Source organism: Streptomyces sp. NPDC052052, from assembly GCF_040680455.1.
GTDB lineage: Bacteria > Actinomycetota > Actinomycetes > Streptomycetales > Streptomycetaceae > Streptomyces.
On the sequence record NZ_JBFAWU010000008.1, the window covers coordinates 57,672 to 170,989 of the forward strand.

The following is a 113,318-nucleotide window of genomic DNA, read 5'->3' on the forward strand; positions in this document are numbered from 1 at the left end:
CACAGGCCCGGACGGCACAGGAGTGCGTCCGGAGAGTCGTGACGGAGTTCGGTGGCTCCGAGCGTCTGAACGACGCGTGTGTACTGATCGCCCGCATCGGGGCGTAGCACCACGACGACACCCAGCGCGGAGACCCCGAGACTGCACGGTACGCGGAAACTCGAGCTGACTACGGGTGCAGCTCTCGGACGGCCGGGGGCAGGAGTGCGTCAAGCCGGGCAGATGAAGGCAGGGCGCCCTCATCACAGCGCCTGCGGGTCAGATCTCCGACGAACGCCTTGACTGCTTGACGATCGGGCTCTGCGGCAAGGAGAGCTGGATCTCCTCGCGCAGGTCCTTGATCTTCGCGTAGCCGGCGAACTGTCCTGTGAGCCGGTACATCTCACGCAACCGGTCCCATGTGCGGTGGGAGGAGGTCTCCCTCATCGTCACCAGGGCGAGCCGCGCGTAGCGGTCCGCCTGCTCGGGATCATCGGCGATGAAGCATGCCGAGGCGAGTGAGATGTAGTCGAAGATCTTGGACCGCTGGCGCCCGTTGGCCCGGAGTTCCAGCGCCCGTTTGGCGTGGCGCTGGGCCACGACCGCCACCGAGGGATCGTGCTCGGCGAGCGTGCGGAACGCCAGGGCCTGCATGCCGTGCAGATCCGCTTCGTCGAACAGCTGCATCCAACTGGGCGGTGGCACATCGCTCTTGTCCGAGACGAAGACCTCCTCGGCCCTGCCGAGTGTGCGTCGCATGGCCTGACCTCGCCCCATCGAGGCCTGCGCCCAGGCCTCGATGGTGTACAGCATGGCCTGCGTTCGCGGCAGCACCGTGTCGCCCGAGCCGGATTTGGCGAGCTTCATCAGGTCCAGGGCGTCGTCGGGACGGCCCAGGTGGATCATCTGGCGGGCCGCCCTGGAGAGCGCCTCGCCCGCGCGAGGGCGGTCACCGCCCTCGCGCGCAGCATGCGCGGCAATGACGAAGTACTTCTGGGCAGTTGGTTCGAGACCGATGTCGTGGGACATCCATCCGGCCAGTACGGCGAGATTGGCGGCCACGCCCCAGAGGCGGCGCTGCAGATGTTCCGGGTGGCGGAAGGCGAGCATCCCGCCCACCTCGTTGAGCTGGCCCACCACGGCCTTGCGTTGGAGTCCGCCACCCCGGGACGCGTCCCAGGCGCGGAACACCTCGACGGACCGTTCGAGCGCGTCGATCTCCTCCGACCCGATGGGTGCGGCCTCGTACCGGTCGAAGCCGGCCTGATCCACAGAAAGGGGGTGGTGGGTCCTTGGGGCATCGGCCGCCAGCACTGGGTCGGAGTGCAGCCAGTCGTGCATGGGGCGGGTGATGGTCGATCCTGCGGCGAGCGCGGCGCCCGCGCTCACCAAGCCGCGTCGGTTGAGCATGAGGTCCATTCCCGTGAATTCGGTGAGGACCGCTGCCGTCCGCTCGGGCGCCCACGGAAGTCCGTCGGGATTGTGCTGCTCCCCGGCCTCTTTCCGTTTCCCCGCACGCCCGCGCCGGCCGAACCCGAGGTCCTCGATGGTCACGACACGACCGAGCCGCTCGGTGAACAGGACAGCCAGCACGTGGGGCACTGGATCGCGGGGGGACTCCCCCATGTCGATCCAACGCCTCACCCGCGAGGTGTCGGTGGCCAGCTGCGAGTGGCCCATGGCCGCCGCTCTCCGGTTCACCATTCTCGCGAGTTCGCCCTTGGACCAGCCGGCAAGGCCGAACAGGTCGGACAGGCGGGTGTTGGGTTCTCCGGTCACGTCAAGCCCCCAGGTTCTCGGCTGCGTTGACAGTAGTCCCCCGGCAGATGCGTCGCGACTATTCGCCACGGTTCGCCAGGGTGCGCCAGATGGTCTGCCACCCGCGGCCCGGTGTCAGGTAGGAAAGCGCCACCCCGCCCGGCAGCCCTCGGTTCTCCCCAGGGTGCCGACGGGCCGCCGGACGGGGTGGTGCATGCAACTTGTCGGCGCGCGAAGGGATCTGTTCGCCCATGTACACAGTGTCATCCTCCGTGACCGCCCCGCCCCGTCCGCTTCGTCCGCTGGGGGTGGGCGACGGACCGTACCTCTCCCCGCACACTGCCGCGTCGGTGCCCGGCGCGGTCCGGCCGCGGCGGCCGGCGGGGTCCGGTGGCCCCCAGCTCAGTGGGCGACTGGACCTTTCCGGCCCCCAGGGTGCTCAGCTGAGGATGGCGATCGCCTCGGTGCACCGGATCTGCCCGGAGTTCAACCCGGTGCAGGTGCTGCGCCGCAGTGGTCGTTCGCTTCTCCTGGTCGGCTCGACCGGTCGTACCACCGCAGTCGCCAAGTGTTTAGTGGACCACTCCCCTGCCTGGTCGGAGCGGTTCCGTCACGAAATAGCGTCATATCGTGCTTTCGTCCGGCACCGCCCGCCGGTGCGGGTTCCGCGGCTCATCGCGGCCGACCCGGAGAACTGCACCCTGGTGATCGAGCGGATGCCCGGCCGCGTGGCAGCACTGACCCGGCACCCCTCGGATGCCCCGCCCCGTGCCGATGTGCGGGCCGTACTCGGTGCGATCACCCGGATCAATTCCTGGCGGCCTGCCCCTGGCCTCTTCGGGAAGCCTCTGGACTACGCCTCGCGGATCGCCCGCTATCACGAGCTGGGGCTCTTCACCGACCGCGATCTGGGGGACATACAGAAGCTGCTGCACGGTCTGGCGTATGCGGCAGGCCGTCATGACATGCGCCAGTTCTGCCACGGCGATGCACTGCTCTCCAACATCCTGCTGTCGCCCACCGGTCCGGTGCTGCTGGACTGGGAACACGCGGGCTGGTATCTCCCGGGCTACGACCTGGCGACGCTCTGGGCGGTCCTGGGTGACGCACCGGCGGCGCGGCGTCAGGTCAGCCAACTGGCCCAGGCGGCGGGACCCGTGGCACGGGATGCGTTCCTGGTGAACCTGATGCTGGTGCTGACGCGGGAGATCCGTACGTATGAAACGGCGGTCCAGCGGGCCATGCGGGAGCCGCTGCCTCCGGGCGCCGGACAGGAGCGACCGGGAGTGCTCTCGTCGGCCGAGGAACAGCGGCTGCTGTTACGTCGGCTGCACGACGACTGCGGACTGGCCCGACGGGCCGTGCGTGCTGCGGTCGGCACTCGCTGACCTTCCTGAGGGGGCAGACGCGCTGTGGGGCCGGTGCCGACACACCGGTCCCACAGCGTGCTGTTGTGTTCTTCGGTCTCCCCACCCGTGTCGTGGACCGGGTGGGAGCATGGAGCGTCAAGGCCTCCGCACGCAGGACGCCGTTGCTTCGGCGCCTCCGCGTTCTCAGCGTGTGCGCACGATGTCCACGTCGGACGCCTTCACGAAGGCGATCCGGTGCCCGATCTGCACCGTCACGTACTTCTCCGTGCCGCGGAAGTACACATGGTCGAGCGGGAACGAGGAGTCGATGGTCGGGGCGTAGAAGAAGCCCGTGGGAGCCTCACCGCCGCCAGGGTAGGACTGGCCGGCCTTGATCGTGTACTTCAGCGGCGAGCCCACCCGCTTGTCGCCGAAGTCCTCGGGGTAGTCGGACTTCTCCGGGTAGGCCACGCCGTACACCGGCACCTCCGTGAGGCCTTCCTTCGGCCTGACCACGTAGCCGGAGGTGGGCGTCGTGGTCCGGGTGCCCGCCGGGGTCTGGAACCATGCCTTCTGGCCGTACCACCAGATCGCCGTCCAGCCGGGAGCGTGGTCCGCGACCACAGCCTGCTGCGTGGCGCTGATCTTGCTGCCCCAGTCGGCGGCGCAGTTCGTGCCGGGCGAGCCGTCGGTGTGCAGGCCGGGGTCGGAGAAGAGCGGCGCATCGGTGGACGGTTCGGTGTGGAGCGGGACGGCGCTGGAGCCCTGGACGGGCAGGTCGACACCCTTCTCGCAGTCCCGGAACGCTTGCTGGTTCTTCTTGAAGTCCGGGCTGATGGTGACGAGTTCGCTGCTCTTGGGGGCGCTCGGTACGGTCGGCTTGCCGAGCAGCGCCATGAAGTAGTTCCAGTCCCAGTAGGTGCCCGGGTCCCAGTGCATGTTCTTGGTTCCGGCCGCGCTGGTGGGCGGCACACCGTCGTGACCGATGATGTGCTGACGGTCGAGCGGGATGTCGTACTTGGCGGCGAGGTAACGCACCAGCCTGGCGGTCGAGCGGTACATCTCGGGGGTGTACCAGGTGGCCCCCTCGACGGCGACACCCTCCTGCTCGATACCTATGGAGTGGCTGTTGATGTACCAGTTGCCCGCCTGCCAGGCGACGTCCTTGCCCTTGACCATCTGTGTGACATGGCCGTCGGCCGACCGCACCACATAGTGGGCGGAGGTCTGCTTCAGGGGGTTCCGGAAGATCTTCAGAGTGGTGTCGAAGTCCTCCTCGGTGTCATGCAGAACGATGAACTTGATCTTGTTGGTGTTCGGCCGGTCCGAGGTGTCGTAGTTCCCGTACGTCTCCTTGTCGGCCGGATCACCCGTCTGTTGATAGGCCGCCGGAACCCAGTCGCATTCGAGGCTGCGCGGGCACTCCGGCCGCACCTCGTCCGCACCGGCCTGCGCCGCGGGGCTGAGCAGCGCCATGCTCAGGGCGCCGACCGTGGTCAGCGCGAGTGCAAGTCCGGTCCTCTGCTTGGACGTCATGGCAACCCTTCTTGGAGCCGTACGTAATGGAGCCGTGCGTGATCCGATTTCGCTGTTCCGGTGTGCGCGCACACTCTCTGACCTGAGGTGATGGCACGTCAAGAGCTGTGTGACGACCACGGATCGAGCCAGTGGACCAGACCACTGGCATGTTGTCTGACCTGCGGCCGGAAAGAATCAACTCCTTCTTGACGGAACCGGGTTACCTCGGTTTTACGGAGGCGTCGGCCGAGCGGCACCCCGTGGTCGACCACCACGAACGAGCGCACTTTTCGTGTGATTAATTCCTGATGCGCGTGCTCCGGACGGCCCAGGGGTAGTGCTCGCGCCGACACGACCGGTCCGTGCGAAACCCGCACGGAGATCCAGGAGAGGCCGGACGCACATGGCTCAGCCCTTCACTCTGCCGGACTTCTACGTTCCGTATCCGGCGCGGCTCAACGCCCATGTCGAGGAGGCGCGGCAGCACACGAAGAAGTGGGCACGCAGCATAGGGATGCTGGAGGGTTCGGGCATCTGGGAGGAGAAGGACCTCGACTCCCATGACTACGCACTGCTGTGCGCGTACACCCACCCCGACTGCTCCTCCGAGGCGCTTTCGCTGGTCACCGACTGGTACGTGTGGGTCTTCTTCTTCGACGACCATTTCCTGGAACTCTTCAAGCGCACCCCCGACCGTGCGGGCGGCAAACGGTATCTGGACCGATTGCCCGCGTTCATGCCGATGGACCGCGGGGCCCCCACGCCCGAACCGACGAATCCGGTCGAGGCGGGGCTCGCGGATCTGTGGGCGCGGACGGTACCGCACATGTCCGACGCCTGGCGGGCCCGTTTTGCCGAGGCGACGAAGAACCTGCTCAACGAGTCGTTGTGGGAACTCGCCAACATCAACGAGGGGCGCATCGCGAACCCGGTCGAGTACATCGAGATGCGCCGCAAGGTGGGCGGCGCTCCGTGGTCGGCGGGTCTCGTGGAGTACGCGGCAGGGGCGGAGGTTCCCGAGCAACTGGCCGCCGAACGCGCCCTCCAGGTGCTGCGGGACGCCTTCTCGGACGGCGTGCATCTGCGCAACGACCTGTTCTCGTACCAGCGGGAGGTCGAGGACGAGGGTGAGAACAGCAACGGTGTGCTGGTCCTCGAGCACTTCCTCGGCTGCTCCACGCAGGAGGCCGCGGACGCGGTGAACGACCTGCTGACGTCGCGGCTGCAGCAGTTCGAGAACACCGCCCTCACCGAAGTCGTTCCGCTCTGCACGGAGAAGGGGCTGGACCCGGCACGGACGGCGGCGGTACTGGCGTATGTCAAGGGACTCCAGGACTGGCAGTCCGGCGGTCACGAGTGGCACATGCGCTCCAGCCGTTACATGAACGACGGGGCCCGTGAAACCGCGTTTGCCTTCGGGATGTCCTCGGCGCCGATCCGGCTCACCTCCCGCTCGGAGTCGGCCCGGCTGCGCAGCCACACCCATGTGCCCTACCAGCGTGTCGGCCCGTCTCTGCTGCCCGCCTTCGAGCTGCCGTTCGACACCACACTCAGCCCGCATCTGGAGGGCGCGCGGGTACGGATCGTCGACTGGGCGAACCGCATGGGGATCCTGGAGGCGCAACCGGGGGTGCCGGGTTCGCACATCTGGGACGAGGAGCGGCTCGTCGCGACGGATCTGCCGCTGTGTGCGGCGGGGCTGCACCCGGATGCGACTCCCCAGGAGCTGGACCTGTCCTCCCAGTGGCTGACCTGGGGGACGTACGGAGACGACTGGTTCCCGGTGGTGCACGGGCGCGCCCGCGACCTGGCCGGGGCCAAGCTGGCCAACGAGCGGCTGTCGCTGTTCATGCCTCTGGACGGGTCCGCGACGCCCGCGCCGGTCAACGCCCTGGAGCGCGGTCTGGCCGATCTCTGGGTGAAGACCTCGGCGCCGATGGACGCGAGCGGACGCCGGACCTTCCGGACCGCGGTGGAGGTGATGACCGCGAGCTGGGTGTGGGAGCTGGCGAACCAGGTGCAGAACCGCATTCCCGACCCGGTGGACTACATCGAGATGCGGCGCAGGACCTTCGGCTCGGATCTCACGATGAGTCTGTGCCGACTGGGCCACGGACGGAAGGTGCCCGAGGAGATCTATCGCAGCGGTCCGCTGCGCTCACTGGAGAACGCGGCATCGGACTACGCCACGCTGCTCAACGACCTTTTCTCGTACCAGAAGGAGATCGAGTACGAGGGTGAGGTCCACAACGGCGTCCTGGTGGTGCAGAACTTCTTCGGGGTGGACTATCCGACCGCGGTGGAGATCGTGCACGATCTGATGAAATCGCGACTGCGGCAGTTCCTGCATGTCGCGGAGCACGAACTCCCGGTGCTGTACGACGACTTCGGGCTGGACGCGGAGGCCCGGCGAACTCTGGCCGGGTACGTGCAGGAGCTCAAGCACTGGCTCGCGGGAATCCTGATCTGGCACCGGGGCTGCCGGCGCTACCGCGAGCAGGATCTACGGCGGGGCACCGGCACCCCGTGGCACCTCAGCGGTCCCACGGGAATCGGTGTCTCGGCAGCGAGGGTGACCGCCCTGTTCGCCCGGCCCTCGGCCACCAGGGCGTGACCGCACCCCGCGGGGCCGGGTCACGGCGGGAACAGAGACGGCCGACGCGGTGGGCAACGACAGCAAGGACGGACCAGGGGTCGTGAGGCCGGTGACCGTGCCGTCCGTGTCGGCAGGGACGGCGGTCGGTGCCGGGCGGGGTGTCGAGCGGTACGCAGCACACCCCGCCCGTGCGCCCCGTACCCAGGGCCCCGCCGGTCGGTGTCCGGGCCCAGGATGAAGGGAGGTTCAGCCCTGCTGGAACAGTTCGGCCGGCAGTGGCTTCAGCAGCGTGTACAGATCGTCGGTGATCGGCCGGTCCCAGCTCGCGATGGTGACGAGAACCCCGTCACTGCGGTCGAACTGGACGCAGGAGATCCGGCTCTCGGAGAGCTTGATGCGGCGGACGATCAGCAGGTTGTCGCCCTGCATCACGGGCATGTCCTCGGATCCGGTGACCTCGACCGGCTCGTCGTTCTCCAGCGCGAGCAGCAGCTGGGCGACCTCGAACGGGACCTGGCCCTCCTCCGTCTCACGGGCGGGCGAGCCCTCGGGGAGGTTGCCGATGATCATCGCGGGGCCGCGGCCACCGAACAGGTCGTAGCGCAGAAAGACGCCCTGGCAGCTTCCGTCGGGCGCGGGCAGCAGGCCGGCCCCGAGGTTCCCGGGCCAGTCCCCCGGGTCCATGGCCAGGACATCGAAGTCGGGGCCCGCGGGAGTGGCGGCGCTGCGGCGGCGGAGGAAGGACATGCAGCCATGTTACGTGTCCGGGCTCACGTTGCGGAGCCGGGTCCTCGTCCTCCGGACGCCTCCGGGAGCCCGCGTGATGTCCGGGCGCCTTCGAACACGGCCTATCCGGATTCCGTGGCCAGCGCCCTCAGCACGTCGACGGCCTCGGCCGCCCGGTCGTACGGGACGAAGAGGTGGTCGTGGTGGAAGCCGGCCACCACGTTGCAGCTCAGCCCGACATCGGTGAGCGCCAGGGACACGGCGGCGGTGAACCCCACCGCGTCCAGCGCGGAGTGGACACGGAGGGTGATCCAGCCCGCCACGTAGTCGTACCGCAGTCCGGCCCGGACGGCCTCTGCCTCCGGAAGAACCAGGGTGAGACCTTCGGACTCGGTCACCGCGACGACCGGGTGGGCGCCGTCGGGCACCACACCGTCGGGCACCGTGGTGAAGACATAGCGGCCCGGGTTCCACACGGGCCGCATGCCGCTCAGCAGGGTTCGCAGATCACGCTCGGCAGTCATGGACACCACGCTACGTGGCGAGGGTCAGCGGGCCGGCGGCTCCGCCCCGACCAGCCACATGGAGAAGAACTGCGCCCCTCCGCCATACGCATGCCCGAGCGCCTTTCGCGCCCCCGCGACCTGGTGTTCACCCGCCTGCCCCCGGACCTGCAGCGCGGCTTCGGCGAAGCGGATCATTCCGGAGGCGCCGATGGGGTTGGTGGAGAGCACCCCGCCCGAGGGATTCACCGGAAGATCTCCGTCGAGCGCGGTGACGCCGGACTCGGTGAGCTTCCAGCCCTCGCCCTCGTCGGCGAAGCCGAGATTCTCCAGCCACATCGGTTCGTACCAGGAGAACGGCACGTACATCTCGACCGTGTCGATCTCCCGTCGTGGATCACTGATCCCCGCCTGCCGGTACACGTCGGCCGCGCAGTCCTTGCCCGCCCGCGGCGACACGAAGTCCTTCCCGGCGAAGAGGGTCGGTTCGCTGCGCATCGCGCCGCCGTGCACCCAGGCGGGCGGATGCGGCGAACGCCCCGCTCCGGCTCGGTCGGTGAGGATCATCGCGCAGGCCCCGTCGGAGGAGGGGCAGGTCTCGGAGTAGCGGATCGGGTCCCAGAGCATCGGGGCGGACTGGACCTTCTCCAGGGTGAGGTCCGGGTCGTGGATGTGCGCGTACGGGTTCTTGAGCGCGTTGCGACGGTCCTTGTACGCGACCAGGGAGCCGATCGTGTCCGGCGCACCGGTGCGCCGCATGTAGGCCCGCACGTGCGGCGCGAAGAAACCGCCCGCCCCGGCCAGCAGCGGTTGCTGGAACGGGATGGGCAGCGAGAGGCCCCACATGGCGTTGGACTCGGACTGCTTCTCGAAGGCGAGCGTGAGTACGGTGCGGTGCACCCGCGCGGAGACGAGGTTGGCGGCGACCAGGGCGGTGGAGCCGCCGACCGAACCCGCGGTGTGCACCCGGAGCATCGGTTTGCCGACCGCGCCGAGGGCGTCGGCGAGATAGAGCTCCGGCATCATCAGGCCCTCGAAGAAGTCGGGCGCCTTGCCGATGACGACGGCGTCGATGTCCGCCCAGGTCAGAGCCGCATCCTCGAGCGCGCGGACGGCGGCCTCCCGGACGAGCCCCGCGATGGAGACGTCGCGGCGGGCGGAGACGTGCTTGGTCTGGCCGATGCCGACGACGGCCACGGGCTCCTTAGGCATGGGCACTCTCCCCTTCGAGGACGGCGACCAGATTCTGTTGCAGGCAGGGTCCGGATGTGGCGTGCGCGAGCGCCCGGTCCGACTCGCCGCGGTGGATGCGGGCCGCGGCCTCTCCCAGCCGGATGAGTCCGGCGGCCATCACGGGATTGGCCGCGAGCGCACCGCCGGACGGGTTGACCTCGACGCTGTCGTCGAGTCCGAGCGCCTTGCGCAGCACCACCTCCTGGGAGGTGAACGGCGCGTGCAACTCGGCGGTGTCCACCGGCCGTTCGAAGACACCGGCGTGCTCCGCGGCGAGCCTGGTGGACGGGGAGTCGGTCAGGATCCGCACGCCGAGACCGTGGGCCTCGATGCGGTGGTCGATCCCGCGGATCCAGGCCGGCCGGGGGCACAGGGCGCGTGCGGTGTCGTCGGCGGCGAGGATCACCGCGGCCGCGCCGTCGCCGACGGGTGGGCAGTCCCCCGCCCGCAGCGGTCGTACGACGTAGTCGCCGGCCGGGACCGGGCCGCTCAGCTGGGCATGCGGGTTGTCCGCGGCGGCGGCGCGGCTGCGGGTGGCGATCGCGGCCAGGGCTGCCTCGTCGGTGTCTCCCGCGTCGATCAGCGCCTGCGCCTGGAGTGCGGCGAGCGCCACGGAGTCGGGCCAGAGCGGGCCGACGTAGTACGGGTCGAGCTGGCGGGTGAGGACGTCGCGCAGCCGGCCGGGCGAGGACTTCCCGTAGGAGTAGACGAGCGCCGTGTCGGCCTCGCCCGTCCGGATCTTCACCCAGGCCTCGTACAGCGCCCAGGCGCCGTCCATCTCCACATGGGACTCGGAGATCGGCGGGTACGCGCCGACGCCGTCGAGCGCCATGGTGAACGAGAAGGCGCGGCCCGCCAGGTAGTCGCTGGAACCGGAGCAGGTGAAGCCGATGTCGCCGGCCCTGAGCCCGGTCGCGTCGAGCACCTGGTGGAGGACGGGCATCAGCATCTCGACTTCGGACAGTTCGTCGGTGCGCCTGAGGTGATCCGTCTGCGCGAAGGCGACGATCGCTACGTCTCGCATCTACAGCAGCTCCTTGTACGCGTCGTAGTCGGCGTCCGGCTCCCCCGTCGGCCGGTAGTGGTCCGGGTGGCGTCCCCCCTCGGTCCACACGGGTTCCACCCGCAGCCCCATGCGCACCTGGTCGTACGGGATACCGCCGATCCGTGCGTGCAGTGCGAGGTCCGCGCCGTCGAGCGCGACGTGCGCGTACACGTAGGGGACCTCGATGTCGAGGTTCTTCGCCTTGATGTTGACGACGCAGAACGTGGTGACCGTGCCGCGCGGGCCGACCTCGACCTGTTCCGCGGTGGCGACACCGCAGGTGGGACAGGCGCCGCGGGGTGGTACGTAGACCTTGCCGCAGGACGGGCAGCGCTCGCCGACGATGCGCCGGTCGGACAGTGCGTTGATGTACGCGCTCTGGGCGCGGCCGGGACTGTACCGGTAGTCGAGGCGGGCAGGGGTGACGATGCCCTTGACGGGGTCTTTGAACTCGCCGCTGTGCGGCGTCGGTTGGCCGGCCGGCCCGTCGTACGGTTCGAAACAGGCGATGTCCGTGATGGCACCGCTCCGTTCGGGGGCCCAGCGGATCCGCACCCGCATGCCGGTGCGGACCGCTTCCGGGCCGGGTACGGCGAGTGCGTGCAGCAAAGCGGTGTCGGCGCCGTCGAGCCGGACGAGGACCCAGGCGAAGGGGGTGTCCAGGGGTTGGCCGGGGCGTGGGTGGGGGTTCCAGGCCCAGGTGGTGACGGTGCCGGTGGCGGCGACCTCGACCAGGTCCCGGATCTCCTGCGCGGTGACGGGGTCGTACTCGACGGGTGGGACCAGGACCTTTCCCTCGACGGTGCGGACGCCGAGCACGGTCCGTTCGCGCAGACCGGTGAGGAAGGCGCTCTGGACCGGTCCGAGGGAGCGGGTGAAGGGGAATTCGAGGACCAGCGGTGCACTGAGGATCTCGGACACGTGTCGGTCTCCTTGGCTCAGGCGCGCCGGTAGACGGGCGGGCGCTTCTCGGCGAAGGCGCGCGCGCCTTCCTTGGCGTCGTCGGTGGAGAAGATCGGCCAGCCGCGTTTCAGTTCCGCGGCAAGGCCTTCGGTCTCGGTCATTTCGGCGCTCTCGTACACGGATGCCTTGACGGCCTCGACGGCCAGTGGCCCGCAGGCGTTGATCCGGTCGGCGACGACGAGGGCCTGCTCCAGTGCGGTTCCGTCGGGGACGACTCTGCCGATCAGCCCGATACCGGCCGCCTCCTCGGCGCTGTACGGACGTCCGGTCAGGAGCATTTCGAGCGCGTGGGTCCGGGCGATCTGGCGCGGCAGCCGTACCGTCGACCCTCCGATGGGGAAGAGTCCGCGCTTGACCTCGAACAGCCCGAAGGTGGCGCCGGCTCCCGCGATACGGATGTCGGTGCCCTGAAGGATCTCGGTGCCGCCCGCCACGCAGTACCCCTCGACGGCGGCGATGACCGGTTTGCGGGGGCGGTGGTGGCGCAGCATCGCCTTCCAGTGCAGGTCGGGGTCGGCCGTCATCCGGTCGCGGTACTGCTCGCCCTCCATCCCCTTGCCCGCCAGGGCCTTGAGATCCATGCCCGCGCAGAAGGAACCGCCCGCGCCGGTGAGGACGACCGTACGGATGGTGTCGTCCTCGTCCGCCGTCTGCCAGCCGTCGTACAGCCCGACCAGCATCGACAGCGAGAGCGCGTTCCTCGCCTCCGGCCTGTTCAGGGTGAGCACCAGCGTGGCGCCCTCGCGCCGCACGGTGAGGTGTTCCGTACCGCCCATTGCCTGCCTCCCGTCGAAAGACCTGGTGCCGTGGCAGGCAACGTTCGCCCCGTCGCGACGCCCGGCACGCCCTCCCGCCGCACCGGACGGAAGCCCGAGTACGTCCAGTACGAGGACTTCCGGCCGGCACACCGAGAGCACGCACCGGACGCCGCTCCTTCGCGGGCAAACGTTGCCTGCCACGGCACTAGAACAGGTTGCAGTAGGGGCGGGTCCAGTTCAATAGTTTTCTGACAGTCAGTCAGTTTTCTTCGACGGCACCCCTTCCCACTTGCGTCCACCGGCGCTCTAATGACCGCCGGGCCAGTCCGCATCCGGGGTCAGGAGGAACGGTGGAGTACAACCTTGCCGACCTGTTCGAATCAGTCGTCGACGCGGTCCCGGAACGCGAGGCACTCGTCTACGTCGACCACCCCGGCACGGGTGAGGAACGCCGGTTGACGTACGCGCAGCTGGACGCGGCCGCGAATCGCCTCGCCCACCATCTGATCGAGGCGGGGATCGCACCCGGCGAGCACCTGGGGCTGCACCTCTACAACGGGGTCGAGTACCTCCAGACCGCCCTGGCCTGCCTGAAGGCGCGAATCGTCCCGGTCAACGTCAACTACCGTTATGTAGAGGAGGAGTTGGCGTACCTCTACCGTGACGCCGATCTGGCGGCACTGGTCTTCGAAGCCGAGTTCGACGCACGGGTCGCGGGCGCGGCACCAAAGGCCCCGACCCTCCGGCACCTGATCCGGGTCGGCGCACCGGCGGCGGACGCCGACGGCCCGGACGCCGTGGCATTCACCGACGCCGAGGCCTCGGGAAGCCCGGAGCGCGACTTCCCGCCGCGCTCGGCCGACGACCAGTTCATCATCTACACCGGCGGCACCACCGGCATGCCCAAGGGCGTGATGTGGCGCCAGGAGGACCTCTTCTTCTCGGGGCTCGGCGGCGGTGCGCCGACCGGCGAGCCGGTGAAGTCCCCGCAGGAGCTGTCCGAGCGGGTGGCCGCGGGCGGGGAGGGAATCACCTTCTTCCCCACTCCACCGCTGATGCACGGCACATCGACACTGACGGCGTTCATCGGATTCAACTTCGGACAGCGGGTCGTGATCCACCGCAAGTTCGTCCCGCACGAGGTGCTCCGCACGATCGAGAAGGAGAAGGTCACCAGCATGTCCCTGGTGGGCGACGCCATGCTGCGGCCTTTGATCGACGCGCTGAAGGGTCCGCTCGAGGGAACGGACTGTTCGTCGATGTTCTCCGTCTCCAGCTCCGGAGCGATCATGTCCGACTCGGTGCGCGCGGAATTCCAGGCACTGGTGCCCACGGTGATGCTGCTGAACAACTTCGGCTCGTCGGAGTCCGGTTTCAACGGCACCGCGACCGCCGATGCGGGCCCGGACAAGGGCTTCCGCCTCCAGGTCAACTCCCGTACGACGGTGGTCGATCCGGCGACCTTCGAGCCGGTCCCCCCGGGCGTGCCGGGACGGATCGCCCAGCGCGGCCACGTCCCGCTCGGCTACTACAACGACCCGCAGAAGACGGCGGAGACCTTCTTCCAGCGGGACGGAGTGCGCTGGGTCCTGCTCGGCGACATGGCAACGGTCGACGCGGACGGCATCGTCACGGTCCTGGGCCGGGGATCGCAGTGCATCAACACCGGGGGCGAGAAGGTGTACCCCGAGGAGGTCGAGCAGGCACTGAAGGCTCATCCGGACGTGTACGACGCCCTGGTCGCCGGGGTGCCCGACGAACGGTGGGGCAACCATGTCGCAGCGGTGGTGCAACTGCGCGAGGGGGCGGCCGAGCCCTCGCTCGACGACGTACAGGCACACTGCAGGACCCGATTGGCCGGCTACAAGATTCCCCGCCGGCTGGTGATCGCCCCGCGAATCCAGCGCTCCCCGAGCGGCAAGGCCGACTACAGGTGGGCCCGCTCGGTCGTCGCACCCCCGCGCGGAGCCGAGGGCTGAGACCGGAGCCCGGCCGGGGCCGCGGGCAGGACGGCCACCCGGCCGACGCCCCGGCCCGCGTTCACCCGAACACCCCCACCCGCGACGGCTCTGCGCACCGGGCGATGCTCCCCGGCTGAGCCATTCAGGCACGCTCCGTGCGCAACCACTCACTTTATGTGGCAATAGAGCTAAATCGCCCATAGCGTCGGCTCATGAGGAAACGACACATCATGAGCCTTGTCTCTGTCGCGGTCGTCTCGGCGGCGGGACTCGTCGTCTCGGCCGTGGGACTCGGCGCGGCCGATCCGTCTGCCTCCGTAGCGAGCCCGCGTGTGGTGCGCCCCACCCAGTCGATCCAGAACGCGGTCGATGCCGCGAAGCCGGGTGACACGATCGTCGTCCTGCCCGGCACGTACCGGGAGAACGTCCTGATCGACAAGGCGAACCTGACCCTGCGCGGCTTCGGTGAGCGGACCGTCATCAAGCCCCCGAAGGAGAAGGCCACAGACGCCTGTGCGAAGGCGGACAGCGGAATCTGCGTCCTGGGCAGATCGGGCCGGACGGTCGACGGCGTGAGCATCGACTCGCTCGCCGTCTCAGGCTTCAAGAAGAACGGCGTCTGGGCCTCCTGGACGGACCGGCTGACCGTCCGGCACGTGATCTCCGAGCGCAACGGGGTCTGGGGCATCGGTCAGGAGCGCTCCACCCGCGGACAGTTCACGGGCAACACCGCCCGTGCCAACGGCGACGCGGGCCTCTTCGTGGCGAACACCGTCGACGAGGAGGGCGGCGCCACCGACACCCGTGGCACGGAGGTCCAGGACAACACGCTGAAGAACAACCGGATCGGGTTCACCGCCAGGCGGGTGAGAAACCTGTCGATCCACGACAACACCGTCACCGGCAACTGCAGCGGCGTCTTCATCGTGGGCGACGAGGGCAAACCGCAGGCCGGAGCCATGACCATCAAGTCCAACCAGATCAACGAGAACAACAAGTACTGCGCCAAGACCGAACGGCTGCCCGCCATCCAGGGCGCCGGCATCGTGCTCACCGGCGCCGCGGACACCCAGGTCCGCTCGAACACGATCAGCAACAACGTGGGCGCCACGCCGATGTCCGGTGGCGTCGTGCTGTTCAAGAGCTTCGTCGGCACGAAGAACACCGGTCACACCATCAGCGGCAATGTCGCGGTCGGCAACAAGCCGGCCGACCTGGCCGACGGGGACACCGGCAAGAACAACACCTTCGTCGCCAACGTCTGCACGAAGTCCACACCGGCCGGGAAGTGCTGACCGGTGCACCCCCGCACGAGGAGAAGCGAGATCGCATGACGACCGTGAGCCCCACCTCCGCACCGACCCCCGCCCTCCCGCACCCCGTCACACCTCCTCAGCCGGCCATGCAGCTGCGCGAGATCGCCTTCGGGGCGGCCCGCGCGGCGGCCGTGCGGGCCGCGGCCCGGCTGCGTGTCGCCGACGCACTGGATGACACGCCCGCCACCGCGCGGGAACTCGCGAAGCGGGTGAAGACCGAGCCGGCGCCCCTGCGCCGCCTGCTGCGCGCCCTGTCCTGCTACGGGATCTTCGCCGAGACCCCGGACGGGGAGTTCACCCACACCGAGATGTCCCGCCTGCTGCGCGAGGACGACCCGAACAGCCTGCGCTCCATCTGCCTGTGGTGCACCGAACCGTGGACCTGGGACGTCTGGCCGCACCTCGACGACGCGGTGCGCACCGGCCGGAGCGTCTTCGAGGAGGTGCACGGCAAGGGGTTCTTCGACTACCTCCACCAGGACGCAGGAGAGTCGGCCCATGTCTTCAACCAGGCCATGACCACCTCCAGCATCCAGTCCGCACTGGATGTCGCCGAACTCCTCGACCTCACCGGAGTGTCCGCGGTCGCCGACATCGGCGGCGGCCAGGGGCACGTACTGGCGAGTCTCCTGGAGAAGCACCCGTCGGTCCGCGGCACCCTGATGGACCTGCCGGGTGTGGTGGCACGGGCCGACGCCCGGCTGCGCGACGAGGGGGCACTCGTCGACCGGACCCGCATCGTGGCCGGGGACTGCCGCGAGGCCATCCCCGTCGAGGCCGACCTCTACATCATCAAGAACATCCTGGAGTGGGACGACGACAGCACCCGCAGGACGCTGCGCAACGTCGTCGCGGCGGCCCGCCCCAAGGCCAGGGTCGTCGTCATCGAGAACCTCGTCGACGACACCCCGTCGATGCGTTTCACCACCGCGATGGACCTGCTGCTGCTCCTCAACGTCGGTGGTGCCAAGCACACCAGGGAGAGCATGGTGAGCCGGATCTCCGACGCCGGACTGCACATCGACAGGGTCGTCCCGGTCAACACCTACCTCCACGCCTTCGAATGCGTGATCCCGGACTGATCCCGCACTCCCCGGGAACGACGGACGGCGCCCCGGGTCCGGTCGGCCGGACCCGGGGCGCCGTCCTGTTCCTCACACGGTGGCGCCGCGCTCCCACCGGTAGAACTCATGGGCCATGGCGTCCTTGGGACTGCGCCAGGTCTGCGGGTCGTACGCGCTCACATAGGCGGTGAGCTTGTCACTGAGGTCCTTGAACTCCGGGTGCCCGGTCACCTTGGCGATCTCCGGGCCCGGCGGGCGTTCCGATTCGATCATGTGCAGATAGACGTCGCCGAACTGGAACAGTTTGCGCCTGGTGACGCCGACAAGGTGCGGCAGTTCGCCGCTGTCGGAGGCGGCGAACAGCTCGGCGATGTCCGGCGCCGACCCCGGTGCCATCCTGGCGACAATCAGAGCGTGGTGCATCGTGGGATGCCTTTCTGGTTCCCGGCCCGGCACCCGCACGGGTGCCGGGCCGTGACGGACGCCGGATCAGCCGGCCGTGACCGACGCCGTACGGTGCTCGCGGGCGCGCTGCTCGACCTTGTCGCGGATGAGCTCCATCTGGACCTTGGAGTTCCGATTGATGTTGTCGGTCATCCACGCGTCGTCGACGGGCGCGTCGGGCCGCATCGCGAAGTCCTGGATCCAGCGCATCTTCGTACCGCCGGGAACCTCGGAGTACTCCCACCGGATGTCCATGCGCTGGAACGGGCCGGGCTCGACACGACGGGCGCGGACCGTGCGGCCGGCGCGGTCGACGGTCCGCTCGGAGACCCAGCTCCAGACCTTGTCGTTCTCGTCGGGGTGCATCGTCAGGCGGAACGTCGTGCTGTCACCGTTCCGTTCGATCACTTCTACCGAGGCGTACTCGCTGAACAGCCTCGGCCAGTTCTCCAGGTCGTTCGTCACGTCCCAGACGAGGTCCAGCGGGGCGGCGATGGTGATTTCGTTCTCGGTGTGTCCGGACACTTCAGGCTCCAGTCATGAGGCTGTTGTTGACGAGGTCGAGGAACTCCCGGGGGGTCTTGCAGCGGTCGGCCTCGGCGGGCAGGGCCCTGCCGTGCCGGTTCTCCAGCACACCCACGATGCCGAGGAGGCCGAGCGAGTCGAGGCCGAACTCGTCGAACGCGGAGCCGGGACGCTGCTCCATGTCCAGCGGGTCGACGGTGAGTCCGGCCCCCTTCTTCATCAGGACGGCGAGTTCCGTGTAGGTCAGTCGGTCGGTCATGAGGACTTCTCCTTACTCACGCTTGGATGTCATTGGGCCGCCGCAGCACCAGTGCCGCGTTCGAGCCCATGAGCCCGCGGCTGAGCACGAGCGCCGTCCGCAGCTCCGCGGTGCGCGCGCTGCTGGTGACCAGGTCGAGGTCGTGGCAGACGTCGAAGACGTTCGGGGTCGGCGGTATCAGCGCGTTCTCCATGGAGAGGACGGCGGCGGCCGCGTCCAGCACCGGAGCACCGCAGTAGGCGCGCCCGATGCCGGTCTTCGGAGCCGTGACCGGAACCCGCCTGCCATGGGCACCGAGCGCGTCCGCGATGGCGAGCGCCTCGGCGCGGTCGGCGGCCGGTACGCCCAGGGCGTCGGCGAAGACGACATCGATCTCGTCCGGCGCGCAGTCGGCCTCCCGCAGGGCGCCTCTGATCGCCTGGGCGAGCCCCTCCCGGGACTCCTCCCACCGCCCCGCCCCGGTGAACGTGGCCGCGTGTCCGGCGACTTCGGCCCGGACCCGGGCCCCACGCCGACGGGCCGACTGCTCCTCCTCGACCACCAGCATCGCGCCGCCCTCGGCCGGCACGAAGCCGCAGGCGTCCGAGGTGAACGGCCGGTACGCGCGAGCCGGATCCTCGCTGGTGCTCAGGTCCTGGTACCCGAGCTGGCAGACGACCGAGTAGGGCGCCAGCGGCGCCTCGGCCGCCCCGACCACCACGGCTCCGGCGCCCTCACGGATCGAACGGGCGGCATGCGCCAGGGCGTCCAGACCACCGGCCTCGTCACTGGCCACGACCGCGCACGGCCCCTTGAAGCCGCCGCGGATCGAGATCTGGCCGGTGCTGGCCGCGTAGAACCAGGCGATGGACTGGTACGGACCCACGTACGTGGACCCCTGCCCCCACAGCCGTTGGAGTTCCCGCTGGCCGAACTCGCCGCCTCCGGAGCCGGCCGCGGTCACCACGCCGACGTCGTAGGGCGAGTTCTCGTAATCGGCGCGGCCCAGCCGTGCGTCGTCGAGCGCTCGGTCGGCCGCGGCCATCGCGAAATGCGTGAACCGGTCGGTCTGGACGAGGAAGCGCTCCTCGATCAGTTCGGCCGCGTCGAACCCGCGTACCTCGCCGGCCACCCGCAGCGGCAGCTGCTCGCAGCCCTCGCGGGTGACCCGGCCGAGGACGCTGATCCCTTCGAGCGTCCTCTTCCAGAAGGATTCCGTGTCGGTGCCGTTGGGGGCGACGACACCGATGCCGGTGACGACGGTGTGCCGCGCTGTGCGGGTCTTCATGGTGTCCTCCCAGCTGTTCGCGTCAGGGCCACCGCCGACTGGAATCCGCCGAAACCGCTGCCGACCGAGAGGACGCTGCGCAGTTTCGCCGGACGTGCGGTGCGCGGCACGTAATCGAGGTCGCACTCCGGGTCGGGCTTCTCGTAGTTCGCCGTCGGCGGCACCGTCTGGTGGACCAGGGCGAGTACGCAGGCAGCGATCTCGATGGCCCCGATCGCCCCCAGTGAGTGGCCGACCATGGACTTGATCGAGCTCATCGGTACGTCATAGGCGTGCGCACCCAGGGCCCGCTTCACGGCGGCCGTCTCGTGCCGGTCGTTCTGTTTGGTGCCCGAGCCGTGCGCATTGACGTAGTCGATCTGCGAGCCATCTATGCGGGCATGGCCGAGCGCCCGGTTGATCGCCTCGGCCATCTCCAGTCCTTCGGGGGTCAGGCCGGTCATGTGGTAGGCGTTGCCGAAGGTGGCGTACCCCGCGATCTCGCAGTACACGGTCGCACCGCGGGCCCGGGCGTGCTCCAGCTCCTCCAGCACGAGCACCGCTCCGCCCTCGCCCATGACGAAGCCGTCGCGGCGTGCGTCGAACGGCCGGGAGGCGTGCTCGGGGTCGTCGTTGTTCGCCGATGTGGCCTTGATCGCGTCGAAGCACGCCACCGTGATCGGGGTGATCGGTGAGTCGGACGCCCCGGCGATGCAGACGTCGACGCGGCCCTCCTCGATGGACTGGAAGGCGTACCCGATGGCGTCGAGACCGGAGGTGCAGCCCGTGGACACGGTCTGCACCGGACCGTGGGCGCCGATCTGTTCGGCAACCGCGGAGGCGAGGGAGCTCGGCGAGAAGGCCCGCTCCAGGTACGGACCGGCCGGCTGGTGGTCGACATCCCACCGGGCGCCGCTGCCGCTGACGGCGACGTAGTCGTGCTCCAGTCGGGTGGTGCCGCCGACCGCGGTACCCAGCGACACCCCCATCCGCCAGGGGTCCGCCTTCTCCGGGTCGAGACCCGCGTCCGCGAGGGCCTCCCGGGCCGCCACCATCGCGAACTGGATGTACCGGTCCGACCGGGCGATCTGGTCCGCGTCCAGCCCGTGTGCCGCCGGGTCGAAGTCGCACTCGGCGGCGATGCGGGAGCGGAAGCCGGCCGGGTCGAAGAGCGTGATGCCCCGGGTCGCGGTACGGCCGTTCGCGAGGAGGTCCCAGAAGGCCGGTGTCCCGACGCCGCCGGGCGCCACGACACCGACGCCGGTGACCGCCACCCGGCGGGTCACGAGGCCGCCTCCGTTCGTTCCGGCGGCGCGACGCGCTCGGCGGATTCCGTGTGTTCGGTGTCGACGTGGCCGAGTTCCGGGCGGGGGGCGAGGGGGCCGAGGTGGAAGACCATGCGTGCCTCGACATCGCCCACGTTGCGGAACCGGTGGCGTACATGGGGAGGGATCAGCAGGCCCTGGTCGGGCCGCATCCGGTGCGGTTCGCCGTCCAGATCCACCTCCAGCAGTCCGTTCACGACGTACACGAACTCCTCGGAGTACGGGTGGTAGTGCTCGCCGATGCGGTCACCGGGCTGAACGATGGCCAGCCCCATGAAGCCGCTGGTCGCTCCCACCGCGGTCGGTGTGAGCATGGCGCGGAGATCGCCTCCGCGCCTGCGGTTGGGCTGCGTCTCGCTGAGGTCCACGATGCGTGGCCGGTGCATGGTCATGACTGAATTCCTCCTGGCGCATTGCGCGTTGTGTTGACGGGTCGAGCGAGAACCCCCCAGGGTGCGGATGCGCGGTTCAGGACTCCGAGGCGCGCCGATCCGTGATCAGCGTCATCTCGGACTCCGTGAGGAAGTGCGCGATGTCCTGCTCCGTCGTGGGCACGGCGGTCACGCCGCCGTCGAGGAGACGTCCGAGCCGGGTGACCTTTCCGGGGCCGTCGATGCCAACCGCCTGGGCCGGCTGTGCGTCGATCGGTCCGACCGCTTCGAGCAGGCGGATGACGACGTCGTCACGCTGGAAGATGGTGCTGCTGTCGATGACGCTCACCGGGTTGTCGGCCGCCTCCTCGTCGTGGGCGGCGAGCAGCCGGGCGAGTGCCATGCCACAGCCTTCCTTCGCCTGGTAGAAGAGTGCGTGCCGGTTGATGTCCTCGGCCTTGTGCCGGCCCGCACTCACGTGGTGGACGGTCGGGAGCGCCGCCCGGGTGAAGAACATCCGGGCGGAGTCCGAGTCACTGAGGTCCCGGTCCTGTTCCAGGTAGGGGTTGATGGCCTCCTCGACGGCCCTGACCTCGGGCTGCCGGGCGACGTGCCGTAGGGCGGCGAGGAGGTCACCCTCGACCTCGATCGCCCGCACGACGCGGTTTCCGTGCATGAAGAGCGAAGTGCGGCGCAGTCGGGTCACTTGGTCGACACGAGCGCTCGGGGACTCGTAATCGGCCAGGATCTTCGCCACGATGTCCTCCGTGCCCGGCTTGACGGTGAACGTGAGCGCGTGGCGCACGACTCCATCACCCAGCCGGGGAGACGCCTGCAGTCGGCCCCTGGCCGTCTCGGACGCCGCCTCCGGCGCCTGCTCGAATGCCTTCCCGGTCTCGCGCAGGACGCTGAAGCGCAGCGAACGGGTGTCACGTACGCAGCTGTGGAGCGGCTGAACGGTCTCGACGTGCTCCTCGCTGTTGACCCAGGCGAGGAACGGAGGTGCGCTCTCCCATTCGCTGGTGATCAGCCATTGGGAGGGGTTCTCGATGGACTGGCACAACTGGTCGCTGATGTGACCGGGGATGGATGCCACCTGGTTGCGCAGATGCTCATACGCCTCCAGGAACTGCTTCTGCGCCCCGTCGTAGAGGTCCAACAACAGAACGACACGGAGCCTGGAACCGTCGAAGGCGGACTGGGAGATCCGTTCCGAGAGGGTGGCGGTCATCTTTCGATCTCCTTCGAGACGGTGTCGTGGTCAGGCCGGATGGCATGCCCTCAACCGTCGATTGGCGAGTGGTTTCGGAGCGGGGACTCTCCCGCGGATGTGATCGGTCCGCCCCCGTGACTGCGGGCAATGTCTCCGTGACCGATCGTGAATCGCTGGTCCGGGTGGCGCGAGATTTATGAACCGTTCAGGTGAGCGGCCGTACGAACCGCTCCGACCAGGGCATGGAACAAGGCAACCGAACGGCGTCCGAGCTGGAGCAACTGATGAACGAGAACGTCGACATTCGCGTACCGGTCCTCATCGTGGGCGGCTCCCTGGTGGGCCTGTCCACCTCACTCTTCCTCGGCCGGCTCGGCATCGAGCATCTGCTGGTCGAGAAGCACCGTTCCACCTCGACGCATCCTCGCGGACGCGGGAACAACGTGCGCACGATGGAGGTCTTCCGCACGGCCGGAGCCGAGCAGGGCATCCGGCAGGCGGCCGCGGTGCTCGCCGACAACCACGGCATCCTGCAGGCCGGATCACTCACCGGGGACGACCAGGAGTGGCTCTTCAAGGAGATCGACCCGGGTGGCGGACTCTCCCGTTTCAGTCCGAGCGGGTGGTGCCTGTGCAGCCAGAACGATCTGGAACCGGTCCTGGTCGAACTGGCCCGGGAACAGGGCGGTGATCTTCGGTTCTCCACCGAGTTGCAGAGCTTCGACCAGGACGGGTCGGGGGTGGACGCGGCGCTCAAGAACCGCGAGACCGGGGAGCACATCAGTGTCCGCGCGGACTATCTCGTCGCGGCCGACGGACCGCGCAGTCCCATCCGTGAGCAGCTGCGCATCGACCGGACGGGTCCCGGCGACCTGTTCCACAACGTGAGCATCACCTTCCGCTCGCGGCAGCTCGCCGATGTGGTGGGCGACCGGCGGTTCATCGTCTGCTATCTGACCAACCCCGCTGCCGACGGCGCCCTGTTGCCCGTGGACAACGAGAAGGAATGGGTGTTCCACGCACCGTGGCAGCCACAACTGGGTGAAACACTCGAGGACTTCAGTGACGAGCGGTGCGCCGAACACATCCGCACGGCGGTCGGCGCTCCGGACATCGACGTCGAGATCACCGGAAAGGCGCCGTGGCACGCGGCGGAGCGGGTCGCGGAGCGGTACTCGTCCGGCAGGGTCTTCCTCGCCGGGGACTCGGCCCATGAGATGTCCCCCACCGGGGCGTTCGGCTCGAACACCGGCATCCAGGACGCACACAACCTGGCCTGGAAACTCGACTCGGTCCTGCGGGGCGAGGCGGGGCCGGGCCTGCTGGACACCTACGAGGCGGAGCGCCTGCCGGTGGCGCGGGCGACGAGCGCACGGGCCTCGGCGCGCTCCAGCGAGCACAGTCACCCCGGGTACGTTCCCGCGCCGGGCGCGGGTGGCGGGAGGCAGGGCGGCATGCTCACCGTGGCGCTGGGCTACCGCTACGCCCGCGGTGCCGTGCTGGGTGCCGACCCGCAGCAGCCGGTGGTGCCGCCGGGGATGCGGCTGGACGGCCAACCGGGCAGCCGTGCACCACATCTGTGGGTCCGTCAGGCGGGTGACCGCAAGTCCACTCTGGATCTCTACGAGCGCACCCTCGTGCTGCTCACCGACGGTACGGACACGGTGTGGCGGCAGGCGGCGAAGCACGTGTCCGACCGCCTCTCGGTACGGCTCCCGGTGTACGGCATCGGTCCGGGTGCCGATCTGGAGCCGGAGAACGGGGCCGACTGGGCCGAGCTCCACGGCACGACGCCCGAAGGTGCGGTGCTGGTACGTCCCGACGGCTTCGTGGCGTGGCGGTCGACGGGTCCTGCGGCCGACGCCGAGGCCACCCTCCAGGAGGTCCTCACCGCCCTGCTGCACCGCTCCTGACGCCGCCGTCCACGCCAGGGTCCTGCTCAGGCCAGGCCGAACGACTTGAGTTCCGCGAGGAATTCGTCCGGCCGCCCGGTATGGACGAGGTGTCCGGCGTCGATGGTGACGAAACGGCCACAGGGTATCCGTCCCGCCATCCGGACCAGTTCGTCCTGGGCTATCGGGCTGGCGGGGCCACCGCCGATGACGAGCGTCGGCGCGGTGATCTCCCCGAGACGTTCGCGCCAGGCCGGGTCCGGCCGGTTCAGCTGGACGTCGGTCGACGGCACCAGGATCCAGTCGAAGTCCAGTTTCTCGTCGGGCCGTTCGGCGGGGCCGCGCGGCGGGTCCAGCGGGATCGGGGGCGGGACCTCCTCCAGGACGAGACGGCCGATCAGCGCGGGTTCCCGCTCGGCGAGCAGATAGGCGGCGGCCGCGCCCATGGAGTGTCCGACCACGGTGGCGCCCGCCAGGTCGCAGGCCTCCAGGAAGGCGTGCAGATCGTCCCGGAACAGCTCCAAGGAGTAGTGGCCCGGCCAGTCGCTGAGGCCGTGGCCGCGGAAGTCGAAGGCGTAGACCCGGTGTTCGGCGGCCAGGCGTCCGGCGACCTCGGTCCAGGTCCTGCTGTTCTCGCACCGGCCGTGGACGAGCACGACGGGCGGGGCCGACGGATCTCCCCACACCCGGTAGGCGAGCCGGATGCCGTCGGCCTGCACGCCGAGGATCTCCGGGTCGGGGAAGGCCTCGAGCGGGCGGGCGAAGGGTTCGGTTCCGTCATACGCCTGGGACATCGGCATGCACGTCATACAACCGGGTCCGGCCCAGTGGTGCAGCCGTGTTCGGTACGAGCGTATCCGCGGACGGTGGCGCCGGGCGCCGCCGCCCGCGGCACGACGGCCACTACAACTCGGCGAACCGGTCGCGCAGCTCCCGTTTGAGGATCTTGCCGCTGGCGTTGCGCGGCAGTTCGTCCACGAACAGGACCCGCTTCGGGGCCTTGAAGTGGGCGAGTCGTTCGCGCGCGTGGTCGATGAGTTCGGCCGCTGTCGCCTCGTCGCGCAGGACGACCACGGCGGTGACGGCCTCGATCCAGCGCTCGTCGGGCAGTCCGACGACCGCGGCCTCGGCGACGGCGGGGTGAGTGTAGAGGGCGTCCTCGACCTGGCGGGAGGCAACGAGGACACCACCGGAGTTGATGACGTCCTTGACCCGGTCGACGACGGTGAAGAACCCCTCCGTGTCGCGCACGGCGAGGTCGCCGGAGTGGAACCAGCCGTCGCGGAAGGCCTCCGCGGTCTCCTCGGGCTTGTCCCAGTACCCCTCGCACAACTGGGGCGAACGGAAGACGACTTCACCGGCCGTGCCGTCGGGGACCTCGTTGCCGTCCTCGTCGACGATCCTGGCCTCGACGAAGAGGACGGGCCTGCCGCAGGAGTCCATCCGGCCCTCGTGCTCGTCCGGTCCGAGGACCGTGGCGAGCGGACCTATCTCGCTCTGCCCGAAGCAGTTGTAGAAGGCGAGCCCGGGCAGCCGGTCGCGGAGGCGTTCCAGTACGGGCACGGGCATGATCGACGCGCCGTAGTACGCCTTGCGCAGCCCGCCGAGGTCGCGGGTGGTGAAGCCGGGGTGCTGGGAGACGCCGATCCAGACGGTCGGCGGGGCGAAGACGCTGTCGGCCTGCCCCGTCTCGACGAGATCGAAGATCCGGTCCACCTCGGGTGCGTCGAGGATGATGTTTCGCGCGCCGACCGCGAGGTAGGGCAGCAGGAACACATGCATCTGTGCGGAGTGGTAGAGCGGCAGCGCGTGGACCGGGCGGTCGGTGGCGCGCAGATCGAGTGCGGTGATCGCGCTGACGTACTCGTGGACCAGCGCGCCGTGGGTCATCATCGCGCCCTTGGGGAGCGCGGTGGTGCCCGAGGTGTAGAGCAGCTGGACGAGGTCTCCCGCCTGCACCTCCCGCTCGGGGACGAACGGGCGTGGGTCGGCGGTGGCGGCGAGGAGGGAGTCCGGCGCGTCGCGCAGCGCACGTACCGGGTGGGCGTCCGGGACCCGGTCGGCGAGGTCCGGGTCGGTGAGCACGAGGGCGCTGCCGGACTGTTCGAGGATGTAGGTGAGGTCGTCGCCGGTGAGGTTCTGGTTGACCGGCACATGGACCAGGCCCGCACGGGCACAGGCGAGGTAACCGATCAGATAGGCGTCGGAGTTGTGCGCGTAGGAGGCGACCCTGTCCCCCGGACGCAGCCCGTGCTCGCCGGTGAGGACCGCTGCGGCGGTACTGACGGCGGTGTCGAGTTCCGCGTAGGTCCAGGACCGGTCCGCGTACCGCAGCGCGGTGTTCGCGGGGGCGCGCCGGGCACTGCGGGCCAGGACGCCGTCGACTGTACTGCTCCGTACACCTGTCATGGCGTGATCCTGTGCGTCCGGCCCCCGGTGGTCAAGGGGTCGGCCCCCGGTCGGGTGGCCGGCCGGGGTGCGGGAGTACCGACGGGTGGGCGAGCCGGCACGCACCCGCAGGGGCCGTGCCGGCTCGGCCGGTCCGGAGGCGGTGCGCCCGCGGGCGCGCCGGGTCGTCGGGCGGCGGTTCACAGGGGCCGTTGGTGCCCCTCCCAGTACGGGTCGCGCAGCCGCCGCTTGTACAGCTTGCCGTTGGGGTCGCGGGGCATCTCCTCGATGAAGTCGATACTCCTGGGGCGCTTGTACCCGGCCAGGTGATCTGCGCAGTGACGGAGGATCTCGGCGGCCAGTGTGTCCCCCGCCTCGTGTCCTGGTGCCGGTTCGACGACCGCCTTGACCTCCTCGCCCCAGTCGGGGTGCGGGATACCGAAGACGGCCACGTCGGCGACCGCGGGGTGGCTGAGGAGTGCGCCCTCGATCTCGGCGGGGTAGATGTTGACGCCGCCCGAGATGATCATGTCGATCTTGCGGTCGCGGAGGAAGAGATAGCCGTCCTCGTCGAGGACGCCGAGGTCGCCGACGGTGAAGAAGTCACCGATGCGGTTCTTCTTCGTCTTGGTCTCGTCCTTGTGGTAGCTGAAGCCGCCGGTGTTCATCTTGAGGTAGACGGTGCCGAGTTCACCGGCCGGCAGACGGTTGCCGTCGTCGTCGAACACGGCGATCTCACTGATCGGCCAGGCCCTGCCGACCGTGCCCGGTTTCTTCAGCCAGTCCTCGGCGGTGGCGAAGGCGCCGCCGCCCTCGCTGGCCGCGTAGTACTCCTCGACGCACTGCCCCCACCAGTCGATCATGGCGCGTTTGACGTGGTCGGGGCAGGGGGCCGCGCCGTGGATGGCGTGACGCATGGCGGTCACGTCGTACTCCCGCTTCACCTCGTCGGGGAGGGCGAGCAGGCGGTGGAACTGGGTCGGGACCATGTGCGTGTGGGTGCAGCGGTGGGTGTCGATGAGCCGCAGCATCTCCTCGGGCGTCCACTTGTCCATCAGGACCAGCGGGTGGCCGATGTGCAGGGAGGCGCCGGCGAACTGGAGGACAGCGGTGTGGTAGAGCGGCGAGCAGACCAGGTGGACGTTGTCGTCGAAGGGTCTGATGCCGAAGATGCCGAGGAATCCACCGAGATGGCTCTCCTCGGGGAGCCTGCCGGGGAGCGGACGGCGGATGCCGCGCGGGCGGCCGGTCGTGCCCGAGGTGTAGTTCATGACCCAGCCGAGGGTGCGTTCCTCGGGAGGTGTGTCCGGCTGCCCTTCGAGCAGTTCGGCGTAGGGACGGAAGCCGTCGACGTCGCCCACGGCGTAGCGGTGGCTCGCGGGGAGATGCGCCTCGTCCGCGGCCGCGACGGCCGCCGGTGCGAACCGCTCGTGCGCGATGAGCACCTTGGCCCCGGAGTCGGAGACGATCCAGGCGATCTCGGGCCCGACGAAGTGGTGGTTGACGGGAACCATGTACAGGCCCGCCTGGGTGGCCGCGAGATAGGCGGTGAAGAACTCGACGCCGTTGGGCAGGACCACGGCGAAGGCGTCGCCCCGCCGGAGCCCGGCCGCGCGCAGTCCGTGGACCAGGCGGTTGGCCGCGGCGTGCAGCCGGCCGGCGCTCCAGCGCTCGCCGTCGGGTGCGGTCAGCACCGTGCGGTCGGGGTCGGCGGCGGCCTGGGCCCAGAAGCCGTTGGGCGGCGGGGTCATGAGGCGCTCCGTCCGGCGATGCGGTTGATTCGGTCGATGGCGCGTTCGAAGCCGCTGGTCAGGTCGTCGAAGACGGCCTGCACACTGCGTTCGCTGTTCATCCGGCCGACGATCTGGCCGACGGGGGTGCCGAGCAGTGCCTCGGTCTCGTACTTCTGGATGCGGGAGACGGCTTCGGCCACCAGCAGCCCCTGGAGCGGCATGGGCAGGGTTCCGGGCCCGGACGGGTCGTCCCAGGCGTCGGTCCATTCGGTACGGAGCTGGCGTGCGGGTTTTCCGGTGAGGGCGCGGGACCGGACGGTGTCGCCGGAGCCTGCGGCAAGGAGTTTCCGGGTCAGCGCGCGGGAGTGGAGGTCGGCCTCCTCCGTGGTCAGCCAGAGGGAGCCGAGCCACACGCCCTGGGCACCGAGGGCGAGTCCGGCGGCGATCTGCTCCCCGCTGCCGATTCCGCCGGCGGCAAGAACGGGGAGCGGTCCGACGGCGTCGACGATGTCGGGGACCAGGACCATGGAGGCGATCTCACCGGTGTGGCCGCCCGCCTCGTATCCCTGGGCGACGACGATGTCGATGCCCGCGTCCGCGTGGTGGCGGGCGTGTCGGGCGCTTCCGGCGAGTGCGGCGACGAGCACGTCCTGGTCGTGGGCGCGTCGGACGACGTCGGCCGGCGGTGAACCGAGGGCGTTGGCCAGGAGTTTGATGGGGTAGTCGAAGGCGACGTCCAGTTGGTTGCGCGCGACTTCCTCCATCCACCCGGTGATGCGCCAGCCGGACGCCTCCCCCTCGGCGAGCTCCGGCACACCGTGTTTGGCCAGGGTGTCCTGGACGAACTGGCGGTGCCCCGCCGGGATCATCGCCTCGACGTCGGCCTCGGTCACCCCCTCCACCTTCTTCGCGGGCATGACGACGTCGAGCCCGTAGGGCTTGCCGTCGGTGTGCTCCTGCATCCAGTCGAGGTCGCGGGCCAGGTCGTCGGGGGCGGTGTAGCGGACCGCGCCGAGTACGCCGAAGCCTCCGGCCCGGGTGATGGCCGCGGCCACCGCGGGGAACGGCGTGAAGCCGAAGATGGCGTGCTCGACTCCCAGTTTCTTGCTCAGCTCCGTCTCCATGGGGCGCAGGATGCCCCAGTCCGACCACCGAAGGAAGAGATTTTCTGATGCAGTGTCAGATTCTTTGTGATGCCAGGGGCCTCCGTGACGGCTGCGGTGACAGTAATCTCTGCGCGGCAGGAAGTTTCACGTTCGAGCGAAATTTCGAAAGTTACTTTCGGGCAGTGGGAAGGGGTTCCGGATGACCGAGGACGCGACCGGCAGAGGGATCAGCCGACGCAGGCTGGGAGGTGGGATGCTGGCCCTGGGCGGAGCACTCGCCCTGGCGCCGATTCCGTTTGCGGGGCAGGCGTCGGCCGTGGAGCCGGGAACGGGGTCGTCGGATATGCAGACAGGGACGGGGACGAGCGCCACGTCCGGCCAGGCGCGGCCGACGTTGCGACGCGGATCCGCCGCCCGCGCGGGCCTGTTGCAGGGGCCGCTGGACCAATTGGTCACGGATGCGGAGGCGTTCCTCTCCAACTCCCCCAAACACCCCTGGTACGCGGGCGCGGTACTGCTCGCCGGGCGAGGCGGCACGGTGGCCCTGCACCGCCCGATCGGCAAGGCCGTGCGCTACGCGGCGTACGACGAGAAGACCGACACCGGGGTGGAGTTCCCCGTCGACCAGCAGATCGACATGGCCGAGGACACGGTCTTCGACCTGGCTTCGGTGTCCAAGCTGTTCACCTCGATCCTGGCCGTGCAGCAGATCGAGCGCGGTGCGCTGGAGCTGGAGGAGAAGGTCAGCTCCTATCTCCCCGATTTCGCCGGAGGCGGCAAGCAGGACATAACCATCCGTCAGCTGCTCACGCACACATCGGGCTTCCGCGCCTGGATTCCGCTGTACAAGGCGCCGACACGGGAGGGGAAGCTGGAGCTCCTGTGGAACGAAGTACCCGCCAACCCGCCCGGCACGGTCTATCTCTACTCCGACCTCAATCTGATCTCACTGCAACTGGTCCTGGAGAAGATCACCGGACGCACGCAGGATGTCCTGCTCCGTGAGGAGATCACTGCTCCGCTCGGGATGCACCGCACCCGGTACAACCCCCCGGCCTCCTGGAAGCCGAAGATCGCCGCGACCGAGGATGCCCGGCTCCCCTGGTCCGGCCTCGACCGGGGACTGGTCTGGGGCGAGGTGCACGACGAGAACGCCTACAGCCTGGACGGGGTGGCGGGCCACGCCGGGGTCTTCTCCTGCGCCTGGGACCTCGCGATCCTGGCCCGCACGCTGCTCAACGGCGGCGTCTACGGCCGCGCGCGGATCCTCTCCGAGGAATCGGTCGACCTGCTGTTCACGGACTTCAACACCGCGTTCCCCGGTGACAACCACGGTCTGGGCTTCGAGCTCTACCAGCACTGGTACATGGGCGCGATGGCCACCCCCCGCACCGCGGGCCACACCGGCTTCACCGGTACCTGCCTGGTCCTGGATCCGACGACCGACTCGTTCCTGATCGTCCTCGGCAACTCGGTGCATCCGGTGCGCACCTGGCGCTCCGGCAGCGCCCCTCGCGTCGCCACCGCCAACCAGATGGCACGCGCCGTCGCGGTCCGTCCCGTCCGGGGACGAACGGCGTGGTTCTCGGGGCTGGCGAGCGCCACCAGCGCGACGCTCACCCTGCCCGCCCTGCGCCTGTCGTCGACGCAGGCCCGGATGCGCTCGGCGCTCTGGTGGGACACCGAGCCCGGTTCCGACTTCGTGTTCCTGGAGGCGTCGGCGGATGCCGGGGCGACCTGGGAGCGGGTGCCGTTCACCACCGCGCCGTGGGCGGATCACCCCCGGGCCGAGCCCGAACCGCATCCGACGGGCTCGGTCTCCGGCTGGTCCGGCCGGGTCTGGCACCGCCTCGACGCCGACCTTGCCGCCTGGAGCGGCAAGGAAGTCCGGCTCCGATGGCGCTACACCACGGACCGGCTGTACGTCGGACGCGGGGTGTATGTGAATGCCGTGCGGGTCGAGGACGGCAACCAGACGGTCTTCGACGACAGCCGCTCCGCCGACCACGCGGGCATCGAGGCGCTGGGCTGGACGGCTTCGGCGGACTGATGGGGGTGTGGACCGGGCCGTGCCGGGGAAGGCCTTCCCCTCCTCCCCCGGCACGACCGTCGTCGCCCGCACCCCTGGCTGTCGGGTGGGGCGTGTCCCTTCCCGGCGTGGGCCGGTCACCCCTGGTGGGAGATGGGCCCCGGCCGGTCCGACGAGACCTGCCGGCCACGGCGCAGTTCCGCCACCCGGCGACAGAGCTCGACGGCCTCCGGTCCGCGGCCGAGCCGTTCCAGGCAGTGGGCCTCGTCGTCGCGGGCGGCGAGCGTGTCGGGGTGGTCGGCGCCGAGGACGCGTTCGCGGGCCTCGGCGACCTGACGGTAGGCGGTGAGGGCGTCCGCCCAGCGCCCCAGCCAGCCGAGGCCGACGGCGACCTCGCGACGGCTGACGAGGGTGTCCGGGTGGTCGGGTCCCAGAACCCGCTCGCGGATCGCGCACACGTCCCGTGCCTCGGCGAGCGCCTCGTCCCAGCGGGCGAGACGCCCCAGGTTGACGCCGAGACCGTGGCGGGCCCGGAGGGTCTCGGGGTCGGCGGGGCCGCCGACCCTGGTCCGGTCGTCGACGAGGGCGCGGTACACCTCCAGGGCCTCGGCGCTGCGGCCCAGCCGGCCGAGACCGATACCGACCTCGTAGCGGGCGGCGAGCGTGTCGGGGTGGTCGGCGCCCAGCGACCGGGACCGGGCCTCGGCGACGTCCTGGTAGGTGTGCAGAGCCTCCGCCCAACGTCCCAGCCTGCCGAGCGTGTACGCCACTTCGTAGAGCGTGGCCAGGGTGTCGGGGTGGTCGGCACCGAGCAGACGGGTCCGGGCCGAGGCCACGTCCTTCGCCATCCGGTACGAGTCCTCCAGACGGCCGAGCCGGCCGAGGGTGAAGGCGAGGTTGTGGCGGCAGCGCAGGGTGTCGGGGTGGTCGGGGCCCATCGTCCGTTCCCGGGAGGATAGAACCGCCGCGTACACCTGATGGGCTTCGAAGTGCCGATCGAGCCGCCCCAGGACGTACGCCGTCTTCTGGCGGGCGGCGAGGGTCTCCGGATGATCCGGGCCCAGAGTGCGTTCGCGGGCCTGCGCGACGTCGCCGAATTCCCGCAGTGCGTCGGACACCCGACCGGTACGGCTGAGGGTGAAGGCGACCTCGTACCGGCTGGAGAGGGTGTCGGGATGATCGGGACCGAGGGCCTGTTCGCGTTCGGCGGCGACCGCGCGGTGTACTTCGCAGGCTTCCTCCCAGTGGCCGGCCCGGCCCAGGTCGAGCCCCGCGCGGTGCCGGTCGGCAAGAGCGGGCAGAAGGTCCGGCGACGGGGTCGGCCGCCCGGCCCCGGCCGGTGGCAGCCGACCCGTCAGGTGCCGTATCTCGGCGCCGGTGGTCCACTCGCCGGTGAGGCCCTCCACGTGGTCGGGCAGCGCGAGCCCGGGGTGGGCGCCGGTCGCCTTGTGCCCGGTGGTCATGCCGCGGGTCCAGGCCGGCAGTTCCTGCTCCGGGCCGACGACGGGAACGGGTGGCGCCGGCCGTTCCCCGTCCTTCGGCCCCAGCTGCGGCTGCTCGCCGGAGCGGCCGACAGTGATCCGCCGACGCAGGTCACCGGCGTCGACGGGCCGTTCCTCAGGGGTCTTGGCCAGCAGCTCCAGGACGACGCGCTCGAAGAACCGCGGGAGTTCGGCCCGGTGGGTGCGCAGTGGCTCGGGCGGGGTGTCGCGATGCCCGACGAGCACGGCCCAGGCGTCGTCGAGGTCGAACGGTGGTGCTCCGGTGGCGATCTCGTACAGGACGCAGCCCAGTGAGTAGAGGTCGCTGCGGTGGTCGACCTGGCCACCGCTGATCTGCTCGGGCGACATGTAGTGCGGGGTGCCCATGGCGATGCCCGTACCGGTGAGACGGGAGGTGAAGCCGATGTCGTGACCGAGCCGGGCGATGCCGAAGTCGCAGATCTTCACCGTGCCGTCGGCAAGCCGCATGATGTTGGCCGGCTTGAGGTCGCGGTGGACGACGCCCTGCTGATGGGTGTAACCGAGGGCGTCGGCGACCTGTTCGGCGATGTCGACGACATCCGGTACCGGCAACGGATGCTGCTTGTTGTCCTCCAGGAGCTGGCTGAGGTTGCGGCCGTCGAGGAGTTCCATGACCAGGTAGAGGACGCCTTCGTCCTCACCGAAGTCGTGCACGACGGTGATGCCGCGGTGCTGGAGCGCGGCGGCGACCCGGGCCTCGCGGCGGAAGCGCTCGCGCAGGACACGGGTGAAGGACCGGTCCTGCTGGGGGCCCATCGGCTTGAGGCATTTGACGGCGACCTGGCGTCCGAGCGACTCGTCGCGGGCGCGCCAGACCTCGCCCATGCCTCCGCGCCCGATCCGATCGAGCAGTCGGTACCGGCTCTGGATCAGCCTGGTGTCCGCCATCGTCTGCTGTCGCCCCCGTCGCGTCGCCTACTCCTGCGCCCTCCCCAGCCCGTCCAGTATGGCGGCCTCGCTGCGCAGTTTGTACGGGGTGGGGCGGCTGCCGGCCCCGAGGCGGGCCATCGCGTCGCGGATGTGACCGGGCGGGATGCGCCGGCGCAGTCCTGGGGGAATGCACCGCAGCATGGTTCCCGCGGTGCGCAGGCGCCGGTCGACGGTGCGCACCGGCCCCACGGGTCTGCCGTAGAGCTCATGGGCGTACGGGGGCAGTGACTGGTAGGCGAGTGCTGCCACGCGCCGCCACAGGAGTGCGCGCATCGGCAGGAGGAGCGGGTGGACGGGAGGCCGGCGCAGGAAGTCGTCGACGTCCAGGGCCTCGGCGGAAGCGGCAAGCTGTGGACGCACCCGTTCGACATAGGCGGCGAGCTGGGCGGTGGTGGTCGGCACGTCCGCGGGATCGAGGCCGACGAGGCGGGCGCTGTGGCGGCTCTCGTACAGGTAGCGGTCGGCCTGGGCATCGGTGAGCGGGAAGCCTGAGCGGCGTTCGACCTGGAGGTAGGAGTCCACCTCCGCGCAGTGCACCCACAGCAGCAGTTCGGGTTCGTCGACGCCGTACGTCTCCCCGGTCGCCGGGTCGGTGGCCTTGAGGAGCCGGTGGATCCCGCGGATCCGCGCGCCCGCCTTCTCGGCCGCTTCGGTGGTGCCGTAGGTGATCGTCCCGACGAAACCGGCCGTGCGCATCAGCCGCCCCCAGGCGTCCTTGCGGAAGTCGGAGTTCTGCATGACTCCGCGTACGGCGCGCGGGTGCAGCGCCTGCAGGTAGAGCGCCCGCACTCCGGCGACCCACATCATCGGGTCGGCGTGCATCTGCCAGGTGACGGAATCGGGCCCGAAGAGCCCCGGATCGGCGTCCCTCATGAATGCCCGTACCTCCCGCTCGGTGGCGTACCCACGGATGTCGTGCGCACTCCAGCATGCGCGTGAACGGGGCGCGGCTCCAGGGCGGTCCGGCGCATCGGCCGGATGTCCCCTGTGCCGGTGCGGACTGGCCCCTGTGGCCGTGAGTCGCGCAGCGCGGAGGCCGGACTCGTTCACGGCCCGGTACCGGTCGACCCGGCCACGCGGCGATCACGGCAGCCGCCCATCCCGATGCGGCGACCCGCCACGCGTGGCACGTTGGAAACAACGACATGACGAGGAATCGGCGGCGATCATGCGAGCTCACCTCGGCGATCAACTTGTTGTCGAAAGTCCGGCCACCGGCACCGGCAGGCGCGACGGCGAGATTGTCGGACTCCACCACGAGGACGGAACCCCTCCCTACGACGTGCACTGGTCGGACACCGGCGAGGTGACGCTCGTGTTCCCCGGGCCGGACGCCCATGTCCGCCACCTCGACCGGCCGGGCAGAGACGGCGAGCCGACCCGGTCGGCCTCGGCCGAGGCCGGGACCGAGTCCGAGTCCGACGGGGACCGCCTCGGAGCAGCACCCGGCCCCGGCGACATCGGCCGGCGCGTGGCCATGGAGCGCGAGCGACAGGGGCTCAGCCGGGCAGAAACGGCCCGTCGCGCCAGAATGGCACCGGGATACCTGGCCTACATCGAACAACATCCGGCCGACCCGAGTCCGGCGAGTCTCATCAGCCTGGCCGACGCACTCGGCACCACGGTCGCAGCCCTGCGCGGAGGCGGCATCGACCTGCCACCCGGCCAGGGCCAGGCGCTCCTGCACCCCCGACTGCAGGACCTCACTCCCGACGAGTGCCGTGCCCGGCTCTCCACGCACGGCATCGGACGCATCGCGGTGTCGACCCCCGACGGACCGGCGGTGCTGCCGGTGAACTACGAGGTCATCGACGACACGATCGCGTTCCGGACCGCACCCGGCTCGGTACCCGCGATGGCCGGGGGCACCGACGTCGCGTTCGAGGTCGACCACGTGGACGAGGCCATGAGCCTGGGCTGGAGCGTGCTCGCCGTGGGCCCCGCGCGGATCGTCACGGAGCCCGGGACACTGCGACAGCTCGCCGATCGCGCCCACAGCACCCCCTGGGCAGGCGGCGAACGCGAGACATGGGTGTCGATCCGGCCCACCCGCCTCACCGGGCGGCGCATCATTCCGGCCGATCAGTGAGCCCGTGATACACCTTCCGTTACCTACAGTGATCACCCATGCCGCTCCCGGGACGCCTCAGCGCCTCTTTGACACCGCGCTGACGCTGCATCACATCTCTTTGACGGGGCCCTGATGACCTGGGGCGGAGCTTCGTAAGAGGCCCGTCAAAGCATGCGCTCACCCGCCTTGCACGGGGTGGCGAGCGTCTAGATTCGCTCTTGGTCGCTCACCGGCCCGGGTACGTCAGTGGTCTGACCGTCCCGGACCGCGGGGGCGCGGACCGCCCCTCCCATCCTTGCGTCCGCGCCTCTGCGTCGCGACCGTGCTGTCCGTCCACAGCCGCGCCGCGGGTGCCGGGGCACCACGTCCACGGCACCCGGGTGCCGTGGGCGGTCGGCCCGCCCGCCGTTCCTCCTCCCCCGGCCTCCGCCGCCCACGGCCGAGCGGAAAGGACGCGTCCTGGCCGTCGCGTGCACACGGTTCACGGGGAGTCGGTACGAGGACGTGGTGGGCGCCGGCGCCTCCGGAGACCCAGCGGCAGCACCTCGCCCTCGCCTGCGTCGAGGGCCTCGCCGCCGACGTCGCCGCCCGCGGTCGCACCGCCACCTGGAGCCGCTCCCGGGGCAATCGCGCGAGCCTCCTGCTCGCCTGGACGGCCGGCTTCCGGCTCGTCCGCGAGTACGTCCACGCCACAACCGGGTCCGTCACCGTCAGCAGCACGTCAAATCTGTCCGCCACCCCGTAAACACCGCGTAGCCCCCGCTGGAGCCGCCCGTCCGGGGCCCTAGCGTCAGCGCCATGCCCCCCTCTCCCCGCATCCCCGCTCCCCTCCCCGGTGCCGCCGACGACGACGTACTGCACGACACGCGGTGGCGGGAGGAGGCCCGCTTCGCCCTCGTCTGCGCGGGCCTCCTGCTCGGCACGGCGCTGGTCGTCGACGCGGGCGTGTACGGGCTGGCCTTGTCCCATGCTCTCGGGTGGACCGTGCTGGCGGCCCTCCTGCTGGTGGTCCTGCTGCCCGCCCGGGTCAGCGTCGCACCGGGCCTGCTGACGGTTCAGGGCCTGTGGGTCACCAGGACGGTACGCTCCGACCGGCTCGCAGCGGTCACCTGGCCGGTCGGCACCGGGCGGAGACTGCTCCTCCGGGACGAGGACGGGGCACGGGCCGAGATCGACCTCCGGGTCCTCCTGGACAACCCGGCCCTGTGGCTGCGGCTCGAGGCCGAGGCCCGGGCCGCCCTGAGGCGCGGCGCCCTGCACCACGGCGCGGCCGACCTCGCGCGGCTCTCGCTGCGCGTCCACGCCGAAACGGCGCGTTCCGTCCTCAAGGTCTCCGGCCTGGGGTAGGCCTTCCGGTTCGCCGAGCCCCTACGCCACCAGGCCCGCCAGGTCGTCCGCGACCAGCCGGGCCTCCGGCGACGCCGGCACGGCTCCGGGCAGGGCGACGGCAGCAACCAACCCGAGACCGGTGCCGTGGGCTCCTACAGGCCGACGTCGCGGGTCTGGAGGTCCTCCAGGGTCTCCCGGCGTACCAGGAGCCGGGCCCGGCCGTCGAGCACGGCGACCACCGGCGGGCGACCGACGAGGTTGTACGAGGAGGCCATCGACAGGTGGTAGGCGCCCGCCGCCGGCACCGCGAGCAGGTCGCCCGGGTGGGTGTCGGCGGGCAAGGGCACGTCCTCGGCGAGGATGTCCCCGGCCTCGCAGTGGCGGCCCACGACCGTCACGCGCTCGGCTTCGGCCGACGAGTGACGGCCGATCAGGCGGGGCGCGTACCGCACCCCGTACAGGGCGGGCCGTGGGTTGTCGCTCATTCCTCCGTCCACCGCCACGTAGGTCCGCACGGACGTGCGCTTCACCGCCAGGACCCGGTAGACGGCGACTCCGGCGGGGCCCGTGACGGCACGGCCCGGCTCGATGATCAGGCGCGGGACCGGAAGCCCGGCCGCCGCGCAGCTGTCGGCGAGTTCGGCACGAACCCTGCGGGCCAGGACGCTCAGGTCGAGCGTCGGCTCGCCGGGGCGGTGGGCGATCCCGTGGCCGCCACCGAGGTCGAGCTCCGGCAGCGCGATCCCGTGGGTGTCGCGGACCCGGGCCATGAGGCCGACGAGCCGGCGCACGGCCACCAGGTACGGCTTGACGTCCGTGATCTGCGAGCCCAGGTGGCAGTGGATTCCAGTGAGTTCGAGCTGCGGCTGGTCGAGGATACGGGCGATGGCGTGCTGGGCATGGCCGTCGCGGAGGGACAGGCCGAACTTCTGGTCGTCGGAGCCGGTACGTATCTTGTGGTGGCCGCCCGCGCTGATGCCCGGCGTCACCCGGACCATGACCTTCTGATGGCCTCCGGTACCGACCGCGGCGGCGATGCGGGCGATCTCGGCGGGAGTGTCGATGACGATCCGGCCCACGCCGAGGCGCAGGGCGGTCGCCATGTCCTGCGGTGACTTGGCGTTGCCGTGGAGCAGGATCCGGTCGGCCGGGAATCCGGCGGTGACCGCGAGTTCCAGCTCGCCGGCCGAGCACACGTCCAGGCCGAGTCCCTCCTCCTCGACCCAGTGGGCGAGGGCGCGGCACAGGAACGCCTTGGCCGCGTAGTGGACTTCGGCTTCGGGGAAGGCGCTGCGATAGGCCCGGCAACGCTCACGGACCTCGGCCTCGTCGAGGACATAGACGGGTGTGCCATGGCTCTCGGCGATCCCGGTGAGGGGCACACCGCCCACCCGGAGGTCACCGTGGGGTTGTTCGGTGGTGGTAGCGGGCCAGACGGAGAGGAAGTCGACGGGATCCGCTCCCGCCGGGGCGGCGGGGGCGGTCACGTCGGCCGGGACGGTGGGCAGGGGAAGGGTGGTCACCTCTGCGGCTCCCTTCAGTTCGCGAGCGCGGTGAGCGGCCGCGGCTGCGGCTCGGCCACTGACGTGTCGGCGGCCATGCCGGCGATCGGGGCAGCGGGGGCCGGTGCGGTGAGGACGGGGTCGATCCGCAGCTGGCGGACGCCCAGCGGCTCGGTGAGCGCACGCAACGCCGGTTCGGCGAGTGCGATCCACGGCTGTCCCTCCCCCAGAACGGCCCTCAACCGCGCCGGGTCGGTGAACGCGACGGCGGTCCGGCCACCGACCGGCGTACGGAAGAGACGGACCGTGCATACGACGGAGCCCGTCCGGGCGGGCACACAGAGCCGTCCGGACGGGATCTGTTCTCGGGGTTCGGGATCGTCTCCGTACAAGGCGTCTTCCATGGGTTCCTCCGAGGATCGGAACGAGGCCCCGGACGCGGTCGCGACGGGGTGTCTCCGACGCTATGCCCGGTGCTCACCCGTCCCGGCAGCCTCCTGACACCCCTCTGACGGAATCGGCCGGAAGGCATACGCCGCGTATACGCCGTTACCGGCGCCCGGCCCCGGCTCCTCGGTCCGGCCGGCGGCCTCCATGGACGAGGGAGGCGGGAAGGCCCTGCGGGTGCCCCTTGATGGCTTCCTCACGCACCCCGCGTCGCACACACGCACGCTGTCGCCGGTATCACCAAGGCGGCCGCACTCGAAGGAGCCGCTCACGGAATCCGGGTCAATGCGGTCGCACCCGGCTTCACCCGGACCGCCATGTACGAACGGTTCACCGGTGACGACTCGGTACGTGACGCGGTCGATTCAGTGCTGCCCATGCACCGGGCCGGCGGCCCGGAGGAGATTGCCGAGGCCGTCCAGTACCTGGGTTCCGACAAGGCGGGATACGTCAGCGGCCATGTCCTGACCGTCGACGGTGGCCTCACGGCGGGCGGGCCCGTGGTCCCGAGCTCGTGAACCGCGAGGCCGTGCACCAGCCGCTCGAGACGACACCGACGCCCCTTCAGGGCGGCTCTCTGCCGCTTCCCGTGCGGCCGGACCCCCGATGGTCTCGCAGGTCATCCGCACCGACGGGCTCCAGCCCTGTTTCCTGACCGAACACCTGGTGGATACCCCGCTGCTCCGCGCCTGAGCAGCGCGGGGCTCGCTGAGGGCGGAGCAGGGGCACCGGTCGGCCAGGGCCCGGTCGGCACAAGGCTGATCGAACCGACTTCGTCGGACCATCGGCGCGCCGTGATGCCGGGCGTGCCGTCCGGGACGTTTGACTACCGTTGGGCCGACCGATGACGCCTTGTCACCTGCATGCGAGGAAAGGAGCCTTCGATGACCGATAAGCCGATCTTGGTGCTTGCCGCAACCGGCGGACAGGGCAGGGTCGTGAGTGCCGCGCTGCTGGGCCGTGGGGCCCGGGTCCGGGCGCTGGTACGTGACCCCGGCCGAAGCGCCGCGCAGGAACTGGCCGACCAGGGTGTCGAGGTGGTGGCGGGATCTCTGAGTGATCGTGAGTCACTCGCCGCGGCGATGGACGGGGTGGCGGGCGTCTTCGCGTTCACCACTCCCTTCGAAGCCGGTGTCGAGGCGGAGGTGAACCAGGGACGGGAGATCCTGTCTGCCGCGACCGAGGAGGGCGTTCCGCATCTCGTGTTCAGCTCTGTGGCCGGAGCCGACCAGGAGAGCGGGGTACCGCATTTCGACAGCAAGGCCCGTATCGAAGCGGAGCTGGCCGACGGCGATGTGCCGTACACGATTCTGGGGCCGACGTACTTCTTCGACAACGCGCTGGGCGGAGCGCAGCGCATCCTCGGCGGCGTACTCGACCTGCCGCTGCCGCCCGATCGACCGTTGCAGCAGCTTGCCCGCACCGACCTCGGTGCGTTCGCGGCGGAAGTGCTGCTCAACCCGGCTTCCTATGTTGGGCAGCGCATTGAACTGGCCAGTGACGCCCCCACCCCGACCGAGATGGCGGCCGCGCTCGGCGCGACCCTGGGGCGGGAGGTCCGCCATGAGCAAGTGCCGCTGACGGCGATCGGCAATCCTGACATGCATGCAATGTGGACGTTCCTGAACGGCCCTGGCTATCGCGTCGACATTCCCGCCCTTCATGCTGCTCACCCGGAAGTCCGCTGGACTCGCTTCGCCGACTGGGCACACCACACGTGGGCGACCGCCTGACCATCGCCTTTGGCAGCAAGGGGGCGGCACTCCTTGCGCAACCACCACGCAGCCGCATGGCTCCGCTCGGCAGGCTGGTGCCGAGCGGAGCCATACTCTTTCCCCTCTGCGCACAACAGTTGTTCTCAAGGTGCACAGCAAGGCCGCTGGCTCTGTCCGGGACGCGGGTCCGGTCAGCGTCGGCGTCCGTCGTCAGGAGCTTGGTGGCTCTGTCAGCGCGTCGGCCACCAGCACCGCTCCGCCTGACCGCCCAGTCACTTCCGGCACCGTGGCCCGACCCGGCGTCCCTTGACGTGAAGTCGGTTCCACCTGGTGTCAACTGGCTCCAGTATGTGACAACCAAAATCTGCGGTCGCACACACTCACCGCCGCACGCGCGGCATCCCCAGCCCGACCCACGAGATGATCTCCCGCTGGATCTCGTTGTTCCCGCCACCGAAGGTGAAGATGACCGCCGACCGGTACCCGCGTTCGAGTTCGCCGTGCAGTACGGCGCCTGCCGACCCCTCCTTCAGCGGTCCTGCCGAGCCGACCACTTCCATCAGCCAGGCGTAGGCGTCGCGGCGCGCCTCGGAGCCGTAGACCTTGACGGCGGAGGCGTCCTGCGGGGTGAGGGTTCCGTTCTGGACCGCGGACACCATCTGCCAGTTGAGGAGTTTCATGGCGTCGAGCCTGGTGTGGGTGCGGGCCAGACGGGAGCGGACCCAGCCGAGGTCGATGACGCGGCGGCCGTCGGTGAGCCGAGTGGCCGCCGCCCAGCGCTGCACGTCGTGGAGGGCGCGGATGGCCATGGTGCCGTGGGCGGCGAGCGTGACGCGCTCGTGGTTGAGCTGGTTGGTGATGAGCCGCCAGCCCTTGTTCTCGTCGCCTACGCGACGGGAGACGGGTACCCGGATGTTCTCGTAGTAACTGGCCGTGGTGTCGTGCGAGGCGAGGGTGTTGATGACGGTGCAGGAGTACCCGGGGTCGTCCGTCGGGACGAGGAGCATGGTGATGCCCTTGTGGGGCGGGGCGTCCGGGTCGGTGCGGACGGCGAGCCAGACCCAGTCTGCGGTGTCGCCGTTGGTCGTCCAGATCTTCTGTCCGTTGACGACGTACTCGTCTCCCTCGCGCACCGCCCGGGTCCTGAGCGCGGCAAGGTCGGTGCCCGCGCCGGGTTCGCTGTAGCCGATCGCGAAGTCGATCTCGCCGGAGAGGATCTTCGGCAGGAAGTGGGCCTTCTGTTCCTCGGTGCCGAACCGCATGATCGTGGGGCCGACGGTGTTGAGGGCCATCAGCGGCAGCGGCACTCCCGCCTGGGCGGCCTCGTCGAAGAAGATGAACTGTTCCATCGGGGACAGGCCACGTCCCCCGTACTCCGTCGGCCAGCCGACACCGAGCCAGCCGTCGGAGCCGAGGCGTCGGATCGTCTCGCGGTAGAAGCGTTTCTGTACGAGGGGGTCGGCATGGCGTGCGTAGGCGTTGTCGGGGACCAGACCGGTGAAGTACGTACGCAACTCGGCGCGCAACTGCTGCTGTTCAGGCGTGTATTCGAGGTGCACGGCCCCTCCAGGAGTCTCGCGTTCGCGGCGCCCGTGTGCGACGGCGCACACAGTAGAACGCGTTGCAGGAATCCGGAAGGGCCGTGACCCCGACACCCGCCGGGCTGTCTCGACGGGTTGCTGCCGGGATGTTCCGGCGGACGTCAGCGCCTGACGGCGCGCAGCACGACGAACTTCGGGTCGCCCGCGACCGTGGTGCAGTTGCCGAAGATCCGGCGCAACTGGACGTGGTACCCCAGGTGCCGGTTGCCGACGACCCACAGCTCGCCGCCGGGGCGCAGCGCGTCACGTGCTCCGTGGAACATCCGGCGGGCCGTTGCGTCGGTGGTCGCCTGGTGGGAGTGGAAGGGCGGGTTGTTGAGTACCAGGTCCGCGCCGCCCGGCGGCAGTTGGGCGGGCCCGTCGCCGACCACGAACTCGGCCTTGGCATCCGGTCCGGTGTTGGCCCGGAAGGTCGCCTCGGCGGAGGCGACCGCCTGATAGGACTCGTCGACGAAGGTGACCGCGGCCCCGGGGTTGGCAAGGGCGGCGGACAGTCCGACGACGCCGTTGCCGCAGCCGAGGTCGACGACCCGGTCGGTGCCGGTGCGCGCCGGGAGATGGCCGAGGAAGAAGCGGGTACCGATGTCGAGGCGCTCGGCGCAGAAGATGCCTGCGTGGTTGGTGACCGTCCGACCGGAGACCGGGCCGATGCCTTCGGGCAGCTGGTAACGGTACGGCCAGGGGCTCGGCGTACGAGGCAGGGCCGGGTCCGGCGTACAGAGGATCAGGCGGGCCTTCTTGACCGCGAGGGACGTGCTGGTCGGTCCGATGATCCGCTCGAAGAGTCTGAGCGTGGAGGTGTGGATCTCCTTGACCATGCCGGTGCCGATGACGACGGTGCCCGCGTGGACGGCCGGCGCGAGACGGTGGAGCTGGTCCTCCAGGAGCGCGAGGCTCTTCGGGACGCGCACCAGCAGGACGTCGATACGGTCCGGCGGCGTGTCCCTGGCCGACAGGAGGCGTACGGCGTCCGCGGCCACACCGTTGCGTTCCAGATTCGCCAGGGTCGCGCGCTGCGCCAGGAAGGAATCGGTGATCTGTACGGGGTGGTGCCCGGCCAGCACGGTGGTCAGGGCGCCCCAGCGGTCGCCCAGCACGGCCACGGTGCCCGAGAGGTCGACCGGGTCCGACTCGTCGGTCCCCTCAAGCCGCCGCAGCAGATACTCATCGGCGGCATCCCAGGCCCGGAACGGGTCACGCGGGTCCTCGGGGAAGCGGGCGAGGTCGTACCCGGCCCCTGACGCAGTCAAACGGTTCATTGTGCACCCAGGCTAGCCGAGGCGCGGGGAGCGTCCACACGCTCCCCGCGCCCCACCGCCGGGCCACGCACCTACGGCAGCGCCTTGTCCACTGCCGCACGGCCCTCACGGGCGAGTCTGCGCTCCGCCCACTGGAGATTCTTCGGGGTCAGGTCCCGCCCGGAGGCGAGTACCAAATCCTCTGCCGACGGATTCTCGCTCCCGCCGGTGTGCAAGAGGCTGTCGGGAGTCACTCCCCGACCTGCGGATACGGATTCGGGCTCGTCGCTCATGCCGCCTCCTCGTCCCTTTCGGTCATTCTCGCCCCGTACCCGGTCCGCCGCATCCGATGCCTCCCACCCCGTTCCCGGCACTCAGAAAAAAGCCCCCACTTGACTTGCACATGATAATTACACTGCGTCCACACCCTGGTCACGGTGTGTATGGAAGGCTCCCGCTGACCACACCACACGACCACCGCGGCAGCGCCCCGCCTCAGGGGACTTCGCTGTGCCCGCTTTTCGGAGAGGACACCCCACATGTCCCGTCGCCACCTTCGCCACTGGCGCCCCCTGTCGGCGGCCCTGGCCGCCTTCGCGGTACTCGGCGGCACCGCGGCCGCCGCCCCGGCCACCACACCCCAGACCCCGGCGGCAGCCGCGACGTCGCTCGTCACACTCGACGACACGTACTACCAGGACGCGCTCGGCAAGTCCGGATCCGCCCTCAAGAGCGCTCTGCACACCATCATCAGCTCGCAGACCAAGATCTCCTACAGCAAGGTCTGGGAGGCTCTCAAGGACACGGACGAGGACCCCGACAACTCCTCCAACGTGATCCTCCTCTACTCCGGACTCTCCGAATCCAAGAGCAACAACGGCGGCTCGGTCGGCCAGTGGAACCGCGAACACGTCTGGGCCAAGTCCCACGGCGACTTCGGCACCGCCACCGGCCCCGGCACGGACCTCCACCACCTGCGCGCGGAGGACGTCCAGGTCAACTCCATCCGCGGCAACAAGGACTTCGACAACGGCGGCAGCGCGGTCAGTGGCGCACCGGGCAACTACACCGACAGCGACTCCTTCGAACCGCGCGACGCGGTCAAGGGCGACGTGGCCCGCATGATCCTCTACATGGCCGTCCGCTACGAGGGCGACGACGGCTTCGCCGACCTCGAACCCAACGACAAGGTGTCCAACGGCTCCGCACCGAACATCGGCCGTCTCTCGGTACTGAAGACGTGGAGCCAGGAGGACCCGCCGGACAGCTTCGAGAAGAACCGCAACGACGTCATATACGACCAGTACCAGCACAACCGGAACCCGTTCATAGACCACCCGGAGTGGGTCGAGTCCATCTGGTAGACGAACGGTCCCGAACCGTTCCCCTCCCCCCCCCGTCGCGACCGGCCGGGCCGTGCGCTCACCGACCCTGAGGCGGCCACCGGAGGGACAGGAACGAAAACGGAAGGGGTGGCTCGGTGAACCGGGCCACCCCTTCCGCTCAGTCCTCTCCTCGCCGAGGATTCAGTCCGCCTCCTCGCCGAAGATCTCGCGCAGGCGCGCCTCGCTCTGCGTGTCCAGGTTGCTGTGGAGCAGTTCGGCACCGCCGTCGGGCAGCGCTTCGACGATCCGGTCCGGCACCTCGTCCGTCGTCAGCAGGAACAGGGCCGAAGTCCCGGGCGTCACCTTCTCCTTGACCTCGGCGATGAAGTCGTCGTCGATGCCGACATCGGCCAGCTTTCCCCCCAGCGCCCCGGCCGCCGCGCCGATCGCCGCACCCAGCAGCGGCATCAGGAAGATCAGCCCGAAGAGCATTCCCCAGAACGTGCCGCTCAGCGCCCCGGCACCGACCAGGTTGATCAACTGCTTGGTCCTGGGCTTCGCCCGGTCGGCGGGCCAGCTGACCACGGCCGCGTCGATGATCTTGATCAACCCCTCCTTCTGGAGGGACTTGAGCGAAGTCTCCATGTCCTCCGCCCCCTCGGCCGACTGGAACTTCCACACGGTGAGCGTGGACATCGCGCATACCTCCTGAGACCGACAGTCAAGAACTCGCTCATATTAGGATCAAAAGGTATGAATTGACTCGTTGAAAGCGCCCGCTTCACTCGGGAGCGGATGCCCGCCGAAGCCCCTGGGAGACAACGATGGATACGGACGCCCTGACCGCCGGTCTGTTGCAGGAACTGCGGGCGGTCAAGCCCTATCCGGCCCTGTCCCTGACCATGCCGACCCATCGCCGTACACCGGACCACGCCCAGGACACCGTTCGGCTGCGCAATCTGGTGGCCGAGGCCGTCGGGCGGCTGGAGGCGGACCCCGCAGTCACCCGTGAGGCGCGGATCGCGGTCAAGGAGCAGTTGGACCGGGCGGTCGCCGAGGTGGACCCCCGCCGCTCCCTGGACGCCCTGGTCCTCCTCGTCAGCGCCGACGAGCACCAGCTCTGGCAGCTCCCCCGCACCGTCCCCGAACGGGTGGTGCTCAGCGACACCTATCTGACCCGCAACCTGGTCGCCGCGAAGGCCCAGGCCCAGCCGTTCTGGGCGCTCACCGTCTCGGCCGAGCGCGCCGCCCTGTGGAGCGGTACGACGGACGTCCTGCACCCGGCGGAGAGCAACGGCTTCCCGCTGACGGCACCGCGGGAAGCTCCCAACCCGCAGCGCAAGGAGCAGATCGGCGACACCCCGAGCACCTTCAGCGACGAGGAGACCCGCAATTTCCTGCGCACGGTCGACGAGAAGCTGCGCACGGTGCTGGCCGCGGATCCGCGCCCGCTGTACCTGGTCGGACTCCCGCCGGCACTCGCCCTGCTGGACGAGGTCGGGGAGACCGCCGCGTCCGCCGTCGGCCGGGTCACGAAGGGGGCACCCGCCGACATGACGCCGAGCGACCTGCGCAAGGAGCTGAAACCGGCGCTCGACGAACGGCAGCAGCGGTTCGCGGCGGAGATCGACGGCAAACTGGACGAGGCGCGCGGCCGTCGCGCCTTCGCCGGCGGCCTCGACGAGGTCTGGGCCGCGGTACGGGAGGGCCGTGCCGGCCTGGTCGCGGTGGAGGAGAACTTCCAGCAGACGGTACGGGTGGCGGACGCTCACCTGGAACCGGTGGGCGACGACGCCGACCTCTCGGACAGCTCGATCCGCGAGGACATCGTCGACGAGCTCGTCGAATCGGCCCTGGACAGCGGCACCGACGTGGTCTTCCTCGCGGACGGCTCCTTGACGGAACACGGCCGGATCGCGGCGGCCCTGCGCTACTGAACGGGCCGGCACCGCACCCCACACCCCTCCGGGGCCCGCACGCCTGCCGCGTGCGGGCCCCGAGGTGCGCTGGGACACTGAGGAGGGGCTCTGTGTGCCCCGGGACAGGACCAGGGAGAGGAGTGAACACACCATGCCACGCGGATCCAACGCCAAACGGGAACGACAGTACGAACACATCAAGGAGAGCGTGCAGGAGCGCGGGGTCGGCGAGGACCGGGCCGAGGAGATCGCGGCCCGTACGGTCAACAAGGAACGCGCCCGCGCCGGTGAGTCGAAGACCGCCAGCCGCACCTCCCTCACGGACATGTCGTCCTCCCGGCGCGGCGGCCTGCGCTCCCACAGCGGGGCCGCGGGGCCGACCCGCGACCAGCTCTACGAAGAGGCGAAGAAGAAGAACGTCCATGGCCGGTCGCACATGACGAAGGACCAGCTGGCCAAGGCTGTCGGCCGCTGAACCCTCGTCACACGGGCCGGGAGAGGAGGGGGATCAGCCGCTCCAGGTCCAGTCGGCCACCTCGGGCAGGTCCGTGCCGTGTTCACGGATCCAGTCGTGGTGACGGGTGCGGACATCCGCCATCGCCTGGCGCACCGCCACGGCGCGGACACCGAGGCCGGGCACCCGGTCGATGACGTCCATGACCAGCCGGTAGCGGTCCAGGTCGTTGCGGACGACCATGTCGAAGGGCGTGGTGGTGGTGCCCTCCTCCTTGTAGCCCCGCACATGCAGGTGGGAGTGGCCCGCCCGCCGGTAGGCCAGCCGGTGGATCAGCCACGGATAACCGTGGTACGCGAAGATCACCGGCGTGGTCCGGGTGAACACCGCGTCGTACTCGGAGTCCGGCATTCCGTGCGGGTGGTCCCGCTGGGGCATCAGCCGGGCCATGTCGACCACGTTGACCACCCGCACCGCCAGTTCCGGCAGATACCGGCGGAGCAGATCGGCGGCCGCCAGGGTCTCCAGCGTGGGTACGTCACCGGCGCAGGCGAGCACCACGTCGGGTTCGCGGCTGCCGTCCTCCGTACCGGCCCATTCCCACACACCGGCTCCTCGGGCGCAGTGCGCGCGGGCCTGGTCCATGGTGAGCCAGTCGAAGGTGGGCTGTTTGCCCGCCACGATCACATTGACGTAGTCCCGGCTGCGCAGCGCGTGGTCGGCGACGGAGAGCAGGGTGTTGGCGTCCGGAGGCAGGTAGACGCGGACGACCTCGGGGCTCTTGTTGAGGATGTGGTCGACGAAGCCGGGGTCCTGGTGGGAGAACCCGTTGTGGTCCTGGCGCCAGACGTGCGAGGTGAGCAGGTAGTTGAGCGAGGCGATGGGGCTGCGCCAGGTCAGCCGGCGGGACGTGCGCAGCCACTTGATGTGCTGGTTGACCATCGAGTCGACGATATGGGCGAACGCCTCGTAGCAGGAGAAGAGGCCGTGCCGACCGGTGAGGAGGTACCCCTCCAGCCAGCCCTGGCACAGGTGCTCGGAGAGCACCTCCATGACGCGTCCGTCGCGGGAGAGGTGCTCGTCGGTCGGCAGGAGCCGCTCCTGCCACGCTTTCGCCGTGGCTCCGTAGAGGGCGTCGAGCCGGTTGGACGCGGTTTCATCGGGACCCACGACCCGGAAGTCGCGGCGTTCGGCGGTGGCGGCCATGACGGCCTCCAGCAGTCCGCCGAGCACACGGGTCGGCTCGTGCAGCACGGTGCCGGGCTTGTCGACCCGGACGGCGTGGTCGTCCAGTGGCGGGATGGGCAGTTCGCGCAGGAGAAGACCGCCGTTGGCATACGGGCTCGCACCGAGCCGGGCGGCGCCTTCGGGCACACAGTCGAGCACCTGGGCGGTGGGGCGCCCGAAGGTGTCGAAGAGTTCCTCCGGGCGGTAGGAGCGCATCCACTGCTCCAGCGTGCGCAGGTGCTCCGGGTTGTCCCGGACGCCGGGCAGCGGGACCTGGTGGGCACGCCAGGTGCCCTCGACGGGCACGCCGTCGACCTCGCGGGGGCCGGTCCAGCCCTTGGGGGTGCGCAGCACGATCACCGGCCAGCAGGGGCGCCCGGTGTCGCCGCCGGTGCGGGCGGCCGCCTGGATCTCCCGGATGCGGTCGAAGGCCCGGTCCATCGCGGCGGCCATCGCGCGGTGGACGGTGAGGGGGTCGTCACCGCCGACGTACAGGGGGTCGTGTCCGTAACCGCGCAGCAGGGCGTCGAGTTCGGTCTCGGGGATGCGGGCGAGCACCGTCGGGTTGGCGATCTTGTATCCATTGAGGTGGAGGACCGGGAGAACGGCCCCGTCGTGCACCGGGTCGAGGAACTTGTTGGAGTGCCAGGACGCGGCGAGCGGTCCGGTCTCGGCCTCGCCGTCGCCGACGACGCAGGTGACGACGAGGTCCGGGTGGTCGAGGGCGGCACCGTAGGCATGGGTGAGGCCGTAGCCGAGTTCGCCGCCCTCGTGGATGGAGCCGGGGGTCTCGGGTGCCACATGACTGGGCACTCCGCCGGGGAACGAGAACTGTCTGAACAGCCGCCCCATCCCCTGACCGTCACGGCCGATGTCGGGGTAGGTCTCCGAGTAGCTTCCCTCCAGCCAGGAGTTGGCGAGGACGGCGGGTCCGCCGTGGCCGGGACCCCAGACGCACAGGGCCTGGACATCGCGGGACTTGATGATCCGGTTGAGATGGGTGTGGACCAGGTTCAGTCCGGGTGACGTACCCCAGTGGCCGAGCAGGCGCGGCTTGATGTGCTCCGCGGCGAGCGGCTCGGTCAGCAGCGGGTTGCCCATCAGGTAGATCTGGCCGACGGTCAGGTAGTTGGCGGCCCGCCAGTGAGCGTCGAGCGCGGCGATCTCGTCGTCGGAGGGGACGGGCTCCGCTGCCGGGTGGGCGGCGTTGCTCATGGGTGTCTCCTGGCTTCCCTAGGAGGAGGCTGCTGCGGGCTCGGAGCCGTACCAGACCGTGGTCGCGTTGCAGAATGCGCGGATGCCCTGCCCGGCGAGCTCGCGACCGTAGCCGGAGCGCTTCACACCGCCGAAGGGCAGCGCGGGATGGGAGGCCGTCATTCCGTTGAAGAAGACACCACCGGCCTCCAGGTCGCGCACACAGCGACGGACCTCATCGGCGTCGCGGGTCCACACGTTGGAACTGAGGCCGAAGGGGCTGTCGTTGGCGAGCTCCACGGCTTGCTCCAGCCCCTCGACCCGGTACAGCGTGGCCACGGGACCGAAGGTCTCCTCGCGGTGGATGCGCATGCCGGTCGTGATTCCGGTGAGAACGGTCGGGGCGTAGAACCAGCCGCGCTCCAGTTCCGGGCCCAGGCCTTCGGGCCGGCCGCCTCCGCACAGCACGTCCGCCCCCTTCCCGACCGCGTCGGCCACCAGCTCCTCCAGGTCGGCGCGGCCCTGTTCGCTGGCGAGCGGTCCGACGTCGGTGGATTCCTGCATCGGGTCACCGACCGTCAGGTCTCGCATGCCCACGATGAACCGCTCGGCGAACTCGTCGTAGACGTCGGCGTGCACGATGAACCGTTTGGCGGCGATGCACGACTGACCGTTGTTCTGCACCCTCGCGGTCACGGCGGTACGGGCGGCCCGTGCCACGTCGGCCGACGGCATGACCAGAAACGGGTCGCTGCCGCCCAGTTCCAGCACGGTGTGCTTCACCTCGTCCCCGGCGACCGAGGCGACCGAGCGACCGGCCGGCTCACTGCCGGTGAGCGTGGCGGCGGCGACCCGGGGGTCGCGCAGGATCGCCTCGACCGCTCCGGATCCCACCAGCAGGGTCTGGAAGCAACCCGCGGGAAATCCGGCCCGGCGGAACAGTCCCTCCAGATACATCGCCGTCTGCGGGACGTTCGACGCGTGCTTGAGCAGGCCGACGTTCCCGGCCATGAGGGCGGGGGCGGCGAAGCGTACGACCTGCCAGAGCGGGAAGTTCCACGGCATCACCGCGAGGACGGCGCCCAGCGGCCGGTAGCGGACGTAGGCCCTGGTGGCGCCTGCGTCCTTCACGTCCTCCGGCCGGGGACGCTCGTCGGCCAGGAGCTCCTGGGCGTGGGTCGCGTACCAGCGCATCGCCTTCACGCACTTGGCGGCCTCCGCCCGGGCGGCCTTGACGGGCTTGCCCATCTCGGTGGTCATGGTGCGCGCGATGTCCTGGATGTCCTCCTCCAGGAGCCCCGCGGCCGCGTTCAGGAGACCGGCCCGCTCGGCGAATCCCGAGGTGCGGTACTTACGGAACGCGGTACGGGCGGCATCGAGCTTCTGCTCGATCTCCGCCTCGCCCAGTGCGTCGAACGTTCTGAGGGTCTCGCCGTTCGCGGGGTTGACCGTCGCGATGGGCATGACTGTGGCCTCCTTGCCTCGGTACTTCGACCGTGCAGTGCCGCGCGCCGTGCCGCAACGCGGGCCGGCCCCTCCTCCGGGCACATCCGGCCGGCGCGGACCCTGCGTGCGGTGTGCACGCCGTCCACGCCGGCCGGCGGTCCGTTCACGGGCACGGATGCCGGCAGTACCGGCCCCGGTGGCCCGCTTCAGGCCGGTGCGGCGGCGAAGTCACCCGCACCAGCGGGTTCCGGAGCGGCGACGGGGGCGCGACGGAAATCCCCCACACCGGGCAGCGGCGCCGACGGCACCAGGTCGACGGTGCGCGGCTCCTTCGCGTACCGCGTGAACCAGACGACCTTGCCCTCGGCCGTACGGCAGGTGCCCCAGCTGTCACTCAGGGCCATGACGCGGCTGAGACCACCTCCGCCGGTGCTGAGCAGCCGCGGCATCTCGGAGCCGTCGTCGGCGACGGAGACCGTGAGATGCCGCCCTGACCAGCGGAGTTCGACGACGCAATGGTTGTCGTCGCCGACATGCCGGTGGACGTTGGTGAGCAGCTCTTCCACTCCCCGGCACACCGGCTGGATATGGAGTTCAAGACCCCAATGGCGCAGGTGTGCGGCAATGATCCGCCGCATCTGCGCAACACGCTCTGCAGAAACCTGGAGTTCGACCAGATAGTGCCGGTCGAATGGAACGGTCATCGTCGAGGCTCCTCATATCGAGGCCCACTTGCTTCGCCCCGCTGAACCAACGACCCCCGAATACGAAGAGTGAGCAGATGTCACTTCTGGGTCACTCAACAGGGTGACCCCACCGTGCCGGTTGCGCAACACAGGAGCCGGACTCCCTGGTATCGCAGAGCATTCCGCCCAGGTCGGCCCAGGTCACAGGAGGTAGGGGAGCAGGGTGTCCGGAGTGAGGGGAAGGCTGCGCAGCCGGACTCCGGTGGCATGCCGGACGGCGTTGCCGACGGCTGCCGCGGCGCCCACGATGCCGATCTCCCCGATGCCCTTGCTGCCCATCGGGTTGAGGTGCGGGTCGTCCTCGTCGATCCAGTACGCCTCGATCTCCTGGACGTCGGCGCAGGCCGGAACGTGGTAGGAGGCGAGATCGCTCTCGGTGAAGTCGCCGAAGGCGGGATCCATGGTGCTGCCCTCGGTGAGCGCCATGCCGATTCCCATGGTCATCCCGCCGATGAACTGGGAGCGCGCGGTGCGCGGGTTGAGGATGTGCCCGGCGGCGAAGACGCCGAGCATCCGGCGTACCCGCACCTCACCGGTCCGGGAGTCGACGGCGACCTCGGCGAAGTGCGCGCCGAACGCGTGGCGGGCGTACGGGGACGTTTCGGAGGTCTCCTGTCCGGTGTCGGCGAAGGCCGTGAGCCCCTCGGCCGGAAGAGGCCCGGTGTGCTCGCGCAACTGCTCCAGGAGGGCGGTGGACGCCTTGTGCACGGACCATCCCCAGGAGCCCGTGCCCATGGAGCCGCCGGCCAGCGGTGCGTCGGGCAGGTCGCTGCTGCCGATGTCGATCCGGACGTCCTCCACCGGGACGCCCAGGACCGAGGCCGCGATCTGCGCGAGCACGGTGCGGGCGCCGGTGCCGATGTCGGTGGCGTTGACCCGGATGCGGTACGAGCCGTCGGGCGCCACGTGGGCCGAGGCACTGGAGCCGGCGAGGTAGACGGGGTACGTGGCGGACGCGACGCCGGTACCGAGCAGCAGCGGGCCCTCCTCGCGGACCGCGGGGCGCGGATCGCGGTCGTACCAGCCGAAGCGGCCGGCGCCCTCCTCCAGACAGGCGGCGAGGCCCCGGCTGCTGAACGGGCGCCCGGAGTCGGGTTCGTGGGCCGGATCGTTGCGCAGGCGCAGTTCGACGGGGTCCATGCCGAGGGCCGCGGCGAGTTCGTCCATGGCGGATTCCAGCGCGTACATGCCCGGTGCCTCACCCGGTGCCCGCATCCAGGAGGGGCTCGGCACGTCCAGGGCAGTCACGTGGTGGGCGGTACGGCTGTGCGGGGACCCGTACATGACGCGGGTCGGCACGGCGGCCTGCTCCACGAACTCCTCGACCGTGGAGGTGTGGGTGATGACCTCGTGGGAGACCGAGGTGAGGGTGCCGTCGAGTTCCGCACCGAGCCGAAGGCGCTGCACGGTGGGCGGGCGGTGGCCGACCACGGCGGCCATCTGCCGACGGGGCAGGGCGACCTTGACCGGGTGCCCGGTGTGGAGCGCGGCCATGGCGGCCAGGATCACCTGCGGGCGCGGGGTGCCCTTGCAGCCGAAACCACCGCCGACGTGTTCGGCCACCACGGTGACCTGGTCGGGCCGCAGCCCGAAGGCGGCGCAGAGGCTCTCGCGGGCCCTGGTGGAGCCCTGGCTGCTGTCGTGGACGTGCAGGTGCCCCTCCTGGGTCCACTGCGCGGTGGAGGCATGCGGCTCCATGGGGTGGTTGTGCAGCGCCCCGATGGTGTAGGTCGCGTCGACCTGTACGGGGGCCATGGCGAAGGCCCGGTCGGCGTCGCCGCGTTCACGGACGGCCGGGTACTCGCCGTTGACCTTCTCGGGGGTGTACAGGCCGGGATGGTCCTCGGACAGCAGGACATCGTGCTCGGCGGTCCGGTACGTGATCCGCAGTGCCCCGGCCCCGGCGCGGGCGTGTTCGAGCGTGTCGCCGACCACGAGCGCGACGTGCCGGCCCCGGTGCGGGACCCGGTCGTCCTGGAGGACCGCGAGGATCGGGGCGTCGGGCTGCTTCAGGCGCGGGGCGTTCTCGTGGCTGAGCACGGCGTGCACCCCCGGCAGGGCCAGTGCCTCGTCGGCGTGGACGGCGGCGACGCGGCCCCGGGCGATGGCGGCCGGGACGGGCCAGCCGTAGAGACAGCCCGGTGGGGTGTGCTCGGCGGCGTAGCGGGCGGTGCCCGTGACCTTGTCCCGGCCTTCGCGGCGTGGGACGGGGGCGCCCAGGGGGGTGTGGGGCTGGCTCATGACGGATCCTCGCGGGTGCGGGTCGGCGGCGGTGCGTGGGCTCAGCTGTCGGCGGCGAGTTCGGCCAGCACGGCGACGCCCAGGCTGCGGGCGAGCCCCACCTTGAACACGTTGTCGCGCAGGGGCCGGGCGGCGGCGAGTTCGGCGTCCACGGCCCGTTCGAAGGTCTCGTCGTCGGCCGGTGCGCCACGGAGCACTTCCTCGGCGAGCCGTGCGCGCCAGGGCCGGTGGGCCAGCCCTCCGAAGGCCAGCGCGGCATGCTCGATCCGCCCGTCGCGCAGGCCCAGTACCGCGGCGACGGAGGCGAGGGCGAACGCGAACGAGGCACGGTCGCGGGCCTTGCGGTAGAGGGAGCCGACCCCGTCCGGGCGTGGCGGCAGGACCACTTCGGTGATGAGCTCGCCCGCCCGGATCTCCGTGTCCCGGTGGGGGGTGTCCTCCGGCAGCCTGTGGAATGCGGCGGCGGGTACGGTCCGTTCTCCGTCCGGCCCGTACAACCGGACGGTGGCATCGAGGGCGGACAGGGCCACGGCCAAGTCGGACGGGTGCGTGGCGACGCAGTGCTCGGAGTGGCCGAGCACGGCGAGATCGCGGTGGGTCCCTTCGACGGCGGGGCAGCCGGTGCCGGGTTCCCGCTTGTTGCAGGGCTTCGAGATGTCCTGGAAGTAGGGACACCGGGTGCGCTGCAGCAGGTTCCCCCCGGTCGTCGCGGTGTTGCGGAGCTGGCCGGACGCGCCGGACAGCAGCGCCTGGGACAGGACGGGATAGCGGGTGCGTACCGCGGGATGGGCGGCCAGGTCGCTGTTGCGCACGGTCGCGCCGATGCGCAGGCCGCCGTCCTCGGTGTCCGCCACCTGGTCCAGGGGCAGCCGGCTGATGTCGATGAGCAGGTCGGGCGTTTCCACACCGAGCTTCATCAGGTCGACGAGGTTGGTGCCGCCGGCGAGGAATCCGGCGCCGGGATGGGCGAGGCTCTCACGGACCGCTTCGTCGACGGACCCGGCGCGGACGTAGGCGAAGGGTTTCACGGCGCCACGTCCTCGATCGCCTCGACGATGCGTGGATACGCGCCGCAGCGGCAGAGGTTGCCGCTCATCCGTTCGCGGATCTCCGGGGCGTCGAGCGGCGCCTGGGTGGTTACGGGTGCGGTGGGTACGGTGACGTGGGACGGGAAGCCGTCCGCCGCCTCGCCGAGCATCCCGACGGCCGAGCAGATCTGGCCGGGTGTGCAGTAACCACACTGCAGGGCGTCGTGGTCCAGGAAGGCTTCCTGCAAAGGGTGCAGCCGGTCGCCGTCGGCGAGGCCCTCGACGGTGGTGATGCGGGCTCCGTCGTGGGCGACGGCGAGCAGCAGGCAGCTGTTGGCGCGCCGCCCGTCGACGAGGACGGTGCATGCTCCGCACTGTCCGTGGTCGCAGCCCTTCTTCGCCCCGGTGAGGTCCAGGTGTTCACGCAGGGCGTCCAGGACCGTGGTGCGATGGTCGAGCGTCAGGGTCCGCTCGACTCCGTTGACGTGCAGTGTCAGGCCGGAACGGTCACCGGTCGCTCCCGGCTGTCGCGCACCGGCGTCCTGCCTGCGAGAGGGGTCCACTCACTCGCGCCTTTCCGGGGTGGCGTTTTGTCGCTTTCTACCAGACATGTACCGCCTTCCCGCTTCATTGCTCCGCCGCCGGGCCGCGACCTGTAGACCTATCGGCCCTCCGAGCTCTCCTTGTTCCTCAGGCGGAGGCGCACCTCCTCCTCCTGGTCCCCGGAGACCGTCCCGACGACCCGTACGTCGAAGGCGTGCGCCAGGCTCCGCCGGATCCGTTCGACCGCCCAGTAGCCGCCCTGCACATCGACCGACACGGGCGCCCCGATCGCGAGCGGCCCGGTGACCACCCTCTCCTCGGTGACATCCACGGTCGCCACCCATGCGGTGGGACGCTTCTCCGCGAGTTTCCTAGGTACGTCGACCGAGGCCCGGTCGGTGGTGAAGGCGGCCCGCAGCGCGTCGAAGACCATCCGTGCGTCACCCATGTCGCACCCGCTGATGACGACCGAGACCTCCTGGCCGTGCAGGCTCTCCTGCGACTGCTGCTCCTTGGTGCTGTTCACCGCGGCTCCTTCCACTCGGTCCGGCTCGGTGGATCCGGCTCTCCCCTCGCCCTCCTCCGGCGATTCGAGGATCCTCTCCAGGCTCTCCCCGCGACCGGCCGACGGCGACACGGAGTCGCGGGCGGGATGGCCGACCCGCCCGCCGGGCCCTCCCGGTGGCCCCGTCGAGACCGAAACACTTTTTGATTCATATCCACTTAAAATATGAATTCTTTGCCTTTGCCGAGTGGCGCCTCTGCCCCGGGGTATTCGGGAGGCATGGACGTATCGAACGGAGACCTCAGCGCACTGGCTGCCACCCTCGCCGACGGGCGGGGCGCAACCGGGGTGGTGCTGGGCATTGTCGGAGTCGTGCTGGTGGCCATGCTGATCGGTGCGGTGTGGCTGGGCAGGAGGCGTCGGCTCCAGGAGCTGCCTCCACCCCGGCCCGAGGAACAACCGCCGCGGCCCGACCACCGCAGCCATGTCGAGCAGCGCGATGTCCACGGCGACGACAGCTTCCCGCCCGACGGGCGCGGCCTCTCCCCCTACGAGCTCGGTGATCACGGAAACGAGACCCTCTACGGCGACAAGGACGAGCGGCGCGACTGAGCCCCGGCGATTCCGGGGGCGGGCCCGCCCGGGGCTCCCCCCGGGCGGGCGGCGCGGCGCTGCCCGCGGCGGCCCTTGCGTGTTGCGGGAGCAACCGACCGCGGTGAGGCTGGTGAGGCCCGACGGCCGCCGGCATGGCGCAGGCCGCAGACCCGATGAAGGCAGTAGGACCATGACCGGAAGCCATCCCGCGACGTCGTCGATGCCGGCGCCGCTGACCGGATCCGCGGCACCGTGCTGGGTCAACCTCATGACCAGGAACCTGGAGGCGGCGCAGGCCTTCTACGCCGCCGTGCTGGGCTGGGCCTTCCGGCCGGGCAAGCTGGGGCAGGGGTTCTCCGTCGCCCGCCGGGGCGACGTGCCGGTGGCCGGGATCGGTGCGGTGGCTGCGGCCCACCAGGTGGCCGTGGCCTGGACGCCGTACTTCGCGGTGCCGGACGCCGACGCGGCGGCTTCACGTATCCGTGAGCGCAGCGGAACGGTCGCGGTGGGGCCGATCGCCTTCGGCAAGGGACGCGGGGCACTGGCCGCGGACCGTGACGGCGCGGTGTTCGGCATCTGGGAACGGACCGAGCCTGCGACCTCACCCCCCGCACCGCCCGGCCATGCGCACGCCTGGCTGCGCCTGCACACCAGGAACGCCTTCGATGCGGCGATCTTCTACGGCGGAGTGCTCGACTGGGCGAGCGGACGTCCCGGCGCCTGCGAGGTGTCGTACGAGGCCGACGAGGTCCTCGTCGTCTGTGAAGGCCGTCAGCTCGCCCGGATCAGCTCCGGCGCGGTGGAGGCGGCCCCCGATCCACTGGTCCGCCCGCACTGGGAGGTCCACTTCCCCGTCGCCGATGTGGCGGCCACGGTCGAGGCCGCACGACAGAACGGCGGAAGCCTCGTCGAGCAGCACCGGGTGGGGCAGGGCAGCGAGGCGACCCTGCTGGACCCGGAGGGCGGGCTCTTCACGGTCACGGACGCCGCCGAGCCCACCGTGCTCCGGTCCGGCTGACGGGCCGCCGTTGCGGCACCCGTCGTGCGCGCTCGGCGTCCGCTGTCGCTCCCCCACGGGCCTCGAGACGTCCGGACACGATCCGTATCCGGACGGTCCTCCCCCGTGCCCCGTATCGCATCCGACGCCGCCGCCGAACCACCAGAGGCCGCCGAAAGCCCTTAGGCTTTTCAGTAGGGCATCGCGCGTCGGTCACCGGCCGGGTGAGGCGTGGAGGTTCCCGTGAGATGCCCGTTGGAGGCATTCCACCGTGTCAGTCGAGTTGAATCACACCATCGTTCACGCCAGCAACAACCGGGAGTCCGCCGAGTTCTTGGCAGCCATACTGGGACTCGAAGTCGGCGCGGAATGGGGCCCGTTCGTCCCGGTCGCCACCGCGAACGGCGTCACCCTGGACTTCGCGACCACTCCTGAAGCCTCGATCGCCGGGCAGCACTACGCCTTCCTCGTCTCGGAGGCCGAGTTCGACACGGCGTACGCCCGCATCAAGGAGCAGGGGATCACGTACTACGCGGATCCCCATCACCAGCATCCGGGCGAGATCAACCACAACCACGGCGGCCGGGGCATCTACTTCCCGGACCCCGACGGGCACGCCATGGAGATCATCACGCGCCCCTATGTGACCTGACGGTCCGTAACACGCCGCAGGGGAAGGAAAGTTCGCCCGGACCTCGGGGCGCGCCGACTCCATCCGCACCCGATCAGGCGATCGGCAGCAGCAGTTCGGGCCGGTCCCACATCACCACCGGAGGGTCGGCCACGAGGGTCCCGGTCCGGCACGCACCGACGCTGCGGTAGAAACCCTCGGCGGGCGGATGCGCGACGATGCGGACACCGGTCAGCCCGGCACCCTGCGCCTGCTCGCGCAGATGCCCCATGAGCAGCCGCCCTATGCCGAGCCCCTGCACCTCGTCGGCGACGAACATGAGGTCGAGTTCGGCCGCGTCGAGGATCAGCGAGTAGAAGCCGAGGGGGCGGTCGGTGCCGGGTTCGACCGCCGTGAAGACCTGATGGGTCTCGATGTAGTCGGGGCCCACCCGGTATCCGGCGACCATGGCGGCATACCGCCCCTCGTAGGCGCGTGACGTCCTGACCAGCCGGGTGAGCCGCTTCGCGTCCCGGGCGGCCGCCCGTCTGATCCGTACGTCCCCGCCGCGTGCCCCGCCACCAGGTCGCGTCATGCTCGGCTTCATGAGGCGAGTATTACGTACCGTGTCGCGGGCGCATCGACCCCATCCCTGCCGGGGCACCAGAGGCGGTGTCCCGTGGATCGGGCCGGAGCCCGGCAGGATCCACGGAACGCCCCTCAGGACGGCCGGTGCGCCGCGCGCCACTCCTCGACCATGGCATCGACGTCGAACGGTTCGAGGTTCAGCAGAGGACCGGGCGGGGGCCGGTCGATGGCCGCCCGGATCTTCTCGTTGACCTCGGTCAGCATGCGCCGCACCTCGGCCTCGGTCCGCGCTCCGGGCACGCCCTCGCGGACATCCTCCGCCTCCTTGCGCAGCGCCAGTACCGGCGGGAGCACCGACACCCCCTCACGCTGCATCTTCTGCTTGATCCACCAGGACTCGTCGTAAGGAGCGTCGAGGGAGTCGAGCGGCTTGCCGAAACCCGGAAGCCGGGAGATGTCGCCACGCTGCTCGGAATCGCGGATCTGCTTGTCGACCCACGATTCGAAACTGACGCCCGCAGGCTTGCGCTCGGTCACGTACGCCCCTCTCGGAGGAATCGCGATCCGCCCCTTCCACCTTACCGAGGAGGCTCCGGATCACCTGCCGGTCCCACGTGCCGCCTCGCAACAGGGTTCTGTGCAGCGGCCTTTCGAGGCACGCGCGACGTGCGGGCGACGCGGTTCCCGGGACCGCCGGATCCGCGCCCGATGCGAGGCCCTCGACTCCCTCGCCGACGGGGGTGGCGCCTGCGAGCGCCCGCTCAGGCGGGCGCCACGAGCCCGAAGCGCAGCCGTTCCAGCGCGGCCTCCGGGATCCGCAGACCGTCGCGCACATATCCGTCGAGCCCGCCCCACCTCTCCTCCATGGCGTCCAGCGCCGTGTCGAGATAGCGGGGGCGGACCTCGATGACCGCGGACGCGATGTCCGGGTCACCGCCCGCGTCGAGGAACCCCTGCACGTGCGGGGCATAGGCGCCCCGCACGGCCGGGTTCACCGCGAGGAACTCGGCCCGCACCACGTCCCGGGGCGCACCGACGAGCATCAGAAGCAGCGCGGTGGCCCAGCCGGTGCGGTCCTTGCCGGCCGTGCAGTGGAAAAGCACCGGGCGGGCCCGGTCGTCGGCCGCCGTCTCGATGAAGGCCCGGTACGCGGCAGCGGCCCCCGGGGAGAGCACCATCTGCCGGTAGGTATCGGCGAACAGTTCCTCGGCCTTGCCGCTGCCGAGCAGTTGCTCCGCAGCGACCGGGTCGGCGAGCAACGCACGCAGCCGGGCGGGCGCCACACCCGGGTTGTCGCCGAGCACATCGGCGACGAAGAGCCGCGCGCCGGGCGGCAGCCGGTCGGGAGCCGCCGCACGCTCGTCGGCGGTTCGCAGATCGACGACGGTGCGGATGCCGAACGCCGCCACGGCGGCGTCCCGCGCAAGGTCCAGCCCGTCGAGCTGGCCGGATCGCAGCACGGCCCCGGGCCGGATCCGGCGCCCGGGCCCCAGGGCAATGCCGCCCAGGTCGCGCAGATTGATGACGGTGGATGCCGGGACGGCCCTGGCGGTTCGCACGATCGACTACCCCTTTTCCCGGCATCCATCCGAATTGGCCCGATGTGATCAGACCCAACGTCGCACGCAGGCGAGGCATCGACAAAGCAAAACGCTGGACGGCCGTCGGCGAGGGTGACCACGGGGGCGCCGAATCCTGCTCGGGGTCGACGCCCGCCCAGGACGCGAGGAGCGGTCAGACGAGATCGATGTGCACATTGGTGGACTTCACACGAGCGGTGGCCCGCATGCCGACCTCCAGGCCGAGTTCCTCGACGGCCTCCCGGGTGAGCAGCGAAACCAGCCGGTGCGGACCTGCCTGGATCTCGACCTGGGCCGCGACGTCACCGAGCTTCACTCCGGTGACGATGCCCGGGAAGGCATTGCGGACGGACGTGTACGAAGTCCCGTCCTCCCCTCCCCCGCCCTGGCCGACCTCGATGGAGAGAGCGGCCAGATCACGACCGTCGATGAGCCGGCGACCACCTTCGTCACGGTGGGTCGCCACCCTTCCCGCGTCCGCCCAGCGACGTGCCGTGTCGGGGCTGACTCCCAGCAGGCTCGCCGCCTGCCCGATTGTATATGACTGCATATGCGGCACTATATGTGCATGAGCCTTGCATATACAAGGCTTTCTGGCTAATCGGCACAGCAAATGCAATAGGCCGTTCCGGCACGACCCGTCCCTCACCAGTACAGGGAGCGCAGGACATGGAATTCTGCCGACTCGGCCGCAGCGGCCTGACCATCAGTGAGATCGCCTACGGAAACTGGCTCACCCACGGCTCCCAGGTGGAGGAGAAAGCGGCCGTCGCCTGTATCCGGGCTGCCCTCGACGCCGGGATCACGACCTTCGACACGGCGGACGTCTATGCCGAGACACGGGCCGAGGCGGTCCTGGGCCGGGCCCTCAGGAACGAACGCCGTGAGGGACTCGAGGTGTTCACCAAGGTCTACTTCCCGACCGGGCCCGGACACAACGACCGGGGGCTTGGCCGCAAACACATCCTGGAGTCCATCGACAACTCACTGCGCCGGCTGCCGACCGATTACGTTGGACCTGTACCAGGCGCATCGCTATGACCACTCGACCCCGCTGGAAGAGACCGTGACTCCTCCCCCTCGTGAACAAGGGGGCTTCTTGCTAAGCGCGTTGAGCTTCGCGACGGACCAGCCCGGCCCGTAGAACATTCACAGCGCCCACCGTGTCGGCGTGCGCGGTATGGCCGCACGAGACGCAGTGGAACTTTTCCTGTGTGGGCCGGTTCTCCTTGGCGGTGCGCCCACAGCTGGGGCACAGCCGGGACGTGTTGCGGGGGTCCACAGCGACCACTTCCCGTCCGGCGCTTTCAGCCTTGGCGTGCAGGATCGTCAGGAACACCCCCCACCCGGCATCCGAGATCGAACGATTCAGACCGGCCTTCGCAGCCGCACCGTTGGGCAGAAACACGCCCGGCCGGTCCGGATCAGGCTTCGGTGCCGGAGCCTTGCCCATGGTGCGGATCGTCAGGTTCTCGTGCGCGATGAAATCATGCTCACGGACCAACGCAAGGGCGGTCTTGTGGGCGTGGTCCAGGCGCTGACGGCGAACCTTCCCATGCAGCCTCGCGACCTTCTCCACAGCCTTGCGACGGCGCTTCGAACCACGCTTGCACCGGGACAGAGCCCGCTGCGCCGCTTCAAGTTTCGCGGCAGCGCGACGACCATGCCGGGGGTTCGCGACGAACCCACCGTTGGAGTCCGCGGAGAAGTTCGCGAGAGCGATGTCGTGCCCGCGTCCGAGGAGCTGGGCATCGGTCAGATCGTCTGGTCGCCGATCGCCCAGGGCGTTCTGACGGGCAAGTACAAGCCGGGTGCACCTCTCCCGGCCGGTTCCCGGGCGACGGATGACAAGGGCGGCGCCGACATGGTCGCCGGCTGGCTGCGCGACGAGGTCCTGGAGCGTGTCCAGCAGCTGCGGCCGCTCGCCGACCAGGCCGGTCTGAGCCTTGCCCGGCTGGCGGTCGCCTGGGTGCTCCAGAACCCCCATGTCTCCGCCGCGATCATCGGCGCCTCCCGGCCCGATCAGGTGACGGAGAACGCCGGGGCGGCGGGGGTGAGGCTCGATGCGGACCTGCTGAAGGCGATCGACGACATCCTGGACCCGGTGGTGGAGCGGGATCCCGGGCTCACGGCCGGGCACGGGAGCGACAGCTGATCCGGCAGTCGGCGCCGGGCGGGGCCGATGTTTCCGGCACCCGCCCTGACCTCCGGGCCACCGGCTCGCGCCGGTGGCCCGGAGGTCAGGTGCCGGTGTGCAGCGAGGCGGTGTGCTCCCGGACCTGCGCGGGTGTGAGGTAGACGTCGGTGTGCTCGAAGTCGCGCAGGGTGCCCGGCTTGCGGGCCTGGAATCCGGTGCGCACGAAATCGTCACCCGCGACGGCGTTGAGCATCCAGTTCGTCATGACCCGCGTCTTGGCCACATTGGTCCGCAGCGCCGACCAGTGGTAGCCGCGCGCCACGACCTGCGCGGCGACTCCGTGCATCTCGACGCCGAGCGGCTTGGAGACCGCGTCCTTGCCGCCGAGATCCACGACGAGACCAAGATCCTTGTGGACGTACGGTTTCAACGGCTGGTTACGCAACGTGGCGATGAGGTTGTGGGCGAGCCTGCGTCCCTGGCGCGTGGCGTGCTGCGCGGTGGGCGGACAGACCGCTCCGCCCCCCTTGCTGAGATCCGGTACGGCCGCCGCGTCACCGAGCGCGAAGACGCCGTCGAAGCCGGGCAGACTCATCTCGGGCGTCACCGCCAACCGGCCGCGTACGGTCTCCGCGTCGAAGGTGGCGACCAGCGGACTCGCGGTGACTCCTGCCGTCCAGATCAGCGTGCGGCAGGGCAGCACCCGGCCGTCGGTGAAGGTGACCTGGTCCGGCCCGGCCTCGGCGATCGAGACCCCGAGCGACACCTCGATGCCGCGTGCACGCAGCAACTCCAGGGCGCTCTTCCCGAGCTTGTCGCCCAGTTCGGGCATCAGCTTCGGGGCGATGTCGATGAGATGCCACTTGAGCAGTCTCGGATCGAGCCGCGGGTAGTGCTTGAGCGCGTTGGCGGTGAGGCGCTGGAGGCAGGCGGCCGTCTCGGTACCGGCGTATCCCCCGCCGACCACCACGAACTGCAGGCGCGAGGCGCGCTCGTGCTCGTCGTGGCTGGCGTCCGCGAGATCGAGCTGGGCGATCACGTGGTCACGTACGTACGCCGCCTCGGCCAGCGTCTTCATGCCTCGGGCATGGTCGGGCAGACCGGGGATGTCGAAGGTACGGGTGACGCTCCCGGGGCTGAGCACGATGTAGTCGTAGGGCTCGTAGACCACCTCGTCGGTGATCTTGCGAATGACGCAGACCTTCGCCTTGGGGTCCACCCCGATGGCACCGCCGGGCACGATCCTGGTGCGGTGCCTGCGACTGCGGCGCAGCGACACCGCGACCGACTGCGGGGTGAGCACCCCGGCCGCCACCTGGGGCAGCAGAGGCAGATAGAGCTGGTAGGACAACGGGGCGACGAGCGCGATATCCGCCTCGCCCGGCTTCAGCCCTCGCTCCAGACGGCGTACGCACTCCACCCCGGCGAATCCGCCGCCGACAACGAGAATCCTGGGTCGTGCCACAGTGTTCGTCCCTTCCCGGGCCTGCACGGCCGTCCGTGCGCCTGCCCTGTCGCACGCGCCCGTCCTCTCACATCTTGACGAGCCCGATCCGACTTCGCCTGCTGGGGACGGCGGAAGGACGACACCACCGGATCAGCGGAACAGGAAGGTGACCGCCGTGCAGGTACCGCCGAGCGCCGCCACCAGTACGGCGCAGACGGCAACGCCGCGGGCCCGCAGACTGCGGTAGCGCGCGTCGTACTCCGTGCGCAGTTCGGCGGCACGGGCGCAGATGCGCCGGAGCACCGCGCGCGAGACTGCGACACGGTCCGCGGTGTAGACCCGCTCCACGTCCTCGCGCTGGGCCGTGGTGAGCCAGGGCAGTGCGTCGGTGAAGCAGCGGGCCTCCCGACGCGCCTCCTCGACCTCGGCGTTCCACAGCAGATGGCCCTCCAGTCGTGCCAGGCCGCGGGCGATGTCCTTCTCGGGGTCCACTCGCTCCTCCTCTCCGAAGGCCGCCGTGCTCATGCCTCCCTGTCCCCCGGGGCCGATGTACCGGTGCCGGGTCGGCTGAGGGCTTCTTCGAGGGCACGCACCGAGGGGTGGTGCAGGTCGAACGCCGGGGATTCGGAGCGGATCCGCGGCAGGGTGAGGAAGTTGTGCCGCGGCGGCGGGCAGGAGGTCGCCCACTCCAGCGAGCGGCCGTAACCCCACGGGTCGTCGACCTCGACGTTCTTGCCGTACCTGGCGGTCTTCCACACGTTGTAGAAGAACGGCAGAAGTGACAGGCCGAGCAGGAACGAGGAGATCGTCGAGACCATGTTCAGCGTGGTGAAGCCGTCCGCGGCGAGGTAGTCCGCGTAACGACGCGGCATGCCCTCGGCGCCCAGCCAGTGCTGCACCAGGAACGTGCCGTGGAAGCCCACGAACAGCGTCCAGAACGTGATCTTGCCGAGGCGCTCGTCCAGCATCTTGCCGGTGAACTTCGGCCACCAGAAGTGGAATCCCGCGAACATCGCGAAGACCACGGTGCCGAAGACGACGTAGTGGAAGTGCGCGACGACGAAGTACGAGTCCGAGACGTGGAAGTCCATCGGGGGCGACGCCAGGATCACACCGGTCAGACCACCGAAGAGGAAGGTGACCAGGAAGCCGATCGACCAGAGCATCGGTGTCTCGAAGGACAACGACCCCTGCCACATCGTGCCGATCCAGTTGAAGAACTTCACACCGGTCGGCACCGCGATGAGGAAGGTCATGAACGAGAAGAACGGCAGCAGCACGGCACCGGTGACGAACATGTGATGGGCCCACACGGTCACCGAGAGGCCCGCGATGGCGATCGTCGCGCTGATCAGACCGACGTAGCCGAAGATCGGCTTCCGGCTGAAGACCGGAATGATCTCACTGACGATCCCGAAGAACGGCAGCGCGATGATGTACACCTCTGGATGGCCGAAGAACCAGAAGAGGTGCTGCCAGAGCACGGCACCCCCATTGGCTGCTTCGAACACGTGCGCGCCGAACTTGCGGTCCGCCTCCAGTACGAGCAGAGCCGCCGCGAGGACCGGGAAGGCCATCAGGACCAGAACGGCGGTGAGCAGGACGTTCCAGGTGAAGATCGGCATGCGGAACATCGTCATACCGGGGGCCCGCATGCCGACGATCGTGGTGATGAAGTTGACCGAGCCGAGGATCGTGCCGAAGCCGGAGAAGGCCAGACCCATGATCCACAGGTCGCCGCCGATGCTGGGCGAGCGCACGGCGTCCGAGAGCGGGGAGTAGGCGAACCAGCCGAAGTCGGCCGCGCCCGCCGGAGTGAGGAAGCCGGCCAGCACGATGAGGGAGCCGAAGAGGTACAGCCAGTACGCGAGCATGTTCAGTCGCGGGAACGCCACATCCGGCGCACCGATCTGCAGCGGCATGATCCAGTTCGTGAACCCGGCGAACAGCGGTGTCGCGAACATCAGCAGCATGATCGTGCCGTGGATGGTGAACGCCTGGTTGTACTGCTCGGGCGAGACGATCTGGATCCCGGGGCGGGCCAGTTCGGCGCGCATGACCAGCGCCAGGACGCCGCCGATGACGAAGAAGGCGAACGAGGTGATCAGGTAGAGCGTGCCGATCGTCTTGTGGTCGGTGGTGGTCAGCCACTTGACGACGACGTTTCCCGGCTGCTTGCGCCGGACCGGAAGCTCGTCCTCGTACCCCTCTTCTTCCTCGGCTGCCCCTGCTGTGCCCGTCGTCGTCACTGGGACGCTCCTTCGGTCGTCATGCGCGGATGGAGACCGGGCACCCGGCAGGGGCGCCGCCTCCACCGGGCCGGCAGGCCGGTCCCGCGCGTCGCGCCAGATTCCAGGTGCAGCAAATCAGCCGCGGGGCCACCATGTGCGGCCCTGCGCCCGCAGTCGCGTGACTTTCACTCGTCAGGAGGTCCTCGGGCTCATGCCTCGACCGGCTCGCCCCCCGGCAGCGGCCGGTGCGGAGCCGTGTCGTGACGGAGGCCCGGGGGGACAGCCCGAACTCCTTTACGGTCCAGGGACGTTACCGAAGGAGCCGGCGCACGCCGGATCAGTGCCCACCAGGGGCGACCAGGCGTGCGCTTCAGGCCGGCCCGCCCGTCGCGCGAACATTCTGGCCGGTGATCCACCGGCCGTCGTGGCCGGCGGGAAGGCAACCAGATCGTTGCCGCACGGCGAAGCGCGGCCGGGCCGATCCCCGGAGGGAACACCGAACCGCCCCGGCCGGGCAGGATGCCGACCGGGGCGGGAGAGGCGGGAGGGGCTGGCCAGGGCCGGCCCCTCCGTGGCTGACGGGTCAGCCGATGGCGGCGATGGCCTGGTTGAACGTCGCCGACGGGCGCATGACGGCCGAGGCCTTGGCCGGGTCGGGCTGGTAGTAGCCGCCGATCTCGGCGGGCGATCCCTGCACCGCGATCAGCTCGTCGACGATGGTCCGCTCCTGCTCCTCCAGCGTCTTCGCGAGTCCGGCGAACGCCTGCGCGAGCTGCGCGTCGTCGGTCTGCTGGGCCAGCTCCTGGGCCCAGTAGAGGGACAGGTAGAAGTGGCTGCCACGGTTGTCGATGCCGCCCAGCTTGCGGCTCGGCGACTTGTCCTCGTTGAGGAAGGTGCCGGTCGCGCGGTCGAGGGTGTCCGCGAGGACCTGGGCGCGGGCGTTGCCCGTGGTCGTGGCGAGGTGCTCGAAGCTGGCCGCGAGAGCGAAGAACTCGCCCAGGCTGTCCCAGCGGAGGTAGTTCTCCTTGACGAGCTGCTGGACGTGCTTGGGAGCGGAACCGCCGGCACCGGTCTCGAAGAGTCCGCCGCCGTTCATGAGCGGGACGACGGAGAGCATCTTCGCGCTCGTGCCCAGCTCCAGGATCGGGAACAGGTCCGTCAGGTAGTCACGCAGCACGTTGCCGGTCACCGAGATGGTGTCCTCGCCGCGGCGGATGCGCTCCAGCGAGAAGGCGGTGGCCTTCTCCGGCGACATGATCTCGATCTGCAGGCCGTCGGTGTCGTGGTCGGCGAGGTACGTCCTGACCTTGGCGATCAGCTGCGCGTCGTGGGCGCGGTCCTCGTCGAGCCAGAACACGGCCGGGGCGCCGGTGGCACGGGCGCGGGTGACGGCGAGCTTGACCCAGTCCTGGATCGGGAGGTCCTTGGTCTGGCACATGCGGAAGATGTCGCCCGCGCCCACGACCTGCTCCAGCACGACGTTGCCGTTGCCGTCGAGGACCCGCACCGTACCCGTGGTGGGGATCTCGAAGGTCTTGTCGTGGCTGCCGTACTCCTCGGCCTTCTGGGCCATCAGACCGACGTTCGGCACCGAGCCCATGGTCGACGGGTCGAGGGCGCCGTTGGCCTTGCAGTCGTCGATCACGACCTGGTAGACGCCCGCGTAGCTGCTGTCCGGCAGGACGGCGATGGTGTCGGCCTCCTTGCCGTCCGGGCCCCACATGTGACCGGAGGTGCGGATCATGGCCGGCATGGAGGCGTCGACGATGACGTCGCTCGGTACGTGGAGGTTGGTGATGCCCTTGTCGGAGTCGACCATGGCCAGCGCGGGGCCCTCGGCCAGCTCGGCCTCGAAGGACGCCTTGATCTCGGCGCCACCCTGCACGGAGTCCAGGCCCTTGAGGATGCCTCCGAGGCCGTCGTTCGGGGAGAGACCGGCCGCGGCGAGCGCCTCGCCGTACGTGGCGAAGGTGTTCGGGAAGAAGGCGCGGACCACGTGGCCGAAGATGATCGGGTCGGAGACCTTCATCATGGTGGCCTTGAGGTGGACGGAGAACAGCACGCCCTCGGCCTTGGCCCGGGCGACCTGCGCGGTGAAGAACTCACGCAGGGCCGCGACGCGCATGACCGCCGCGTCGACGACCTCGCCCGCGAGGACCGGGACCGACTCGCGCAGAACGGTGGTGCTGCCGTCGTCACCGGCCAGCTCGATGCGCAGCGAACCGGCATCGGCGATGACCGCGGACTTCTCGGTGGAGCGGAAGTCGTCGACGCCCATGGTGGCGACGTTCGTCTTCGAGTCGGCCGTCCAGGCGCCCATGCGGTGCGGGTGGGTCTTGGCGTAGTTCTTGACCGAGGCGGGGGCGCGGCGGTCGGAGTTGCCCTCGCGCAGCACCGGGTTCACCGCGCTGCCCTTGACCTTGTCGTAGCGGGCGCGGACGTCGCGGTCCTCGTCGGTCTGCGGGTCGTCCGGGTAGTCCGGGAGCGCGTAGCCCTGGGCCTGGAGCTCGGCGACGGCGGCCTTCAGCTGCGGGATCGAGGCCGAGATGTTCGGCAGCTTGATGATGTTGGCCTCGGGCCGCTGCGCCAGCGCACCGAGCTCGGCGAGCGCGTCGTCGATGCGCTGGCCCTCCTGGAGGTACTCGGGGAAGACCGCGATGATGCGCCCGGCCAGCGAGATGTCCCGGCTCTCGACCTTGACCCCCGCCGTCGAGGCATAGGCCTGGACCACGGGCAAGAACGAATACGTCGCCAGGGCCGGGGCCTCGTCGGTGTGTGTATAGATGATGGTCGACTCAGTCACCCTGTGCTCCGCTCCACGTCTACAACATTGCTTGACATCAAGATATCTCGTGATCGGTGGCGACTCGACAGGGCCCTGCCCCCTTGCCCGACGGGAGCCGTCACGGGTGCCGGCTGCCGGGACGTCCCGACGGCGGGACCTCCTCCCCGGCCGGTACCGGACCCGGCGGAGTGCCGTCGCCGAACGGGCGTCCGCCCAGTTCCTCCCGGTGGTGCGGGGTCAGCCACCCCGACAGGTCGGGGCCGACGGGCACGATGCCGGTGGGGTTGATGCCCGTGTGGACCCGGTAGTAGTGCTGTTTGATGTGGTGGAAGTCGACCGTGTCGCCGAATCCGGGGGTCTGGTAGAGGTCCCTGGCGTAGGCCCACAGCACGCGGTCCTCGGCCAGCTTCGAGCGGTTGCACTTGAAGTGGCCGTGGTAGACCGGGTCGAACCGCACCAGGGTCGTGAACAGACGGATGTCGGCCTCGGTGATCGCGTCACCGACCAGGTAGCGCCGGTCCGCGAGACGCGCGGACACCAGATCCAGCCGGCGGAAGACGTCGTGGTGGGCACCCTCGTACACGGACTGCTGGTCCGCGAAGCCCGCGCGGTACACGCCGTTGTTGAGGTCGTGGTAGATGCCCTGCATGACGTCGTCGATCTCGTCGCGCAGGGCCTCGGGATACAGGTCGGGGGCGCCCGGCCGGTGCAGCGCGGTCCACTCGGTCGCGAAGTCCAGCGTGATCTGCTGGAAGTCGTTGGTGACGAGCCTGCCGCTGGGTACGTCGACGATCGCGGGGACGCTGACCCCACCGGGGTACCCCTGCTCCCGTGCGTCGTACGCCTCGCTCAGGTACGCGATCCCGAGCACCGGGTCCCTGCCGCCCTCGTCCAGCGTGAAGCGCCAGCTGCGGTCGTCCTGGATGGGGTCGGCGACGGCCAGCGAGATGGCTCCCTCCAGCCCGAGCAGCCGTCGGGACACCAGGGAGCGGCTCGCCCACGGGCAGGCGCGGCTGACGACGAGCCGGTAGCGCCCGGCCTCGACCGGCCAGCCGTCCCGGCCGTCGTGGGTGATGCGGTCGGCGAAATGGCTCCTGGACCGTTTGAAGGCCTTGTGCCCGTACGAGGCGTTGCCGTCGGTGCCCGCACCGGTGGTGGCGCCGGCCTCGTTCTCCTTCATCGTGTTCTCCCTACGATGTCGATCCCTCTGCGGACGGTCTGTGGACCGGCCGGCGCGTACGCGTCCTGCCGCGGTGTTCGCCGCGCATGTCCGCCAGGCCGAGGAGCAGAGCGACCACGACGAAGGCGACCGCGACGACGAGCCCGTGGTCGTACGCGAGGGCCCATCCGTCGGTTTCCAGTTGGGCGAAGAACATCGAGCCGACCGCGGCGATCCCGATCGCCGAACCGACGCGCTGGGCGGTCTGGAGGGTCCCGCCCGCGCTCCCCGCGCCCGCCACCGGCACCTCGGACAGGGTCAGGGTCTGGTTCGGTGCGATGACGAGGCCGCTGCCGAGGCCGGCCAGCAGCAGGGGGGCCGCCATCGCCCATCCCGCGCCCCGTCCGGGCACCAGATGCGCGGCAAGCACGGTGCCCGCCAGCCCGAGGGCCACCGTGGCCAGCCCGGTCACCACGAGAGGGCGCCCGAACCGGCCGACCATCCGGCCGCCGGGGGTCGCCGCGACGGCCGCGCCCACGGCGAAGGGGGTGATGGCGAGTCCCGCCTCGAGCGCGGTGTAGTGCAGGCCGCTCTGGAGGTAGAGCGTCGTGATGAAGAAGATCGAGGTGAATCCGGCGAAGTACAGCAGGATCAGCAGACAGCCCAGCCAGTAGGAGCGGACCCGGAAGAGCGACAGGGCGACGACCGGGTGGGTACCGCGCCTCCCGCACCGGGACTCCCAGCCGACGAAGACGGCGAGCAGCACCGCGGCCAGCACGAGCAGCAGCCACTTCCGGTCGCCGGGCCACTGCTGCGACTGGACGAAGGGCAGCAGCAGGGCCAGCACTCCCGCGCCGAGCAGGAGTACGCCGAGCGGGTCGAGGTCGCGCAGGCGCACCCGGCCGGCCGACGGGGTGTCCGGGAGCAGGCGCCGGGCGAGCAGGAGGCAGACGGCACCGAGCGGCAGGTTGACGTAGAAGACCCAGCGCCACCCCTCCTCCGCGCCGGCGGCCTGGATGATCAGGCCTCCCGACAGCGGGCCGACGGCGGTGGAGATGCCGACCACCGTGCCGAACATGCCGAAGGCCCGGCCTCGTTCCCCGCCGGAGAACATCTGCTGGATCAGTGCCGAGATCTGGGGCGAGATCATGCCTCCGGCGAGCCCCTGGAGGAGCCGGGCAATCACCAGCCACTGGCTGGACTGCGCGGCTCCGCAGGCCGCCGACGCCAGGGTGAAAAGGGCCAGTCCGATCATGAACACCTCACGGCGCCCCCGCGCGTCACCGAGCCGTCCCGCGGGGATGAGAAACAGGCCGAAGGCGAGGGAGTAGCCGGAGATGATCCATTGCAGGTCGGACTCGGGGGTGTGGAGTCCTTCGCGGATGGACGGCAGCGCGACGTTGACGATGGACACGTCCAGCAGGGTCATGAACCCCGCGATCAGACACACCGCGAGCGCCTGCCAGCGGCGCGGGTCCGGAGTGCCGGAGCCGGGGGCGGTGCGGACGCCCCACCCCGCGGCACGCCGGTGACGTGCGCTCTCTGCCATGGCTCGCACCCTAGGACCAAGCGTCCCGATACTCACCCCGGCAGGGCCGCGACGGCGGCATTTGCGGCATCCGTTCCAGCGGACGGGCGGCACGGGGACGGCCGTGCCCCGGGGAGGGGGCACGGCCTTCGACACCCCGGGGCTGTCCGCGCACGGGCCGACGGGGGACGCGCGGGTCACCGCCGGGCCGCGGTCACACCCCGGGCAGGCGGCGCGGGGACCGTCGCAGGTAGCAGACCCAGGTCAGCACCAGGCACACGCCGTAGTAGGCGAGGAAGACCACGTATGCGGCCTGGCCGTTCTGCGTCTCCAGGAAGGACTGCCGGAAGGCCAGGTTGACCAGGACCCCGCCGAAGGCGCCGATCGCGCCCGCCACCCCGATCAGTGCCGTGGTCAGGCGGCGCGAGCGCTGCTCGGCCTCGGCCGGCACCGCGCCGGCCGCGATCGCGGCCCGGGCCTCGGCCCGGAAGATGGCCGGGATCATCTTGTACGTCGACCCGTTTCCGGCCCCGCTGAGCACGAACAGCGCGACGAACCCGCACAGGAACAGCGCCAGCGAGTGCTGCCGGGACGCCTCCAGTACCACTCCCGCGCCCAGCGCCATCGCCGCGAAGGTCCAGAAGGTCACCCGGGCGCCGCCGAACCGGTCCGCCAGCAGTCCGCCCAGCGGGCGCGAGAGCGAGCCGAGCAGCGGACCGAGGAAGGTGAGGGAGGCCGCCTTCACCGGGGTGTCGAACTGCTCGTGGAACTGCACCTGGAGGACCTGCCCGAAGGCGAAGCCGAAGCCGATGAACGAACCGAAGGTGCCGATGTAGAGCAGCGACATCACCCAGCTGTGCGCCTCGCCCAGCACCTCACGCATCGCCCCGCGTTCGTTGCGCACGCCCGCGAGGTTGTCCATCCGCAGCGCCGCGCCGAGCGCCGCCAGCACGATCAGCGGCAGATAGACCAGGACCAGCACCCGCGGGTGGCCGGCGCCGGCGGTGGCCAGCACCAGCAGGCCGAGCAGTTGCACCACGGGTACCCCGAGGTTGCCGCCGCCGGCGTTCACTCCCAGGGCCCAGCCCTTGAGACGTTGCGGGTAGAAGGCGTTGATGTTGGCCATCGAGGAGGCGAAGTTGCCGCCGCCCACCCCGGCCACGGCGGCCACCGCGAGCAGCGTGCCGTAGGAGACACCGGGCCGCAGCACGATTCCGGCGAGCACGGTCGGTACGAGCAGCAGCAACGCGCTGAAAACGGTCCAGTTGCGCCCGCCGAACCGTGCCACGGCGAAGGTGTACGGGATGCGCAGGACGGAGCCGAGTGCGGTGGGCACGGCGGTGAGCATGAACTTCCCGGCCGCGTCGATGTGGTACTCCGGGCCGAGGAAGAGCACCAGCACCGACCACAGGCTCCAGATGGAGAAGCCGATGTGTTCGCTGAGCACGGAGTGGACCAGGTTGCGCCGGGCGATCCTGGCGCCCGCCCGTGACCAGAAGTCGGTGTTCTCGGGGTCCCAGTCCTCGATCCGGCGGGTGCCGGTACCGGAGGGCGTGGGGGTCGGGGTGGTGGTCACGGTGCTCATCGGCACACCTCCGCGGGCGTCGCCGCGACCACCCGTACCGGCCAGACCCTGAGGTCGGCGGTGGAGCCGTCGGGGGCGTGGTCCTCGTCCAGGCAGTGCCCGGTGCGCAGGTCGAAGGCCTGCTTGAGCATCGGCGAGATCACCACCGGAACGCTCCCCCGGCTGCCGGTCAGGCCGCGCGAGATGACGTGGGCGCCGCTGAACGGGTCGCGGTTCGCCACCGCGTGCACCGCGCCACCGCGTTCGCGGAAGACCGCCACCTGCTCGTCGTCGGGGCCGACGAGAACCGCGACGCCGCGCCCCGGCACCAGGTCCTGAAACCGGCAGACCGGTGTCCAGGCCAGACCGTCGTCGATCTCCACCAGGTGCTCGCCGGCCGGGGACAGGGTGACCTCGCTCATCGTGTACGTACCTCCAGGGCGGGGCCGGCGATCAGGGCCGGCTCGAGGGTGAACCCGTCCTCCTCGGGACGGGCCGGGCGGATCTGGTCGCGCTCATGGACGAAGCGCACGGTGGGGTCGGGGGTTCCCGGGGCGTTGACGAAGGAGACGAAGCGGCGCAGCCGCTCGGGGTCGGCGAGCGTGGCCGCCCACTCGTCCTCGTAGGTCTCCACATGGCGCGCCATCAGTTCGTCCAGGTCCTCGCAGATGCCCAGGGAGTCGTCCATGACGACCGCGCGCAGGTGGTCGAGGCCGCCCTCCACGCGGTCCAGCCAGGGGGCGGTGCGCTCCAGGCGGTCGGCGGTGCGGATGTAGAACATCAGGAACCGGTCGATGGTGCGGATCAGGGTGTCGTGGTCCAGGTCCGCGGCCAGCAGGTCGGCGTGCCGGGGCGTCATTCCCCCGTTGCCGCCGACGTAGAGGTTCCAGCCCTCGGACGTGGCGATGACCCCGAAGTCCTTGCTCTGCGCCTCCGCGCACTCCCGGGCGCAGCCGGAGACGGCGGACTTGAGCTTGTGCGGCGCCCGCAGGCCCCGATAGCGCAGTTCCAGTTCGATCGCGAGGGCCACCGAGTCCTGTACGCCGTAGCGGCACCAGGTCTGCCCGACGCAGGACTTGACCGTGCGCAGCGCCTTGCCGTACGCGTGGCCGGACTCGAAACCGGCGTCCACCAGACGGCGCCAGATCCCCGGCAACTGGTCGACGGTGGCGCCGAACAGGTCGATCCGCTGCCCGCCGGTGATCTTGGTGTAGAGGCCGTGGTCCCGTGCGATCTCGCCGATGGTGATCAGGCCCTCAGCGGTGATCTCCCCGCCCGGGATGCGGGGCACCACCGAGTAGGAGCCGTTGCGTTGCAGGTTGGCCAGGAAGTGGTCGTTGGTGTCCTGCAGGGTGGCCTGCTCCCCGTCCAGGACGTGGCCGTTGCCGAGGGCGGCCAGGATCGAGGCCACGGTGGGCTTGCAGACGTCGCAGCCCTCGCCGGTGCCGTGCTCGTCGATCAGGCGCGAGAAGGCGGTGATGCCCTTGACCCGCACGATCTCGTAGAGCTCGGCTCGGGTGTGGGTGAAGTGCTCGCAGAGGCCCCGGGCCACCTCGATCCCGCCCGCCTCCAGTTCCTCGGTCACGAGGGTACCCAGCAGCTTCACGCAGCTTCCGCAGCCGGTGCCGGCCTTGGTGCACTTCTTGACCTCGGGAACGGTGCGCAGGCCCTGCCCGGAGACGGCCGCCCGGATCGCGCCCTTGCTGACGTTGTGACAGGAGCAGACGACCGCTTCGTCCGGCAGCACCAGCGGGCCCTGCCCACCGTCACCGGCCGGCAGCAGCAGCTGTTCCGCCGGGGCCGGCAGCTCGGCCCTTCTGACGGCGAGAGGGCGGAGCATGGCATAGGAGTCGGCGTCACCGACCAGGACCCCGCCGAGCAGCCGGCCGTCCGCGCCGACCACCAGCTTCTTGTAGATCCCGGCGCGGCTGTTGGCGTACAGCACCTCAAGGGCGCCCTCGGTGGTTCCCAGTGCGTCGCCGAAGCTGGCCACGTCCACGCCGAGCAGCTTGAGCTTGGTGGAGGTGTCGGCACCGGTGAACTCCGCTTCGGTGCCCGTGAGTTCGCGCGCCACCGTGTCGGCCATCGCGTAGCCGGGGGCGACCAGGCCGTAGACCCGGCCGTCGACGGCGAGCGCGCACTCGCCGATCGCCCAGATGCGCGGGTCCTCGGTGCGACAGTGCTCGTCCACGGCAATACCGCCGCGCTCGCCGACCGGCAGGCCGCAGTCGCGGGCGAGCTGGTCCCGGGGGCGCACGCCCGCGGAGAACACCACCAGGTCGACGGCGAGTTCGGTGCCGTCGGAGAGTTCCATGCCCCGGGCACGGCCGTCCTCGTCCGCGTCGATGCGCCGGGTGCCGGCACCGGTGTGCACCTGGACGCCGAGGTCCTCGATCTTGCCTCGGAGCACCGCTCCGCCGCCGTCGTCGACCTGGAGGGCCATCAGCCGGGGCGCGAACTCGACCACGTGTGTCTCCAGCCCCATGGCCCGCAGCGCGCCCGCCGCCTCCAGGCCGAGGAGGCCGCCGCCGACCACCGCGCCCACCGTGGCGCGCTCGGCGCTCGCGGTGATCGCCTCCAGGTCCTCGATGGTCCGGTAGACATGGCAGCCCTCGGCGTCGTGACCGGGCACCGGCGGCACGAACGGGTAGGAGCCGGTCGCCAGCACCAGGGCGTCGTAGGGCAGTTCGGCGCCGCTGCGGGTGGTGACGGTCCGAGTGATGCGGTCGATCGCGGTCGCCGGGTCGCCGAGGCGCAGGTCGATGCCGTGCTGTTCGACGAACCCCGGCGAGCACAGGGTCAGTTCCTCCACCGTCGTGCCGGAGAACCAACTCGTCAGGTGGACCCGGTCGTAGGCGGGACGGGGCTCCTCGGCCAGCACGGTCACGCGCCAGCGGTGCGGTGTTCCGGCGGCCGGCTGTTCGAACAGGGCTTCCAGGAAGCGCTGTCCGACCATGCCGTGGCCGACCAGGACCAGGGACTTCTCCATCACGGGCGGGCTCCTCGGGTGGTGGTGCGGACAGTCATGGGGTGGCGGTGAGCAGGTCGAGGGGGTCCGGCGGCAGCGGGTCATCGCGCTCATAGGCCCTGGTCAGGGCACCGACGGCGGCCAGGTCGCCCAGCAGGATGCCGCCGACGAGCCGGTCGCCGCGCAGCACGAGCTTCTTGTACGAGCCGCGGGTCGGGTCGACCAGGCGCAGGACGTCGGTGCCGGGGAGGTGCTCGCCGACCTCCCCGAAGGACGCGTACTCCACGGGTCCCGCGCTGAGCCGGGCCAGCGGGCGTGAGCCGGTGTACCGGGCGTCCGGCTCGGCGCCCGACAGCCGGGCCGCCAGCAGATCCGCCTGGTCCCAGGCGGGACCGGCCAGCCCGTGGACGACCCCCTGGTGCTCCGCGCAGTCACCGATCGCGTACACCCCGGGTGCGGAGGCCGCCAGGTGGTCGTCCACGACGACACCCGAGCGCACCGTGAGTCCGGCCGCGCCCGCCAGCCCGGTACGCGGACGTACGCCGCAGGCCAGCACCACCAGGTCCGCCTCCAGCACATGGCCGCCGGCCAGTTCGACCCCGGTGACGCGTGCCGCACCGTGCAGGGCGCGTGCGCGGTTCTCCACATAGGTCTCCACTCCCAGCGCACCCAGGGAGGTGCGCAGCGCGTGCCCGGCCTGCTCGTCGAGGTGACGGTCGATCAGATGGGGTGCCTGGTGGACGATCTCCACCGGGAGTCCGAGCGCAGCCAGGGCCCGGGCGGCACTCACCCCGAGCACCCCGCCGCCGATCACCACGGCGCGCTCGGCAGCGGCGGCGTCCTCGGCGAGCCGGGCGGAGTCGGCGAGGGTACGCAGTGCGTGCACCCCGCCCATCAGCCCGTCCGGGGCGTAGAGCCCGCGCAGCGGCGGGAGTACGGGGTTGGCTCCGGTGGCCAGGACCAGCTCGTCGTACGGAACCGACTCGCCGCCGGCCAGCCGCAGTTGGCGGCGTTCCGGGTCCAGAGCGACCACTTCGCAGCCGCTGCGCACCCGCGTCCCGGCTCCGCAGGGCAGCGCGACGGCCTCCGGGTCGTAACGTCCGGCCAGCACGTCGGCCAGCAGCACCCGGTTGTAGGGGCCACGCGGCTCGGCGCCGTACAGCACCACCTCTCCGTCCCCGCCGAGCGCCCCGTACTGCTGTGCGAACCGGGCTCCCGCCATGCCCGCGCCGACCACCGCGATCCGCCGGCTCATCGGACCCGCTCCACACGCACGGCGCACACCTTGAACTCAGGCATTTTGGAGGTCGGGTCGAGGGCCGGGTTGGTGAGTGTGTTGGCCCGTCCGGCGCCCGCCCAGTGGAAGGGCATGAAAACCGTGTCGGGCCGGATGGTGTCGGTGATCCGGGCCGGGGCCACCGCACGGCCGCGCCGGCTGGTGACGGCCAGCGCCTCGCCGTCGGATGCGCCGAGCCGTGCGGCCAGCCGCGGGTGGAGCTCCACGAACGGTCCGGGGGCGGCCCGGTTCAGCTCGGGGACCCGCCGGGTCTGCGCCCCGCTCTGGTACTGCGCAAGGACCCGCCCGGTCGTCAGGTACAGCGGGTACTCGGCGTCCGGCTCCTCGGCCGCCGGACGGTGCGTGACCGGGACGAAGCGGGCCCGGCCGTCCGGGGTGGCGAAGCGTTCCAGGAACAGCCGGGGCGTGCCGGGGTGCTCCTCGTCGGGGCAGGGCCAGAACACCCCGTCCTCGGCCCGGATCCGCCGGTAGCTGATTCCGGCGTAGTCGGCGGGGCCACCGGCCGAAGCGCGGCGGAGCTCCTCGAACGCCTCCTCCGGGTCCTCCGGGAAGCCCCGGTCCACACCGAGCCGCGTGGCCAGTTCGCGCAGCACCCGCAGGTCCGTGCGGACGCCCTCCGGGGCGGTGAGCGCTGCGCGGCGCAGGATGACCCTGCCCTCCAGGTTGGTCAGGGTGCCGGTCTCCTCCGCCCACTGCGTGGTGGGCAGCACCACGTCCGCGAGCTGCGCGGTCTCGGAGAGCACCAGGTCGCTGACGGCCAGGAAGTCCAGGGCCCTCAGCCGCTCGGTGATGTGACCGGCGTGCGGCGCGGAGACGACCGGGTTGGAGCCCATGACCAGCAGCGCCCGAGCCCCGCCGTCGGTGCCCAGGGAGTCGAGGAGTTCGTAGGCCGAGCGGCCCGGGCCCGGAAGGTCGTCGGCCTCGATCTCCCAGACGCGCGCGATGTGCGCGCGGGCGGCCGGGTCCTCGATCGAGCGGTAGCCGGGCAGTTGGTCGGCCTTCTGGCCGTGCTCGCGTCCGCCCTGCCCGTTGCCCTGGCCGGTCAGGCAGCCGTAGCCGGAGCCCGGCCGGCCGGCCTTGCCCAGCGCCAGGCACAGGTTGATCCAGGCGCCGACGGTGTCGGTCCCCTTGCTCTGCTGTTCGGGGCCGCGCGCGGTGAGCACGATGCCGGTGGCGGCGTCCGCGAAGAGACCCAGGGCCTGGCGGAGTTGGTGCACCGGGACACCGGTCAGCCGCTCCACGCGCTCCGGCCAGTGCGCCATGGCCGCGGTGCGGGCGGCATCGAATCCGGTGGTGCGTTCGGCGACGAACGCCTGGTCCACCCGCTCGTCGGCGATCGCCAGGTGCAGCAGCCCCAGCGCCAGCGCCAGGTCGGTGCCGGGAACCGGTTGCAGATGCAGGTCGGCCTGTTCGGCGGTGCGGGTGCGCCGCGGATCCACCACGATCAATGTGCCGCCGTTCGCCCGGAGTTCACGGAAGTAGCGCAGGGCCGGCGGCATCGTCTCGGCCGGGTTGCCGCCGACCAGGATCACGCAGCCGGCCTGCGCGATGTCCGCGATCGGGAACGGAAGACCGCGGTCCAGTCCGAAGGCGAGACGGTGCGCGGCCGCCGCGGAGGACATGCAGAACCGGCCGTTGTAGTCGATGGCCGGGGTGCGCAGCACGACCCGGGCGAACTTGCCGAGCAGATACGCCTTCTCGTTCGTCAGCCCTCCCCCGCCGAAGACCGCGACGGACCCCCGGCCGTGGCGCCGCCCGGCGGCCGCCAGGCCGGCGGCCACCCGGTCGAGCGCCTCGGCCCAGGTGGCCTCGCGCAGCGGCCCGCCCCGCCCGTCGCGTACCAGCGGCGCGGTCAGCCGGGCGCCCGCGCCGAGTACGGCGGTGGCCGACTGGCCCTTCCCGCACAGCGCACCGCGGTTGACCGGGAAGTCGGGGCGCGGCAGCACCTCGGCCTCCAGGCCGTCGTGCGGCGCCCGCAGGCGCATGCCGCACTGCAGTGAGCAGTACGGGCAGTGGGTGTCGGTCGTCGTCATGCCACTGAGCTTCGGGCCGCGCGATTACATGACCGGGTCGCATACGTTGCGCCCGGGGTACGGCTCCTTCACCGCCCTCCGGGCCGGGGGTGACGCTGCGGAAACCTGGCGTAACACCGGGGCCACCTGCGCTTACCTCGGGGTGATGGACACGCAACGAGCACGAAACAGTGCTGGCCGAGCCTGCCGACATGGACAGCACGCCGCCTTCGGGCCCTCTGGTCGGCTTCACCGTCGGAGTCACCGCCGCGCGCCGCCGCGAGGAGCTCGTCGCGCTGCTGCGCCGACGAGGCGCCAGGGTGGTCGAGGCACCGGCGCTCCGCATCCTCCCCCTGGAGGACGACGAGGCACTGCGCCGGGCCACGGCGCGCTGCCTGGCCGCCCCGCTCGACTATGTGGTGGCGACCACCGGGGTCGGCTGGCGCGGGTGGTTGAGCGCGGCCGACGGCTGGGGGTACGGCGGGCGGCTGGCGGAGGTGTGCCGGGACGCGGTGGTGCTCACGCGCGGCCCGAAGGCGACCGGCGCCGTGCGCGCCGGAGGGCTGAGCGAGACCTTCTCCCCGGCCACCGAGACCACCGACGGACTGCTGACCTGGCTGCTCGCACGGGACCTGCCCGGCAAACGGATCGCCGTGCAGGAGCACGGTGTGCCGCTGGACGGTTTCACCGCCGCGCTGAGCGAACGCGGAGCCGAGGTCATCCCGGTTCCGGTCTACCGGTGGGGACCTCCCGGGGATCCGTCGGCGCTGAGCCGGCTGGTCGAGCAGACCGTGCGTCGCGAACTGCACGCGCTCACCTTCACCAGCGCGCCCGCGATCACCGCCTTTCTCGCCGCCTCGACGGAACTCGGCCTGGGCGACGAGGTACTGGCGCGGCTCCGGGAGGACGTGCTGTCGGTCTGTGTCGGGCCGGTCTGCGCCCGGCCGTTGGAGGAGGCGGGCGTCGCCGTGCTCTGCCCCGAGCGGGGCCGGCTCGGGGCCATGGTGCGGACCCTGGAGGACGCCCTGCCCGCCCGTGGCAGGCGCGAAGTCCTCTCCGGTGCCGGGGTGCTGGTGCTCCAGGGGAACGCCGTGCTGGTCGACGGCGGCCCTGCCGTACAACTGCCCCCGCTGCTCGCGGCCGTGCTGCGCACCCTGGCCGAGCAGCCCGGGCGGGTACTGAGCCGGGCCGAACTGCTGCGCCGCGTCTGGGGCACCGGCCGGGCCGACGAGCACGCGGTGGAGGCGGCCGTCGCCCGGCTGCGCGCATCGCTGGGCGGGCACGCGCGGCTGATCCGTACCGTGCCCAAGCGCGGCTACAGCCTGGTGGCGGCACCATGACGGCCCCGTCCGCGGCTCCCGCCCTGCTCGCCGTCGCCCATGGCACCCGTGACCAAGCAGGCATCGCCACCTACCACGCGCTCCTCGACGAGATCCGCTCCCAGCGCCCGGGCCTGACGGCCGGTCTCGCCTTCCTCGACCTCGCCGCACCCACCCCGGCCCAGGTGCTGGCCCGGGCGAGTGGCCCGGTGGTGCTGGTCCCCCTGCTGCTGAACACCGGGTACCACGTCCGGATCGACCTCCCCGTCGTACGGGCCACCGCACCGCATCTGGACGTCCGGACCGCCGGGGTCCTCGGCACCGATCCGCTGCTCGCCACCGCTCTCGGCGAGCGGCTCGCCGAAGCGGGCTGGTCCGCGGCCCGGACCGGAGCCGATGCCGTCGTACTCACCGCCGCCGGATCCACCGATCCGGCGGCGGCCGCGGACACCGAAATCATGGCCGGCCTGCTGCAACAGCGGCTCGGGCAGCCGGTCGTTCCGGCCTACCTCTGTGCCCGTACACCGACCCCGGCCGACGCGGTGGCGGCCCTGCGCGCCACGGGCCACCGCCGGGTGGCGGTGGCCCGCTATCTGATGGCTCCCGGCCACTTCTCCGCACGGGCGCAGCGAGCCGGCGGCTGTCTGACCTCCGCCCCGCTGGGTGCGCACCCGGATGTCGCGCGGCTGGTGCTGAAGCGCTTCGACGAGGCGTCCCCCCGGACGGCGTAGCAGCGGGCGTCCGCCCAGTCGTCCTCCGGGCGGGCCGTGTCGCAGCCAGTGTCGCGACCGGCAATGTTTGCCGACGGGGCGGACGTTGCCTGTTGCGGCACTGGTCACCGGTCCCGGTCGAGCGGGACGACGGCGACGGGGCAGCGCGCGTGATGGATGGCCGCCTGGGCCACGGAACCCGGGGGCGACGCCAGGGCGGGGCGATGTCCATGGCGGCCGACGACCAACAGGCCGGCGCCTTCGGCAGCCCGCACGACGACCTTGGCGGGGCTTTCGAGGGCAACGCTGTCGGCCACCTCCACCTGCGGGAACTTGTCACGCCAGGGGCGCAGGGCCCGGCTGAGGTGCTGCTGCGCCTCCTTCGCGACATCTTCCGCCACGTCGTGATCCACACCCCAGGGCACGTACGCGTCGAGGGGCAGGCGCCGGGCGTGGACGGCCCGCAGCGGTACCCCTCGCGCCGCGGCGGTGGTGAACGCGAAGGCGAGCAGGTCGTCGCAGGGGCCGCACAGTTTCAGCGCCACCACCACGCCGCCCTCCGGGGCCGCAGTGGCCGCTTCCCCCGCCTCGCCCGCCTCGCTGCGCACCAGGACCACCGGGCACTCGGCCCGGGCCACGACGGGCAGGCTGATGTCTCCGAGGAAATAGCTTTGGACGGGCATCAGTCCTCGCGAGCCGAGCACGATCATCTCGGAGTCCGCCGCCGCTCGAAGCAGCGCCTGCTCGGCGTCGTCGGCCACCAGGCTGCCGACGACGGGAAGACCCGGATGGCGTGCCTGGAGCTCCGAGCGCGTGGCATGAACGATCCGCTTCACCCAGTAGTTCTGGTCCGCTTCCACGGGCGCACCGGCCGGTTCGGGAACCAGCAGGGGCCACGCGTGCAGCAGGCGCAACGTCAGCCTGCGCCGCTCGGCTTCGACGGCGGCCCAGCGAGCAGCGGCATGGCTCTCGGGTGAGCCGTCGAGCCCGACGGTGACAACTGGCTCCATGAAAACTGCCTCCGTCTCCTTCGCGAGCATCCGAGCCGGTGCGCCGAGCCCGGCTCCTTCTCCTTCGAGGAGTACCCCAGATCTCCGGACGCCGCATACGGACCCCGGAGCGGCAGGGCCCGGAACGGCACGGGTCGGGGACGGGGCCCCGGACCGGGGCCCCGGACCCCGCGGTGCGGGTCCCGGACGCCTGGTCGGGTGCCTGGCGCGTCGGGATCAGCGGTCCGGATCCCCGGAGCCCGGCTGGCCCGTGGGGTGCGGGAGGCAGATAGTGGAGGAAAGAGGGCAGCGGGACCGGTGTGCCCCGGACCGGCAGCGGCCCCGTGGTGCGTACGGAGTCTCCTGTACGGGGGTTCCCGGCCGGCCGCCCCGTCGTCGTGGCCACACAGGTCCGCGAACCGGCCGTCCGGCCCTGCCGATGTCGGAGGCCACGAAGGAGGCCGACGATGACCGCTCCGGCAACCCGTATCAACACGGCCCTGCCCGTCCGGTACCGCAACCGTCTGATGGAACGGGCACAGGAGGTCAACTTCCCGGAGGGATCCCGCCTCTTCCAGGAAGGCGACCACGCTGACCGCTTCTGGATCCTGCGCTCGGGCACCATCACCCTGGACATCCGCGTACCGGGCAGTTTCCCGGCAGTGATCGACCGACTCGGTCCCGGCGAACTGGTGGGCTGGGCCTGGCTGTTCGAGCCGTACGTCTGGCACCTCGGCGCGGAGGCGATGACGCCGGTCCGTACCCATGAGTTCGACGCCGCGACCGTACGCATCATGATGGATGCGGATCCCGCCTTCGGCTCGGCCGTCGGCCACTGGGTCGGGCAGGTCCTGGCCCACCGCCTGCAGGCCACTCGGATCCGCCTGCTCGACCTCTACGCCCCCCACGGCAGCGGCAGCTAGCGTTGGGAGCGGCACCAGGGGCGTCCGGACCGGTCTGCCGGCCTGATCCGGACAGGAGGCCCGGGCCATGCCTGTGCGCCGGTGGTGACCGGGCGCCCGCATGAGGGGACGGAAAGAGCCCAATCCACTTCTCGCGGATCCTGATTGTGCGGTGCGCGGACCTTGGTCGCTTCTCCGCACCTGATGAAGACCCTTTCCGCCCCTTTCATGAAACCACCGTTCGGGCCAGGACGACAGGCCGTCCCGGCTCCCGGGGGCGGAGCCCGGGGAAGGCTCTCCCGGTACGGACCGGGTCAGTCGGTCCGCAGGGCGTGGAGCAGCATCGGGAGCGAGGAGTGCAACTCCCGCTGCCAGTAGGCCCAGCCATGGGTTCCGGGACCGTAGAAGTTGGTGACCAGGTGCTTCGCGCCCAGGCGTTCGAGCTCGCCGGCCAGGGCCTGGTTCTGTCGGTGGAAGTCCGCTTCGAGGGCGCTCGTGGTTCCCGCCGCATCGAAGGGGCCGGCGGTGCCGTCGCCGCACGACAGGTAGACGGGGACCGAGGTGAGGCGCTTGGCGAGGTGGAACGGGTCGTGGGCCTCCCAGACATCACGTTGTGCGACCGGGTCGCCCCAGACCCTCAGCGGGTCGTTGCCCTGGCCGGCGAAGTACCCCATGATGCGGTTCGCGGACGCTTCGTCGAACAGCGGGTGCACGGAGCCGGAGTAGGCCGCGGCGGCCTTGAACATCCCGGGGTGCCGGGCGGCGTACAGCAGGGCGCCCTGTCCGCCCATCGAGAGGCCCGCCACGACGCGGTTGGTGCTCGCCCCCCAGCCGTGCTCGAGGAGCAGACGCAGTTCCTTGGTGTGGAAGGTCTCCCATGCGGGGTCACTGCCCTGCCCGTAGTTCCACCAGTCGCTGTACCAGCCGTTCCAGCCCGCCTCCGGCATGACCACGAGGACGTCGCGCAGACTGTCGGTCCGGGCGACGTCGGTCCGGGCGGTCCATGACGTGTAGTCCCCGCAGCAGCCGTGCAGCAGCCAGAGGGTCGGCCAGTGCTGGCTGCGGTCACTGGGATCCCAGCCGTCGGGCGTGAGCAGACGTACCTTCACCGTCCGGCCGCCGAGCGCGGCCGACCGTACCGACAGGTCGACCTGCCGGTCGGCGACCTGGGTGACCGCGACGACCTCGGCACCCCGGTCCGGGCTGTCCGCCGCGTCCGCCTGGTCGGCGGCCGGCACGGGCGACGCGGCGGCGAACGCCGACGGGGCCGACGTGAGGGTGAACAGCAGCGCGGCTAGGACGAACAGCAAGCGGGATCTGCGGAGTGGAACAGCGGTCATGGCGGCTCTCTCGTTCGGTGGTCGCTGGCTCGGACGTTTCTCGGACCCGTCTGGGTCGGCCCCGGTCGGGCAGGTTCAGCAGTGCGTCCCCGACGGGGCGTTCCAGGGGGTTCGACGCGCTGCGGCCGGCGGCCTGCCCCGTCCAGGTGAGCCGGGCGACCGCACCGCGTCGACGGGAGGCACGCAGCACCGGAGCGTGGCGCCCGTTCACCGACTCCCTCAGGAGCAACTTGCTGTTCACGCACCCCCCTGGAAACAACGGCTCAGCAACGGTGCGTGCCGAAGCGGCCACCAGTCAAGACGTGTGCACGTCAACATCGTCTCGAGCGCGCCCCCTCCGCACCCAGTGGTGGAAATGTCGCCCCGACAGCGGCGACACCCGGGTCAGCCTCACCGGGGATCTCGCCGGCCCGTCACGGCGAGCGGCTCGTGCGCAGCAACAGGAACGGCCGAGCCCGGGGCCGAGCCTCCCGCAGCAGACCTCGGTCAGCGCTCCGCAGCAAGCTCCTGATTGAGCGCGCCGAGGAAGGCCGCGATCGTCTTCAGCTGTTCGGGCGTGAACTTCTCTCTCGCGGCTTCCGTACTGCGAGCCAGCGGCATGAAGGACCGGCGGGCCAGGTTCCGCGCCCCGGGGCTGTAGTGGAGGTGCACGACCCGGCGATCCGCGTCATCCCGGACGCGAGTGATGTGACCGGCGCGTTCGAGCCGGTCCAGGCATGCCGAGACGGCACCGGAAGTGAGGTCGAGCCTCTCGCGCAGCCTCGAGGGAGTCATCGCCCCGCCGCCTGTCGCGTCGGCATCCAGGATCTCCACCAGGGCATGAACGTCGGTCGAGTGCAGGTGGTGAGCCTGGGCAAAGGCGTGCGCAAGGCGATTGAACTCGCTGTTCATACGACGCAGGAGCACCGCATACCCCTGCAGATCACTGGCCGGACCGCTGGGGCCCTCCTGACTCCGATACTGCATGACCCAAGCATATGATCTCTCAACTGTTGAGATACTTTCCCTTCGAGTTACCTTTGCCCCGCGCCGCACGCGAAACATGCTGTCTGGGGAGTGAATGAACACCGTCCGTCGACCCGTCCACTGGCTGATCCCTGTCCTCCTCGTCCTCGTCTGGCTCGGTCTCGGGGGCGCCTTCGGCTCCGCCGCAGGCAAGCTCGGCGATGTATCGACCAACGACCAAGCAGCCTTCCTGCCGAAGAACGCCGAGTCCACCAAGGTCGTCACCGAGCAGAAGGGCTTCGAACAGGAACAGGCCCTGCCCGCCATCGTCGTATGGACGGGCAACCACCAAAGCGACATCACCGCCGAGCAGCAGGAAGCCGCGGATCGCGCCCTGCGTGCCATGAGGAACACCGAGGGCGTCGTGGGCAGCCCCTCACCGGCCGTGCTGTCCCAGGACGGACAGGCCCTCCAGGGCGTCGTCCCGCTGAGCCCCGAACTCGGGGACCGGCTGACCGAAGTCCTCGATGAGGTCCACAAGGCCGCGCAAGGTGTCGAGGGCACCACGGCGGAGATCGCCGGACCCGGCGCCACGCGAGCCGACCTCGGCGATGCCTTCGGCGGCATCGACGGACTCCTCCTCGGCGTGGCGCTGGCGGCCGTGCTGGTCATCCTGCTGCTGGTGTACAGGAGCGCACTGCTCCCCTTCGTGATCATCATCAGCGCGGTGTTCGCCCTGGGGGTGGCCTCCGCCATCGTCTATGTCCTGGCCGATCACGACGTCGTACGCGTGGACGGACAGGTGCAGGGAATCCTGTCGATCCTGGTCATCGGCGCCGCGACCGACTATGCGCTGCTGCTCACAGCCCGTTTCCGCGAGGAACTCGCTCACCGCAACGATCGGGTGGCAGCGGCTCTCGCCGCCACCCGCAGCTCCCTGGGCGCGATCACGGCCAGCGCGGCAACCGTGGCGCTGGGGCTTCTCGCCCTGCTGCTCAGCGACCTCACGAACAACCGGGCACTGGGGCCGGTCGGCGCCATCGGCATCGCCTGCGCCGCTCTGTCGGCCCTCACCTTCCTGCCCGCGGTCCTCGCACTGCTGGGCAGGGCCGCCTTCTGGCCTGCGAAGCCGAGAGCGGCCGACGAACAGCGCGGCGGCCACGGGATCTGGCGGTGGGTTGCCGACCGGGTGGACACCGCGCCGCGCCGGCTGTGGGCGGCCACGGTCGTGCTGCTGCTGGCCGGCGCCGCCTTCTTCCCCACCCTCGATTCCAAGGGTGTGCCCCTGGACGAGGTCTTTGTGAACGACGCACCGTCGGTCACCGCCCAGGAGACGCTGAGCAAGCACTTCCCAGGCGGCTCCGGGCAGCCCGTCGTCATCCTCGCGGACGCCGCTGCTCGTGAGCGCGTCGAGAAGACGGCATCGGAGACCCCGGGTGTGGCCGACGCCGCCGTCGTGACGGTCTCCGGGGCACCGGGCGCCGATCCTCTCGTCGTCGACGACCGCGTCCGCGTCGATGCGACGCTGGACAGCGCACCGGACAGCGACGCCGCGAAGCAGACCGTGAGCGACCTCAGGAACCGCCTGCACAGCGTCGATCCGGACGCCCTGGTCGGCGGGTACAGCGCTCAGCAGTACGACACCCAGCGCACCGCCGAGCAGGACCGCACCCTGATCATTCCGGTGGTCCTCGCGATCATTCTCGCCATCTTGATCATGCTCCTGCGCTCGCTGTTGCTGCCTGTCCTCCTGGTCGCGACCGTGGCTCTGAACTACCTGGCGACGCTCGGTGTCTCCAGCCTGGTCTTCACCCACGTCTTCGGATTCTCCGGCACGGACGCCTCGGTCCCGTTGTACGGCTTCGTCTTTCTGGTGGCACTGGGAGTCGACTACAACATCTTCCTCATGTCCCGGGTCAGGGAGGAGACTCTGCGCCACGGCACGCGCCAGGGCATCCTCCGCGGACTGATCGCCACCGGTGGTGTGATCACCTCCGCGGGTGTGGTCCTGGCCGCTACCTTCGCCGCCTTGCTCGTGATCCCCCTCGCGTTCCTGGCGCAGGTCGCATTCATCGTGGCGTTCGGCGTCCTGCTGGACACCCTTGTGGTCCGCTCCCTGCTCGTACCGGCTCTGGTCCGTGACATCGGCCCGAACGTCTGGTGGCCGAGCCGGCTCCGTCGCCCACGCTCCTCCGGGCAACCGCTGGACCGCAGTGCGCAGTCGAGCCTCGAAAACGTGTGAGCGCCGCTGCCACGAAAGAACGTCGTGACGAGTCGCCGGTCCGGCAGGCGGCGACCGTGAGGCGACGGCAGTGCGCGTAGTACCGGCCCCCGGGAACGCCGAGCGAGATCCGGCCCCTTTCCGGACCGGCACAGGTCCGGGGGGCGGTCGGTGGTGCGGGGTGAGCGTGCCGTGCCGCCGGCGTCCAGCCCCCACCGAAAGCACCCCGCTTCGGGAACGGGGCACGCCCACGGACGTTCTCGCGCGTGACCTTCGCTGCCGCAAGGCCGATACTGCCGACAGCGGCACTCCACCCGAGTCCCACCCGGCCGTACACCCGACCTGACGACCCGTCATCGAAGTCACACCACGTCAGCACCAGTACCGCCACAGCCCGCTTCCGGCCGCTACGGGCCGCCGAGGTCAAGAACGGCCCGCACCTGCTCTGACCAGCAAAACAAACACAGGTCGAAGACCCACTTGCCAAGCTTCCCAGGAGGTACCCATGAGGATGCTCATCAACGTCCCCGAAACCGTGGTCGCAGACGCGCTGCGGGGTATGGCCGCCGCCCACCCGGAGCTGACCGTGGACGTCGAGAACCGGGTCGTCGTACGGCGGGACGCACCGGTGGCCGGGAAGGTGGCGCTCGTCTCCGGGGGCGGGTCCGGGCACGAGCCGTTGCACGCGGGCTTCGTCGGGCCCGGGATGCTGTCCGCGGCCTGTCCGGGAGAGGTGTTCACCTCGCCGGTGCCGGATCAGATGGTGCGGGCAGCCGCGGCCGTGGACAGCGGGGCGGGGGTGTTGTTCGTCGTCAAGAACTACACGGGTGACGTGCTGAACTTCGAGATGGCCGCCGAGCTCGCCGAGGAGGAGGGCCTGCGGGTTGCCCGGGTCCTCGTCAATGACGACGTGGCGGTGACCGACAGTCTCTTCACCGCGGGGCGGCGGGGCACGGGTGCGACCCTGTTCGTCGAGAAGATCGCCGGGGCCGCCGCCGACGAAGGCGCACCGCTGGACCGGGTGGAGGCCGTGGCCCGGCAGGTGAACGAGGCGTCGCGGAGCTTCGGGGTGGCCCTCAGCGCCGTCACCACTCCGGCCAAGGGGTCCCCCACGTTCGATCTGCCGCCGGGCGAGCTGGAGCTGGGCATCGGGATCCACGGCGAGCCGGGACGGGAGCGGCGGCCGATGATGACGTCCCGGGAGATCGCCGACTTCGCCGTGGACGCGGTACTGACGGATCTGCAACCGCGCGGACCGGTGATCGTGCTGGTCAACGGGATGGGTGCGACGCCGCTGCTGGAGCTGTACGGGTTCAATGCCGAGGTGCAGCGGGTGCTGTCCGAGCGGGGTGTCGTGGCGGCTCGTACGCTCGTGGGGAACTATGTGACCTCGCTCGACATGGCGGGCTGCTCGGTGACGCTCTGCCAGGTGGACGAGGAGCTGCTGCGCCTCTGGGACGCGCCGGTGGAGACACCCGCGCTGCGCTGGGGCCGTTGACCCGCCGGAAAAGGAGATCACGTGCTCGACGCCGATTTCTTCCACCGATGGATGATCGCGACCGCGGAATCCGTCGACCGAGAGGCGAACCATCTCACCGAGCTCGACGCGGCGATCGGGGACGCCGATCACGGCAGCAATATGCAACGCGGATTCGCCGCGGTGAGGGCGGTCCTGGAAAAGGAGCCGCCACAGACCCCGGGGGCCGTGCTGATGCTCGCCGGCCGGCAGTTGATCTCATCGGTCGGCGGGGCTTCAGGACCCTTGTACGGGACGCTGTTGCGGCGTACCGGCAAGGCTCTCGGCGACGCGCCCCAGGTCGCACGACCGCAGCTGGCGGAGGCGCTCGGGGTGGGCGTCGCCGCCGTGTCACAGATGGGCGGGGCGCAGGCCGGGGACAAGACGATGCTCGACGCACTGCTGCCGGCCGCCGAGGCGCTCAACACCTCGTTCAAGGCTGCCCGGGAGGCGGCGGAGGCGGGGGCGCTGGCGACCGTACCGCTTCAGGCCCGCAAGGGCAGGGCGAGTTATTTGGGTGAGCGCAGCATCGGGCATCAGGACCCGGGGGCCACGTCCTCCGCGCTGCTGATCGCCGCACTGGCCGAGACCGACGGTGCGGACGGCGGTGACGCATGAGCGGCGGGAAGCAGGTCGGAATCGTGCTGGTCTCGCACAGCGGTGCGGTGGCCGAGTCGGTCGCCGAGCTGGCCAGGGGGCTCGCGGCAGGTGGCGCGACGGCTCCGGTGGCCGCCGCCGGAGGCACCCCGGAGGGTGGTTTCGGGACCAGTGCGGAGTTGATCGCCGAGGCGGCCAGGTCCGTGGACGCGGGTGCGGGAGTGGCGTTATTGGCCGACCTGGGCAGTGCGGTGCTCACGGTCAAGACGATGCTGGCCGAGGAGGACGAGCTGCCGGCCGGCTCGCGGCTGGTGGACGCCCCGTTCCTGGAGGGTGCGGTGGCTGCCCTGGTCACCGCGTCGGCGGGCGGCGACATCGCGGCGGTGGAGGCCGCGGCGTCGGAGGCCCACGACTACCACAAGCAGTAGGCGGACGGGCTCCGTCGTCACGGCGCCGGTCCGACGACGTCGGTCCCGTCGGTGGTCACCTGGACGGGTGCCTTCCGTGGCCGCGCACCGTACCCGTTGCGCAGACTGGAAGGCATGCCGTCCCAGAAACGCACCAGGCACAGTGCGGGCCTTCTGCTGTTCCGTCGGCCGGCGGAAGCCACGGACGACCGTGCTGGTTTCGAGGTGCTCATCGGGCACATGGGCGGCCCCTTCTGGGCCGGCCGCGAGAGCGCCGCGTGGTCGATCCCCAAGGGGGAGTACGGCCCTGACGAGGAGCCCGGGGCCGCTGCCCGCCGTGAGTTCGAGGAGGAGTTCGGCCGTCCGGTGCCGGACGGTGCGTGGGTGTCGCTCGGTGACGCCCGTCAGTCCGGCGGCAAGACCGTGACGGTGTGGGCCTTGGAGGCGGACACCGACGCCTCGACGGCCGTCCCCGGGACATTCACCATGGAGTGGCCGAGGGGATCCGGCGTGCTGCGCGAGTTCCCGGAGATCGACCGGTTCGCCTGGTTCCCGCCGCAGGAGGCCGCCGAGCGGCTCGTGTCGGGCCAGCGGACCTTCCTCGACCGGCTGCGGGAACACCTGGAGGCAGTCGGGTGACACGGTCTCCGAGCAGATGTCACGGTACGCATCCACGGCGCCGGTGCCGGCACGGCGGTCGCAGCGGCCCACCGGGTTCCGGCGGTCGAGGGGCCACGGGCCCGCCCGCCGCGCTTCGGCCGGGCGGGGTCAGCGCTGCGGGTTCTCGCCCTGGGCCGTCTCGATGCTGCTGTGCAGATCGCTCGCGGCGTCGAGTGCGGCGGTGCCGGACACGACCAGGCAGGCCAGCAGGGTCGCGGCGGCTGCCCGGCCGAAGCGGCGCGGCGCACCGCGCCCGAGCAGTGCGGCGACACGACGCGGTACGGGCCCGGCAGCCGCGGCGAGCGCCACACGTGGGCGGGGCCGGGCCACGGCTTCGGCCGCCCGGGCGGCGAGAGCGGCCCGGCCGATGGCGCGTGCGGCCACCCTTCGGTCACCGACGGCGGTGGCGGCCGCCTCGTCGGCGCAGCGTTCCAGGGCATAGCCCAAGGGGGCGCGCAGGGCGCGCAGCGCGGGGTGGCAGAGCGCCGCCGCCTCGGCTGCGACGACGAGGAGATGGTGGCGGCCCGTGAGATGGGCGCGCTCGTGGGCCAGCAGGGCCTCGCGTTCGGCGGGGTCGAGGGCGCGCAGCATTCCCGTGGTGACGACGATCCGGCCCGGGATGCCGGGACGTCCGGGCAGGGCGTACGCATCGGGCCGGCTGTCACGCAGGACGGCCAGCTCGCCGCCCGGGTGCGCGGCCCGGTGCAGTTCCGTCCAGTGCCGGCGGGCGGTCAGGCCGACGGCGGCGGCACAGCCCGTGAGCAGGACCAGCGCGGTGGCGGCGAGAGGAACGGCGGGGGCCGGAGTGATGCCGGAGAGCGGGCCGACGAGTTCACCGAGGGCGGCGACGGCGGGGAGACGGGTCGCGCCCGGCACCACCAGCAGGGTCAGCGCGGTGAGGCTGCACAGGGCGAGGCCGATCCCCGTGGCGACGAGGAGCCGTACGGCGTGCACCGGCCGCAGGGCGTCCGCCAGACGACGGGCCGCGGGCACGGCGACGAAGGGCATCAGCAGCGGCACCCATACGGCGAGGATCACCGGGCTTCGCCGTCCAGCAGCTCCCGGAGCAGTCGTTCGTCCTCATCGGTGAGCTGGGACACGAATCGGGCCAGAACCGTGCCGCGGTCCTGCTCCTTCTGCAGTTCGCTGTGCATACGGCGGGCGGTCAGCCCGGGCGCGTCCTCGGTCGGGGCGTACGCGAATCCGCGGCCGGCACGGGTGCGGGTGACCGTTCCCTTGTCGTAGAGGCGGGACAGGATCGTCGTGACGGTGGTCCTGGCGAGGGTCGCCCCGATCGCCTCCTGGACCTGGCCCGGGGTGAGTGGGATGTCAGCCGCCCACAGCGCCGTCAGGATCGTGGACTCGAGCTCGCCGGAGGGGCGCCGTTCCGGCGCGGCGGGGTGCGACGACGGGTGCTCCGGCCCGGGCTCCGCGGCCGGTTCGCCGTGCGCGCGGGGGTCGGGTTCTCCGCCTGGTATCCCCTTCGCCTGAGACATGGGAACTCTCCTCCCCCGATGGGCGTCTACAGTGATGTAGACCGTCTACACCACTGTAGTCAGTCCGGGCGCTCCTCGGGACCGCCCGCTCACCATTATGGGAGACCCCCACCGTGTCCGTATTCTCCTGGGCGGCCGCGCCCCAGGCGGTGAACCTCCTCGATGCGGGTTCGCTGCTCGGGGCCTTCGGCGCGCTGGGCATCGCCGTCGTGCTCTTCGCCGAGACGGGGCTGCTCGTCGGCTTCTTCCTGCCCGGCGACTCCCTGTTGTTCACGGCGGGCCTGCTGTGCGTACCGGGCAGCGACGGCCCGGTCGACCTGTCGCTGACGCAGGTGCTGCTCGCGGCCGTGGCGGGTGCGCTGCTCGGCGCACAGACCGGTTACTGGATCGGGCGCCGCGGCGGCCGGGCCCTGCTCGCCCGCAGCCGGGCCAGACGGCTGCACGAGGGCGCCTCCCGCGCCGAGGAGCTGCTCGGCAGGTACGGACACGCCCGGGCGATCGTGCTCGCCCGCTTCGTCCCCGTCGTGCGCACGGTGCTCAACCCCTTGGCCGGGGCGCTCAACGTCCCGGCGGGGACGTTCGCCCTGTGGCAGGCCGTCGGGGGGACGGTCTGGACCGTGGGACTGGTTCTCGCGGGATACGCGCTGGGGTCCTCGGTGCCCAACGTCGATCGTTATCTGCTGCCCATCGTGGCTGTCGTGGTCGTGATCTCTCTCCTCCCCCTCGCCGTCGAACTGCTCCGGTCCCGGAACCGGCGTACCGCTGAAGGAGACAACAGCTGATGCGTCTCGCCTCCACCGCCGCCTCGATCGACGGCGGCCTGTACACCTGGATCACGGAGCTGGCCCAGCGCTCCCCCGCCGCGGTGGACTCCGCCGTCCGCATCTGGTCGGACTACGGACTGGCCGTGTTCGCCGTGCTGATGCTCGTGTCCTGGTGGCGCGCCCGCTCCGCGGGCCCCGAGCGCACGGCCATGGCCCTCTGCGCCCCGCTCGTCGTGGTGGCCGCGTACATCGTCAATGACCTGGTGAAGTCGGCCTTCCATGAGCAGCGGCCGTGCCAGACCCTCCATGTCGTGACGCTGGAGGCGTGTCCCGCCCTCGGCGACTGGTCCTTCCCCAGCAACCACGCCGCCATCGCGGCGGCCTCGGCGACAGCCGTCGCCCTGACCGTTCGCCGGCTCGGGACGATCGCGGCGGCGGCCGCTGTGCTGATGGCCGCGTCGCGGGTATGGATCGGCGTGCACTACCCGCACGATGTGCTGATCGGGCTCGTCACCGGCGCGCTCGTGGCATGGCCGCTGACGATCGCGGCGCGGCGCTGTGCCCCCGTGGTGGTCCGGCTGCGCGACAGCGCCCTGCGCCCCCTGGTGGCACCACGGTGACCGGGGGCGCCTCACGACCTCTCGCGCGGCGTCGAAGGTCCGGAGCGGAGAACGGCGCTGGGCCTCGGCCCGGAAGCCCCGGGCCGAGGCCCCGCGGCGCCCCCGTTCAGCGCACGACTGCCGCGCCGGCCTCCCCGTCGCGGGACACGACACCGGTCCCCCGCCGGCCCCTCGACGGCTGGTGCGGCACGAGCGCCACGAGGAAGGACGTCGGGCGGCGGAGCTCGAATCCCAGCGACTCGTAGAGCCGGACGGCCTGGGTGTTGGAGGCGGTGGCGTGCAGGAACGGCGTCTCGCCCCGCTGCCTGATCTCGTGGGCGACGGCGCGGATGAGCCCGCTGCCGAGCCCCTGACCGCGCACCGACTCGTCCGTGCAGACACCGCTGATCTCGCTCCAGCCGGGTGGGTGCAGGCGTTCACCCGCCATCGCGACGAGCGCTCCCTCGCGCCGGACGCCGAAGTAGGTGCCGAGCTCGACCGTACGGGGCAGGAAGGGTCCCGGGCGGGTACGGGCGACCAGGTCGAGCATCTCGGGCACGTCGGCCGGACCGAGCCGGACGGCCTCGGGGAACGGGGCCGCGTCGACGCCGGTGCCGACGAGCTGGACGCCCTCGGCCCGGAAGGTGATCTCCCAGTCGTCCGGTGGCGCCGCTCGGAAGGACAGGAGGGCAACCGCGCCACCGGGTCCGGTGAGGGCCGCGACGTCGGCCCAGTCCCCGGCCTCCGGCGCATCCGGGAGCGCTGCCCAGGGGGTCACGTCCGCCTGATAGCGCAGGACGCGGCCGCGACGCTCGGCGAAGTGTGCGTGCGGACCCGTCAGCGCCGCGCGGACCGGGCTGTCCAGCGGATGCGCGTCACCGGTCATGCTCTGGGGCGCGCTCATGCGCCCGCCTCGATCGCGGTGGCCGCCCCGCCGAGTTCCACCGCCAGGGGCCTGCCTCCGGCGCTGACGAGGTGGGCGGGGTCCGTGAGCACCGGCATGTCCTGCTCGACGAGCCCCTCCACCTCCGGTCCGCCGGTGCGGGTGAACATGTACGTCTGGGGCATGGGCTCCCTCTCTCCTCGATCGCGGCGGGGCTTCGGTGCCGCGCGCCTGCGTGCGACACCCTCGCACCGGCGGCCGGGCGGTCTCCGCTCGTCCCAACAGCGTGAAGGCCCTTGCCCGTTCGGGTATTCCCCGGGCCGACCGCGTAGGCATCCGCCAACCATGATGCGACACGAGGAGCACGGGCGGGGCGGGCGGCCCTTCTGAGCCCGGCACGCGGGCGGGGCCGGGGGCGAGTACGCCGGGGAGACACCCGATCCGGCGGTCCGGATCGCCGCGCGACCGTTCGCTGTCGGATGTCCGCGTCCTGGACGCCGTACCGCGTCTTCGAGTCAACCACCGCTGCAGGTGCCCCCGCCGGTCCCGCTGTGCCGTCCGGTGTGGCACTCTGGAGACGACCGCCCCACCGGGCTCCCCCGTACCGGTGGGGCGGTTTGCTGTCCGGCGTCGGCGTCCGCCCGAATACCGATGCCCGAGCGGGGCGGTGAGCGGCGTCGACAGGACGTCATCCGATCGGCTTCCTGCTCCCGCGCATGAGGACTTCCTCCGGGGGCAGGCGCATACACCTCACCTACGAGCAGGGGAGTGTGACGAGATGACGGCGCACACGGCGCGGACCGCCGGGACGGAGCGAGCGGAGAGCGCACGGTCGACGCCTGCAGGGGAGGCCGTCGGTGACACCGGGGACCTGCCGTGGATCGAGGAGGCGGGGAAGGTCAGCCCGCCGGACGCGCGTGAGCTGTCCCGGCTGTTCTTCGACCGCCTCCAGACCCTGGAGGAGGGAACCCCCGCCCATCAGTACGCGCGCAACACGCTCATCGAGATGAACCTCTCCCTCGTCCGGTTCGCCGCGGGCCGGTTCCGCAACCGCGCCGGCGGGGACGTGGAGGACATCGTCCAGGTCGGCACCATCGGGCTGATCAAGGCCATCGACCGCTTCGACGTCTCCCGCGAGGTCGAGTTCACCACCTTCGCCGTGCCGTACATCACCGGCGAGATCAAGCGGTTCTTCCGCGACACCAGCTGGGCCGTGCATGTCCCGCGCCGGCTCCAGGAGTTGCGGGTCGGCATCGCCAGGGCGAAGGAGTCCCTGGCCACCCGGCTCGACCGCGATCCCACCCTCGCGGAACTGGCCGAACAGCTGGGCCTCAGCACGAACGAGGTCTCCGAGGGCATCGTGGCGGCGAACGGATACACGGCGGGTTCGCTGGACATGCCGGCCGATCCGACGGACGCGGGCCGGAGGAACACGCCGAGGCGCACCTTCGCGGACGTCCTGGGTGAACCCGACCCTGCCATGGAGGCGGTCGAGAACCTGCAGGCGCTCGCACCCCTGCTGGGCGGACTCGACGACCGTGAACGCCGCATCGTCGACCTGCGCTTCGGTCATGAGCTGACCCAGTCCCAGATCGGTGTGGAACTGGGCATCTCGCAGATGCACGTGTCGCGCCTGCTCAGCAGGATCGTCCGCAAGCTCCGCAGCGGGATGCTCGTCGAGGAATGATCCGGGCGGACGGGGTCCTCGGCCGACGCACCGGGCGACGTCTCGTCCACCCGCTCGTGATCGCGCTCCTCCGTTACGGTCGCATGAACTCCGTCGCCCTGCCCGGAACGTCGGCGGCCGCCGGTCCCCCGCTCCGGAGCCGCCGTGCGGCCGATGCGTCCGCGCAGGTCACATCCGCTGCGGGGAGGTTTCCGGCCGGGCACGTGCCCGATGTCCGAGCCCGTACGAGGCGCCGGACAGCCGCACCCACGAGCGGTTGACGCCCTCCCGTGCCGCTGCCACGCTCACCCCCATGCCCACGACCCCGGCTCTCGTCTCGCGACGTCATGTCGATCTGGGACGCCTCGCGTCCGCCGCGTGTCGCCGCGGTCGGCTCCGCTGAGCCGAGCCGTACCGGCGCTGCCACGGCGCACGGCTCCCGCGACGCCCGCCGCGTCGCGCTCGCATCCCCCTCACCGCCGCCGCGCCTCCCTGCCCGTCAGCCGGACCCGCCCGCACCCCGCGAAGTGCCGCGAACCTCGTCGCCTGGAGATGTCCATGGGATCCGTTCCACCGTCCGAGTCCGCCTACGACGCGACGCGGCTGCGCCAGTGGTCCCGGGGTGCCGCACGGTCCGCCGGCATCGAACGCCGTGATCTGCTGAGACTGGTGGCGGCCGCGGCGGCCGCCGGGTCGGCGGCCGGAATCGCCGGTCCCGCGCAGGCGGTGCCCTCGGCCACCTCGCCCGCCCCGGGGATCGTGAAACCGCTGCCGCCCGAGGTGTTCACGGTGCGCGGCACCAACGCCGAGACGAACTTCGCGGCGCTGCGCGGCACCGGGCTGCTGACTCCGGCCGACCGCTTCTTCGTACGCAATCACACCGTCACCCCGCGCCTCGACGCGGCGGACTGGAGGCTGACCGTCTGGGGTGACGGGCTGAGGGGCCCGGCGGTGGAGTTCGGCTACGACGAACTGCGGGCACTTCCTCCGGTCACCCGTACCGCGTTCGTCGAGTGTGCGGGAAACGCCCGCAGTTTCTACACGACACAGCAGAATCAGCAGGTCAGTGGCACCGCCTGGACCCTGGGCGCGATCGGCACCGCTCGCTGGCGCGGGGTCCGGCTCGCCGACGTGCTGCGGCGGGCGGGCATCGGCAGGGACGCGGTGGATGTGCTGCCGCGAGGCCTGGACGGCGAGGTGATCAGCAACGGGATCAATCTGGGCCGGGTGCGCAGACCTCTCCCGGTGGCCAAGGCGCTGGACGACGTGCTGCTCGCCTACGAGATGAACGGCGAGCCGCTGCCACCCGACCACGGCTTCCCGGTGCGGCTGATCGTGCCGTCCTGGGTCGGCATCGCGAACATCAAGTGGGTGGGCGACATCGAGGTGAGCGCACAGCCCCTCCTCTCTCCGTGGAACACCGGTCTCTACCGGCTGTTCGGTCCCGCCTATCCTCCGGAGGGCAGCGCCCCGTTGGCCGAGCAGACGTTGAAGAGCGCGTTCGAGGTGGCACCCGGCGCATCGTTCCGCGTGCGGCGGCGCCATGTGCTGACGGGACGGTCATGGTCGGGCGGGAGCCCCGTGCGCAGGGTCGAGGTCAGCACGGACGGGGGCGCCGGGTGGCGGCCCGTGCGGCTGCACGACGAGCCGCGGAGCGGCAGTTGGGTCCGCTGGTCGACCGAGTGGCGGCCGAGGGACCGGGGGCCGGCCGTCCTGCTGGCGCGGGCGACGGACCGGGCGGGCCGTACTCAGCCGGAGGTCGCCGTCCACAACACGCAGGGCTATCTGTTCGATGCCGTGGTGCGGCACGAGGTGCAGGTCGTCTGAGGCGTCACGGGGCGCGGTGGTGCCGGAGCGGACCGCTCCGGCACCTGGCGGCCGGGGGACGCGGTGCTCAGCCGCCGTCCTGCTCGGGGGCGCGGCCCGCGAAGTAGGTGGCGATCATGTCCTCGGCCCCGTGCCCCGCCTCCTCGGCACGCGAGAATCGCTCGGCCGCCGCGGCGACCAGGTCCAGCCGCACTCCCGACGTCCGGGCCGCGTCCAGGATGAGTTGGCTGTCCTTGAGCGCGTTGGTCACGGTGAAGCTCGGGGTGAGGTCGCCGGAGAGAAGGGCGGCGGACTTGCCCTGGAGGTAGGCGGAGTCCAGCGGTCCGCCCTTCATGGCATCCAGGAACATCTGCGGATCGATCCTCAGCCCCTCGGCGAGATTGAGGCATTCCGCGATGTTGCTGACCAGGGTGACCACCCAGGTGTTGGCGACGAGTTTCAGCCGGGAGGCCGTGCCGGGGGTCTCCGCGACCCAGACGGTGCGCTGCCCGATCGCGTCCAGGACCGGGTTCACCGTTGCGCGGGCGGTGGCGGGGCCGGACACGAAGACGGTCAACGTGCCCTGTTCCGCGGGCTGTTTGGTGCCGAGGACCGGCGCGTCGAGATAGACCAGGCCCGCTTCCCCCGCACGCCGGGCCAGATCGGTGGTGGCATCGATCCCGACGGTCGAGCTCTGCAGGAGCACCTGGCCGGCGCGCAGCCCCGGCGCGGCGTCGGTCAGTACGGCGGCGACGGTGGGGCCGTCGTTGAGCATGGTGATGATGACGTCGGCGCCGTCGGCTTCCTCCGGCGTCCCGGCGACCGTGGCACCGTCGGCGGCGAGCGGGGCCGCCTTGGCCTGTGTCCGGTTCCAGACCCGGACGGGGAGTCCCGCCCTCAGCAGATTCCGGGCCATTCCGGATCCCATGATTCCGGTACCGAGGACGGCGACGGTCGGCTCTGGTGGGGTGGCGTCGGCAGCGCTTGAGGTCATGAGGGAACTCCCTTCGTCGGCGGCGCCCCGGTCGGCTCGCGGCGCGCGGTGAGTTCTCAGAATTGCCGCAACGCGCCCTCGAGGACGGCAGCGTGCACGGCCCTGGCGAGTCGCGCGCCCCAGGGGGAGCGCGGCCCCGCAAAGGGTTCGCCGGGGGCGGCGGACCCCGGGGACGGGGCGGCGACACAGACGGCGTCGGTGGGGGTGCCGGAGCAGTCGAGCCCCGCGTCCAGCAGGGCCTGGACCTTGGCCTCGGTCGCCGTGGCGACCGCGTTGACGAATGCGGCGTCGGAGAGCGGCACCGGCAGGGTGACGACGATGTTGACCGTTCCCGGACGCGGTGGTGTCTCGGTGTCCTCGGCAGGGGCCGCGGCCCAGCCGCGTACGCCGAGTCCGCAGGTGGCGGTCGCGGTCACGCCTTCGTCGGTCGCGGTGGTGTACGCGGTGACATCGGCGGCGGTCATCAGCCCTGCGCCGGGTCCGGTGAGGTGTTCCGCGGCGGCGATCGCGGCGAGGTGCCGGTCGGGGTCCATACGCGGATAGCCGCCGGGCACTTGGGCGTTGAGGATCCACTCGCGCGGGCCGATGCCTCCGCCGAGTACGGCGCTGCTGCACACCCGCCATCCCGGTCCGAGCCGCCACACGAGATGGTGCAGGTCCAGCCCGTCCTCGTGCCGGGTCAGGAGTTCGCCGCGCTGTTCGGGCAGGCGGACGCGTACGGAACGGATGGGGCACCCCCGGTGGCGCGACAGGACGACGGTGGACGGTCGGCCCTCGATGATATGCGCCGGGGAATCACGGGCTGTCCCGGGTGCGGTGCGGGGCGCAGACGTACCGGAGGGCCGGTCGTGGTGCGCACCGCCGGGGCAGGTCCCGTCCCCGGCGATCCGGTCACGCGCCTTCCTCCGTCACCCGGGCGGACCAGATGCGGGCACGGTGCGCGCAGCGCTGTCCCCCGGGCGCCCGCCGGGCAGGCGGCGGCCGGCCTCGACCGAGGGCCGGTTGCGGCGCCCCCGCGGATGAGGCGCGATGGGTCTCGAACGCGCCCGGCCGGAGGAACCGGCCGCAGGACGCGCCCGGGCGAGGAGGGTTCGGTCATGGGAACCGCCGACGGGTTCACGGACTCCGCAGAACTCGACGGCCTGACGGTGTACGACACCGTGGGCGAGAAGATCGGCAGCGTGGGCCGCGTCTACGTCGACGACGACACCGGTTGCCCTGACTGGATCACGGTGAGGACCGGCCTGTTCGGCCTGACGGAGAGCTTCGTGCCCCTCGCCGGGGCCCGCCGAGAGGAATCCGGTCTGCGTGTCGCCCACACGAAGGAGCGCGTCAGGGGAGCCCCCCGGGTGGACGCGGACGCGCATCTGTCCGTGGCGGAGAAGGAGGAGCTGCTCCGCCACTACGGCCTGTCGGGCACCCGGCCCTCGGACCCACCGGCCTGCTGAAGGGCTGCCCCGTCCCCGCGCACCCGCCAGGAACGCGGGGCACTCCCGTGGGGTCCGGTCCGTCCCCAGGGGCGTTCGACGTCATCACCGGTCCGCACAGAGCGATCACGGCCCAGCCGAGCAGGGACCCGGACGACCGCGAACGGGCCCACGGCATCCGATCGACGAGGAAACCGTGGGACCGGACAGCCGGGAGCTGTGGCAGCCGAGCTCTGCCGTGCCGGGAGCCGTGACGGGTTTCCGCCGCATCGCGACTCCGGTCGGCCCCCTGCCCGCATTTTCCACCGGATCGCCACGAACAAACCCCGATCAAGAAATACGGACGCATTTTTAATTTCTTTTGCCATCGATGAGCCGCTCCGCACCCCCACCACAGAAGATCCATAAATGCCCTCGACCTCCCCAGCAGAAAAAAGCCCCTGCCGCGCTTCGGACACCAATAAAAGTCCGAAACCCGCCACCCGACAACCCCCGGGTTCACAGAAAAGCACTGGCAGCGATTACTTCACACGCCCCGAAGGGGGGCCCACCCCTCTCCGACCGGCCGATTTCACACCCCATTCCAGGGCGACCCTCCACCGCTCCTCGATCATGTTCTGTCCGTGGCGAACGGCCGGCCCGTCGCCGATGGACGCGGGAGGCGAGAGGGATCGATGCAGGCCAAGCGGACGCGATCCGGCCTGGACCCGAGGAGCGGACGGTCGGCAGTGACACCTCCGGCCTGGCCATCACCCCGAGCACCGGAAGCATCCGACACCCCCTGCAATACCGCATAATTTCGCCTGCATTCCACAAAAGGGCCACAGATCGCCTCATCCATGTCTTCCACCGGCTGCCGCTTTCCTCCCGCCTCATTCCTACATGCCTGCTTTTGATACAGCACGAAATAAAGTGTCAACAGCAACGTCATTGACAGGCGTCTCCCATATACCGACCAATTGATGAACGGCGAACACCATTCGCCGTCGACCTGAAAAGCGTGTGGTCGACCCGTGCATCACATGGGAGACACGCAATTGACAGTCACCGGATTTTCCAGACCGGCTGCCAGACGCAGAAGATCGGTCCGGTCCGGGCTCACCGCCCTTGTCGGCGCCTCGGCCATCGCCCTCATGGGGCTCACCGCACCGGCGGCGAACGCGGCGCCCGCCGCGGCCTCCGAGTCCACCGCCAAGCCGTCCGTCGAGGCCTCCTGCGCCGAGCCCGGCCCCGGTGAGGTGAGCTGCTTCGCCCTGCGCCGCACCGATGTGACCCCGACCGAGGGCGTCCAGCCCAGCGCCACCACCCCGAGCGGCTGGGGCGCCACGGCGCTCCAGGACGCCTACAACCTGCCGGCCGACGGCGGCGCGGGCCAGACGATCGCCATCGTCGACGCCTACGACGACCCCACCGCCGAGGAGGACCTGGCGGTCTACCGGGCCCAGTACGGCCTTCCTGCCTGCACCACGGCCAACGGCTGCTTCAAGAAGGTGGACCAGAGGGGCGGGACGGACTACCCGGCGCCCAACAGCGGCTGGGCCGGTGAGATCTCGCTCGACCTGGACATGGTCTCGGCGGCTGCCCCGTACGCCGACATCGTCCTGGTGGAGGCCGACTCCGCGAGCTTCGAGGACATCGGCGCCTCCGTCGACCAAGCGGTCGCACAGGGCGCCAAGTACATCTCCAACTCGTACGGCACGGGCTACACCAGCACCCCCGGCAGCGGTGAGGACCCGTCGGAGACCACCGACTTCGACGCCCACTACAACCACCCGGGTGTCGCCGTGGTCGCCTCATCGGGCGACGACGCCTACGGTGTCGCCTACCCCGCGGCATCGCAGTACGTGACCTCAGTGGGCGGCACCGCGCTGGCCCAGGACTCCTCCACCAGTCGCGGCTGGTCCGAGTCGGTCTGGCACAACAGCTACGGCGGGCCGGGTTCGGGCTGCTCACTCTACGAACCCAGGCCGACCTGGCAGCAGAACTCCGGTACCGGCTGCGACATGCGCGCGGTCTCCGATGTCTCCGCGGTCGCCGACCCGTTGACCGGTGTCTCCGTCTATCAGACCTACGGCGGTGACGGCTGGGCCGTCTACGGCGGCACCAGCGCCTCCTCGCCGATCATCGCCGGTGTCTACGCCGTGGCCGGAACACCAACCGCCGGCACCTACCCCGCCGCCTACCCGTACGCGGCCGACGGCAGCGGTCTCAACGACGTCGTCGACGGCAACAACGGCTCCTGCACCCCGGCCGTTCTGTGCACGGCGGGTGACGGCTGGGACGGTCCGACCGGCCTCGGCACCCCGAACGGCGTCGAGGCCTTCCGCAACGGTCCGCACGGCGTACTGAGCGGCACCGTCACCGACAGCGCCACCGGTGATCCGGTCGTCGGCGCGGAGATCACCGCGGGCGACTCCAAGGCCAGGTCCGGGACGGACGGCAGCTACACGCTGACCCTGGCGGCCGGCACCTACGACCTGACGGTCGACGCCTACGGGTACACCACGGCCACCCTCTCCGGCGTCGAGATCACCGACGGGGGCTCGGTGACCCAGAGCTTCGCACTCACCGCGGTGCCGACCCGGACGGTCTCCGGCAGGGTCACCGACGGCTCCGGGCACGGCTGGCCGCTGTACGCCGAGATCGCCGTGGCCGGGGTGCCCGGCGCGCCGCTCGAGACCGACCCGGTCAACGGCACCTACTCGGTGGATCTTCCGGCCGGCAAGACCTACACCCTGAAGGTCACCGCCAACTACCCGGGCTACCAGAGCGCCACCAAGGACATCACCGTGGGCGACTCGGCGGTCTCCGCCGATGTGAGCCTGCCGGTGGACGCCTGGGCGGGTACCGCGGCCGGGTACACAGCCGTGGACGACGGCACCACCGAGCCCTTCGACTCCACCACCTCGGCCCCCGAGGGATGGACCGTCGACAACGCCACCGGCACCACCGGCGGCTGGGTGTTCGACGACCCAGGCAACCGGAAGAACACCACCGGCGGCACCGGCGCCTTCGCCATCGTGGACAGCGACAAGACGGGCAGCGGCAAGACCCAGGACTCCACGCTGACCAGCCCGTCGTACGACTTCTCGGACACGGACCTGCCGGAGCTCAGCTACCGGACCACCTACAAGCCCTACTCCACCCAGACCGCCAAGGTCGAGGTGAGCTCGGACGGCGGCACCACCTGGACCGTGGTCTCCTCGCACACCACCACCACGACCGGTTCCAGGATCACGATCCCGCTGACCGACTACGCGGGAGAGTCCGATGTGAGAGTGCGGTTCCACTTCACCGGCAAGTACGGCTGGTGGTGGCAGGTCGACGACGTCCTCATCGGCGCCCGCAGTGTGACGACCGTCCCCGGCGGTCTGGTCGTGGGCCAGGTCACCGACGCCAACACCGGCGACGGCATCAGCGGGGCCACCCTCACCGGTACCGGCACCGGTGCCGTGAGCACCACCTCGGCCGCCACCCCGGACGACCCGGCCCTCGGCGAGGGCTTCTACTGGGCCTTCGCGCCGGTCGGCAAGCAGACCGTGACCGCCGCCATGTCCAAGTACACCGCGGTCGCCAAGTCCGTGGCCTTCGCCGCCGACTCCACCGTCCAGAAGAACTTCGCCCTCAAGGCCGGGCGTCTGAAGGTCACTCCTTCCTCGGTCAACCCCTCGGTCGCCTGGGGCGGTTCGGCGACCAAGACGCTCACGATCAAGAACACCGGTGGCGCCGACGCCACCGTCGCCCTGTCCGAGAAGGCCGGCGGCTTCACCCAGGCGGTCTCGGGTGCACCGCTGATCAGCGAGAAGGGTGACTACTCACCCCTGTCGGCGAAGAGCCGCACCGGTGCGACGGGAGACGCCACGGCCCGGCCCGCCGCGGCGGGCGACGCCTGGGAGACCGTGGCCGATCTGCCCGCCACCATCGAGGACAACGCGGTCGCCGCCGACAACGGCAAGCTCTACTCCGCGTTCGGCTACGACGGTTCGGACGACATCAAGTCGCTGTACTCCTACGAGGCCGAGACCGGCTGGACCAGGCTGGCCGACGCGGCCGACACCCGGGAGGCCCCGGCGCACGGCTTCATCGACGGCAAGCTGTACGCCGTCGGCGGCTGGGGCGCCAGTGGCAGCCCGGACGCCAAGCTGGAGATCTACGACCCGGCCTCCGACTCCTGGACGACCGGCGCCTCCTCGCCGACTCCGCTGGCGGGCTCGGGATCCGCGGTCCTGGACGGCAAGCTGTACGTCGTCGGCGGCTGCACCGCCAGCGTCTGCGGCGCCGCCTCGGTGAAGGTCTACGACCCGGCGGACAACTCCTGGTCCACAGCGGCGAGTTACCCCGTACAGGTCGCCTGGGAGGCCTGCGGCGCCATCGGCGGACTGCTGTACTGCTCCGGCGGTGTCACCGACGACGGCGAACTCAAGTCCGCGTACGTCTACGACCCGACCGCCGACTCCTGGTCGGCCCTGCCGGACATGCCGAAGGCGCTGTGGGGCTCCGCCTCCACCGCGGCCAACGGCCTGCTGCTGGTGTCCTCCGGCATCAGCGGCAACGCTCTCACCAATGCGGGCTACGCCTTCGATCCGGAAGCCGGGACCTGGTCCACCCTGCCCAACGCCACGGTCGCGAGCTACCGCGGCGGCGGCGCCCCGGGCTTCTACAAGGTCGGCGGCGCGACCGGCAACGCCAACCCGATCACCACGGTCGAACTGCTCTCCGGCTACGACCAGACCGGCGACTCGGGTGTCAGCTGGCTGTCGTTGGACTCCTCGCAGTTCACCATCGCTCCGGGTGCCACCGTCTCGGTCGCCGTGTCGGTCGACGCCTCGGTGGACGAGGTCACCCAGCCGGGTGAGTTCACCGCCCGGATCGGCATCGCCACCAACACCCCGTACGCGGTGGCGGCAGTCCCCGTCACCATGACGGTGGCCCCGCCGAAGACCTGGGGCAAGATCACCGGCACGGTGCTCGGGAAGGCCGCCGACGGCAGCACGGCACCGCTGAAGGGGGCCACCGTCCAGATCGACTCGTGGGCGAACTCGTACACCCTGATCACCGACAAGGACGGCCACTACGCCCTCTGGCTCGATGTCCGCAACAACCCGCTGACCGTGATCGCCGCCAAGGACGGGTACGCACCGACGGTGACCACCGTCAAGGTCGTCAGGAAGGAGACGGTGACCACCGACTTCACACTCAAGAAGGTCTAGTGCCGCAACAGGCAACGTTTGGCCCGTCGCGCAAACGTTGCCTGGCGCGGCACGAGTCGTCCTGTCCGGAGAGGCTGTCGGGTGCCGGACCCGCCGCGTGTGCGGCGGGTCCGGCACCTCCGGCGGACCGGGCTCGCCCGGACACGCTTCCGCCGCACCACTCTCCTGGTCCTACGGACGCTGAAGAGCGATCACGGCGTTGTGTCCACCGAAGCCGAAGGAGTGGCTGACAGCACGCCGGACGGGCTGCCGCAGCGGTTGCTCGGTGACGCAGTTGATGTCGAACCCGGGTGCCGGGGCAGCCAGGTTGGCGATCGGCGGAACGACTCCGCGTTGGAGCGTCAGAACGGTCAGTCCGGCCTCGATCGCTCCTGCCGCACCCATGCAGTGCCCCAGGACGCCCTTGGGGGCCGTGACGGGCGGCCGGTGCGGATAGACCCGCTCGATGAGAGCGGCCTCCATGGCGTCGTTGACCGGTGTCGCCGTGCCGTGTGCGTTGACATGGTCGATGTCCCCGGCGACCCAGCCCGCGTCGCGCAGAGCGGCCTCGACGGCGGCCTGGGCGACCGCCCCGGAGGGGTGCGGGCTGGTGGGGTGGTGCGCGTCGGTGGTGGCACCCGCGCCCGCGAGCAGGGCCCGGGGGGCGGCGCCGCGGTCGGCGGCGTCGTCCGTCCGTTCCAGCACCATGACGGCGGCACCCTCGCCCATGACCAGGCCGGCGCGGTCGGCCGCGAAGGGCCGGCACCGTCCCGCCGGTTCGCCCTCGGCCGGGGCCGCAGCTCCGGACCGGGCGAATCCGGTCATGGCGACCCGGTGGACGATCGACTCGGTGGCTCCGGCGATCGCGATGTCGCACTGTCCGGTGACCAGCAGATCGCGGGCGACGGACAGGGCGGTGGCCCCGGACGAGCAGGCGGTGCACGGCGCCAGGCTGGGCCCGGTGGCGCGCAGCCGGATGGCGATCTCGGCCGCGGGCATGTTCGGGATCGTGAGCAGGATGCCGACCGGCGAGGTGGCCTCCGGTCCCTGCCGGTCGAGTACGACGGCCTGTTCGGTGAGCGCGGCAGAACCTCCGCTGCTCGTTCCGACGACGACAGCGACCCTGCTGCCCTCCCACCGCGCGGGATCGAGTCCGGCGTCGGCGACCGCCTCACGGGCGGCGAGCACGGCGAACTTGACGTGCTTCCCCATCCGGAAGGACGTCCGGCCACCGATCGCCGCGTCCAGATCGATGCCGTCGACCGTGCAGGCGAAGTCGACCGCGCACCCTTCGAGCGACGCGACCGTACGCGCCGGCGACACTCCGGCGCACACCCCCCGCCAGGTGGATTCGGTGTCGTTGCCGACCGGGGTGATCATTCCCAGGCCGGTCACGGCAACGGCGGGCCTTCTCATCGCGTGGGGCTCATCGATGCGCGGCCGTCCGCCGACACCCTGCCGCCCACTGCCGCGTCGATGAATCGTGTGATGTCGGTCAGGGTGGCCTCCTTGGGAAGCCGGTCGAAGTCCCCCCGGCCTCCCGTCGACTCCCTGATGAGGACGGCGAACTCGGCCACGGCCAGGGAGTCCATCTCCAGGCTGTCCATCGTGGAGTCCGGGTGGATCTCGGCAGCGGGCACTTTGAAGGTGTGGGTCAGCACCTCGGTGATCTTGGGATGGATCGCACTCATGAGTTTCCTCTTTTCGTTCGGCACTGCTGGTCCGAGACGGCGGGGCATCGTTCCGACGCCGAATCAACGGGGCGGCGTGTCTCCGGTTACGCCTTGCGGCGAACCGATTCACCACCGCGCTCCGGCGGCTCTGCGCACCACCGGGCCAGGACGGCCGCGGTGCCCCAGAAAACCAACAGCACAGCACGGACACCGAGGGCCCCGAGCACCTCCAGCGGCCGACCGGCTCGCGCACCCGTGCGCGTCCTCGTGGCGGTTCCCCTCACTGCTCCGTCCCGCTCGTCCGGCCCCCGTCCGGCTGCCAGGCGGCTTCGGGGTCGTCGTAGGAATCGACGTAATCGGCCCCCGCGATGGGCCAGTCGGCGAGCAGTTCCCGGGGCAGTGCGAAGGAGTCGACGAGTGCGGGCAGATGCGGGGCGACGGCGGCGATCAGCTCTTCCGACCTGTTCGACAGCTCCTCCACCTGATGCACCGTCATACGGCCTGCGGCCAGCAGATCGCCGCTGTCACGGGCGATCCGGTCGAGCACGAACAACCGTTGCAGTTCGACCAGTCGGTCACGGGCCGGCCCGTCCGGCAGGCTCGCCACCGCATCCGCGTACGCCTCTGCCGCCTGCCGCTGGGCATGGGCCTCGACACCGCGCAGGGCCGGGCCCGAGGCGCGGTTCCACCGCTCCAGAGGGTCACCGGACGGCGCACGGCCCATCCCCTCGCGGGCCCGGTCGAACCAGATCCGCTCCAGCGCGGTCAGGAGCCCGACGAGGAACCGGGTGTCGGTGAGGTCGCCGGTGCCGCCCCCCGCGGGAACGTCGTACGCGGCCTGTTCGGTGACCAGAAGCATCTCCGTGGCCGCCTTCACATGGATGGCGAGGTTGTCGCCCTCTGCGGTGATGGCGCCTTCCACTCCGGTGATGAGTGCGTTGATGCCGTTGTGTTCCAGGAGCGCCTGGGCACCGCACCGCTCACGGCATTCCACGATCACATCCCTGGCCTCCCAGGTGATCCACCCCTTGGCGACAGCGACCAGTCGCTCCGCCTCCGCCCGGTTCGGCCCGTCGCTCTCCTTCTCCCAGCGCTCCATGGCCCTGCGGTGCAGCAGGCTCATCCCGAAGACGGTGGCCATGGCCCGGACCAGCGGGCCGTGGTGGCTGCGATGGGCGATCACCGGTACCCGGCGTGACCCACGGGGTCCGGAGATGTACCGGTGCCCGCCGTACCGCACGGCGACGGCGAGCGTCGCGCGTGCGGAGCCGACCGCGCAGGCGCTCATCGAGATCTTTCCGGAGGTGACGCGCCCGATGGACGTGAGAAGGCGATGTCTGCGGTTGCCGAGGACACTGCTGAACTCCCCGTCGTCGCCGATCCGTCCGTGCTCCCCGCCGAGCAGTGCTTCGCGCCCCACGAAGACCTGGTCGAAGGAGGTCACACTGTGGTCCACCGGACTGCCCAGACGTGCGGAGAGTCTGCGCACCCGTACGCCGGGCAGCGCCCGTTCGGCGTCGGTGAGCGGTACGAGGAAGAGGAAGACGCCCTGATCGGTGCCGTCGACCAGCAGGCGGGCCGCCACCAGGCCGGTCTTGGGGCCGCCTGCCGGACTGGTGTTGGGCATGAACTTCTGGGCACCGGCGTGCGGTGTGTGCAGGACAAACCCGTCGCGCTCGCGGTCGTAGGAGGCCGTGGTCTCCACGGCGGCGGCGTCGTTTCCGTGCGCCACCTCCGTACAGAGAAAGGTGCCGATGCTGCGCAGCCGGAGGAAGTCCGACAGATCGCGTCGGCCGTCCGCCTGATGGTCGAGGAGGCTGCCCAGAAAGAGGTTGTAGTGGATGCCCGCCACCGTGGTGAGGGCCGGGTCGACCGGTCCGAGCCATTCGTGCAGGGCCGCGAGGGCGCGGAGGTCGGCGGCGAGCCGGGCACCGCTGTCGAGGCTGTCGTTGAGGATGCGCATCCGCTCGTACGCGAGGCAGAGGCGTTCGTCGGATGTGCCGAGGTCCTGGCGGCGGAACGGCTGCGTACGGATCAGCTGCCGCCAGAAACCGTGCTCCTGGGCGATGTTGTCGCCCAGGAGCACACCGGTGAGCAGTTCTGTGGCCCGTCCGGTGGAAGAGCTGTCGATCGTTGCGGTCATGAGACAAGAACGATCAGCCGGCTGCGAGGACACCGGAGGCCGTCCCCGGCGGACCGTCCGGCGCGACGCGCTGGAAGGCGAGTGCGACGTTGTGCCCGCCGAAACCGAAGGAGTGGCTCAGTGCCCGTTCGACGTGCTGCGCACGGGGCTCCTTGACGACGCAGTCGAGGTCGAAGCCGTCCGGCAGCGAGTCCAGGTTGGCGACCGGCGGAACAAGGCTGTGTTCCAGGGTCAGTACGGTGGCTGCTGCCTCGATCGCCCCGGCCGCGCCGAGGGTGTGACCGAGCACCCCCTTCGGGGCGGTCACCGAGGGGCGGTGGGGAAAGAGCCGCTGGATGAGCGCGCTCTCCATCGCGTCGTTCAGCGGGGTCGAGGTGCCGTGCGCATTGATGTGATCGACCTCGTGCGCGGCCCAGCCCGCCTCACCCAGCGCCGCCTCCACGGCTCTGCCGGCACCGGCTCCTGCCGGGTCCGGGCTCGTGGGATGGTGCGCATCGGTGCCGGAGCCCGCACCGGCCAGCAGGGCGCGCGGCCGTCCTGCGCGGGCGTGCACGTCGCGGGTCCGCTCCAGCACCAGGACACCGGCGCCCTCACCAAGCACAAAACCGTCCCGGTCCGCGGCGAACGGCCGCGACGCCCCCGCCGGATCGCCGGTGCGCCGGGAGAGCGCGCCCATTCCCGCGAAGGCGCTCGCCACCAACGGGGTCAGTACGGACTCCGCCCCGCCGGCCACCACCACATCGCACCGGCCGCTCGTCAGCAGGTCCCGGGCCACGGCGATCGCGGTCGCCCCGGACGCACAGGCGCTGGCCGGTGCCAGGCTGGGGCCGTGCGCCCGCAGGGCGATGGCCACCTCACCGGCGGCGGCGTTGGGCATCATCATCGGGACCAGGAGCGGCGACACCGCATCCGGTCCGCCGCCGTCCAGCCTGCGCAGGTTGTCGACGAGCGCGGACACCCCGCCCACGCCGACACCGATCACCACTCCCACCCGGTCGCCGTCCCACCGCTTCGGTGACAGCCCGGCGTCCGCCACGGCGTGCCGGGCGGCGACCAGCGCCATCTTCGCGAACCGTGCCATCCGCCACGCCGAACGCCCACCGACCGCCTCGTCCAGGTCCGCCCCGTCCACCGGACAGCCGAAGTCGACCGGCATTCCGGCCAGTTCGTGACAGCGCCGGGCCACGGACACCCCGGCGCACAGTCCGGCCCAGAAGGTGTGCTCGTCGGCTCCCGCGGGGGTCACCAGCCCCAGTCCCGTCACCGCGACCCCCGTGTCGGCCCGCCCCATGTTCCGCCCCTCCTCCGTCATCGATCACGCCTATCGGTGGTCGAACGGCCGTGGCCCCGGCAAGGATGCGGTCACACTGGACCGAACGGATCACCGATCGGACGAATGGCCTGAACCACGCCACATGCCCGGTGACCGTGTTCCCCCATCCGCAGGAGTCCGCCGCGCCGTTCGCCCCCGCCGGGCATCCCCTTGGTGCATGGAAGCGGACCCGAACCAGTCGAAGCCCCCGCCGGCACACGCCGATCTGGAGGCGTTGCGCGCCCGGGTGACGGTGCTGGAGAACCGCTCGGCGGCCCGGCGCCGGCCCCGCGCCCGGTCGTTCTTCGCCGCGCTGCTCATCCTGGTCGCGGCCGTCCTCACTCCGCTGAGCATCGTGTCCACCTGGGCGAAGAACCAGATCGGGAACACGGACAACTACGTGGCGATGATGGCGCCGCTCGCATCCGACCCCGATGTGCAGTCCGCCGTGGCCGATCGCGTGACCGGTGCCGTCATGAAGCACCTCGACCTCAAAACGCTGTTGGCCGATGTCGCCCCCGCGGACCGGCCGGTGGTCGACAAGGCGCTGTCGGGACTGAGCGGTCCCCTGACGGCGGGGATCTCGGACCTCGTGCACACGACCGTGCAGAAGTTCGTCGCCACCGACGCCTTCCGGACGATCTGGACCGATCTCAACCGGGCCGCCCATGCGGCGGCGCTGAAGGCACTGTCCGGGAGCGGCGGCGGGGCGGTGAAGCTCACCAACGACACCGTCACCGTCGATCTGGCACCGGTCATCGACCGGGTCAAACAACGCCTCGTCGACCAGGGGCTGACGGTCGCCGCGAAGATCCCCGAGATCCATACGGACTTCACGGTGCTGACGTCCGACGCGGTCGGCAAGGCCAAGAAATGGTTCCGGGCGCTCCAGATCATCGGCTTCTGGCTGCCACTGGTCACGCTGGCCCTTGCCGTGGGCGGGGTGCTCCTCGCCGTACGCCGCCGGCGTGCCCTGGTCACGACGGCGCTCGCGGTCGCGGCGGGTGCCGCGGTGCTCGGGCTGGCCGTGTGGGTGGGCCGCGCGTTCTATCTCGACAGCCTTCCGTCCGGGGTCTCGCAGCCGGCCGCCGGTTCCGTCTTCGACGCCCTGGTCGGCTCCGTGCGCGCGCTGGTCCGCCTGGTGATCACGCTCGGCATCGTGGTGGCCCTCGCTGCCTGGCTCACGGGTGAGGGCCGCGCCGCCACCCGGGTCAGGGCCATGTGGAGCGATGGCATCGGTGCCGTACGGGACGCGGCCGGTTTCACCGGCGGCCCGGTCGGCAGATGGGTGCACCGCACCAGGCGCCGGCTGAACTGGGCGGTGGTCGGGGTGGCCGCCGCGGTCCTGGTGGCATGGGACCGGCCGACGGGTCTGGTGACTCTCTGGATCGCCCTGTGCGCGCTGTTCGCCCTCGCTGTCGTCGAGTTCCTCGACGACGACAACACCCCGCACCTGACGGCGCCCGGTTAGGGGCCTTCATCCGGATCGGCGGGCGGGGTCCGATGTCTCCGGTCCACCACGGCACGGAGGGGCGCACTCCCCCGTGACCGCGTGCGTCGTCACCCGTGGGCGACCGCCTCCACCGCGTCGGCCACCCGTGTCAGGAACCGTGCGTGGGCCTGCGGGCTGCAGACCGGCTCGGGGTTCCAGGGCACGACCCGGGCGGCGCGCTCGATCGCCGCCCAGGTCCCGTTCGTCCGGAGCTCGTCCAGGGAGGTGGCGTTGGCCCGGGAGTCGGCGAGCACGATGTCGGGCCGCAGGGCCGCGGCATCCATCCAGCCGACGGTGGACCAGTTCGCACCGGGCCCGTCGGCCGGCTCCACCACGCCGACGCCCAGCTCGGCGAGCGCACGCAACTCGGGCCACATGCGGGGCCGCGCGAGATGCGCCTGCTCCTGACCGGCCGGGGACAGGGCGACCACCCGGGGCCGCTCCGACCCGCCGGCGAGCGTGCGCAGCCGGTCGCGGGCGATGTCCA

96 protein-coding genes and 5 pseudogenes (2 of these 101 cut by a window edge) are annotated in these 113,318 nt (G+C 70.7%); 37 read left to right on the top strand and 64 right to left on the bottom strand.

Features of this window, described 5'->3' with window-relative positions; genetic code table 11:
• Positions 1 to 107, top strand: partial view of a SpoIIE family protein phosphatase gene (locus AB0L71_RS11775; RefSeq protein WP_365241093.1) — the end only. It extends 1,339 nt beyond the left edge of the window; 107 of the gene's 1,446 nt are visible here — the last part of the coding sequence; its start codon lies off the left edge, out of view; the stop codon is at positions 105 to 107.
• A 151-nt stretch (positions 108 to 258) separates the two neighbouring features.
• On the opposite strand, the gene AB0L71_RS11780 is transcribed toward AB0L71_RS11775, so the two are convergent.
• Entirely contained in the window at positions 259 to 1,758 is a 1,500-nt protein-coding gene (locus tag AB0L71_RS11780) for a hypothetical protein (RefSeq protein WP_365241096.1), read from the bottom strand.
• 230 nt (positions 1,759 to 1,988) lie between these two features.
• Here AB0L71_RS11780 and AB0L71_RS11785 point away from each other — a divergent pair, with 230 nt between their 5' ends.
• A complete protein-coding gene (locus AB0L71_RS11785) occupies positions 1,989 to 3,125 on the top strand; it encodes an aminoglycoside phosphotransferase family protein (protein ID WP_365241098.1) in 1,137 nt (378 codons plus the stop codon).
• A gap of 165 nt (positions 3,126 to 3,290) precedes the next feature.
• Here the strand turns inward: AB0L71_RS11785 and AB0L71_RS11790 are convergent, their stop codons facing one another.
• Positions 3,291 to 4,622 (bottom strand): N-acetylmuramoyl-L-alanine amidase, encoded by a 1,332-nt coding sequence (locus AB0L71_RS11790; RefSeq protein WP_365241100.1) that lies wholly within the window; start codon positions 4,620 to 4,622, stop codon positions 3,291 to 3,293.
• Between the two features lie 385 nt (positions 4,623 to 5,007).
• On the opposite strand from AB0L71_RS11790, the gene AB0L71_RS11795 reads away from it, so the two are divergent.
• Positions 5,008 to 7,218: a germacradienol/geosmin synthase gene (locus tag AB0L71_RS11795; protein ID WP_365241103.1), complete on the top strand. Its 2,211-nt coding sequence runs from the start codon at positions 5,008 to 5,010 to the stop codon at positions 7,216 to 7,218.
• A gap of 228 nt (positions 7,219 to 7,446) precedes the next feature.
• Here AB0L71_RS11795 and AB0L71_RS11800 read toward each other — a convergent pair whose 3' ends face one another.
• From AB0L71_RS11800 to AB0L71_RS11825, 6 genes are all read right to left on the bottom strand, one after another.
• Positions 7,447 to 7,947 carry a hypothetical protein gene (locus AB0L71_RS11800; RefSeq protein ID WP_365241106.1) on the bottom strand — a complete coding sequence of 167 codons (501 nt, stop codon included), beginning with the start codon at positions 7,945 to 7,947 and terminating at the stop codon, positions 7,447 to 7,449.
• Between the two features lie 101 nt (positions 7,948 to 8,048).
• Positions 8,049 to 8,450, bottom strand: a complete 402-nt coding sequence (locus tag AB0L71_RS11805; RefSeq protein WP_365241108.1) for an ACT domain-containing protein — start codon at positions 8,448 to 8,450, stop codon at positions 8,049 to 8,051.
• Between the two features lie 24 nt (positions 8,451 to 8,474).
• Complete coding sequence (locus AB0L71_RS11810) at positions 8,475 to 9,641, bottom strand: thiolase domain-containing protein (protein WP_365241111.1); 1,167 nt, start codon at positions 9,639 to 9,641, stop codon at positions 8,475 to 8,477.
• Positions 9,634 to 10,686: a thiolase domain-containing protein gene (locus AB0L71_RS11815; RefSeq protein ID WP_365241113.1), complete on the bottom strand. Its 1,053-nt coding sequence runs from the start codon at positions 10,684 to 10,686 to the stop codon at positions 9,634 to 9,636. The genes AB0L71_RS11810 and AB0L71_RS11815 overlap by 8 nt, the downstream gene beginning before the upstream one ends.
• Positions 10,687 to 11,628, bottom strand: a complete 942-nt coding sequence (locus tag AB0L71_RS11820; protein ID WP_365241115.1) for an OB-fold domain-containing protein — start codon at positions 11,626 to 11,628, stop codon at positions 10,687 to 10,689. It abuts the gene before it with no gap.
• 17 nt (positions 11,629 to 11,645) lie between these two features.
• Positions 11,646 to 12,446 (bottom strand): crotonase/enoyl-CoA hydratase family protein, encoded by an 801-nt coding sequence (locus AB0L71_RS11825; RefSeq protein WP_365241118.1) that lies wholly within the window; start codon positions 12,444 to 12,446, stop codon positions 11,646 to 11,648.
• A gap of 332 nt (positions 12,447 to 12,778) precedes the next feature.
• Between AB0L71_RS11825 and AB0L71_RS11830 the strand changes: the two genes are divergently transcribed.
• The 3 genes from AB0L71_RS11830 (at position 12,779) to AB0L71_RS11840 (ending at position 16,787) form a co-directional block, all read left to right on the top strand.
• Entirely contained in the window at positions 12,779 to 14,407 is a 1,629-nt protein-coding gene (locus tag AB0L71_RS11830) for an acyl-CoA synthetase (RefSeq protein ID WP_365241120.1), read from the top strand.
• 212 nt (positions 14,408 to 14,619) lie between these two features.
• On the top strand, positions 14,620 to 15,684 hold the full coding sequence (locus AB0L71_RS11835; RefSeq protein ID WP_365241123.1) for a right-handed parallel beta-helix repeat-containing protein: 1,065 nt from the start codon (positions 14,620 to 14,622) through the stop codon (positions 15,682 to 15,684).
• Between the two features lie 35 nt (positions 15,685 to 15,719).
• On the top strand, positions 15,720 to 16,787 hold the full coding sequence (locus AB0L71_RS11840) for a methyltransferase (RefSeq protein ID WP_365241125.1): 1,068 nt from the start codon (positions 15,720 to 15,722) through the stop codon (positions 16,785 to 16,787).
• Between the two features lie 72 nt (positions 16,788 to 16,859).
• On the opposite strand, the gene AB0L71_RS11845 is transcribed toward AB0L71_RS11840, so the two are convergent.
• The 7 genes from AB0L71_RS11845 to AB0L71_RS11875 all read right to left on the bottom strand — a co-directional run bounded on the left by AB0L71_RS11845 (position 16,860) and on the right by AB0L71_RS11875 (position 22,170).
• A complete protein-coding gene (locus tag AB0L71_RS11845) occupies positions 16,860 to 17,192 on the bottom strand; it encodes a TcmI family type II polyketide cyclase (RefSeq protein ID WP_365241128.1) in 333 nt (110 codons plus the stop codon).
• Positions 17,193 to 17,258: 66 nt separating this feature from the next.
• Entirely contained in the window at positions 17,259 to 17,738 is a 480-nt protein-coding gene (locus AB0L71_RS11850) for an SRPBCC family protein (protein WP_365241130.1), read from the bottom strand.
• Between the two features lies 1 nt (position 17,739).
• A complete protein-coding gene (locus AB0L71_RS11855; RefSeq protein WP_365241133.1) occupies positions 17,740 to 17,997 on the bottom strand; it encodes an acyl carrier protein in 258 nt (85 codons plus the stop codon).
• Positions 17,998 to 18,013: 16 nt separating this feature from the next.
• Positions 18,014 to 19,264, bottom strand: coding sequence for a beta-ketoacyl synthase N-terminal-like domain-containing protein (locus AB0L71_RS11860; RefSeq protein WP_365241135.1), 1,251 nt, complete (start codon positions 19,262 to 19,264; stop codon positions 18,014 to 18,016).
• Positions 19,261 to 20,529 (bottom strand): beta-ketoacyl-[acyl-carrier-protein] synthase family protein, encoded by a 1,269-nt coding sequence (locus AB0L71_RS11865; protein WP_365241137.1) that lies wholly within the window; start codon positions 20,527 to 20,529, stop codon positions 19,261 to 19,263. Before AB0L71_RS11865 ends, AB0L71_RS11860 begins: the two co-directional genes overlap by 4 nt.
• The gene (locus tag AB0L71_RS11870; protein ID WP_365241140.1) at positions 20,526 to 20,960 is read right to left on the bottom strand and encodes a cupin domain-containing protein; all 435 of its coding nucleotides are present in this window, start codon (positions 20,958 to 20,960) and stop codon (positions 20,526 to 20,528) included. The genes AB0L71_RS11865 and AB0L71_RS11870 overlap by 4 nt, the downstream gene beginning before the upstream one ends.
• A 76-nt stretch (positions 20,961 to 21,036) precedes the next feature.
• Positions 21,037 to 22,170, bottom strand: a complete 1,134-nt coding sequence (locus AB0L71_RS11875; protein WP_365241143.1) for a SchA/CurD-like domain-containing protein — start codon at positions 22,168 to 22,170, stop codon at positions 21,037 to 21,039.
• Between the two features lie 266 nt (positions 22,171 to 22,436).
• On the opposite strand from AB0L71_RS11875, the gene AB0L71_RS11880 reads away from it, so the two are divergent.
• A complete protein-coding gene (locus AB0L71_RS11880; protein WP_365241525.1) occupies positions 22,437 to 24,065 on the top strand; it encodes an FAD-dependent monooxygenase in 1,629 nt (542 codons plus the stop codon).
• Positions 24,066 to 24,091: 26 nt separating this feature from the next.
• On the opposite strand, the pseudogene AB0L71_RS11885 reads toward AB0L71_RS11880, so the two are convergent.
• From AB0L71_RS11885 to AB0L71_RS11900, 4 genes and pseudogenes are all read right to left on the bottom strand, one after another.
• Positions 24,092 to 24,808 (bottom strand): annotated as a pseudogene (locus tag AB0L71_RS11885) (alpha/beta hydrolase); the annotation flags it as partial.
• Between the two features lie 139 nt (positions 24,809 to 24,947).
• Positions 24,948 to 26,453, bottom strand: coding sequence for an acyl-CoA synthetase (locus AB0L71_RS11890; RefSeq protein ID WP_365241145.1), 1,506 nt, complete (start codon positions 26,451 to 26,453; stop codon positions 24,948 to 24,950).
• 179 nt (positions 26,454 to 26,632) lie between these two features.
• Positions 26,633 to 28,183 (bottom strand): acyl-CoA synthetase, encoded by a 1,551-nt coding sequence (locus AB0L71_RS11895; RefSeq protein ID WP_365241146.1) that lies wholly within the window; start codon positions 28,181 to 28,183, stop codon positions 26,633 to 26,635.
• Entirely contained in the window at positions 28,180 to 29,289 is a 1,110-nt protein-coding gene (locus AB0L71_RS11900) for a nitronate monooxygenase family protein (RefSeq protein WP_365241149.1), read from the bottom strand. Before AB0L71_RS11900 ends, AB0L71_RS11895 begins: the two co-directional genes overlap by 4 nt.
• A gap of 181 nt (positions 29,290 to 29,470) precedes the next feature.
• Here AB0L71_RS11900 and AB0L71_RS11905 point away from each other — a divergent pair, with 181 nt between their 5' ends.
• Entirely contained in the window at positions 29,471 to 31,321 is a 1,851-nt protein-coding gene (locus tag AB0L71_RS11905) for a serine hydrolase (protein ID WP_365241152.1), read from the top strand.
• A gap of 116 nt (positions 31,322 to 31,437) precedes the next feature.
• Here the strand turns inward: AB0L71_RS11905 and AB0L71_RS11910 are convergent, their stop codons facing one another.
• Both AB0L71_RS11910 and AB0L71_RS11915 read right to left on the bottom strand, forming a co-directional pair.
• The gene (locus AB0L71_RS11910) at positions 31,438 to 33,711 is read right to left on the bottom strand and encodes a serine/threonine-protein kinase (RefSeq protein WP_365241155.1); all 2,274 of its coding nucleotides are present in this window, start codon (positions 33,709 to 33,711) and stop codon (positions 31,438 to 31,440) included.
• 27 nt (positions 33,712 to 33,738) lie between these two features.
• Positions 33,739 to 34,626: an oxygenase MpaB family protein gene (locus AB0L71_RS11915; protein WP_365241158.1), complete on the bottom strand. Its 888-nt coding sequence runs from the start codon at positions 34,624 to 34,626 to the stop codon at positions 33,739 to 33,741.
• 295 nt (positions 34,627 to 34,921) lie between these two features.
• Here AB0L71_RS11915 and AB0L71_RS11920 point away from each other — a divergent pair, with 295 nt between their 5' ends.
• The 3 genes from AB0L71_RS11920 (at position 34,922) to AB0L71_RS11930 (ending at position 37,171) form a co-directional block, all read left to right on the top strand.
• Positions 34,922 to 35,842, top strand: a complete 921-nt coding sequence (locus AB0L71_RS11920) for a DUF1918 domain-containing protein (RefSeq protein ID WP_365241160.1) — start codon at positions 34,922 to 34,924, stop codon at positions 35,840 to 35,842.
• Positions 35,843 to 36,209: 367 nt separating this feature from the next.
• Positions 36,210 to 36,569 carry a hypothetical protein gene (locus AB0L71_RS11925; RefSeq protein ID WP_365241162.1) on the top strand — a complete coding sequence of 120 codons (360 nt, stop codon included), beginning with the start codon at positions 36,210 to 36,212 and terminating at the stop codon, positions 36,567 to 36,569.
• Positions 36,570 to 36,622: 53 nt separating this feature from the next.
• Positions 36,623 to 37,171, top strand: a complete 549-nt coding sequence (locus AB0L71_RS11930) for a hypothetical protein (RefSeq protein ID WP_365241164.1) — start codon at positions 36,623 to 36,625, stop codon at positions 37,169 to 37,171.
• A gap of 134 nt (positions 37,172 to 37,305) precedes the next feature.
• Here AB0L71_RS11930 and lysA read toward each other — a convergent pair whose 3' ends face one another.
• Entirely contained in the window at positions 37,306 to 38,640 is a 1,335-nt protein-coding gene (gene lysA / locus AB0L71_RS11935; protein ID WP_365241528.1) for a diaminopimelate decarboxylase, read from the bottom strand.
• A 50-nt stretch (positions 38,641 to 38,690) separates the two neighbouring features.
• Positions 38,691 to 39,059: an SAV_915 family protein gene (locus AB0L71_RS11940; RefSeq protein ID WP_365241167.1), complete on the bottom strand. Its 369-nt coding sequence runs from the start codon at positions 39,057 to 39,059 to the stop codon at positions 38,691 to 38,693.
• Between the two features lie 276 nt (positions 39,060 to 39,335).
• Here AB0L71_RS11940 and AB0L71_RS11945 point away from each other — a divergent pair.
• Both AB0L71_RS11945 and AB0L71_RS11950 read left to right on the top strand, forming a co-directional pair.
• A pseudogene (locus AB0L71_RS11945) lies at positions 39,336 to 39,620 on the top strand (SDR family oxidoreductase); the annotation flags it as partial.
• 366 nt (positions 39,621 to 39,986) lie between these two features.
• Positions 39,987 to 40,835: an NmrA/HSCARG family protein gene (locus tag AB0L71_RS11950; RefSeq protein ID WP_365241169.1), complete on the top strand. Its 849-nt coding sequence runs from the start codon at positions 39,987 to 39,989 to the stop codon at positions 40,833 to 40,835.
• A gap of 362 nt (positions 40,836 to 41,197) precedes the next feature.
• On the opposite strand, the gene AB0L71_RS11955 is transcribed toward AB0L71_RS11950, so the two are convergent.
• The 3 genes from AB0L71_RS11955 to AB0L71_RS11965 form a co-directional block, all read right to left on the bottom strand.
• Positions 41,198 to 42,376: an acyl-CoA dehydrogenase family protein gene (locus AB0L71_RS11955; protein WP_365241172.1), complete on the bottom strand. Its 1,179-nt coding sequence runs from the start codon at positions 42,374 to 42,376 to the stop codon at positions 41,198 to 41,200.
• A 143-nt stretch (positions 42,377 to 42,519) separates the two neighbouring features.
• Positions 42,520 to 43,677 (bottom strand): methyltransferase, encoded by a 1,158-nt coding sequence (locus tag AB0L71_RS11960; RefSeq protein ID WP_365241174.1) that lies wholly within the window; start codon positions 43,675 to 43,677, stop codon positions 42,520 to 42,522.
• A gap of 71 nt (positions 43,678 to 43,748) precedes the next feature.
• Complete coding sequence (locus AB0L71_RS11965) at positions 43,749 to 43,949, bottom strand: hypothetical protein (RefSeq protein ID WP_365241177.1); 201 nt, start codon at positions 43,947 to 43,949, stop codon at positions 43,749 to 43,751.
• 246 nt (positions 43,950 to 44,195) lie between these two features.
• On the opposite strand from AB0L71_RS11965, the gene AB0L71_RS11970 reads away from it, so the two are divergent.
• The gene (locus tag AB0L71_RS11970) at positions 44,196 to 45,020 is read left to right on the top strand and encodes an endonuclease (protein WP_365241180.1); all 825 of its coding nucleotides are present in this window, start codon (positions 44,196 to 44,198) and stop codon (positions 45,018 to 45,020) included.
• 162 nt (positions 45,021 to 45,182) lie between these two features.
• Here the strand turns inward: AB0L71_RS11970 and AB0L71_RS11975 are convergent, their stop codons facing one another.
• Positions 45,183 to 45,677 carry a DUF1269 domain-containing protein gene (locus AB0L71_RS11975; RefSeq protein WP_365241183.1) on the bottom strand — a complete coding sequence of 165 codons (495 nt, stop codon included), beginning with the start codon at positions 45,675 to 45,677 and terminating at the stop codon, positions 45,183 to 45,185.
• 128 nt (positions 45,678 to 45,805) lie between these two features.
• Between AB0L71_RS11975 and AB0L71_RS11980 the strand changes: the two genes are divergently transcribed.
• Together AB0L71_RS11980 and AB0L71_RS11985 are read left to right on the top strand one after the other, a co-directional pair.
• Complete coding sequence (locus AB0L71_RS11980; protein ID WP_365241185.1) at positions 45,806 to 46,918, top strand: chemotaxis protein; 1,113 nt, start codon at positions 45,806 to 45,808, stop codon at positions 46,916 to 46,918.
• A 133-nt stretch (positions 46,919 to 47,051) separates the two neighbouring features.
• Positions 47,052 to 47,375: a plasmid stabilization protein gene (locus tag AB0L71_RS11985; protein ID WP_365241188.1), complete on the top strand. Its 324-nt coding sequence runs from the start codon at positions 47,052 to 47,054 to the stop codon at positions 47,373 to 47,375.
• 33 nt (positions 47,376 to 47,408) lie between these two features.
• On the opposite strand, the gene AB0L71_RS11990 is transcribed toward AB0L71_RS11985, so the two are convergent.
• From AB0L71_RS11990 to AB0L71_RS12020, 7 genes are all read right to left on the bottom strand, one after another.
• A complete protein-coding gene (locus AB0L71_RS11990) occupies positions 47,409 to 49,796 on the bottom strand; it encodes a phosphoketolase family protein (protein WP_365241191.1) in 2,388 nt (795 codons plus the stop codon).
• Between the two features lie 18 nt (positions 49,797 to 49,814).
• Positions 49,815 to 51,239 carry an NADP-dependent succinic semialdehyde dehydrogenase gene (locus AB0L71_RS11995; protein WP_365241194.1) on the bottom strand — a complete coding sequence of 475 codons (1,425 nt, stop codon included), beginning with the start codon at positions 51,237 to 51,239 and terminating at the stop codon, positions 49,815 to 49,817.
• Between the two features lie 188 nt (positions 51,240 to 51,427).
• A complete protein-coding gene (locus tag AB0L71_RS12000) occupies positions 51,428 to 51,925 on the bottom strand; it encodes an ATP-binding protein (protein ID WP_365241196.1) in 498 nt (165 codons plus the stop codon).
• A gap of 183 nt (positions 51,926 to 52,108) precedes the next feature.
• Positions 52,109 to 54,208, bottom strand: coding sequence for a xanthine dehydrogenase family protein molybdopterin-binding subunit (locus tag AB0L71_RS12005; RefSeq protein WP_365241199.1), 2,100 nt, complete (start codon positions 54,206 to 54,208; stop codon positions 52,109 to 52,111).
• A 41-nt stretch (positions 54,209 to 54,249) separates the two neighbouring features.
• A complete protein-coding gene (locus AB0L71_RS12010; RefSeq protein ID WP_365241202.1) occupies positions 54,250 to 55,236 on the bottom strand; it encodes a xanthine dehydrogenase family protein subunit M in 987 nt (328 codons plus the stop codon).
• The gene (locus AB0L71_RS12015) at positions 55,233 to 55,799 is read right to left on the bottom strand and encodes a 2Fe-2S iron-sulfur cluster-binding protein (RefSeq protein ID WP_365241205.1); all 567 of its coding nucleotides are present in this window, start codon (positions 55,797 to 55,799) and stop codon (positions 55,233 to 55,235) included. Before AB0L71_RS12015 ends, AB0L71_RS12010 begins: the two co-directional genes overlap by 4 nt.
• A 98-nt stretch (positions 55,800 to 55,897) precedes the next feature.
• Entirely contained in the window at positions 55,898 to 56,305 is a 408-nt protein-coding gene (locus AB0L71_RS12020) for a hypothetical protein (protein WP_365241207.1), read from the bottom strand.
• Between the two features lie 258 nt (positions 56,306 to 56,563).
• Here AB0L71_RS12020 and AB0L71_RS12025 point away from each other — a divergent pair, with 258 nt between their 5' ends.
• The 3 genes from AB0L71_RS12025 (at position 56,564) to AB0L71_RS12035 (ending at position 58,527) form a co-directional block, all read left to right on the top strand.
• Complete coding sequence (locus tag AB0L71_RS12025) at positions 56,564 to 56,896, top strand: DUF6479 family protein (RefSeq protein WP_365241210.1); 333 nt, start codon at positions 56,564 to 56,566, stop codon at positions 56,894 to 56,896.
• 172 nt (positions 56,897 to 57,068) lie between these two features.
• Entirely contained in the window at positions 57,069 to 57,896 is an 828-nt protein-coding gene (locus AB0L71_RS12030; RefSeq protein ID WP_365241213.1) for a VOC family protein, read from the top strand.
• Between the two features lie 250 nt (positions 57,897 to 58,146).
• Positions 58,147 to 58,527 (top strand): VOC family protein, encoded by a 381-nt coding sequence (locus AB0L71_RS12035; protein ID WP_365241216.1) that lies wholly within the window; start codon positions 58,147 to 58,149, stop codon positions 58,525 to 58,527.
• Positions 58,528 to 58,600: 73 nt separating this feature from the next.
• On the opposite strand, the gene AB0L71_RS12040 is transcribed toward AB0L71_RS12035, so the two are convergent.
• The 4 genes from AB0L71_RS12040 to AB0L71_RS12055 all read right to left on the bottom strand — a co-directional run bounded on the left by AB0L71_RS12040 (position 58,601) and on the right by AB0L71_RS12055 (position 61,203).
• Positions 58,601 to 59,080, bottom strand: coding sequence for a GNAT family N-acetyltransferase (locus tag AB0L71_RS12040; RefSeq protein ID WP_365241219.1), 480 nt, complete (start codon positions 59,078 to 59,080; stop codon positions 58,601 to 58,603).
• A gap of 125 nt (positions 59,081 to 59,205) precedes the next feature.
• Entirely contained in the window at positions 59,206 to 59,610 is a 405-nt protein-coding gene (locus AB0L71_RS12045) for a DUF1992 domain-containing protein (RefSeq protein ID WP_365241222.1), read from the bottom strand.
• A gap of 224 nt (positions 59,611 to 59,834) precedes the next feature.
• Positions 59,835 to 60,632, bottom strand: coding sequence for a tyrosine-protein phosphatase (locus AB0L71_RS12050; RefSeq protein ID WP_365241225.1), 798 nt, complete (start codon positions 60,630 to 60,632; stop codon positions 59,835 to 59,837).
• A gap of 175 nt (positions 60,633 to 60,807) precedes the next feature.
• On the bottom strand, positions 60,808 to 61,203 hold the full coding sequence (locus tag AB0L71_RS12055; RefSeq protein ID WP_365241228.1) for a helix-turn-helix transcriptional regulator: 396 nt from the start codon (positions 61,201 to 61,203) through the stop codon (positions 60,808 to 60,810).
• Positions 61,204 to 61,322: 119 nt separating this feature from the next.
• On the opposite strand from AB0L71_RS12055, the pseudogene AB0L71_RS12060 reads away from it, so the two are divergent.
• A pseudogene (locus AB0L71_RS12060) lies at positions 61,323 to 61,722 on the top strand (aldo/keto reductase); the annotation flags it as partial.
• A 33-nt stretch (positions 61,723 to 61,755) separates the two neighbouring features.
• Here AB0L71_RS12060 and AB0L71_RS12065 read toward each other — a convergent pair.
• Positions 61,756 to 62,385 (bottom strand): annotated as a pseudogene (locus AB0L71_RS12065) (transposase); the annotation flags it as partial.
• On the opposite strand from AB0L71_RS12065, the gene AB0L71_RS12070 reads away from it, so the two are divergent.
• A complete protein-coding gene (locus AB0L71_RS12070) occupies positions 62,317 to 62,808 on the top strand; it encodes an aldo/keto reductase (protein WP_365241231.1) in 492 nt (163 codons plus the stop codon). The pseudogene AB0L71_RS12065 and the gene AB0L71_RS12070 overlap by 69 nt on opposite strands.
• Positions 62,809 to 62,893: 85 nt before the next feature.
• Here the strand turns inward: AB0L71_RS12070 and AB0L71_RS12075 are convergent, their stop codons facing one another.
• The 11 genes from AB0L71_RS12075 to AB0L71_RS12125 all read right to left on the bottom strand — a co-directional run bounded on the left by AB0L71_RS12075 (position 62,894) and on the right by AB0L71_RS12125 (position 79,802).
• Complete coding sequence (locus AB0L71_RS12075; RefSeq protein ID WP_365241233.1) at positions 62,894 to 64,255, bottom strand: NAD(P)/FAD-dependent oxidoreductase; 1,362 nt, start codon at positions 64,253 to 64,255, stop codon at positions 62,894 to 62,896.
• A gap of 132 nt (positions 64,256 to 64,387) precedes the next feature.
• A complete protein-coding gene (locus AB0L71_RS12080; protein ID WP_365241531.1) occupies positions 64,388 to 64,729 on the bottom strand; it encodes a hypothetical protein in 342 nt (113 codons plus the stop codon).
• 29 nt (positions 64,730 to 64,758) lie between these two features.
• Positions 64,759 to 66,486: a cytochrome c oxidase subunit I gene (ctaD, locus tag AB0L71_RS12085; RefSeq protein WP_365241236.1), complete on the bottom strand. Its 1,728-nt coding sequence runs from the start codon at positions 66,484 to 66,486 to the stop codon at positions 64,759 to 64,761.
• 565 nt (positions 66,487 to 67,051) lie between these two features.
• Complete coding sequence (locus AB0L71_RS12090; protein ID WP_365241238.1) at positions 67,052 to 69,271, bottom strand: NADP-dependent isocitrate dehydrogenase; 2,220 nt, start codon at positions 69,269 to 69,271, stop codon at positions 67,052 to 67,054.
• Between the two features lie 100 nt (positions 69,272 to 69,371).
• Entirely contained in the window at positions 69,372 to 70,433 is a 1,062-nt protein-coding gene (locus AB0L71_RS12095; RefSeq protein ID WP_365241240.1) for a glutathione S-transferase C-terminal domain-containing protein, read from the bottom strand.
• 10 nt (positions 70,434 to 70,443) lie between these two features.
• A complete protein-coding gene (locus AB0L71_RS12100) occupies positions 70,444 to 71,961 on the bottom strand; it encodes an MFS transporter (protein ID WP_365241243.1) in 1,518 nt (505 codons plus the stop codon).
• 193 nt (positions 71,962 to 72,154) lie between these two features.
• Positions 72,155 to 73,525, bottom strand: a complete 1,371-nt coding sequence (locus AB0L71_RS12105) for a nitrate/nitrite transporter (RefSeq protein ID WP_365241245.1) — start codon at positions 73,523 to 73,525, stop codon at positions 72,155 to 72,157.
• Positions 73,522 to 73,926: a nitrite reductase (NAD(P)H) small subunit family protein gene (locus tag AB0L71_RS12110; RefSeq protein WP_365241248.1), complete on the bottom strand. Its 405-nt coding sequence runs from the start codon at positions 73,924 to 73,926 to the stop codon at positions 73,522 to 73,524. Before AB0L71_RS12110 ends, AB0L71_RS12105 begins: the two co-directional genes overlap by 4 nt.
• Positions 73,923 to 76,493, bottom strand: a complete 2,571-nt coding sequence (gene nirB / locus AB0L71_RS12115) for a nitrite reductase large subunit NirB (RefSeq protein WP_365241534.1) — start codon at positions 76,491 to 76,493, stop codon at positions 73,923 to 73,925. The genes AB0L71_RS12110 and nirB overlap by 4 nt, the downstream gene beginning before the upstream one ends.
• Positions 76,494 to 76,527: 34 nt before the next feature.
• Positions 76,528 to 77,727, bottom strand: a complete 1,200-nt coding sequence (locus tag AB0L71_RS12120; protein WP_365241251.1) for an FAD-dependent oxidoreductase — start codon at positions 77,725 to 77,727, stop codon at positions 76,528 to 76,530.
• Positions 77,724 to 79,802 (bottom strand): molybdopterin oxidoreductase family protein, encoded by a 2,079-nt coding sequence (locus tag AB0L71_RS12125; RefSeq protein ID WP_365241254.1) that lies wholly within the window; start codon positions 79,800 to 79,802, stop codon positions 77,724 to 77,726. Before AB0L71_RS12125 ends, AB0L71_RS12120 begins: the two co-directional genes overlap by 4 nt.
• Positions 79,803 to 79,993: 191 nt before the next feature.
• Between AB0L71_RS12125 and AB0L71_RS12130 the strand changes: the two genes are divergently transcribed.
• Together AB0L71_RS12130 and AB0L71_RS12135 are read left to right on the top strand one after the other, a co-directional pair.
• Positions 79,994 to 81,121: a uroporphyrinogen-III synthase gene (locus AB0L71_RS12130; protein WP_365241256.1), complete on the top strand. Its 1,128-nt coding sequence runs from the start codon at positions 79,994 to 79,996 to the stop codon at positions 81,119 to 81,121.
• Positions 81,118 to 81,831: a CbiX/SirB N-terminal domain-containing protein gene (locus AB0L71_RS12135; RefSeq protein ID WP_365241258.1), complete on the top strand. Its 714-nt coding sequence runs from the start codon at positions 81,118 to 81,120 to the stop codon at positions 81,829 to 81,831. The genes AB0L71_RS12130 and AB0L71_RS12135 overlap by 4 nt, the downstream gene beginning before the upstream one ends.
• Before the next feature lie 104 nt (positions 81,832 to 81,935).
• Here AB0L71_RS12135 and AB0L71_RS12140 read toward each other — a convergent pair whose 3' ends face one another.
• Complete coding sequence (locus AB0L71_RS12140) at positions 81,936 to 82,820, bottom strand: universal stress protein (RefSeq protein ID WP_365241260.1); 885 nt, start codon at positions 82,818 to 82,820, stop codon at positions 81,936 to 81,938.
• 446 nt (positions 82,821 to 83,266) lie between these two features.
• Between AB0L71_RS12140 and AB0L71_RS12145 the strand changes: the two genes are divergently transcribed.
• Entirely contained in the window at positions 83,267 to 83,722 is a 456-nt protein-coding gene (locus tag AB0L71_RS12145; protein WP_365241263.1) for a cyclic nucleotide-binding domain-containing protein, read from the top strand.
• 293 nt (positions 83,723 to 84,015) lie between these two features.
• Here AB0L71_RS12145 and AB0L71_RS12150 read toward each other — a convergent pair whose 3' ends face one another.
• Positions 84,016 to 85,041 (bottom strand): alpha/beta hydrolase family protein, encoded by a 1,026-nt coding sequence (locus AB0L71_RS12150; RefSeq protein WP_365241265.1) that lies wholly within the window; start codon positions 85,039 to 85,041, stop codon positions 84,016 to 84,018.
• 486 nt (positions 85,042 to 85,527) lie between these two features.
• Complete coding sequence (locus AB0L71_RS12155) at positions 85,528 to 85,932, bottom strand: MarR family transcriptional regulator (RefSeq protein WP_365241268.1); 405 nt, start codon at positions 85,930 to 85,932, stop codon at positions 85,528 to 85,530.
• Positions 85,933 to 86,101: 169 nt separating this feature from the next.
• Between AB0L71_RS12155 and AB0L71_RS12160 the strand changes: the two genes are divergently transcribed.
• The 5 genes from AB0L71_RS12160 to AB0L71_RS12180 all read left to right on the top strand — a co-directional run bounded on the left by AB0L71_RS12160 (position 86,102) and on the right by AB0L71_RS12180 (position 91,366).
• The gene (locus AB0L71_RS12160) at positions 86,102 to 88,228 is read left to right on the top strand and encodes an MMPL family transporter (RefSeq protein ID WP_365241270.1); all 2,127 of its coding nucleotides are present in this window, start codon (positions 86,102 to 86,104) and stop codon (positions 88,226 to 88,228) included.
• A gap of 484 nt (positions 88,229 to 88,712) precedes the next feature.
• A complete protein-coding gene (dhaK, locus tag AB0L71_RS12165; RefSeq protein WP_365241272.1) occupies positions 88,713 to 89,705 on the top strand; it encodes a dihydroxyacetone kinase subunit DhaK in 993 nt (330 codons plus the stop codon).
• A 21-nt stretch (positions 89,706 to 89,726) separates the two neighbouring features.
• The gene (gene dhaL / locus AB0L71_RS12170) at positions 89,727 to 90,341 is read left to right on the top strand and encodes a dihydroxyacetone kinase subunit DhaL (protein ID WP_365241274.1); all 615 of its coding nucleotides are present in this window, start codon (positions 89,727 to 89,729) and stop codon (positions 90,339 to 90,341) included.
• Positions 90,338 to 90,748 carry a PTS fructose transporter subunit IIA gene (locus AB0L71_RS12175; protein ID WP_365241277.1) on the top strand — a complete coding sequence of 137 codons (411 nt, stop codon included), beginning with the start codon at positions 90,338 to 90,340 and terminating at the stop codon, positions 90,746 to 90,748. The genes dhaL and AB0L71_RS12175 overlap by 4 nt, the downstream gene beginning before the upstream one ends.
• Before the next feature lie 114 nt (positions 90,749 to 90,862).
• The gene (locus AB0L71_RS12180) at positions 90,863 to 91,366 is read left to right on the top strand and encodes an NUDIX domain-containing protein (RefSeq protein WP_365241280.1); all 504 of its coding nucleotides are present in this window, start codon (positions 90,863 to 90,865) and stop codon (positions 91,364 to 91,366) included.
• A 129-nt stretch (positions 91,367 to 91,495) separates the two neighbouring features.
• Here the strand turns inward: AB0L71_RS12180 and AB0L71_RS12185 are convergent, their stop codons facing one another.
• Together AB0L71_RS12185 and AB0L71_RS12190 are read right to left on the bottom strand one after the other, a co-directional pair.
• Positions 91,496 to 92,425 carry a M48 family metalloprotease gene (locus tag AB0L71_RS12185; protein ID WP_365241282.1) on the bottom strand — a complete coding sequence of 310 codons (930 nt, stop codon included), beginning with the start codon at positions 92,423 to 92,425 and terminating at the stop codon, positions 91,496 to 91,498.
• Positions 92,422 to 92,883 (bottom strand): BlaI/MecI/CopY family transcriptional regulator, encoded by a 462-nt coding sequence (locus AB0L71_RS12190; protein ID WP_365241285.1) that lies wholly within the window; start codon positions 92,881 to 92,883, stop codon positions 92,422 to 92,424. The genes AB0L71_RS12185 and AB0L71_RS12190 overlap by 4 nt, the downstream gene beginning before the upstream one ends.
• Before the next feature lie 113 nt (positions 92,884 to 92,996).
• Between AB0L71_RS12190 and AB0L71_RS12195 the strand changes: the two genes are divergently transcribed.
• Together AB0L71_RS12195 and AB0L71_RS12200 are read left to right on the top strand one after the other, a co-directional pair.
• Entirely contained in the window at positions 92,997 to 93,665 is a 669-nt protein-coding gene (locus tag AB0L71_RS12195; RefSeq protein WP_365241287.1) for a DedA family protein, read from the top strand.
• Entirely contained in the window at positions 93,665 to 94,267 is a 603-nt protein-coding gene (locus AB0L71_RS12200) for a phosphatase PAP2 family protein (protein ID WP_365241290.1), read from the top strand. The genes AB0L71_RS12195 and AB0L71_RS12200 overlap by 1 nt, the downstream gene beginning before the upstream one ends.
• A gap of 106 nt (positions 94,268 to 94,373) precedes the next feature.
• Here AB0L71_RS12200 and AB0L71_RS12205 read toward each other — a convergent pair whose 3' ends face one another.
• On the bottom strand, positions 94,374 to 95,150 hold the full coding sequence (locus AB0L71_RS12205; RefSeq protein WP_365241293.1) for a GNAT family N-acetyltransferase: 777 nt from the start codon (positions 95,148 to 95,150) through the stop codon (positions 94,374 to 94,376).
• Positions 95,147 to 95,314, bottom strand: coding sequence for a hypothetical protein (locus AB0L71_RS12210; RefSeq protein WP_365241295.1), 168 nt, complete (start codon positions 95,312 to 95,314; stop codon positions 95,147 to 95,149). Before AB0L71_RS12210 ends, AB0L71_RS12205 begins: the two co-directional genes overlap by 4 nt.
• Positions 95,315 to 95,907: 593 nt before the next feature.
• On the opposite strand from AB0L71_RS12210, the gene AB0L71_RS12215 reads away from it, so the two are divergent.
• The 3 genes from AB0L71_RS12215 to AB0L71_RS12225 all read left to right on the top strand — a co-directional run bounded on the left by AB0L71_RS12215 (position 95,908) and on the right by AB0L71_RS12225 (position 98,622).
• The gene (locus AB0L71_RS12215) at positions 95,908 to 96,816 is read left to right on the top strand and encodes a SigB/SigF/SigG family RNA polymerase sigma factor (protein ID WP_365241297.1); all 909 of its coding nucleotides are present in this window, start codon (positions 95,908 to 95,910) and stop codon (positions 96,814 to 96,816) included.
• A 292-nt stretch (positions 96,817 to 97,108) separates the two neighbouring features.
• The gene (locus AB0L71_RS12220) at positions 97,109 to 97,198 is read left to right on the top strand and encodes a putative leader peptide (RefSeq protein WP_365241300.1); all 90 of its coding nucleotides are present in this window, start codon (positions 97,109 to 97,111) and stop codon (positions 97,196 to 97,198) included.
• A gap of 155 nt (positions 97,199 to 97,353) precedes the next feature.
• Positions 97,354 to 98,622, top strand: a complete 1,269-nt coding sequence (locus tag AB0L71_RS12225) for a sulfite oxidase (RefSeq protein ID WP_365241303.1) — start codon at positions 97,354 to 97,356, stop codon at positions 98,620 to 98,622.
• A gap of 67 nt (positions 98,623 to 98,689) precedes the next feature.
• Here the strand turns inward: AB0L71_RS12225 and AB0L71_RS12230 are convergent, their stop codons facing one another.
• Positions 98,690 to 99,595: an NAD(P)-dependent oxidoreductase gene (locus AB0L71_RS12230; RefSeq protein ID WP_365241305.1), complete on the bottom strand. Its 906-nt coding sequence runs from the start codon at positions 99,593 to 99,595 to the stop codon at positions 98,690 to 98,692.
• A 56-nt stretch (positions 99,596 to 99,651) separates the two neighbouring features.
• Positions 99,652 to 100,239, bottom strand: a complete 588-nt coding sequence (locus AB0L71_RS12235) for an adenosylcobinamide amidohydrolase (protein WP_365241307.1) — start codon at positions 100,237 to 100,239, stop codon at positions 99,652 to 99,654.
• 453 nt (positions 100,240 to 100,692) lie between these two features.
• Between AB0L71_RS12235 and AB0L71_RS12240 the strand changes: the two are divergent.
• Both AB0L71_RS12240 and AB0L71_RS12245 read left to right on the top strand, forming a co-directional pair.
• Positions 100,693 to 101,010, top strand: a pseudogene (locus AB0L71_RS12240) (PRC-barrel domain-containing protein); the annotation flags it as partial.
• 1,145 nt (positions 101,011 to 102,155) lie between these two features.
• Positions 102,156 to 106,232 carry a carboxypeptidase regulatory-like domain-containing protein gene (locus AB0L71_RS12245; protein WP_365241309.1) on the top strand — a complete coding sequence of 1,359 codons (4,077 nt, stop codon included), beginning with the start codon at positions 102,156 to 102,158 and terminating at the stop codon, positions 106,230 to 106,232.
• A 171-nt stretch (positions 106,233 to 106,403) separates the two neighbouring features.
• On the opposite strand, the gene AB0L71_RS12250 is transcribed toward AB0L71_RS12245, so the two are convergent.
• The 4 genes from AB0L71_RS12250 to AB0L71_RS12265 form a co-directional block, all read right to left on the bottom strand.
• A complete protein-coding gene (locus AB0L71_RS12250) occupies positions 106,404 to 107,627 on the bottom strand; it encodes a beta-ketoacyl-[acyl-carrier-protein] synthase family protein (RefSeq protein WP_365241312.1) in 1,224 nt (407 codons plus the stop codon).
• Complete coding sequence (locus AB0L71_RS12255) at positions 107,624 to 107,902, bottom strand: acyl carrier protein (RefSeq protein ID WP_365241315.1); 279 nt, start codon at positions 107,900 to 107,902, stop codon at positions 107,624 to 107,626. Before AB0L71_RS12255 ends, AB0L71_RS12250 begins: the two co-directional genes overlap by 4 nt.
• 262 nt (positions 107,903 to 108,164) lie before the next feature.
• Positions 108,165 to 110,027 (bottom strand): acyl-CoA dehydrogenase, encoded by a 1,863-nt coding sequence (locus tag AB0L71_RS12260; RefSeq protein WP_365241318.1) that lies wholly within the window; start codon positions 110,025 to 110,027, stop codon positions 108,165 to 108,167.
• A 13-nt stretch (positions 110,028 to 110,040) separates the two neighbouring features.
• Positions 110,041 to 111,339, bottom strand: coding sequence for a beta-ketoacyl-[acyl-carrier-protein] synthase family protein (locus tag AB0L71_RS12265; protein ID WP_365241320.1), 1,299 nt, complete (start codon positions 111,337 to 111,339; stop codon positions 110,041 to 110,043).
• 178 nt (positions 111,340 to 111,517) lie between these two features.
• Here AB0L71_RS12265 and AB0L71_RS12270 point away from each other — a divergent pair, with 178 nt between their 5' ends.
• Positions 111,518 to 112,810 (top strand): hypothetical protein, encoded by a 1,293-nt coding sequence (locus AB0L71_RS12270; RefSeq protein WP_365241323.1) that lies wholly within the window; start codon positions 111,518 to 111,520, stop codon positions 112,808 to 112,810.
• 89 nt (positions 112,811 to 112,899) lie between these two features.
• Here AB0L71_RS12270 and AB0L71_RS12275 read toward each other — a convergent pair whose 3' ends face one another.
• Positions 112,900 to 113,318, bottom strand: partial view of an ABC transporter substrate-binding protein gene (locus tag AB0L71_RS12275; RefSeq protein ID WP_365241325.1) — the final stretch only. 463 nt of this gene lie beyond the right edge of the window; only the last 419 of its 882 coding nucleotides appear in the window; its start codon lies beyond the right edge, outside the window; it ends in the stop codon at positions 112,900 to 112,902.

Excerpts from the sequence above, each read along its gene's own strand:
- AB0L71_RS11860 (WP_365241135.1), bottom strand. The coding sequence starts at position 19,264 with ATGAAGACCCGCACAGCGCGGCACACCGTCGTCACCGGCATCGGTGTC.
- AB0L71_RS11975 (WP_365241183.1), bottom strand. The coding sequence starts at position 45,677 with ATGTCCACGCTCACCGTGTGGAAGTTCCAGTCGGCCGAGGGGGCGGAG.
- AB0L71_RS12055 (WP_365241228.1), bottom strand. The coding sequence starts at position 61,203 with ATGCAGTCATATACAATCGGGCAGGCGGCGAGCCTGCTGGGAGTCAGC.
- AB0L71_RS11795 (WP_365241103.1), top strand. The coding sequence starts at position 5,008 with ATGGCTCAGCCCTTCACTCTGCCGGACTTCTACGTTCCGTATCCGGCG.
- AB0L71_RS12270 (WP_365241323.1), top strand. The coding sequence starts at position 111,518 with ATGGAAGCGGACCCGAACCAGTCGAAGCCCCCGCCGGCACACGCCGAT.
- AB0L71_RS12265 (WP_365241320.1), bottom strand. The coding sequence starts at position 111,339 with ATGACGGAGGAGGGGCGGAACATGGGGCGGGCCGACACGGGGGTCGCG.
- AB0L71_RS12205 (WP_365241293.1), bottom strand. The coding sequence starts at position 95,150 with ATGAGCGCGCCCCAGAGCATGACCGGTGACGCGCATCCGCTGGACAGC.
- AB0L71_RS11970 (WP_365241180.1), top strand. The coding sequence starts at position 44,196 with ATGTCCCGTCGCCACCTTCGCCACTGGCGCCCCCTGTCGGCGGCCCTG.
- AB0L71_RS11910 (WP_365241155.1), bottom strand. The coding sequence starts at position 33,711 with ATGGCGGACACCAGGCTGATCCAGAGCCGGTACCGACTGCTCGATCGG.
- AB0L71_RS11805 (WP_365241108.1), bottom strand. The coding sequence starts at position 8,450 with ATGACTGCCGAGCGTGATCTGCGAACCCTGCTGAGCGGCATGCGGCCC.
- AB0L71_RS12230 (WP_365241305.1), bottom strand. The coding sequence starts at position 99,595 with ATGACCTCAAGCGCTGCCGACGCCACCCCACCAGAGCCGACCGTCGCC.
- AB0L71_RS12150 (WP_365241265.1), bottom strand. The coding sequence starts at position 85,041 with ATGACCGCTGTTCCACTCCGCAGATCCCGCTTGCTGTTCGTCCTAGCC.
- AB0L71_RS12155 (WP_365241268.1), bottom strand. The coding sequence starts at position 85,932 with ATGAACAGCGAGTTCAATCGCCTTGCGCACGCCTTTGCCCAGGCTCAC.
- AB0L71_RS11890 (WP_365241145.1), bottom strand. The coding sequence starts at position 26,453 with ATGACAGGTGTACGGAGCAGTACAGTCGACGGCGTCCTGGCCCGCAGT.
- AB0L71_RS12225 (WP_365241303.1), top strand. The coding sequence starts at position 97,354 with ATGGGATCCGTTCCACCGTCCGAGTCCGCCTACGACGCGACGCGGCTG.
- AB0L71_RS12100 (WP_365241243.1), bottom strand. The coding sequence starts at position 71,961 with ATGGCAGAGAGCGCACGTCACCGGCGTGCCGCGGGGTGGGGCGTCCGC.
- AB0L71_RS12030 (WP_365241213.1), top strand. The coding sequence starts at position 57,069 with ATGACCGGAAGCCATCCCGCGACGTCGTCGATGCCGGCGCCGCTGACC.
- AB0L71_RS11980 (WP_365241185.1), top strand. The coding sequence starts at position 45,806 with ATGGATACGGACGCCCTGACCGCCGGTCTGTTGCAGGAACTGCGGGCG.
- AB0L71_RS12005 (WP_365241199.1), bottom strand. The coding sequence starts at position 54,208 with ATGAGCCAGCCCCACACCCCCCTGGGCGCCCCCGTCCCACGCCGCGAA.
- AB0L71_RS11985 (WP_365241188.1), top strand. The coding sequence starts at position 47,052 with ATGCCACGCGGATCCAACGCCAAACGGGAACGACAGTACGAACACATC.
- AB0L71_RS12110 (WP_365241248.1), bottom strand. The coding sequence starts at position 73,926 with ATGAGCGAGGTCACCCTGTCCCCGGCCGGCGAGCACCTGGTGGAGATC.
- AB0L71_RS11960 (WP_365241174.1), bottom strand. The coding sequence starts at position 43,677 with ATGAACCGTTTGACTGCGTCAGGGGCCGGGTACGACCTCGCCCGCTTC.
- AB0L71_RS11895 (WP_365241146.1), bottom strand. The coding sequence starts at position 28,183 with ATGACCCCGCCGCCCAACGGCTTCTGGGCCCAGGCCGCCGCCGACCCC.
- AB0L71_RS12190 (WP_365241285.1), bottom strand. The coding sequence starts at position 92,883 with ATGTCTCAGGCGAAGGGGATACCAGGCGGAGAACCCGACCCCCGCGCG.
- AB0L71_RS12160 (WP_365241270.1), top strand. The coding sequence starts at position 86,102 with ATGAACACCGTCCGTCGACCCGTCCACTGGCTGATCCCTGTCCTCCTC.
- AB0L71_RS11905 (WP_365241152.1), top strand. The coding sequence starts at position 29,471 with ATGACCGAGGACGCGACCGGCAGAGGGATCAGCCGACGCAGGCTGGGA.
- AB0L71_RS12000 (WP_365241196.1), bottom strand. The coding sequence starts at position 51,925 with ATGACCGTTCCATTCGACCGGCACTATCTGGTCGAACTCCAGGTTTCT.
- AB0L71_RS12040 (WP_365241219.1), bottom strand. The coding sequence starts at position 59,080 with ATGACGCGACCTGGTGGCGGGGCACGCGGCGGGGACGTACGGATCAGA.
- AB0L71_RS11940 (WP_365241167.1), bottom strand. The coding sequence starts at position 39,059 with ATGGAAGACGCCTTGTACGGAGACGATCCCGAACCCCGAGAACAGATC.
- AB0L71_RS11950 (WP_365241169.1), top strand. The coding sequence starts at position 39,987 with ATGACCGATAAGCCGATCTTGGTGCTTGCCGCAACCGGCGGACAGGGC.
- AB0L71_RS12025 (WP_365241210.1), top strand. The coding sequence starts at position 56,564 with ATGGACGTATCGAACGGAGACCTCAGCGCACTGGCTGCCACCCTCGCC.
- AB0L71_RS12210 (WP_365241295.1), bottom strand. The coding sequence starts at position 95,314 with ATGCCCCAGACGTACATGTTCACCCGCACCGGCGGACCGGAGGTGGAG.
- AB0L71_RS12220 (WP_365241300.1), top strand. The coding sequence starts at position 97,109 with ATGCCCACGACCCCGGCTCTCGTCTCGCGACGTCATGTCGATCTGGGA.
- AB0L71_RS11900 (WP_365241149.1), bottom strand. The coding sequence starts at position 29,289 with ATGGAGACGGAGCTGAGCAAGAAACTGGGAGTCGAGCACGCCATCTTC.
- AB0L71_RS12095 (WP_365241240.1), bottom strand. The coding sequence starts at position 70,433 with ATGAAGGAGAACGAGGCCGGCGCCACCACCGGTGCGGGCACCGACGGC.
- AB0L71_RS12135 (WP_365241258.1), top strand. The coding sequence starts at position 81,118 with ATGACGGCCCCGTCCGCGGCTCCCGCCCTGCTCGCCGTCGCCCATGGC.
- AB0L71_RS11880 (WP_365241525.1), top strand. The coding sequence starts at position 22,437 with ATGAACGAGAACGTCGACATTCGCGTACCGGTCCTCATCGTGGGCGGC.
- dhaK (WP_365241272.1), top strand. The coding sequence starts at position 88,713 with ATGAGGATGCTCATCAACGTCCCCGAAACCGTGGTCGCAGACGCGCTG.
- AB0L71_RS11825 (WP_365241118.1), bottom strand. The coding sequence starts at position 12,446 with ATGGGCGGTACGGAACACCTCACCGTGCGGCGCGAGGGCGCCACGCTG.
- AB0L71_RS11965 (WP_365241177.1), bottom strand. The coding sequence starts at position 43,949 with ATGAGCGACGAGCCCGAATCCGTATCCGCAGGTCGGGGAGTGACTCCC.
- nirB (WP_365241534.1), bottom strand. The coding sequence starts at position 76,493 with ATGGAGAAGTCCCTGGTCCTGGTCGGCCACGGCATGGTCGGACAGCGC.
- AB0L71_RS12260 (WP_365241318.1), bottom strand. The coding sequence starts at position 110,027 with ATGACCGCAACGATCGACAGCTCTTCCACCGGACGGGCCACAGAACTG.
- AB0L71_RS12120 (WP_365241251.1), bottom strand. The coding sequence starts at position 77,727 with ATGAGCCGGCGGATCGCGGTGGTCGGCGCGGGCATGGCGGGAGCCCGG.
- AB0L71_RS11810 (WP_365241111.1), bottom strand. The coding sequence starts at position 9,641 with ATGCCTAAGGAGCCCGTGGCCGTCGTCGGCATCGGCCAGACCAAGCAC.
- AB0L71_RS12200 (WP_365241290.1), top strand. The coding sequence starts at position 93,665 with ATGCGTCTCGCCTCCACCGCCGCCTCGATCGACGGCGGCCTGTACACC.
- AB0L71_RS11845 (WP_365241128.1), bottom strand. The coding sequence starts at position 17,192 with ATGCACCACGCTCTGATTGTCGCCAGGATGGCACCGGGGTCGGCGCCG.
- AB0L71_RS12140 (WP_365241260.1), bottom strand. The coding sequence starts at position 82,820 with ATGGAGCCAGTTGTCACCGTCGGGCTCGACGGCTCACCCGAGAGCCAT.
- AB0L71_RS11920 (WP_365241160.1), top strand. The coding sequence starts at position 34,922 with ATGCGAGCTCACCTCGGCGATCAACTTGTTGTCGAAAGTCCGGCCACC.
- AB0L71_RS11990 (WP_365241191.1), bottom strand. The coding sequence starts at position 49,796 with ATGAGCAACGCCGCCCACCCGGCAGCGGAGCCCGTCCCCTCCGACGAC.
- AB0L71_RS11915 (WP_365241158.1), bottom strand. The coding sequence starts at position 34,626 with ATGAGGGACGCCGATCCGGGGCTCTTCGGGCCCGATTCCGTCACCTGG.
- AB0L71_RS11815 (WP_365241113.1), bottom strand. The coding sequence starts at position 10,686 with ATGCGAGACGTAGCGATCGTCGCCTTCGCGCAGACGGATCACCTCAGG.
- AB0L71_RS11930 (WP_365241164.1), top strand. The coding sequence starts at position 36,623 with ATGCCCCCCTCTCCCCGCATCCCCGCTCCCCTCCCCGGTGCCGCCGAC.
- AB0L71_RS11995 (WP_365241194.1), bottom strand. The coding sequence starts at position 51,239 with ATGCCCATCGCGACGGTCAACCCCGCGAACGGCGAGACCCTCAGAACG.
- AB0L71_RS12175 (WP_365241277.1), top strand. The coding sequence starts at position 90,338 with ATGAGCGGCGGGAAGCAGGTCGGAATCGTGCTGGTCTCGCACAGCGGT.
- AB0L71_RS12105 (WP_365241245.1), bottom strand. The coding sequence starts at position 73,525 with ATGAGCACCGTGACCACCACCCCGACCCCCACGCCCTCCGGTACCGGC.
- AB0L71_RS12255 (WP_365241315.1), bottom strand. The coding sequence starts at position 107,902 with ATGAGTGCGATCCATCCCAAGATCACCGAGGTGCTGACCCACACCTTC.
- AB0L71_RS12180 (WP_365241280.1), top strand. The coding sequence starts at position 90,863 with ATGCCGTCCCAGAAACGCACCAGGCACAGTGCGGGCCTTCTGCTGTTC.
- AB0L71_RS12130 (WP_365241256.1), top strand. The coding sequence starts at position 79,994 with ATGGACAGCACGCCGCCTTCGGGCCCTCTGGTCGGCTTCACCGTCGGA.
- AB0L71_RS11835 (WP_365241123.1), top strand. The coding sequence starts at position 14,620 with ATGAGCCTTGTCTCTGTCGCGGTCGTCTCGGCGGCGGGACTCGTCGTC.
- AB0L71_RS12250 (WP_365241312.1), bottom strand. The coding sequence starts at position 107,627 with ATGAGAAGGCCCGCCGTTGCCGTGACCGGCCTGGGAATGATCACCCCG.
- AB0L71_RS12215 (WP_365241297.1), top strand. The coding sequence starts at position 95,908 with ATGACGGCGCACACGGCGCGGACCGCCGGGACGGAGCGAGCGGAGAGC.
- AB0L71_RS11800 (WP_365241106.1), bottom strand. The coding sequence starts at position 7,947 with ATGTCCTTCCTCCGCCGCCGCAGCGCCGCCACTCCCGCGGGCCCCGAC.
- AB0L71_RS11790 (WP_365241100.1), bottom strand. The coding sequence starts at position 4,622 with ATGACGTCCAAGCAGAGGACCGGACTTGCACTCGCGCTGACCACGGTC.
- AB0L71_RS12245 (WP_365241309.1), top strand. The coding sequence starts at position 102,156 with ATGGGGCTCACCGCACCGGCGGCGAACGCGGCGCCCGCCGCGGCCTCC.
- AB0L71_RS11855 (WP_365241133.1), bottom strand. The coding sequence starts at position 17,997 with ATGACCGACCGACTGACCTACACGGAACTCGCCGTCCTGATGAAGAAG.
- AB0L71_RS11785 (WP_365241098.1), top strand. The coding sequence starts at position 1,989 with ATGTACACAGTGTCATCCTCCGTGACCGCCCCGCCCCGTCCGCTTCGT.
- AB0L71_RS11875 (WP_365241143.1), bottom strand. The coding sequence starts at position 22,170 with ATGACCGCCACCCTCTCGGAACGGATCTCCCAGTCCGCCTTCGACGGT.
- AB0L71_RS11840 (WP_365241125.1), top strand. The coding sequence starts at position 15,720 with ATGACGACCGTGAGCCCCACCTCCGCACCGACCCCCGCCCTCCCGCAC.
- AB0L71_RS12145 (WP_365241263.1), top strand. The coding sequence starts at position 83,267 with ATGACCGCTCCGGCAACCCGTATCAACACGGCCCTGCCCGTCCGGTAC.
- AB0L71_RS12125 (WP_365241254.1), bottom strand. The coding sequence starts at position 79,802 with ATGACGACGACCGACACCCACTGCCCGTACTGCTCACTGCAGTGCGGC.
- AB0L71_RS12070 (WP_365241231.1), top strand. The coding sequence starts at position 62,317 with ATGCCGGGGGTTCGCGACGAACCCACCGTTGGAGTCCGCGGAGAAGTT.
- AB0L71_RS11870 (WP_365241140.1), bottom strand. The coding sequence starts at position 20,960 with ATGACCATGCACCGGCCACGCATCGTGGACCTCAGCGAGACGCAGCCC.